The following is a 115343-nucleotide window of genomic DNA, read 5'->3' on the forward strand; positions in this document are numbered from 1 at the left end:
CCCCGTCATCATCTTGCCGGTGGTGGGATTGAGGTAGTACCAGGTGTCGCCGTCCTTCACCCAGCCGGTCTGCATCTTCCCCGTGGCCGGGCTCAGATAGTACCAGGACGAACCATCCTTGAACCAACCCGTGGCCATGGCACCCGTGTTCGGATCCAGGTAGTACCAGGACGAACCATCCTTGACCCAACCGGTTTGCATCTTGCCGGTGGCCGGGCTCAGGTAGTACCAGGAGGAGCCGTCGAGAACCCAACCGGAGGCCTGCTCGCCCGAGAAGCCGTGGTAATACCACGCGCCCCCTTCGAAGAACCAACCGGTGCGCATGTTTCCTTTGGCAGTAAAGCGGTAGGTCTGTCCGTCGATCACGAGCGAGGTGCTCGTGGCGCGTGTACCGTCCGCGTAGTGGTACTGCCAGCTGCGACCGCTGCGCACCCACTTTCCCTGCGCGGGCACCGAGGCCGAGGAGGCCTTGAAGGTCACGGTTGTCGAGCTCACGAGTTTCGATTCGTCACGCACGTCGATACGCGCGACGATGCCGTCGCTGGTCGGAGTCCAAGAGAAGGAGCCCGTCGAAGTGGCGGTGTCCGAGCTTTCTGACATCGCGGCCCAGTCCTGCAGGACGGATTCACGCCCGTCGGGCTCGATCTGAACGAGACGCATCTGGCGTGTGCCCAGGACACCAGCCTGAGTGGAGACAGACACTGTCGTCGGGACGCCAACCGCTGAGGTGAGAGTGTACCCGGACCCAGCCTCGTCGATGCCGATGCCCGACACACTCAAGGCCGGCTCGGCGTATTCGAAGAGGTTGGCCGTGTTGTACCCAGCTTGCGTCATGGCAGCCTCGGTGATCTGCCACGCCTGAGAGCCCCGGGGAGCTGCGACGTAGACGGCGGTGTCAGCCTTGAGGTCGGCCGCCATATCCTCGGCGAGCTTGAGCTCCTTCACCGTCGAAGGCAGGACCAGGACGCGGGGCGTGTCGAACCAGAAGGTGAAGCTGGTCATCCCCTCACCGAAGTACGCGCTGTCGGGACGTCCGTTGGTGGCCTTGCCCTCGTAGTAGAACTCGCCATCATTGCCGCCGCGCACGATGATGTGGCGCGGGGTGGTGGTATCGCGCGGAGTCATCCACAGTTCCGTGACCTGCGAACCCAGCTCGACGGTGTCCAAGCCGTTGTTGACGAGGCCTCGGGCCACGGTCACCGAGTCGGGAATGACGATGTCTGTCAGGTTATCGCAGCCGTCGAAGGCGCCAAATCCGATCGTGGTCAGGCCCTCGGGCAGGACAGCGCGGCGCAGGGACATGTTCTTCGAGAAGGCGTAGTCAGCGATCGCGACCGTGCCGCCAGGAACCGTGAACTCGGTGGCCCCGTTCGTGGGCAGAGACAGGACGAGGATTCTGCCCCCGATGGACGTCTGGTACAGGACGCCGCTGTCCACCGAGTAGACGGGATTGGCGGGTGCGACGCTCAGCGAGGCCAGGGACGTCGCCCCGACGAACGCGCCTTCCCCGATGGAGGTCAGGCCCGAGCCCAGGTGAACGCGGGTGAGGTAGCTGTTGTCGGAAAAGGCGAACTTCCCGATGCTCGTCACCGAATCGGGCACCGTGACCGAGGTGATCGGCGCGGCTTCGAACGCGTAGTCCTCCACACTGGTGAGGCGCCCCAGGTCGGGGCGGAAGTTCACCTCGGTGAGCGCCTTATCGTAGCGGAAGGCGCTGTCCGACACGGCCGTCGCGCCTCCCAGGTCAACGCGCTCCAGCTTGGGCATGTACCAGAACGCCATGTCGTCCATGGATTCAAAGCCGTCCGGCAAGGTCAGGGAGGTGACCTGCGAGCTCGCGAACGCCGCCTTATCCACACGACGCAGGGTCGAGGGCAGAGTCACGGAGGTGATCTGCGCAGATGTGAAGGCTCCCTCGTCGATCGTCGAGGTCCCCTCGGCAATCGCGTAGCTACCACCGGCGTTCTTCGCCTCCGGGTAGGTCGCCAGGTGCGTCAGGCCCTTCGTGTACAGGACGCCGTCGAGGCTCTGGTAGTTCTGGTTGGCATCGTCGACGTCGATGCTCTCCAGGAGCGGGGTGCGCGCAAATGCCGCGAACAGGCCCTGGGCCGACACCTTCGGACCGACGTGGACGGAGCGCAGCTTTGCCATGTCACTGAAAGTCTCCAGGCCCGCCATCGTGAGAGAACGGGGCAGGGTGATGTGTTCGAGCGCCGTGTTTGCGAAGGCGCGTTCCCCGATCGTCTCCAGCTTCGAGGGGTGGGCGTCGTCATCCTGGAAGGTAACCTCGGTGAGCGGCTGGCCTGAAAAGACATAGTCGTCGATTGCGCGCACGCTCGCGGGGATCCACACGCTCGTCAGGCTCGTGCCATTAAACGCATTTGTGCTGATCTCGGTGACGCCCTCGGGGATACGCACCTCGCGGGCACCACCGGTGTAGCCCACGAGCACGCCGTCGGCGTTGATGATGAAGCCGTCGGCATCTGCGTTCAGCGAGGCGGCAGCGTTAGCCTGCCCGGCGGCATCAGTACTGACCGCATGGGCAGCAGGCACGCCAAGCGCAGTCAGCGACAGGGTGCCCGCAAGCGCAAACGCCAGCACCGCAAACTTTGAATGGGACATCTGTGAACCCCTAAATTAGCATTCGGTAGGAGAAGGCCTCGCGTTGCGATCGCAGCCATTCATGTCAAACATATCGCTTTTTAGGGTTTTCGGATACCCCTACGACCCATTTTCTCAACATATGTCAGCCGATTCACCCGTATCTGCGCAAGTAGTAGCATACTTAGCCCTTTCACGAAGGCCTGGCATCACCTAGCTGATTCACCTCCTTCTCATCGAGGTTTTCTAGGGTTTTGTTGCATCTTTCCACTCAATCTGTCAAGAAGACCGATAATCTATATTGATCGCATCTGACAACGACCCTAACCGCCCGTTACGCAGGCGATTTACTTCATGATCGACCGAATGGTCGAACAAGATGTGCACGGCGCACCCTGGGTTGACCCGCCATGCCGACAAATGACGAATGGGTGGTGAGACAAGCACACGCCCCCGGATGATCTCCGGGGGCGTGTGGGAAGCCTGGTAACAGGTCAGTTCATCAGCTGTCCTGAGTCAGCAAAGCGATAGGAACGCCAGCCGATCCGCTGGGAGCCGGTGGCCATCACTCCGCTGCTCGGATCGAAGTAGTACCAAGCTCCGTCCAGCTGCAGCCAGCCGGTGGCCATGGCGCCACCCGCGGGGTGCAGGTAGTACCAGGAGGACCCCCGTTGCAGCCAGCCGGTGACCATCGCACCGGAGTCGGTGCTCAGGTAGTACCAGGAGGAGCCCTGTCGCAGCCAGCCGGTCGTCAACGCGCCGCTGGGGGCCATGTAGTACCAAGAGGACCCATCCTTGACCCAACCAGTCGCCATCGCGCCACTGCCGGGTGTCAGGTAGTACCAGGTCAGCCCATCGAGGATCCATCCCGTCACCATCTGTCCGGTCGTCGGGTTCAGGTAGTACCAGGAAGAGCCATCCTTCACCCAGCCACTCGCCTGAGCACCAGACGGATTGTGGAAGTACCACGCGCCATCCTCACTCGCCCAGCCAGTACGCATGTAGCCATCCGCACCGAAGCGGTAGATCGAGTTACCGATCTGCACCGTCCGGCCAGCCGGATAGGTGCCATCCGCATAGCGGTACCACCAGCCGACAGAGTCGCTCACCCACTGGCCGTCCTGCGGGGCAGGAGCCGGAGTCGGCTCGGGAGCGGGCGTCGGGTCCGGAGACGGAGCAGGCGTCGGCTCAGGTGCAGGCGTCGGCTCAGGCGCCGGTGTCGGGTCCGGGGTACCCGGCAGCTTGATCATGAGGGTGCTCGTCAGGTACGAGGCGTCGCGCACCTGCACACGCAGGCTCACGTCCGCGGCGGAAGGGGTCCACGGGAAGGTCACGGAGGAGACCGCAGCTCGATCCCCGCTGTCCGTCACCGTCGTCCAGTCGCGCACGAGTGTCTCGGTACCATCCGCTCCGATCTGCACGGCGCGCACCTGCTGCGTGCCGGCGATGCCACCGGCAACCTCAGCCGTCACGTCGACCGACGCGCCGACCTCGCCCGTGTACGTGTAACTTCCCCCGGCCTCGGCGATGTTCGTACCCGCCAGGGTCATCGACGCACCCGTGTAGGTGTGCAGGTGCGAGGGGTCGATGCCGGCCGCCTCGAGGGCGTCCTTGGCGACGTTCCACGCCTGCGAACCCTCGGCCGCAGCGACGTACACGTGGGTGTCGTCCTTCTTCTCGTCGCTCAACTCCGGCTCAAGGTAGAGGCGGGTCAGCGTCGAGGGGAGGACGAGGACGCGCGGGACGTCCACGCCGAAGGACACGCGGGTCATGCCCTCGCCGAAGTAGGCGCACTGGCGGCGTCCGTTCGTCGGGCGACCGTCGTACACGAAGGAGCCGTCCACGCCGCCACGCACGACGATGCGACGAGGCATGGGAACCCAGCTGCCTTCCATGCGGATCGAGGTCACCTTGGAGCCGTACTCGACGAGTTCCAGGGAGTTTCCGGTGACGCCGCTCGAGCGCTCGACCGACTCGGGGATGACGAGCTCGGTGAGGGCAGTGGTGCCCGCGAAGGCGTCGTCGCCGATGACCTTGAGGCCGTCGGGCAGGACGACACGGGTGAGCATCTTGTTGTTGGCGAATGCCGTCGCGCCGATCTCGACCGTGCCCGCGCGCACCGTGTAGTCGGTGAGCGTGTTGGCGGCCGGGGACAGCATCAGGTGCAGGCCATCATTCGCCTTACGGTACAGGACGTTGTGCTCGGCCGAGTACACCGGGTTGTCGGCGGAAACGGTCAGCGTCGCGATCTTGCGGTCGTTGTACAGGGCGGTCTCGGCGAAGGAGGTGACGCCCGCTCCGATGTGGAACGAGGTCAGGGCCGTGCTCTCCGAGAACGCCTGCTCGCCGACCGCGGTCACCGAGTCAGGAAGGGTCACGGAGGACTGTGCCGTGCGGCTAAACGCGAAGTCGCCGATCGTGGTCAGGCGTCCGAGTTCGGGCCGGAAATTGACCCCGTTCTTCGCACTCGTGGATTCGAAGGCGCTGCCGCCCAGGGAGATCGTGCCGCCCAGGTCGATGGTCGCGAGCTTGTCGGCGGAGCAGAAGGCACAGGTGCCGACCGTCTCGAACTTCTCGGGCAGGGTGACCGCGGTGAGCGCGGAGAGGCGGAAGGCCTCGTCCTTAATCGTGCGTAGGCTGTCGGGCAGTGTCACGGAGGTGATGCCAGCCTTCTGGAAAGCCTTGGGCGCGATCGTCGCGACTCCGTCCAGGACCGTGTACGTGCCTCCCGTATTCTTGGCGGCCGGGTACAGGATCAGGCGCGAGTGGTCCTTGGAGTACAGGACTCCGTCAACACTCTCGTAGTTCGGGTTCGCGGGATCGACCTCGACGCTGGTCAGCGAGGCGTTCTCGGCGTAGCCCGAGGTCACCGAGTCGGCGGCGACGTTGGGGCCCAGCTTGATCGTGGTGAGCGCCGAGTTGTAGTCGAAGACCTCCGCGCCCATCGTCACCACGGAACGCGGCAGCTCGATGGCCTCGAGGCTCGCGTTGGCGAACGCACGGTCGGCGATCGTGGTCAGCTGGGCCGGGTGGGCCTCGTCGTCGATGAAGGTGATCTTCTTCAGCGAGCTGTAGATGAAGGCCTCCAGGCCGATGGAACGCACCGAGGCGGGGACCGTCACGTGCTCCACGGTGGAGCTCGCGAAGGCGCGCTCGCCGATGGAGGTCACGGTGTCGGGCAGGGTGACCTCGGTGGCCGAGCCCTTGTACTTGACGAGGACGCCGTCCTCGTTGATCTCGAAGTCGTCGGCGTCGGCGGCGCGCACCGTGACGGGGATGGACGCGGTCTTGGCCGCGCCGGCCTCGGTGGTGACGGTGGCGGTCAGCGTGCCCGGACCAGCGTGATCGCCGGCGGTCAGGGTCGCCTTGCGCGTGTCAGTGTCGGCGGCGACCGTGGCCAGGTCGGCCGGCTCCACGCTCCACGTCACCGCGCGGTCCTTCAGCGAGGGCGCCAGGTAGGCCTTCACGGGGGCGGTCTCGCCCACCTTGAGCGTCACCTGGGTGTCCGCGAGCTCGATGCCCGCGTCCTCAGAGATCGTGCGCACGCGGATCCGAGCGCTGGCCGACAGGGTCGGCTGGGACGCGTCGGTCGCGGTGATCGTCGCCTCGCCGGCGGCCAGGGTGCGGACCTCGCCGTTTTCGTTCACGGTGGCCACGGCCTCGTTCGAGGACGTCCATACGAGGTCGGTGACATTCGCGTTCGCCGGCTCGTACGAGGGGCTCAGCGCGACCGTCTCGCCCGCAACAACCTCGGAGTCCTGCGGAGTGAGCGACAGGGAGGTCATCGGGATCGTGCTAAAGCGGATCACCTGACGGGCCTGGTTCTTACCCCAGTCCCACGCGAACAGGTAGGCGGTCGCCGGATCCGAGGAGTCCGCGCGGTCGATGAGGTCGGCCCACTTGATCTCGTAGTGCTTGGCGTAAGTGCCGTCGGCCTGACGGTTCGCGCCCACGGCCTCCTTCTCGTCGTAGTAGCGACGCGAGGTCGGGGACTCGGAGAAAGCGATGCCAGCCAGCGGAGAGTTGTCGGTGACGTCGAAGGACACGACACGCTCGTCGCCCTCGCCGGTGACCGTCAGGTTGGAGATGACGGGAGCCTCGGTGTCCAGGGTGAAATCCCAGGCCAGCTGCGAGGCGACGCTCGAGGGCGCGACCGAGGCCGCATCGATCGTCAGCTTGTAGCGGCCCGCGGGCAGCTCCTTGCCATCCTTGTCGAAGCCGTCGAAGACGGGGTTGTTGCCTTCCTGGCTTTCGATGGGCTCGACCTTGCTGGCGTGGTAGTTGAACAGGGACTTGCGGGCGCGCTCGAAGGTGTACTCACGCACGACCTCGCCGGCCTCGTTCGTGTAGGTGTAGGTCACCTTCGGGGAGTTACGCAGCAGGCAGGTGCGCGGCAGGATGCGCGAGGGGGCCTCGGGCAGCGCAGAGCGCGACATGATGAAGTACGCGGGGTCGACCGCGCGCACATCGTCAATTTCCTGTCCGGCGAGCGGGTTCAGGGCACCCAGGGGAACCTCGGTCGCGGGGTTGATGAGGGTCGAGGAGCAGGCGTGCGCGGTGCTCGTCGTACCGTCGTACCACTTGCCGTCGAAGACGGCGGGCGCGCCCCAGGAGCCGTAGAAGCCCATGTAGGGGACGGTCAGGTCGGGCTGACCGTCGGTACTGGTGAAGGTGACAGCACCGTCGATGAACGTGCCCTTGGGTGCGTTCGCGTTCGCGTACGAGGCAAAGGCGCCCTGCGGGGTCACGGTGACGGTCACGGTCGCGGTGCCCTTGGCGGGCACGGTCACCGAGTCAGCGGAGTAGGTCAGGTCGATGCCCTGCCCCGCCCAGTTCTTGGAGTGCTCAGTGAAGAGGCCCCCCTCGACGATCTCGGAGAGCGCCTGGCCGCCCAGCGTGTAGGTGTGGTCGGCGTCGGAGACATTCGTCAGGGTGACTTGGAAGGTCCACCCGTTCGTGCCCTCTCCGAGGTCAGCCTTGGGACGCCACGGGTTTTCCGCGCCCACAACGCTCGGGTAGACGGTCGTGGTCGTGGCTGCGAGGGCGTCCACCTGGCCGGCGCCCACGCGGCGCGGCGAGTAGTAGGTGCCGTCGTTCTGGTCGATGTCGAGCAGCGGGTGGGCGGTTCCCATCATGAGGGTGGTGACGATCGCTGCCTTGTCCGCCTCCGACAGGCCGGCGAATGCCGGGTCGTCGTTGACGCGCTGGCGTACGAGGGTCGCGATGCCCGCAACCTGCGGGGTCGCCATGGACGTGCCCGACATGGAGCGGTACGTGTTGCCCAGGACAGCCGCGACGATGTTGCCGCCGGGGGCAGCGATCTCAGGCTTGAGCTTGAGATCGGGCGTGACGCCCCACGAGGTGAAGTCGGAGACCGACGGGTTGGTCGAGGCGAGCTTGAGGCCCGCGTGAGGGTTGGAGATGGTGATGGAGCCGGACTCGCTGGCCTTGATGGCCTCGATAAGCGCGTCCTTCTCCTTCTTCGTGATGGTCACGGTCGGCATCGTGTGGGTGGCTTCAATAGTCGCCACGTAGGGGTTTTCGACCGTCTCGGAGTCGCCGATGATGAGGGCGGCGGGCTTGGAGGTCAGCTGGGTGAGTCCCTTGACCTTGGCCTCGTGGGTCATGTCCGCGCCCGTCGCACTGTCGGAGCCGCCGCGGTCTTCGAGGACGATGACCTTCGACAGGTCGCCGGGGTGCTCGGCGACGAGCTTCTCGAGTGCGGCCGCGTCACCGATGCCCGCGTAGACGAGGGTGTAGGTGGCCTCGGGGATGTCGAGGAGGCTCGGCACGACGGCGTCCTTCAGGCCGCGCGACTTGCGGTAGACGACCTGGCGGTCCCCCACCGTCAGGTAGGGCAGGGCGTCCTGGTTGTTGACCGAGGCGACGGCCAGGGTCGAGCTGTAGGACGCGGGCTCGGAGAGCGTGCCGGCGTCGGGGTCGGTCGCGAACGGCTTGTTCTTGCCGCTGTAGTTGGAGTAGGCGCTGGAGTAGGAGTTACCCGCAGCGGCGTTGACGGTCACTCCCGCGTTGGCGAGGTTCTTGTAGACCTCCGCGTACATGGTTCCGGCCTCGGTGCCCATGCCCGCATCCTCGCCGAGGGAGAGGTTGATCGAGTCGGGCTTGAGAACGACCGCGTCGTCGAGGGCCGCCAGGACCGTGCTGTCGGGGATCGATCCGTCCTTGTCGGAGGCGACCTTCGCGACGATGATCTGCGCGTGGGGCGCGGTGCCCTGCAGGTCAGCCGCGTTGGCGGCGGCGATCGCGGCGACGTGGGTGCCGTGCGACAGGTCCTTGCTCGACTTGGGCAGCACGTCCGCGTCGTTGTCCGCGTAGTCGAAGACGAAGGGGATCTTGCTGTTAAGGTAGGCGCCGGTCTTGCCGTGCGGCAGCTTGCCGACGAGGGCCTCGACGTCCCCCTGGCTCAGGCGCACATCGACGCCATCCATGGAGCCAGAGAAGGCCTGGTGGGTGGCCTCGATGCCCGTGTCGATAACCTCGACGACCTGACGATCCCCCTTCTGGGTGGTCTGATTCGCGCGCGTCATCTCCAGGGAGGAGGCGTTTTGCAGGGCCGGGTCCACGGCCTCGGCACCCAGCGCGCCCGCGTCCCCCTCGACGACCATGGGCTTGTGGTGGCGCTCGATGAACGCAGCCTTGACGCCCTCGGTCGCCTTGATGGCACCCAGGGACGAGGCCGGGGCCTGGATCGCGAAACCGTCCAACGCGTGCGTGTAGTCGCGCACGTCGGTGATGTCCGCACCGGGGACCACTGCCTCGACCGAGGTTTCGATGCGTTCCTTGACCGTCTCGTGCTTGGTTGAGGACGACAATCCGAAGACCCGCTGATACCACGGGATGCCGACCGAGCCGTCTTCCAGCTGGACGATGATCGTCGTCGGGGTGTCGTCGGCGGGGACGCTCTCGGGGGTGGTGGTCGGGTTCTCGGCACCGGCCTCGTCGGCGGCTCCCGACTGCGGGGCGCCGGACTGGGCGTCGACGGACGAGGCGGGGGCTGCGGCGCCCGACTGGCTTTCCTCTTGCGGGTTAGCTGCGAAAGCCGCCGGGGTGGTCACGGCGGTCATGGCAAGGGTGCCCGCGGTTAGCAGCACCAATGCCGAGGTTGTGCGATGGGACATCTATGGCTCACTTGGTTGACAACTGGGTCAGGGCATGGCCGCGGATACGGCATAACCCAACGTCTAGGGTAGGGTTACCTATCCTTACTGAAAAGTTTTCTTCTCACCATCCGTCGAGGGCTTTACGCGCCCATCTTTTCGCCGTAAACTAGCTCTTCTTAGCGAGTCCTTAGTAACAATAGCTGACCGTAATTTATGCGGCGGTGGCTACCAACAACAAACCCGCCGAGGAGAGCGCGGACACTGGGTCCGAACCATCTCCTGGCGGGTTATGAGTCGCGTGCTCAGTGGCACGCGGATATGGGTCAGAGAATGACCGCGGTGCCCGTCGCGATGGCGGCGAGCATGCCGTTGTTGGTGCCGGCGGTGAAGTAGTCGACCTTCACGCCGACGACCGCGTTGGCACCCATGGCCTGGGCGCGGGCGCACATTTCGTTGACGGCGGTCGCGGAGGCGCCGCCGATCTCTTCCTCGTACTGGGAGGCGCGGCCACCGAACATGTTGGACAGGTTCGCACCGAAGTCCTTGAACATGTTGACGCCGGAGATCGCCTCACCGGAGACCATGCCGATGTACTGCTTGACGGGCGCACCCTCAACGGTCGGGGTCGTCACAACGAGCATCATTCACTCCTTCATAGGGGGCTAACGTGGCAACACTACCCGCGTTCCCGCGCGGAGGCTAGTAGGCGCTCATCAACTGATTGGCTCAGTTGGTCCCCTCGCCCACTCCTACCCCTCCATACTCCACACAGGTTAGAACGGATGCCAGGCACCCCTTCTTCCTAGAGATAATCTCGAAGCCAGTCAGGCATGGACGGATCATCAACAGACCACGACTCAACCTCCGTTTCACTTTCTTCCCAATTACTCTCATCACCATCAAAGAACTTATGCCTGTTGCACTTGTATTTCGTCACCGTCCCTCCCTCCAGGCGATACTCATTCCAGAAGTAGTTCTGCTTGCCATGACCTTTCCACTCACTCGTCGTGTAGATCGTCGACATATTTCGCTTCCTTCCAAGTAGCCACACCTGCCAATATCCTTGCCATGTCGAGCAATATGGACAGACATGTATTTAGAACACTGAAAAACAGCCTTGAATAGAATCCCAACCGCAGGACCGACACGAAAAAAATAGGCAACTGCCTAACCAATCAGTCTATTTGGGCCACATTGCGCCAAAGGGCTGCACGGGTCAACAATGCCACAGAAAGATAAGTTACGCAACAACTCTCGCCGAGTCATGCAGCCGCGTGAGGGCACTAGCTAGTAGATAGCCCCCAGGCATTTCTGAATGAGCGGATGCTAACATCCGAGGGTCAGCTAAGTTCAGGGGGCGCAGCGACGCGCCCGGCGACTTGCACGGAGCAACGCTATGAAGATGCACGTCTACGAGCCTGGCGAGGAAGAGACGCCCACCATCCTTATCATTCACCCAATGCTGTCCTCGGCCTCGAGTATGAAGGCCACACTCTGCGATCACATGGGTCCAGGACTGCGCTTCCTCGTGCCGGACCTGTCCGCCCACGGGGACGAGGCCTCGGCCCCCTACGTGTCGGCAGCATCGGAGGCAGCGTCGATCCACGAGTGGCTGGCGTCCCGCGGCTTGTCGCGTCTGTCTCTGGGTTTTGGGGCGTCGCTCGGCGGTGTCATCCTGTTCGAACTGCTCCGTTTCCCGGACCTCTCGTTTGATCGGCTGTTCATTGAAGGCGTGAGCTTCTACTCGGGCGGTCCCGTGGCCCGAGTCGGCGGCTCCATTCTCAGCCGCGTGATGGTTGCGAAGCACCGGAAGGCCGTCCGCGACCCCGAGGCGGGGGCACGCAAGCTCGCGCGCCTCTACGGCGAGGAGGCTGCTCGTGCGATGGCCTCGAGTTTCGCGGCGATGAGCGAGGACAGCGTCCGCGCGATCGTGCACGACTGCTCCCACGTCAGCCTGCCGCCCCTCTCCCCCACCACCCAGCGGCGCTGCACCTTCGCGTACGGGGACAAAGACTCGGACCTGCGGCTCGCGCGCCGCGTGATCCCACGCCTCTATCCGCAGGCCGAGCTGCGCGTCTGGCCAGGCTCGGGGCACTGTGAGCGAATGAGCCGCGACTCGGTCGCCTACGGGGCGATGCTGCGGAACATCGCCCTGGGCTCAGCATCTACTGATCGTTCGTGAAGGAGGCGATCACGCAGGGAATTCGACCTCGCACGACGCAGTAGGTGACGCCCATGCAGCCCATACGCTCAAAGAAGGCCCGGTATGACACCGGGTCGAAGTGCTCCTGGAAGTGCACGCCGAATCGGGAGATCACCCTCAGGAACATGGTGTGCGCCCGCTTCTTGGGAATCACGTAGGTGGGGACGATGATCGTGCCACCCGGGCGCACGACCCGCTTGAGTTCCTTGAGCGCGTCGCCCGGTTCAGGCAGCAAGTGGATGACGTTGCCCGCCACGACGGCGTCGAACGAGTCGTTCGCGTAGCGCAAATCGGTGATATCCGCCTGCTCGACGGTGACGTTCGAGTGTTTCGCGAGCTTCTTGCGTGCCTGCTTGAGCATCCCCTCGGAATAGTCGGTCGCGACCACACGCGCGCATGCGGGGGCGATGGCGGCGCTAATCGCGCCCGTTCCGCACGCACATTCGAGCACGGTGTCACCGGGGCGAATCAACCGTGCAACGGCACCGCCCGTCCCGTCGTACACCCTCCTGTTGAGCGCGTTGACGGCGAAGTCGTAGAGCGGGGCAACTCGATCCCAGAACAATGCTGAACACCTCCGTATTCCCATGCATCGCACGAGGCCGACGCTGCTTCGCGCTGCTGGACATGATACGCCTGCGTAGGAGATGCCGGGGCGGAAAGGGGTTCTGTGCACAGGAACAGAACCACGAAGGCGCTCGCGGATAGGTTATGCGGATACGGATAGGTTATTCACTTGCGGATAGGTTAATAAGCTATCCGCATCGTCATAACCTATCCGCATGTTCGTAACCTATCCGCGTAGTTACCCCTGCGTGCCACACCCCCTGCGTGCGACTCGGCCTATATCCAGCTCCACCTACCGCGCTCGGCGCGCGTGGATAAAAGCACCGACGCTATGGGCCGCGAAGCCAAGGAGGCTATAGCCCACCCCGTAGATGAGTGCACTGTCATTGAGAAACAGGTACATCGGCGCCAGGAAACACACGAAGGGTGCGAGCAGCCACAGGAGGCTAAGGCCCTCCTTCACGCCGTCCCAAGCGCCAAAGCCCATCGCGAGTACCGGAAGGATCGCGAGCAGGATCAGGAACACGAGGCTCTTCACGATCTCCATCGAGTCCGAGACGCGCGAGAGACTAAACCACGCCGCCGGCACCAGCAGGTAGATGCCGAACAGCACGGCGATACGAATCCACGTTGATTTTGTCGTCCACCTCATGACTCAATGATAGCCGCGTCGCATGAATAAAAAGCACTTTGACACGTCCACTGTGCGGGCCGCGAAATGGGCGTACATGAACCAGCGTCACGGCGCGCGCAACGCTACCAGAGGGGTGACGCCTACTTGCAGAAGCTGCCGAAGAAACCACGCTTCTTCTCGGCGGCGGCGTACTCCTCGTCGGAATGGTCCTTATCGCACCACTGATTTGCGGGAACCTTCTCCTTCACCGAGTCGATGTGCTTGCCGCAGCCCTTCCAGGTGGTCTTTCCGCATACCTCGCAGGTGGTGGGTCGACACATGATTGCCTCCTTCATTGTTGTGCCTCGGATCCGTCAGCGGATCCGCTGCATGGTGTTTCGAGCTTCCCCCCTCCTCAGGCGGATTACTCCGTCGGATGAGGCCAGTCGGAGGACCGAGTGCTCGGTTATATCGATCATTATGCTCTCGGTTTTGACAAGAAATTCTACTGCTTTAGGCTCCGGCGCGGGGTCGTTTGCGATGCCGAAATCATCAGGCTTATCCCTCCCCCGTGACCAGCACAGCATCGGCCCTCTCACCGAGCCACGCTCGCAGTGTTTGGATGCCGCCCGACAGCATGGTGACGTTGAAGCCCGCGTGGCGCACGATGCGGTAGCCGATCCAGGAACGTACACCCGCGGCGCACATGACAACGAAGGGCTGGTCTCCGACGCTCTCGTCGACCCAAGCCTGAACCTCACCGAGGCGGTCGCGCAGCTGCGTGTGGGGAATGTTCAGGGAGTTGGGCATGTGTCCGGCAGCGTACTCGCCCGGCGTACGCACGTCAAGGACCGGCATGTCCTCGGTCAGGGCGTCTGGGCCGGTGAGGACGAGCCCGCCGATCAGCACATTGTGGGCGACCATGCCGGTCTGGTTGACGGGATCCTTGGCCTGACCGTAGGGCGGCGCGTAGGCGAGGTCCAGGTCTATGAGGTCCGTCGCCTTCAGGCCCGCTCGCATGGCGGTCACGATGACGTCGATGCGGCGGTCCACACCGTCGGCGCCCACGGCTTGTGCGCCGAGGATCTGCCCACCGGCACCCACGTGCATGAGGATGTGCACAGGCTGGGCACCGGGGAAATAGCCTGCGTGCTGATTAGCGTGTGTGTGCACCGTGAAGTACTGAATACCCGAGGCATCGAGCGTCTGACGGTTAGCGCCGGTCATGGCGGCGGTGAGGCTCCCAATCCGGACTATGGCCGTTCCTTGGGGGCTCGGGATGGGGCGCGCGGTTTGCTCACTGTGTTCGGCGTCGGCGATCGCGTCGGCGACGAGGCGTCCCCCGCGGTTCGCGGGTCCGGCCAGGGCGACGGGGCGGTCGTGGTCGCGGCCGATCGTGCCATCACCGACTGCATAGACGTCGTCGGCGCTCGTACGCCCATGCTCGTCAACGAGGATGTAGCCGCGGCTGGTCTCGATGCCCGCGACCTCGGCGAAGGTGGTGTCGGGGCGGACGCCGGTCGACAGGACGATGAGGTCGGCGTCCAGCTCTGTGCCGTCGGACAGCGTCACGGAGTCATGGTCGTCGCCGCGGGTAATGGACTGGGCGGCGACGCCCACGTGGACGTGCACGCCGAGGCCGCGCAGCTCCTGCGTGACCAGCGTGGCCATCTCGACCTCGAGCGGCGGCAGGACGTGCTCGGCGAGCTCGAGGAGGTGGGTTTCGAAACCGCGAGCGGCGAGGGCCTCGGCGGCCTCAATACCGATGAAGCCGGCACCGAGCACGATGGCGCGGGTGCCCGATGCCTCGCGCAGAGCGAGGGCATCGTCGACCGTGCGCAGAGTGTGTACGCGCGGGGAGTCAAGGCCGTCAATCGGGGGCCGGCTCGCGAGGGCTCCCGGGGAGAGAATCAGGTGGTCGTAGGTGAGCGTATAGGCCTCGCCCGTCTCCGTGTTGGCGACCTGGACGATGTGCGCTCCGGGGTCGATCGCCGTGACCTCGGAGTTGATGCGCACGTCGAGGTTGAGCGCCGCCTTGAGGGTGTGCGGGGTGTGGAGGAGGAGCTTGGCGGGGTCTTCGATTTCGCCGCCGACGTAGTACGGGAGTCCGCAGTTCGCGAAGGACACGTACTTGCTGCGCTCGAACACGATGATCTCGGCACCCTCGTCGCGCCTGCGCAGGCGGGCCGCCGCGCTCATGCCACCCGCGACTCCTCCAACGACTACTACTCGCATGTGCGGCTCACTTTCCACTATTGAGCGACAGAATGCCGACTCCAACAACTCCAACACTGCCAACAATACCCCCTGAGGGTATTGATTGGATCAATAGGAATCGCACGCCTACAACAACGCGAACATATTGTGTATGACAGCAAGATACACAGTTCCGAGTAGTTCACTGAGCCATCCCTATCCTCAGAAGCTCTTCACGACGTAGACCTCTATCCAAGTTCAACTCGAACCGAAATACAGTGCCAGAACATGCGCTTTCAAACACCAGCCGAGTTCAGGTATGCGAATCGTACGGAAACCTAATCGAGACCGGAGGATCCGAAGCGTGCCCCAATAGGCTGCCCTACATGGTAAAGTCCAAAGCAATTGTCAAGCTGATGACGAACACCACCTGGAGGACCACCATGAGTAACCTGTCCCGCCCTCTACGTCAGGTTGCTACTCAACTGGCGAGTGGTCCCTCATTTCTCCTTCTCGGCGACCAAGGCCTGGATTTGCTCGGTCCAGTCGCGCGAAATTACCACTGGAACGGCATCTATACAACAGCAACCAGCCCCGCTGTCGCTGAGGCTTTCGCCAACGAGTCCCGCGTAAGCACCTCCCTTGGCGCAATGGATCGAACCCCATCTCGGAGCCAATCAGATCTCGAGGTTCGCTATTTGTTTGGCGGGACACACTTGCCAGAATCTTCGCATCCACCGACGTCTGAGGTGGACGAGGCAATTGCTCGCCAAAGGAGCAACCAGGAACTCACACGACTAGTGACCGAGACGATCACTCCCCGAGGCAGCGTGATTATCGAGGGATGGAAGGCGGGGGGGCGGCTCACTAGTGACAGTTTAGGCCCTATTCTCGGATTGCTGGGTCCTGGGCAGGCTCACCTTTTCTCTGCCGGAGACATGGCGTCCGATCCATTCGTGAGTTCGATAGCAAAAAGCGGTCATCTGGTACTCCACACCGAGAGCTTAGAAACGACGCTTTCAGCAATAGTCGAAGCGGGTGCCGCAACTGCAGCCTCCGCAGACACCCGCTCACAACACATCATTCCTCTAGGCGATGGTTTTGTCGAGATCGATATCCACACTTGGAACCAAGTCCGCCGTTCCGCTCGGCCGGTCGATCTTGAGTTACTGACCCCGCCACTCCTAAATTCACACGCTGCCCGTTATCAAGAGTTTCGGAGTTTTCTCGGCGCAACCGACGGCGTTCCCCACTGGAGGGGAATAGCCGCGCAGATGAATCTCCGACGGAACTTCGAAGAAGAATTGATCGAGCGGGTACGCTGCGAACTCAAGGATCGCGACCTGCCATCGCCAATTGTATTGTCGGGCCAAACAGCTACCGGCAAAAGCGTTGCGCTAGCAGCAATGGCGATGGATTTAGCCCGCGCCGGCAAAGTTGCCGTGCTCCACCAATCTCGCAGGACGGCCCGGCCCGCTGTCGACGACATCGATATGTATGCTGCATGGGCCGACGAGCATGGCGCAGAGGCAACTGTACTCGTCTGGGATGGTATGCTTGAGCCCGCTGAGTACGAGGGCCTCTCCAGACAGCTTCACGCTCGCGGAAGAAAGGTCCTCATCGTCGGGTCGGCATACAAGACTCAGCGCGATTCTTCCATCCTTGTCAAGGCACCAATCGAGCTTAGTGCAGCGGAGTCAGCACAACTCGTTAGGTTACTGGCAAGCTTTGGCATCGAAGTTAGCCAGCAGGCGCTGGACCCGAATTTCTTGGCATTCCTTTACCGTTTTTTACCCGATACTGAACGGCAGTTGCGTTCGGGCCTATCGAAGGAATTGCGTTCGGCGGAGCAGGCTATGGCCCGATTCGCGCGCGAACGCGAACGAAACAGTGCGACCGATGCGGATCAGCCTCTCAATGCCATACAGATAGCCTTTCAGGCGGCTGGGCTATCACTTGACAATCTACTCCCGGCTGGTTCAGAGCTTGAGAGCATCAAAGAACAGTCATTCGCTGAGCGCGCCCCGATTCAGCGTGTTACCACCCTTGTTCTAGTGGCAGGTCAGCACGGCATACCTGTTCCGATTGACCTCGCACTGCGCATCCTGGGAAGGGAAGGATTTCAGGGTGTCCGAGAAGCAATTGTATCCTCTGACATCATACGTGAAATCACCGAGGAGAACGGAGAGTTCTCCCTCGGCGCGAGGTCTCAACTAGAGGCACAGCTAATTGCTCGGCACGAGATTCCACTCGCAGTAGAGGTTGAAGTAATCATCGAGGCCATCAGGAGCGCTCGGATAACCGATGGCTGGCCGGGCGCCACTGATGAGGTCGAGTTCCTCGTAAAGCTGCTCGAACGCATAGGCCCAAGTTCCGACAACTCTGGAAAGTATAAGGAGCACTTTGCAGAAATCGCTGATGCACTTGGCGATCGCCGGGAGGAGGTGGGAAGCGCACACCCTCGTTTGGTACTCCAAGAATCGAATTTCACGCGCGGGTTCGTTTACTACCAGCAGCAGGAACAGCAGGAACAGCAGGGCAGCACTGCAGATAGAGTCGCTGTATTAGAGTACAATCGCGAGTTGCTGGACGAAGTACTTGCCGATCCGAGGACCCGAGGCTTGATACGGCTTTCCCTCTCTGTCGAACTTGCGTCGACCCTCGGAGCTATCATCCACGAGTACACAAACAAAGATCGGGGAAGTGAAGGACTGGGCCTTCGGGAGCGACTCGATGATGTACTAACAGCAGTCCGTGACGCACGAGCAGTCGATCCCAGAAACGTCTACCCAGTCGACGTGCTTGCTTGGGCGACTCGGGATGCGGTTAATTCGGGCGCTCTGACTCCAGCGGAGCGTATCGACAGCCTCGCGAACGCCGTTGCAATCCTCGAATCTGTTGACAGGGGCTCTCTGAATCAGCGAGACCTTGCTAATTTGGACAGGCGCGGGCGCGAACTCAGCGGGCTACTCCAGGACGACGAAGCAGTGTGGGACTACTTGCAGAAGTTGGAGTTGAACACAAGTCCTGCTGCGACCTACTTTCTGGCGCAGTTTGACGCTAAGGAGGGTCCGGCTGGCGAGGCCAAAGCGCTAGCACGCCTTCGCCAGGTTCCTACACAGACGAAGACTGACTGGCGATGCGCTCAGCTCTTGATCGACCTCACCTGGAAGGAACTCACGGGAAGCAGACTGCTCCTAGGCGATCGTGTTCCCCTCCACCTATCCGACACCGCGCTGCTCAAGATCGCAGAGCTAGCCTCCACACTCGAACATGCAGATATGCCAGACGGCTACCGATTCTTGTTCGTTAGGGCGATCGCGGAGTTTGTGAGCGGCAACTTCTCCGAGGCACAACGTCTCTTCCGCGAGGTGGGCGACCTGACCCGACAGCTTTCCAAACGAATCTATACCGCATACCTCCTCGCAGACAAGTCCGGTAAACCTGAGATCTACACCGGTCGAGTTGAGATGTCCGACATGAGGTCCGGGCAGGTCTGGGTGAATGAACTAGGCACTCGTGTAAAGTTTGAGCCGAGACTCTTTAGTGTAAACGGTGTCTTTTCGCGCAACCAACAACTCCCGCCTTTCCATATCGGCTTCAAGCTCTCCCGCGGACCCGTTGCCGAACCGCGCTCCGTCTACCGAAAGCACTCTGGACTACGATGAATGCGCTGGAAAAACTATCGGCAGCTCGTCTGATAGCAACAGGCTCACCCCTGTTGATTGATGCGCCGGATCTCCACCCACAATGCACGACAGATGCAGAATTTGATGTCCTTGTCACCGCTTACTACAAGTTCCTTTACGAGGAACTTTCGAGGGACATATCCTCCCTCAAGACGCACAAGGGAATGCCTAGAGTCAAGAAAGCGCGGTACCTCCTGTACGTTCTTCGAACAGCAGCCCAGCATTCCGGTAACGAGAATGTAGTCCGAGAGGCACAGGTATGGAGGAGAAGGGAGCATTCACCGCAGAGCGCAGCGGTTAGTTTAGCCTCTAAGATGAGAGAAGCTCTTGACGAGCTGGCATCAGTCGCCACTTGGGTTTCCCAAGATCAATCCCGTGCGGCACGCTGGCGTGACGACCTAGCCGTTGATACGCGCACCATTTTCGCACAGGTCGTTTCCGACCTCGGACTTCACTTCACACCCAACAACCAATCGCGGATGATTCGGCTGGTCGAAAAGCGCCTGGAGATTCAACCCCCACGCACTGACCCCTATACAGGTACCGCCGACTATTGCGTTCAGGAAATCCTATCGGCGCGTACCCCACTGCCCGTGCCTTATTCGGATGTTCTCGATTCGTTTGGGCTATTTGGAAAGCCGCAAGCTATGGGAGTTTTATTGCTCGCCTATTCTGTCGCAGAGGTCGCGCCGTCACTAAGTGGGGACGCTTTCCTTGACCGCGTCGAACAGATGTTTCAAATCGCAACCACTCCATAGCTTCAGGCCGAATAACAGGGCTCTTCCGAGTTGAGTGTGGGTGACCGCATGTTGGTCGGGGGGGGCGGGTAAGGTCTTTGATGATGAGCGGACTTCTCTCTCCCCCATTGTCACCAAGGACCTTGGGCGGTGTCTCACCCTACCTGCTGCTCTGTATCGCTTGGTCGTTGTGATCGGTGTGATCTGCTCGTTGACTTGGAGGTTTTCCATCTGGTTGCTGTCGCTCGGCGTGAGTGTGGTCTGGTGCTCGACATAGAGTTATGCGATTGCTGTGGCGGCTGTCCGGGTTGTGGGGTGATCGCTCAAGGTCACGGGCGTGTGGTGATAGAGGTGATCAACGTGCCCTGGGCCGTGGTTCCGGCGCCAATCCGGTGGAATAAACGACGCTGGATGTGCCGCGAACGCACCTGCCAGACGGTGACGTTCCTGGAGCATAGCGAGAGGGTGTGCGCACCCAGGGCACGTCTGGGGGCGCGGGCGATCCGCTGGGCGATCCGACAGTTGCGCTTCGACACAAGGTTGTGGTGTATACACACCACCCACTTCGACGTAGGGAGCTATTGACACATACATGGCACCGGGCTAGTAGCGCAGAGCATAAAGACGGGACATGCCTTGGTGTGTGTCACGCACGTGTGTCACGCACCGAAGCATGTCCCGATTTACCGCAGAATCATGCGGTTTTTGTTGTGGAGATGGGGGGAATCGAACCCCCGTCCAGTGGCCGGCCCCGAATTCTTCTCCGAGCGCAGTCTACGGTTTTATTTCTCAGCCCCCAGCATTGCGCAGACACACCGCTGGATGGGCTCAGTTGATTAAGTGTCGGAGGCGCCCCACCAACATGGGCGACTCCCAGTGGCTCCCTAGACGACGCCAGACACCGGGCCGGAAGCAACTCCCGGGCTGACGGACTAAAGGTTCAGGCTGCGATATCAGGCAGCGAGAACGTAGTCGGTGCGATTCTGTTCGGCACCTATTGGTTTGCACGCATCGTTAACGAGTTGAGCGCACATTCTCGGCTCGCTTCACTTCGATCGACGACCACTGTCGAAACCGATCATCCCCTCTTGAGTTTTCAACCCACCGACACCCTACGAAACCGCAGACCGTCGGACACATCAGTTTACGCCTGCAGCCCCCGCCCGTCAAGGGAAAAACCGAAACCTCAGAGCAGCTTCGTGGACTCCAGCTTCTCGACCATGCGGCGGTTCTTGCGCACGAGCAGCGGGCGCAGCGCCAGCCCCAGGAACGCGGCAAACAGGATGAAGGAAGCCAAGAACCACATGGCGTCCGCGTACTCATGCCCCGCGTACCCCGCGATCGACGCGCGCAGCGCCGTGATCGCGTGCGTGGCCGGTAGGAACGGCGAAATCGACGAGTAGAAGGACGGCAGGATCGCCAGCGGGAAGGCTCCCCCGGCGCCCGAAATCTGCAGGACCAGGAGCAGCACGCCCAGGGCCTTGCCCGCGTTCCCGAACGTCGCAATAAGCGTGTAGAGCAGGAAAGAGAACACGACGGCCGTCAGCCACAGGGTGCCCATGAACTGCAACGGATGAGCATGCTGGACCTTCAAGAAGTACAGGTCACCCAGTCCCACCAGGGTCGCCTGGGCGAGCGCGATCGTCCCGAAGATCATGTAGCGCCCCAGGTATCCGGCGGCCAAGCCGACGGGCTTAGCCGTCAGGGTCGCGCGCAGCGGGTCGCCCTCGGGCAGGCCTTCAGCAACATTGAAGTCCGTGACGTCCGAGCGCAGCGACACGACCATCAGGATGGAGCCCACCCACAGCGCCAGGATCGTGTACAAGGGCGCCATCTGGGAGCCGAAGTTCGCGACCGGGTAAACGGGAGTCTTCTCCACGCCCACGGGCGCCGCGATGGCCGCAGCCAGGGCCTCGGGATTATTCCCGATGATCGTTCCCAGCGTCGTCAGGTCTCCACTGGCAAGCGCCTCACTGATCGAGGAGTGCAGGGAGTCGAGCTTTCCGGCCGCCTCGCGCAGGCTCGTGGCCGCGCCCATCAGATTGTCGCGCAGCTGGGTCAGCCCCTCGCGCGCACTCCCGCTACCGTTCGAGGCAGTGGACGTCGCGCCCTCCAGGGACGTTCGCGCGGCGCTCAGGGACGACTGGGCCGAGGCCAGGGTGGCAGCCAGCGATTCAAGCTGGGGCCGCAGGTTGTTCTCGTAGTCGGAGGACAGCCCGTCGACCGCGGAGCGCGCCTGGGCGATCAGGCCGTTGACCGTCGCGTGCCCAGCTTCGGCATTCGCAACCTTGGAGTCCAGCTCAGAGGCGGCGGCGCGCAGCCCGTTCGCAACCTCGGTCAGCCGGTCGGAGGCCGCCTGCAGGCGGTCCAGCGAGGACTGGGAAACGGGCGAGCCCGGCAGCGCCCCGAGCGTCGTCTTGATCGACGCGAAGCTGGTCGCCTGCGTGTCCAGCACGGAGGCCTGCGAACGCAGCGTGGAGGCCGCGTCCGACGCGCTCGTCGAGCCGTTCGCGTACACGCTCTCGACGGCACTCGACAGGGAGGACAGCGAGGACTGGGAGGAGGAGATCGCATCGGACACCGAGGAGACCGCAGCCGATGCAGCGGATCCGAGGCCGCTGGCCCCCGCCTGTGCACTCGAGACTGCGGACTGCGCAGGTCCCTTCGCGCTCCCCAGCCCGTCCACGAGCGTGGCCGTCGAGTCGATGAGCGTCACCGAGGAACCCACGAGCGACGCGTACGCGTCCGCGCTGTCCGCCGCCGTGCGCAGGCGCGAGGCGACGGTCTGCACGCGGTTATCGAGCGCCGTCACCGTGTTGACGGCTGTGGGCGACGACAGCGCACTCCCGACCGACGTTGCCGTATCGAGGGCGACCTCGGAGAGGGTCTGAACGAAGATCTGATTCACCTGGGCACTCACGGCCTCGGCACCCTGGCCCGCGATCTTCGGCGAAATACCGTTCTTCTTCTCGTTGACGTAGTACGTCATCGGCGCGGAGGATGCTCCCCCGTCGAAGAAGGTGAGCATCTCGCGCGAAAAGTCCGACGGGATGACGATGGCCGCGTAGTACTCGCCCGAGCGCGTCCCCTCGACCGCCTCGTCCTCGGACGCGATGACCCAGTCGAAGTTGTCGTTCTTGCGCAGCGCGGACACCACGGAATCGCCAATGTTGACGTGCAGCGGCACCAAGTCTGACTTGTAGCCCGCGTCCGTGTTCGCAATCGCGATGCGCAGGCTCTTCGTGTTCCCGAACGGGTCCCACGACGCCGCCACGTTGAACCACGTGAACAGCGACGGAATGACGACCAGTCCGAAGACGACGACGCTGGCGATCAGGGAACGATGCGCGCGGCGCAGATCGGCGCGGTAGATGGCCCAGATGGTCCTCACTGTTCTTCTCCCTTCGCCGCCTCCGACGCGTCGCCCGCGACAGCCTCATCGACGAGGTCGGGGGCAGCCTCGTCCGCGTCCTCTCCCCCGCGCTCACCGAGGGAGGACGCCAGCGCCGACGAGATCGACGCACCCACAGCGGCAGCACCCAGCGCGATACGCGAGCGCGCGCCCTGCACGCGGCGGGTGAGCAGCGAGCGCACGTCCCCCTCGTCCATGGCGCCGAGGAGCTGCTGACGCACCAAGGCCTCGCGCACGTACTGCAGGCCGATCAGGAACGTGATGACGAGGAGAACCCAGACGATCCAGGCGCCCAGCACGATCGGCACCTCCGCGACATTCGCGACCGACAGGACGGCCAGAGTCACCGGAACGATAACCCCGAGAATGATCGCGGCGCGGCGGATCGTCGGGTAACGACGCTCGAAACGCGCGGCACGGCCGCTCACCGAGCGCTGGAAGCCGTCGTGATCGGCCAGGGCCGCCACGATCTGGCTCAGGCGATAGCGGTTGGAGGGGACGCGCGTGGCCTCGGCCAGAAAGAGGCCAGAGGAAGCCAGGTCGCGGGTGACCATCGCGTTCAAGTTCACCAAGAACGGGCGCAGCGCGAGGCCGATCGCGAAGGCAACCAGCGCCTCGGCACCGAGAACGGCCAGGCAGGCGAGGTACGTGTGCCCGTAGAATCCCCCGACGATTTCACGCAGCGCGTTAATGCCGTAGGTGAAGGGGAACAGCGGGTGCAGGAAGCGGAAGAAGGACGGCAGCATCTCGATCGGATACAGGCCGGCAGACCCGGGAATCTGCATGACCATGATGATGACGCACAGGCCCTTGCCGATGTGCTGGAAGCACGTGGAGAGCATGTAGACGATCGACACAAACACCAGCGAGATGATCATCGCCGTCCCCACGAACGCCGGACGCGACACCGTCTGCACGCCGATAATCAGGTCGCCGATCGACACAACGAGCCCCTGAATGACCCCGAAGAAGGCGAGAAGCATCCACCGGCCCATGTACTTGGCGGCAGAGGACGTGGGGCCGATGCCCTCCTCATCCACATCGAGCTTCAGGAGGAGGACGAGCGAGAACGCGCCGATCCACAGAGCCAGGTTCGTGAACAGCGGGGCCATCGCCGAACCGTAGGCGGCCACGGGGTACACGGCCTTCGTCTCGATCTGCGTCGGCGAGGCCATGAAGGAGGCGATCGATTCTGCGTTGACCCCAAGGGAGTCCGCGAGGGCGCGCAGCGTGTTCGAGGAGGACAGGGACGAAATGTCCGTCGCCACCGAGTTCAGGTCGGTCTTGATCGCGGCGACATTCGTCGAGCTGGTCTGGGTCGCCGTCTTCGCCCCGTCCAAGAGGGAATCGAGCTGGTCGAGCAGGCCCGACACCTGCTCGCGCTGACTGCGCAGCGTGTCCAGCGAGCCACGCATCGACGAGGACGCGCGCGAGAAGTCATCGAGCGCCGATGAGATCGCGGGCAGCTGGGCGGACACTCCGCTGCGCGCGTTCGTGACCGAGGCCGACACGGCCGCAGATGCGTCGGAGGCTGACGTCAGCGCGTTCGAAATCGACGTGGACGTGGCCGACAGGTCGGAGTTGAGGGTCGTCAGGCTGCCCAGGGCCGTCGACAGCGCGGCGTTCTGATTCGTCAGGTCGGTCAGTGCCGTGCCCGCGGCGGGCAGGTTCCCGATCCCCAGGGCATTCAGCTCCGCCAGCACGTCGCCCACCGAGTCGTTGATCGACGTGCCCTCAGTGAGCAGGCCACCCACGCGCCCGGAGGCGCCCTGCACAGCGCCGTCGAGGGTTCCCGCGTTCGCGGACACTCCCGCCAGAGCGCTCGCCGCGTTCGAGGACAGGCCGTCGAGGGCCCCGCCCATCTGGCTCGAGAAGGATCCGAGCGACGTGCGCGAGTCGCTCACCAGCTGGTCCGCCTGGTCCAGGGACGTCGACATCTCCGAGACGGCCGCGTCCAGATCGCTGAGGGTCGTGCGAGCCGAGGCCACCGAGGCCTTCGCCGCGTCGATCTTCTCCCCCATGCCGTCCAGGGTCTGGGAGGCGCTGCCCAGCTTGGCCGAGGCCTCTGACACCGACGCGGACACATCCGAACGCTTCTGGTCAGCGTCGTTCGCGATACTGACCCCGGCCTCGGACGCCTTCTCCGACAGCACCTTCGCCACCGTCGAAACGAAGGCGGAGTTGATCTGACGGTCCAGCGCCGTCGCGCCCGCCCCCGTAATCTTCGGGGCCACCGCGTTGTTCTTCTCGTTAACGTAATACTGGATGTTCGGCTTGACGTACGTGCCGTCAACGATGCCCGTCAGGTCACGCGAAAAAGACGCCGGGATGACGAAGGCCGCGTAGGAGTCCCCGCGTTCCACCTCGGCGCGCGCCTCATCGGCGCTCACGAAGTGCCAGCCCAGCTGATCGTTTTGCTTGAGCTGAGTCTCGAGCATCGCACCGACGTTCACGGTGCCGATCTGGTCCTTGGTCGCGCCCTCGTCCTCGTTCGCGACGGCGACACGAATGTGGGAGGTCTGCGAGTACGGGTCCCAGAACCCGACGATGTTGAACCACGCGTAAAGCGCGGGCACGAACGCCATACCGATGATGACAATCCACGCGGCCGGCACACGCACCAGCCTCAGAAGATCACGACGAAAGATCCTGACGAAACCTCGCACGCAATCGCCTTCTTTCCCTTACCTGCGGGCCTGCTTCACGTAGCGGCGCATCGCGCGCTCGGCCTCGCGCTGATCCTGCTTCTCGCGCAGGGCCTGACGCTTATCCCATTCCTGCTTGCCCTTGGCCAGGGCGATTTCGACCTTGACGCGGCCACCGATGAAGTACAGCTCCAGGGGCACGATCGTGTAGCCCTTCGCAGCCACGCGGTCCTGCATGCGGTCGATCTCCGCGCGGTGCAGCAGCAGCTTGCGCTTGCGCGTAGGCGCGTGGTTCGTCCACGAGCCCTGCGAGTACAGCGGAATATTCGCGCCGTAGAGCCAGGCCTCTCCCCCGTTGATCTCGACCCAGGCATCGACGAGGGATGCGCGGCCCATGCGCAGCGCCTTCACCTCGGTGCCCATGAGGGCCAGGCCGGCCTCCCACGTGTCTTCGATCGTGTAGTCGTGGCGCGCCTTCTTGTTACGGGCGATCGTCTTCTTCGCGTCGGAGGCAGCCTTGGCACGCTGCCCCTCCGTGGGCTTGGGCTTCTTCCATTCCTTGGGCATGCTGCCTCCTTTCAGACTCGTTGTCCGCACACCATGCGGAAAGACCCCCGCAGCGAAATCGCTACGAGGGTCCATCCTAACGCGGATTACAAATAATCCATCGGTTCAACATAACTTCCGTTCTGAAGAACACCAAAATGCAGGTGGCAGCCCGTCGCGTAGCCGGTCGAGCCGACCTCGCCCAGCGCGTCGCCCGCGTTCACGTACTGGCCCGGGGACACGTACTGCGCCTGCATGTGCAGGTATTCGGTGATGACGGAGTTGCCGCCGACGAGGCCGTGGTTGATATCCACGTAGTTGCCTGCCGACACATCGGAGGACACGGCGTTCACATAGCCCGAGGCCACGGCGCGGATGATCGTGCCACAGTCAGCGGCCATGTCGGTGCCCGAGTGGCCCTTCATGACGCCCAGCACGGGGTGGTAGCGCATGCCGAACGGGGAGGTGACCACGATCGGAATGTCGAGGGGGTTACGGAAGCCCGAGGCCGACACGTAGGAGGCGCCCGACGCGCGGTTCGCCGCGTCGATAGCCGCCAGCTCGGCGCTGCGCGCCTGGTAGTCGGCTTCCGCCTGGCTGAGGGAGGCCTCGACCTGGCCCTTCTGGGCGTCCCACTCGGCCTGCTTGGCCTGAGCCTGCTCCTTGAGGCTGTTGAGCTCGGTGAGCTTGGCGTCGGCCTCGTTCTTGGCTTGCTTGGCCTCCTCCTCAGCCTGCGCGGCCTTGACCTCAAGGTCGGCGATACGCTCCGTGATGGCGTCCTGGCGCGTGGCCTGGGTGCGCTGGGACGAGGACACGTCCAGCGCGGCCGTCATCGTCTGGCTCTCCGTGCGCAGCGCCATATCGGCCGCCGCCGCACGGTCGGTGATCGACTCGGTGCCGCCCGCCGTCAGGGCGACGGCGACCGGGTCGACGTTGCCTTCGCGGTACTTGCGACGCACGAGGTCAGCGATCGCGCGCTGTGCGTCGTCGGCCTGCGTGGTCGCCTGGTTCAGCGACTGACCGATGCGGCTCTGCTCGCCCTGAGCGGCGCTCAGCTCACCCATGATCGTCGCGTGTTCACGGGTCTTCTGGTCATACGTCGCGGTCGCGCTCTCGTAGGCGGCCTGAGCCACCGGGATCTGCCCGTTGAGCGCCTGCAGGTCGATGAACACCTGGGCGAGCGACGCGTCGATGCCCTCCAGCTGCGACTGCAGGGCGTTGACCGTCGCCTCGGCCTCGGCGGCCGCGTTCGCGGCGGCGTCGCGCTCATCGTCGGCACGCGCGGGCAGGGCCTGGCTCATCGCCGCAAACGAGGCGATTGCGAGGGCCAGCGCACCGGCGCGCAGCGCGCGACGACCGGGACGATGCGAGGAGAGGGACATGAGACTCACGCCTTCGTGTACTTCGCGAGCGAGAAGGCCGAGGCAATAACCGCCAGCGCCACGGCCGCCAGGACGAGGATCGGCGTCATGATCGCGACCTCGCCCATGCCGATAAAGTTCGTCCAGCGGAAGGACGGGGCCATCCACCCCTGGACGATGAAGTGCACGCCCGCGAACAGGGTGCCGATCGCGAAGGCGGCGCCCACCAGCGCGGCGAGCGCGCCCTCGATCATGAAGGGGGCCTGAATGAACAGGTTCGAGGCACCCACGTAACGCATGATCTGGGTTTCCTGCTCACGGCTCATGGCGCTCAGGCGGATCGTCGTCGAGATCAGCAGGATCGCGGCGACGACCATGATCGCACCGAGGCCCAGCGCAGCCGTGCGGGCGGCACCCAGCACGCGGAACAGCGGCTCGACGACCTCACGCTGGTCGCGCACCTCGGACACGCCCGCGGTCCCGGAGAACTCCTCCTTGACCACCGAGTACTGCTCGGGATTGACCAGCTTGATGCGGAACGCGAACTGGAGCATCTCCGGAGTGGTCCACTGGGTCAGGGCGTTGTTGCCGTTGAGACGCTGGAAGTTCTCGTATGCCTCTTCCTTCGTCTCCTCGTACACGTTGGCCACGTAGGGGGTCATCTCGGCGGACGCCAGCTTCTGGCGCACGGCGTCGATCTGCGCGTCGGTCGCCTCGGTTGCGTTACAGTTCGCGGCCGCGTCGTTGATGGCGCACATGTAGATCGTGACCTCGATCTTGTCGTACCACTCCGACTTCATCTTGGACACCTGCATCTGGGTCAGGCCCGCGATGCCCACGAAAAGGAGGGACACGAAGGTCACGAGGATGACGGCGACGCTCATCGCGCGGTTACGCGACAGGCCCTTGCCGACCTCGGACAGAATAAAACGAAGCTTCACTGGTCTTACCTCCCGGCCCCGTAGACGCCGCGGTTCTGGTCGCGCACGACGTCGCCGCTGGCGAGCTCGATGACGCGCTTACGCATCTGGTTCACGATGTCCGCGTCGTGGGTAGCCATGACGACGGTCGTGCCCGTGCGATTGATTCGGTCGAGGAGACGCATGATGCCCAGCGACGTCTCCGGGTCAAGGTTGCCGGTGGGCTCGTCCGCGAGCAGCAGCTCGGGACGGTTCACCATGGCGCGCGCGATCGCGACACGCTGTTCCTCACCGCCGGACAGCTCGTGTGGCAGGCGCGATTCCTTGCCGGACAGGCCCACCAGCTCGAGGGCGTCCGGGACGGCCGTCTCGATCGCGTGGCGAGGCTTGCCGATGACCTGCATGGCCAGAGCGACGTTCTCGTACACGGTCTTGGAGGGCAGCAGTCGGAAGTCCTGGAAGACCGTGCCGATCTGACGGCGCAGCTTTGGAACCGCCCACGTGGACAACTTGGACACGTCCTTGCCGAGCACCCACACCTTCCCGCTGGTCGCCTTTATTTCGCGCATGACGAGCTGCAGGAACGTGGATTTACCGGAACCTGACTTGCCGACGAGGAACACGAATTCTTCGCGTTCCACCTCCAGCGAGACGTGGTCCAGCGCGGGCTGGGCACCTGGCGTGTACACCATGGTGACATCTTCAAAACGAATCATGGGACCGTCCGATCGGGGTCAATAGTCCCTGTCAGATTAGGTAACGATCGGGTCACGGCCCGGCTACGACACGCGGAAAACAGGCGGTGTGGCGCTCAGCCCTCCACCTGGGGACACTTGGACACGCTACCCGGCCCCAGCCTCGTTCATGAATCGACGAGGCCGGGGCCGGGTAGTGCGTATGGGCGTCGCTCAGTCCTGAGCTGCCTTCTGCTCGTTCTTGCGCCAGCGAATTCCGGCGTTGATGAAGCCGTCGATGTCGCCGTCGAAGACGGACTGGGGGTTTCCGGACTCGTACTCGGTGCGCAGGTCCTTGACCATCTGATACGGCTGGAGCACGTACGAGCGCATCTGGTCGCCCCACGACGCCTTGACGTCGCCGGCGAGCTCCTTCTTCTTCGCCTGCTCTTCCTCGTGACGCAGCACGAGGAGGCGGGACTGCAGGACTCGCAGGGCGGCCGCACGGTTCTGGATCTGGGACTTCTCATCCTGCATGGACACGACGATGCCCGTGGGGATGTGGGTCATGCGCACGGCCGAGTCGGTCGTGTTCACGGACTGGCCGCCGGGGCCCGAGGAGCGGAAGACGTCCACCTTCAGCTCGGACTCGGGGATCTCGATGTGGTCAGTCGTCTCGATGAGGGGGATGACCTCGACGGCCGCGAACGACGTCTGGCGGCGGCCCTGATTGTCGAAGGGGCTGATACGCACGAGGCGGTGGGTGCCGGCCTCGACGCTCAGCGTGCCGTAGGCGTAGGGCGCCTGAACCTCGAAGGTCGCCGACTTCAGGCCGGCCTCTTCCGCGTAGGAGGTGTCCATAACCTTCGTCGGATAACCGTGACGCTCCGCCCAGCGCAGGTACATGCGCAGGAGGATCTCGGCGAAGTCGGCGGCGTCCACGCCGCCCGCGCCGCTTCGGATCGTGATGACGGCGTTGCGCTCGTCGTACTCGCCGTCCAGCAGCGTGCGGATCTCCAGATCACCCAGGTCCTTACGCAGCTTCTCCAGGTCAGCCTCGGCCTCGGCGAGGATGTCAGCGCCCTCATCCGGGTCCTCGGCGGCCATGTCCACCATGGCCTCCAGGTCGTCGATGCGCTCGCTCATCTGCGTGATGCGGTCCAGCTCGCTCTGACGGTGGCTGAGAGCGCTCGTGACGGCCTGGGCGGCGCTCGGGTCGTCCCACAGGTCGGGCGCTGCCGCCTTCTCGTTCAGCTCGACGATCTGCTCGCGCAGCTTGTCCGGCTGCACGACCGCGATGATGTTCTCCATCGTGGTGCGCAGGGACGGGATCTCTTCAGAAAATTCAATGGCCACGCACCCAGGGTAGCGGATAGGAAGCCCAACGAGGAACGCTAAGGGGCGACGGTGGCGGGGTTTACTCCGGCGCCGGCCTCAGATACGACGGTGCCCCGACGCCACACAGGACGCCGGGGCACCGAAAGAGAGAAGATCAGATGAGACCCATCGCGATCATCGCGTCAGCCACCTTGCGGAAGCCCGCCAGGTTCGCGCCCGCCACGTAGTCGCCCGCGACGCCGTATTCCTCGGCGGTGGCGACGGTGGTCGCGTGGATGTCGACCATGATCTGGTGAAGCTTCGCGTCGGTCTCCTCGAAAGGCCACTGGGTGCGGCCGGAGTTCTGCTGCATCTCGAGGCCGGAGGTGGCCACGCCACCAGCGTTCGAGGCCTTGCCGGGGGCGTAGGCAACGCCGGCGGCCTGCAGGGCTTCGATCGCCTCGGGGGTCGTGGGCATGTTCGCGCCCTCGGCGACCAGCTGGACGCCGTTCTTGATGAGGGTCTCGACGCCGGACAGGGGCAGCTCATTCTGGGTCGCGCAGGGCAGCGCAACGTCACAGGGGACATCCCAGATGGAGCCGTCGGCCACGAAGACGGCGCCGGGGCGCTCGGCCGCGTAGTCGGAGACGCGTCCACGACGCACCTCCTTGATGTCCTTGAGCAGCGCGACGTCGATGCCGGCCTCGTCCACGACGTAGCCGGAGGAGTCGGACACAGCGACGACGGTCGCGCCCAGCTGCTGAGCCTTCTCGGTCGCGTAAATCGCGACGTTACCCGAGCCGGAGACCACGACGCGCTTGCCATCGAAGCTAGTGCCCTTCGCGGCGAGCATTTCGGCAGCGAAGTAGACGAGGCCGTAGCCGGTGGCCTCGGTGCGCACGTAGGAGCCGCCCCAGGACAGGCCCTTGCCCGTCAGGACACCCGCGTCGAAGCGGTTCTTGAGGCGCTTGTACTGGCCGAACATGTAGCCGATCTCGCGGCCGCCCACGCCAATGTCGCCGGCGGGCACGTCAGTGTCGGGGCCGATGTGGCGGGAGAGCTCAGTCATGAAGGACTGGCAAAAACGCATGACCTCGGCGTCGGACTTGCCCTTGGGGTCGAAGTCCGCGCCGCCCTTGCCGCCGCCCATGGGCAGGCCGGTGAGGGCGTTCTTGAAGATCTGCTCGAAGCCGAGGAACTTGATGATCGACAGGTTCACGGAGGGGTGGAAGCGCAGGCCACCCTTGTAGGGGCCGAGGGCGGAATTGTACTCGACGCGGAAGCCGCGGTTCACATGGATGTTGCCCTTGTCGTCGGCCCACGGGACGCGGAACTGGATCTGGCGCTCGGGCTCGACGATGCGGTCGATGATGGCCAGGTCGGCGTATTCGGGGTGACGCTCAGCGAGGGGGGCGATGGTCAGGAGGACCTCGTAGACGGCCTGGTGGAACTCGGCCTGGGCGGGGTCGCGGCGCTGGACGGATTCGAAAACGGAGGCCAGCGCGGGGGAAAGACGAGATGTATCAAAGCTGCTCATGGCCTAAAGTTTACGTTTCGTTTACTCAACCTTCCCTCGCCGTCCCACGATGTGACCGTCGCGGACGCCACTTTAGGGTGGCCCCTGCACCCCGCGCAGGCGCGCACTCGAGGTCCTCACCAGCTCGGGAACCACCACGCTGCGCAGCACCGGAGGCAGGAGGGAGACCCTGGGGTGCGCCCTCACGCCGACCTCCACCTCTCCGCTGCTCACGCTGACCCAGGAGACGCTCACCCCGTCCCCGACCCGGCACGTCGAGTCCGACAGACCCGCGAGCGCACGGTCGACGCGAGAGCTCGCCGTCTCCTCGTCAACCCCGAGGTTTCCTCCCGCGAAGACCGTGGACGCAGAGGCTCCCGACACCCCGGCGCTGGCCAAGGCGTCGGCGCAGGACACGAGGCGGCGGTCCTGCATCGCGACCTCGGTGAGCGCGATCGACACGACGAGCAGCAGGCACACGAAGGCGCAGCCCGCGCACATGAGGATCCCGACGCGCCCCTCCTCCCCTTCACTCACGGGCGACCACCTCCCGCACGGGCGCGCGGGCGCTCGAGGAAACACCGACGCCAACCCCGCCGAGCCGGGCGGGCATGAAGGGCAGCGGCACCTGCACGGACACGCGCACGTCAACAGCTCCTTCTCTCTCCTGGCAGTTCTCGCACGTCGCCACCACCTCAGGGGTCGCGTTCACGCCGAAATCCTCGACGATGAGGGTGACGGCGTGGGATGCGTCGGCCGTTCGTTCCGGGTCCTCGGCGAGGATACGCGCAGCCTCGCGCGCCCCCGCGTCCACCGCCATCGCACCGGCGCTCACCTGGCCGATCGCGAGCACGATGTAGAGCACTGGAATCACGACGACGACAAGAATCCCAAGGAATTCGACGCTGGCATCTCCGCGCTCGTTCACGGCCCCTCCACCAGGGCACGCCCGCGCACGGTCAGCCACCTCGGCCCAAGTCCTCCGACGAGCGGCAGGCGTGTGCGCACGGTGACTGTGAGGACATCGACACCGCCGTCGCTTTCGCGATCCACGGCAATCTCGCGATCCTTCGCGGCCCCCACGAGAGAGTCGAGGAGTTCGCCCGTGCGCGCCCGGGCCTCGTCCTCATCCCCTCCGAGGAGGCCGCCTCGGCGCGCGCCCTCGGACGCAGCACTCACGCTCATCGTGCGCACATGCGAGGCGAAGGCCAGCTGAAGGAGCAGGAGGATGACGAGGACGACGAGGCCCTGAACGAGGACCGTCGAGACGACCTCGGATCCCTCCTCAGATGCCCGCAATCGAGTCCATCGCACGGTTAAAGATCTCCACGAGCCGCTCCGAGGCAACACCCCAGATGAGGACGACGAGCGCGGCCGTCATGAGGGTGATGAGGACCCACCCGGGCACGTCGCCGCGCTCCCCGAGGGGAGCCTTCCTGAGAAAGAGTTTCTTCATGACTGTTTCCTTCCTTCACGGGGTGAAATCCAGGGCGATGAGCCCCGGGTAGAGGGCGAACATGACGGTGACGGGCAGGATGAGGAAGACGACGGGCAGGAGCATCGCGATCTCGCGGCGCCCGCCCTCTTCCATGAGGGCGGCGAGAGAGCGTTCGCGCTGGTCCCGCGCCTGATCGTGCAGGACCGAGGCCAGGGGCGAGCCGCGCTCGATCGCCGTGGTGAGGGTGCGACTCAGGCGCGTGAGGGCTGGGGATTCGGTGCGCTCGACGAGGTCGGCGAGTGCGCGCACGGAGGGCGTGCCGTTGCGGATGTGCCCGGCTGTCAGCGACAGCTCTACCCCGAGGGGACCTCCCGCGCAGCCGGCGACGCGCTCGATGGCGGCCGGGATCGACTCGCCGGCGGCCACCGCGAGCGCGAGGAGTTCCGAGCAGTCGGGCACAGAGGCGTCAATCGCGCGCTGGCGGGCATTCGCGCGCATGGTGAGGAAGCGGTCCATGCCGGCGACCCCAAGGAGGGTGCCGACGAGCGCGCAGGCGCACAGGGGAATGAAAGAGGCCCGCAGGGAGGAAGCGTGGCGCGCGGCGACGAGGGCGCATGCGGCGACGAGGCCTGCCACCCCTGCGACTGCCTGGCGCAGCCGGAAGACGGACACGTCCGGGTTCATACCGGCCAGGGAGAGCCTGCGGGCCACGGATTCGCTCGTGGACCCGAGAGAATCGAGGGCTGAGGCGCTCACGCGGCGCGCCCACGCGACGAGCGCGGAGGGTGGGTGCTCCTGCACGCGCCCCTGCGCGACGCGGTCGACGAAGGAGGGACGGCGTGCGAGGGCGGCGGCCAGGATGAGGACGAGGCCCGCGCCGGCGACGAGGGCGACGGCCAGGTCGAGGGCACGCATAATCCACGGATTCATCGCGCGCCCCCAAGGTTCCTCGGGTCGGTGCTCAGGCGGCCCATGGCCTTCATGATCAGGTAGGCGATGACGCAGATGCCAGCCCCCGAGCACAGGACGGCGACACCGCCCGGCGAGTTCCACACGTGTGCGTTGGCCCCGCCTCCCGACAGGAGAAGTAGGACGACCCAGGGGGCAGCGAGGCCGAGTCGGGCGGCGCCCACGGTCCAGGATTGACGCGCCTCGAGTTCTCCGCGCACGCGCGCATCCTCGCGCAGGAGCGAGGCGAGGTCTTGCAGCAGGCGGGTCAGGTCCGCCCCGCCGACGGATCGGGCGATGCGCAGCGCCTCGACGATGCGGTCAGCGACGGGGTCGGCGACCGTCTCTTTCATCGTGTCCAGGGCGAGCTCGAAACGGCCATTAGCGCTGTAATCCCGCGAGAAGGCTTCGAAGGCGAAGCGCACGGGGACGGGCCCCTCCTCGGCCAGATCGCAGAGCACCTGGGGCAGCGCCGTGCCCGCACGCACGCCGGACACCATGGCGTCGATGACCTCGGGCCATGCGGCCCGAACGGTCTTCGCATGCGCGCCAAGGCGGGAAACAACCCACGCGTAGGGCAGGAACGCAACGCCGACGGAGACGATGAGGGCGACGGGCCAAGCTCCCGTGACGGCCAAGATAGCGAGCGCGACAAAGCTTCCGACTCCGAGGCTCAGCGCGATGAGGCGCGCTGCCGTCAATCCGGGGATGCGGGCGCGGGCCACGTCCTCGCGCAGGCGCTTCCACGGCCCCCACGGGCGCCACGCCGGAGGCGGCGTAAACCAGGGGGACACGGCCAGAACAAGGCCGATCCCGAACACGAGCCCGCACACGATCGCAATCACGCCGGCCCCCAATCCAGAAGGGACGCGAGGTCGAATCCTGCGGCGGCAAAACGGTCGTGCAGGTCAAGGCCACCCGCGCCTCGTGCGCACCGGCGCCCATCGAAGCGGAAGAGGGTAGCTGTCTCGATCCGATTTCCTTCGACGCGCCCCGGGACCGCCATGATCTCGGCGACGTGGCGCTGCCCGTCCACGCCGCGCTCGACGTGACACACGAGATCGATGGACGAGGCCAGGGTCGGGGTGACGAACCCCGTCGTCACATTCTCCCCCGCCAAGAGCGGCAGGATCGAGAGCTTGTCGAGGGCCTCGCGGGCCGAGTTCGCGTGCACAGTCGCCATGCCCGGCACGCCCGCGTTGAGGGCCACTAGCAGGTCGAGGGCTTCGGGGCCTCGGACCTCGCCGACGATCAGGTACTCGGGGCGCATACGCAGCGATTCGCGCACGAGGTCACGCAGCGTTATCTCGCCCGTCCCCTCCGCGCCGGCCGGGCGTGTCTGCATCGCGACGTGGTCCCAGTTAGCCAGGCCCAACTCGAAGACTTCCTCGCAGGAGATGACGCGGCGCGACCTGGGCAACTCCCCCGCGAGGGCGCGCAGGAGCGTCGTCTTCCCGGCCTGCGTGCCGCCCGAGACGAGGACAGAGAGCCCAACGGAGACGGCGGCCGCCAAAAATTCCCTCATCGGAGGGGCGAGCATATCGACCGAGACCAGGTCGTCCAAGGTGCGGGCGCGCTGGATGTGCTTGCGGATGTTGACGCTCCACGACGTTCCCGTGACGGGAGGGATAACGACGTGGAGGCGTTCCCCACCCGCGAGCATCGCATCCACGAAGGGGCTGGACAGATCGAGCCTGCGCCCGGAGTGGTGGAGCATGCGCTCGACGAGGGCGCGCACGTCCTCGTCCGTGAGGATCAGGCTGGTCAGCTCTGCGACACCCGCGCGGGCCACGAACACGCGCGAGGCCGCATTGATCCAGATTTCCTCGACCGAGGGATCATCCATGAGCGCCTGAAGCGGGCCCAAGCCGCAGATGTCGTCCATGAGGTCCGCTTCGACCTGCTCGCGGGCCGCGGGCAGCAGATCGGGCGCGTACCTGTCGATGGCGCGGTGAATGAGCAGACGCACGGATCGAGGATCTCGGGCCGCGTCGACTCCGCTCGCGGCTAAGTCTTCACGCACCCGTGCGGCGAGCGCGCGCGTCGTGGCTTCCATCGCTGCGCCTCCTTGCTACAGACCAGGTCAATGTGTCAAAAGTAACAGAGTTTTTCGGCAAGGAGCAAACCCACATTCGTTCAATCCTCCTCGCGCCCGCGCGGGGAGGAGCGCCCGGGCCCAGGCCGCGATACGTTAAGGCAATGACCTCCCGCAAGAGCCCCCTCGAACTGGCAGCCCTGGCCACCGCAGCCGTCCCCGGCATGCGCGTCACCGCCCTGCGCCCGCCCACCTACAGCGACGAGCTCTCCACCGTGACCGGCATCGAAGACGCCGCCGGGCACCGCTGGATCGTCACCTCCCCCCACGAGGAGGTCTCCGGACCCGCGCTCGAGGCGACCTCCGGCATCCTGGATCGACTCGGCCAGGCACACGACCATGACTACATTCCCTTCGACGTGCCGCGCCTGGCAGGCCAGGTAAAGACCAGCGACGGCGGTACCGTCTACGTCCACCGCGACCCGGGCGGCACCGCCCCCTCGGACGAGGATCTTGACACCGATCCCCTGCTGCCCTCATCCCTCGGACGTGCCCTCGCGGCCCTGCACAACCTCCCCGAGACCGTCTTCTCCTCGATTGGCCTGCCCAGCTACACGGCCATCGAGTGCCGCGACCGCAACCTCGCCCTCCTCGACGAGGCCGCCCGCGAAGTCGCCATCCCCGCTGCCCTGTGGAGCCGCTGGGAGGCCGCCCTCGAGGACGTGTCCCTGTGGCGCTTCCCCTCCGCACCCATCCACGGCGATATCCAGGAGCGCTGCCTGTCCGTCAAGCGCGGCTCGCTCCTCGCCATCGGCGGCTGGACCAGCGCACACGTCGGCGACCCCGCACTCGACATCGCATGGGTCCAGGCCACCGCCTCCGACGCTTTCCTCGACCGTTTCCGCGAGACCTACGGCCACGAGCGCCGCGCCACCGACCTGCACGTCTTCACGCGCGCCCAGCTCCTGTCCGAGATCGCGCTCGTGCGCTGGCTCGTGCACGGCCTGCACGCCGAAGACTCCTCCATCGTAGAAGAAGCCCGCTCAATGCTCGACGACCTGGCTAAAGACCTCGACGGTGAGCCCCTGCTGCCCTCGCACGCATCCGCGATGGGGGCACGCATCTCCCTGACCCCCGTCGAATCCCCCTCCGCCTCACCCATCGAGGCCTCGAAACCCACCGCGAGCGCAGCGGACGAGACCGACAATGATGCCCCCAGCGAGGACACCGTCCCGGTGTCGCGCCCCGCCTCGGCTCTGAAGCGCAAGCTCGCCGAGGGCGAAGTCGACCCGGCTGCCGCCACTGAGCGCCTCAGCCTCGGCCCCGACGGCACGCTGCTGCACTAACCGCGCCGCGTCGTCCACTGTCCTCCCTCCCACATCACAAAACGGGGCCCGTCAGGTTTCCACCTGACGGGCCCCGGCCTCGTTTATTCAGTTGCGTGCGGCGACGCCTCAGCGGGACTGACCGTCCCCCCGGTGGGACGCCTCGAGAGCATCGACGCGGCGCTGCAGATCCTCCACCTGCACGCGCAGGATCGCAGCCTCCTCAGTCAGGCGACGTCGATCCTCATCCGAACGCGACAGGTCCACCGAGAAACGCAGCGACAGGAGCAGCAGCACCACCCCCGCCAGGAAGAACCCGAGGTTCAGCGGAACGACAACACCGAGCTGCAGCGCCGTCCACTTCAGGATCGGCGGGAAGATGGACAGCAGCGCCGTAAAGAAGGCGATGCAGTACCACCACAGGCCGTAGCGTTCCTTCAGACCTGAGTTACGCATCTTGACGAACACCATCACCAAGATGATGATCGCGAACACCAGTCCGAGCAGATAAGTGGGGCTCATGCATTCTCCTCCGGCGCCGGGGCGACCTTCTCACCGGGACGCGACAGCGAGACCGCGAGGGCCATCGTCGCCTGCACCAGGAAGAGCGCCGATTTGATCGGGTTGTGGGAGGGCTCGCCGCCCGCGCGCGGGTGCATCTGCACGCCGACCTCGCGCACGACCAAGTGCGAGCGCGCCGCAATGACGAGCGCACCGATCGTGTCACCGAGGTATTCGGCCGGGTAGTTGTGCGCGAAGAGCGAGAGCGCGCGGGGACCGTAGAGCTTGAAACCGCTGGTCGTATCGCTCAAGCGAGTCTCACACACGCGCGAAAGGATGAACGAGAAGAGGTTCATCGCCCACTTGCGCGGGCCCCGCGCATGGTAGCTGCCCTTACCTGCGAAACGCGAGCCGATGACGACGTCCGCGTGCTCGCTCGAGGCCGTCTCGATGAGCGTCTCAATCTCGCGCGGATCGTGCTGGCCGTCCGCGTCGAGCTGACACGCATACTCGTAGCCCACGCGCCGCGCGTACTGGAAGCCGGCGCGCATCGCGCCGCCGACCCCCAGGTTGAGCGGCAGGTCAAGGACGGCCACGCCCGCGGCGCGCGCGATATCGGCGGTCGCGTCCGTCGACCCGTCGGAGACCACGAGGATGTCCGCGAAGGAAGGCTTTTCAGCCTTCACCATCTCGAGGACATCACCGAGCACCTCCTCCTCGTTCCACGCGGGAATAACGATGAGCAGGCGGGACTGAGCACTGGGACGGCTCACTCAGCGCCCCTCTCGCTCAAGCAGCTCGAGCAGGTAGGCGCCGTAGCCGGACTTGACCAGGGGTTCGGCGCGCTGACGCAGGCCTTCGTCGTCAATGAAACCCATACGCCACGCGACCTCTTCGGGGGCGCCGATCTTCATGCCCTGGCGGGCCTCGACTGTACGCACGAAGGCGGTGGCGTCAGCGAGGGAGTCGAACGTACCGGTGTCGAGCCACGCGGTTCCGCGCGGGAGGACCTCAACCTTGAGCTTGCCGGCCTCGAGGTAGGAGCGGTTCACGTCGGTGATCTCGTACTCACCGCGCGCGCTCGGCTTGAGGTTGCGGGCGATCTCGACCACGTCGTTGTCGTAGAAGTACAGGCCGGGCACCGCGTAGTTCGACTTGGGGTGCTCGGGCTTCTCCTCGATGGACAGCGCGTTGAACTCCTCGTCGAATTCCACGACGCCGTACTCACGCGGGTTGGACACGTGGTAGGCGAAGACGGCACCGCCGTCGGGGTCGACGTGACGGCGCAGCTGGGCACCCATGCCGGGACCGTAGAAGATGTTGTCGCCTAGGACCAGGGCGGCACTGTCGTTACCCACGTGATCGGCACCGAGCACGAAGGCCTGCGCGAGGCCGTTGGGCTCGTGCTGGACAGCGTAGGAGATGTTGACGCCGAGCTGGCTGCCGTCGCCGAGCAGGCGGTGGAACGACGGCGCGTCGTGGGGGGTCGTAATGACGAGGACCTCAGAAATGCCCGCCAGCATGAGGGTCGACAGCGGGTAGTAGATCATCGGCTTGTCGTAGACGGGGACGAGCTGCTTCGATGTCCCCAGCGTAATCGGGTTGAGACGGGTGCCCGAGCCGCCCGCCAGGATGATGCCTTTCATGTTGCCTCCGCTTCCCGGCGCGTCCTCGTGTGGGTCGCGCGTCGTTGACAATTATCCCTATACAACAGTATTTTTTCACAACTTTGTCCCCGCGCGCGCCCATGGGTCGGCGCACACCGCCGCGGGGGCGCAGATCGGATAGTATTTACATGGAATGTTGCGTCCGCACAAAAACCACGCACGTAAGGAAGAACCATGGCGCCCACCGCTAAGCCCCTGGGGATTACGACCACGCCGATCCCCGGCTTTTTGCGCATTGATCTGACTGTTCACGGCGATAACCGAGGCTGGTTCAAGGAGAATTGGCAGCGCGAGAAGATGGTCGCGCTGGGCCTGCCGGATTTCCAGCCCGTGCAGAACAACATCTCGTTCAACGACGAGGTCGGCGTGACGCGAGGCATTCACGCGGAGCCGTGGGATAAGTTCGTGTCGGTTGCAACCGGTCGCGTGTTTGGCGCGTGGGTGGACCTGCGCGAGGGCCCGTCCTTCGGCACCGTCTACACGACGATCATTGATCCGGGCGTCGCGGTGTTCGTCCCCAAGGGCGTGGGCAACTCCTACCAGACTCTGGAGCCGAACACGGCCTACACGTACCTGGTCAATGACCACTGGTCGCCGGACGCGCGCTACACTTTCCTGAACCTGGCTGACGAGACGGCCGCCGTGGATTGGCCGATCCCGCTCGAGCGCGCCATCCTGTCCGACAAGGACAAGGCACACCCGCGCATGGCCGATGTGACCCCCTTCCCTGCCCCGGCTCCCGTGGGTCGCCGCGCGCTCGTGACGGGCGCAAACGGCCAGCTGGGCCGCGAGCTCATGCGCGCGCTGCCCGAGGCAGGCTTCACGGTGACGGGCGTGGACCTACCCGAGGTATCGATCTCCAACGCCGAGCAGGTGGCCGCTCTGCCGTGGGATGACATCGACGTGGTGATCAACGCGGCGGCGTGGACGAACGTCGACGGCGCTGAGACGCCCGAGGGTCGCCGTGCGACCTGGCAGGCGAACTCGACGGGCCCGGCGATCCTGGCCCGCGAGGCGACCGCTCACGGTGCGACGATGGTCCACATCTCGACGGAGTACGTCTTCGATGGCACGCAGGACGTGCACGTTGAGGACGAGGCCCCCTCTCCCCTCGGCGCGTACGGCCAGTCGAAGGCGGGCGGCGACGCCGCTGTGGCCTCGACACCGAAGCACTACATTGTGCGCACCTCCTGGGTTGTGGGCGACGGCAAGAACTTCCTGAAGACCATGGTGTCCCTGGCGGATCAGGGCACCTCCCCCTCGGTCGTGTCCGACCAGGTGGGCCGCCTGACCTTCACCTCCGACCTGGCCAAGGGTATTATTCACCTGCTGACCAGCGACGCCCCATTTGGCACCTACAACCTGTCGGGCGAGGGACCGGTCATGAGTTGGGCGCAGATCGCCAAGCGCGTGTTCGAGCTGTGCGGCCGCAATCCGGAAGACGTCACCGAGGTGACGACGGAGGAGTACTTCGCGGGCCGCGAGGTGGCTCCGCGTCCGCTGTCCTCCGTCCTCGACCTGACGAAGATCAAGGCCGCGGGTTTCACCCCTGAGGATTCCTCGCAGCGCATCGACTCCTACGTCGCTTCCCTGCGCGGCTAATCGCCACACGTACGAGGGCCCCGGACGCTTCTGAATGAACTGCGCCCCGAAACTTGGACGCTTTAAATGGTAGCCGTTATGCGGCTTCCTGTAGGGCCTGATCCCGGTATTCTGCCGGGGTCAGGCCCTTGAGCTTTACTTGGCGTCTTGTTGTGTTCCAGTGTGTGATGTAGGCGTCGAGGTCGGCTTTGAAGCTCTCGAAGGTCTGCCAGTCCTGGCCGCGAAAGAACTCGTCCTTGAGGTGCCCGAAAACCTGCTCGGTGGCGCCATTGTCGATGCAGTTGCCTGTGCGTGACATGCTCTGGATGAAACCGTTATCGGCGAGCGCACTGATGTAGGTCTCGTGCTGGTACTGCCATCCCATGTCCGAGTGCAAGATCGGCTCAGCTCCTGCGGGCTTGGCATCTATGAGCATCTGGAGCATCTCTTGTTGTTGGGCGAGGTTGGGGCGCATCGAGATGGAGTGGGCCACGATCTCTTTGCTGGCAAAGTCGTAGACCGGAGCGAGGTAGGCCTTACCGAAGGAGAGCTTGAACTCGGTGACATCGGTACCCATTTTCTGCCAGGGCCCATCGGCCTTAAAGTCGCGGCCGATGATGTTGTCGAAGCTGTGTCCCACGTCCCCCTTGTAGGAGTTGTACCTGTGGTAGGCCCTCTCGCGGCGTATGGCGCAGCGCAGCCCCATTTCGCCCATCATCTTCAAGACCGTCTTATCGGCGATGCGCTCCCCTTCCTCAGCGCGCAGGCACATGGCTACCTGCCTGTGACCGCACCCGTTGGGGGTTCGCGAAAAGATCTGGGCGACCTTGGGCCGCAGATACGCCCTGGTTGGCTGCTGGGGGTGAGCCAGCGCGTAGTAGTAGCTCGACCTGGCAAGACCGGCGGCCTCAAGGAGATCACCTACCGCGTGTCCGCGCCCTGAAAGCTCGGCAACCACTAGGGCTTTGTCCCGGTTTGGGAGCGCCTCTGCGCCTTCAGGGCAATCGATTTTTTTAGGTACGCCACCTGCGCCTCGAGCTTGCGCACGCGCACTTCGAGTTCCTCCTCACGCGTTGGTGGCACCGCCCGCACCGACCCCTTCGGCCTGCCCTTGGGCTTGGGCTTAAGCGCCTGCGCGCCGCCCTCGCGGTACAGCCTGCACCAATTCTTCAGCGGTGTCGCGCTCGCAATACCGAAACGCACCATCGCCTCAGGCTTACTCATCCCACCATCAACCACGGCCCTCGCTGCGGCGACCTTGGTCTCATAGTCGTATCTGGCCCGCTTTACTCCCATGGCAAGAAGCCCGCCCCTCCCGATCACGCGGTACATCTTCTGCCACTCTCTCACAGTCTCGGCACACACACCAAGCCTCCTGGCGGTCAAACCGTAGCCAAACCCCCTCTCAAACATCTCCACCGCCTGCTCCCGAAGCAAACGATCATGCCTCAACCCCAGATCCACAGACACGAAAAGCCTCCCATTCCCTGGACTTCAATTTCGATGTCCAAGAAACGGGAGGCAGTTCAGAAAAGCGTCCGGGGCCTCGCACATACTGGGTTACTCATGGAGGCGCGCTCATTGTCGCGCACGTTCGACTCCGCGGGATTTTCACGTGTGTCGCTCCCCAGCTCGCCAGCCGAGCGCGATTCTGGATAGGAACCGTTGTTGTGGATAGGAAACGACGTTCTGGATAGGAAAATAAGCTATCCAGAACTCAGTAACCTATCCAGATGCGCATAACCTATCCACATGCGCTCAGCCTCAGGAAGCTGAGGAAGCCTGCGGCCACTCCAGCACATCGCTGCTCACGAGACGAGCTGGCTGAGGATCTCCTGTGAACCGTGGATCTCCTTCACTTGAGCGACGAGCACGTCTGCGAGCTTCTTCGCCGCCACGTACTGCGTTGATTCGACGCCGTAGCGACTCGCGATGTCCGTCAGGCGCGCAGGGATGGTCGAGGCGCTACCGTCCTTCGACGTCAACATGTCCGCCAGGTTAAGCACCAGGAGCTCATCCGACTGGTAGTCGCTGTCGGGATCGCCGTGATGGAAAATCTCCGCCCAGTACGCGAACCCCAGGGAGCGCAGCAGCGCACCTCCGAGTTCCTCGTGCTCTGACTGTTCCTGAGCGAATTGATAGCCGACATCGTGCAGGTAGCCCATCACGAACATCTCGCGGCACTTGTCGTCCGACCACCCAAACAGGGCGCGCCCCAGCTCGGAGGCCTTCATGCCCACGCCGCGGCAGTGGCGCAAGCGGTTGTCGTCCATGCCGATTGCCGGCGTCGAGTCATTCATCATGCGATCCTTTGCGTGCCGTCGGCCAGATACCGCAGGAGGTCCTCGAGCCTGCGACGCTGAGAGTCCGCGAGGCGCAGATCGAGGAGCTCGTCCTTCGACACCCATCGGAAACCCGTGGATTCAGAGTCGAGGGACACCTCGTGGCCCTCGGACACCCCGTGAAAGACGACGGTGAACTCCTGGCGCACTTCCCCGTCGGAGTATGCGATGCGCACATCCGGGTCTGTGTAGGTGCCGACAATCCCCGTCACCCGCACATCAAGGCCGGTCTCCTCCTTGAGCTCGCGGACCGCGCAATCGGCGAGGCTTTCGCCGAATTCGAGGGTGCCGCCCGGGAGCGTCCAGTTCCCACTGTCCCGGCGCTGGAGCATGAGAATACAACCCTCGCACTCGATGGCGACCGCTGCGGCGGGGACGATCGAGTTGGCGGCCGGCGCATCGGGAGCGTGGGAGTAGTCCACGCGCGTCGTCGTCAGGGACGAGGCGAGCCACGCCTCGACATCCGGGCCCGGGGTGACGACGTTCTTGTCGTTCGTGGAGGGAACCTTGATGAAGAGGATCTGCGTCCCCCGCTTCGAGCGCTGCGCGTAGGTCGTTCCGGGTTCAATGACGTAGAAGTCGCCCGAGCGGAACTCATACTCCTCGCCGGTGTCCGTATCCAGGTACTGTGTCCACCCGGACAGCATGTACTGGTACTCGGTGGCCTGCGTATGAAAGTGCGGCTGCTCGCATGCGTCGTCGGAATAGGACGTGATCCCGATTTCAAGATCGCTCGTGTCGTAGTGCGCGACCGCCTGCGGCCGAGAGAGGTTGCCCGCCAGGTACTGGCGCGACACTTGCTCCAGCGCCTGCCGGATCTCGCCTGACGTGATGGTGGAGAACATCGTCATCGCCTCCTTGGGGCCTTGTGTCGACTCTTCCTCAGCTGGCGCCTCAAGACAACGAGAACGCCGATCGCAACGACCACACTCGCCAGGCACAGGGCGAGCACGAACCAGAGCGAGGGAAGAGTTTCGCCCTGGTTGAGCCCAATGATGGACATCGAGAAGAAAGAGATGATGAGCGTCGGGACGAAAAAGACTGCGGACGCGAAGGTGAGGAACGTGTTCGTTCGTTCTGCGGCCTCGGCGTTTTCCTGGTTCGCGACGGCCTGGACGGACTGAGCGGTGTTCGCGAGCAGGCCGGACGCCCGCTCGAGCAGCCGTCGGTACTCTTCGATCGTCGCCTTGAGTTCGGCGACCTTGCACGTCGCGAGGCCCTGCAGGGCCTCGTTCCCGGTCACGAGTTCGTTGACCTTGGAACGGCGCTCGAGGTTCCTGGACACGAGGAACGCCGTGGTCACGAACTGCGAGAGCACGCCGATTTCTCGCTGCGCCCGCCCGAGGCGCTGCGCGGCTTCTTCCGAGTCGTCGCTGATCATGATCTGGAACGGTTCGTTCTCCCAGAATTCGAACTCAATCCGCCAGTTCTCGAGGTTGTATTGCTCGTACTTGATGGGGATCGAGAACGCCTCAACGATGTTGCCCACGTCCGACAGCTCGGTGAAGTATGCCTGCCCGCGGTTCAGCCAGATGCCGTTGTGCGGCCAGCGAAGGTTGTCGAGCTGGTCTGGCGAAACCGGCTGGTAGATCGAGACGGTGCCGTTGCCCATATCGAAAATCCGGCACCAGCGATGAAGGGCACGAAGCGGCTCGGAAGTATCGCCGGAACGGGCCGGCAGGTTCTGGGTCAGCAGATCGACGTACGTGATCCGCGTGTCGGCATCGATCTGCAGGGGCACGTTCGTTTTGTTCGCAGACACCCGCTGGATCATCTCCGGCATGGAAGCCATCAGCGCGTGAGCGACGGTCGGCGCCATGAGCTTTTCGAGGAGCGAGGAGATTTCGCCGTCGTGTGCACCATCGAGCGACACCTCGAGCTCGTACCTGTCGATATCGCTCCACGGGTCCTCGCGATGGGTTTCCGCGTCGATGGAGCAGTACCGGTAGCTCTCGCCATCGTCCAGTGGGGGCAGAACCATCGGATTCTCGAACTCCATGGCCCGGCGGTGCCATCCGGACAGAACGACTGCCTGCGTCCCATCCGCGTACTGGCACTTGAGCAGGAAGCTTGGGCCCGCGTCCCAGAGCTGAGGATCAGACGCGTACGTCTTGCTGTAGGAGCTCATCGCCCGGGCACCTCCATTCACAGTCGTTGACACGTAGTTGTCCGCAGCTCAGGCGGCCCGCGGCCCGAGACCGTGGGGACAGACCGCTCTTTGCGATTGTAATCGCTCGCGCGGATACCGCGCCGGAGCGCAACATATGTGCGCGCCGCAGATAAACGAGGCCGGGGCCAGCCACGCTGAATCGCGCAGCCGGCCCCGGCCTCGTCACAGAAGAACTCTCAGAAGTACGCCTTCATCATGGACACCAGGTCGTAGCCATAGTTCTTGGCAGCGGCCCAGCCGGTGCGGTTGGGGTTCTCCTGAATGCCCAGGTACTCGACCACGGGGGCCGCGCCCTTGCGCACGTAGGTGAAGCGCGGGTCGACGACCGTGTTTGCGAGCGACGCCGTGGTCACCGAGGAGTCCGCGTAGGCGCGCAGGTGCTGGACCTGGGCGCGGATGCCCGTGCGAACATCCGGGAAGGAGGCGCCCTTCGCGCCGCCGCCGACCGCGCCAATGCCGGAGAAGTTGTACTGGTTGACGGTCACGTCGCCGCCGAAGCGCAGCCAGCCCGTTTCCTTCATCGCCTGGACGAAGACCAGCTCGGGGGACACACCCTCGGCCACGGCCTCGTCGTAGACGATGGACGCGAAGTCGCGGATCGTCGGCGCACCGCCAGCCGCCAGGGCGCTCGGGTAGCTGTAGCCGGCCTGATCCCAGGCGTCTTCCATCGCGTCGATAATTTCCGCGCGCGAGGCGGTGGGTGCACTCATGATGAGGCGCTGACCGGACGCGTTCGTGACGGAAGCGCTGCGCGAGGCGCTGCGGGAGGCCACCGGGGCGTCGCTGCCGTCCGCGTAGCCGAGCCATGCGCCGGAGGAAGCGAAGTTCGATGCGCGGCCGTCAACGGTGACCGTGCCCGTCGCCATGGCGCCCGAGTTCGGGTCCAGCCAGTACCAGGCGCCGTCCAGGAGCCAGCCGGTGCTCATCGCGCCGGAAGAGTTCAGGTGGTACCAGGTGTCACCCACCTTGGTCCAGCCGGTCATCATGGCGCCCTCATCATCCAGGTAGTACCACTTGCCGGCGTCGAGGAGCCAGCCGGTGACCATCTGGCCGCTTGAACGCATGTAGTACCAGCGGTTGTCATCCTCAGTCAGCTGCCAGCCGGTGAGCATGCGCGCGTCGTCCTCGAAGAGGTACCAGGCGCCATCAACGTTGGTCCAGCCAATCGCAGCCGCACCGTCGGCGCGCAGCCAGTACCAGTTGTTGCCATCCTTGAGCCAGCCGGTGACCATGACGCCGTCAGCGTTCATGTAGTACCAGGAGCCGGCGACCTTCACCCAGCCGGTGGCCATGTCGCCATCAGGACGCAGGTAGTACCACTTGCCGCTTTCCTTCTTCCAGCCCGTCACCATGGCGGTGGATTCATCGAAGAAGTAGCGGCGTCCGTTGATGGTGGACCATCCGCGGATCGTCTGCTTGTTGGAGCCGGCCCAGTACCAGCGACCACCGGCAGAGAACCAGCCGGTCTTGGCCACGCCGTTGGAGATGAAGCTCCAGGAGTCCCCGGCTGCGCGCCAGGTGCCCTTGCTCAGCCCGTAGGCCTGGGCGATGCCGGTCGCGTCGGCGACACCGAGGGAGCGCACGAAGCTCTCGTTGCGCAGGAGGGCGGCATCGGTCGTCGAGGTGAGGAAGGCATGCTCGACAATGACGCCGGTCATGTTCTCTTCGCGAGCCTGGCGGATGATCGCGTAGTAGTCGCCGGTCGAGCCGTCCGGGTAGTTGTAGTAGGGGTTGTCACGCGTCTTGATGCCGCGATCAGACAGCCCGAGGCCGGTCAGCTGCTTCTGGATAGCGTTCGACAGGGTACGTCCCTGCGTGTGGGTGCCGTAGTTGTATGAGGAAGAGTTCGCGTACCAGACCTCCGCACCCTTCGCGATGGGCGAGGCCGAGTTGAAGTGGATGGAGACGAGGGCGTCCGCATCCTCCGCGGCCGCCATCTCAACGCGGCGGGACAGGTCGGTGCTGATGTTCTCCGAGGGACGGGTGTCCGTTGTGCGGGTCATGACGACGCGGACACCGTCGTAGCTTTCCAGCTCTTCCTTCAGGGCCAGCGAGACCGCGAGGGTCAGGTCCTTCTCACGCAGGCCGTTTGCGACCGCGCCGGGGTCGGAGCCGCCGTGCCCGGGGTCGATGGCGATCGTGATGCCAGCTGCGTGCGCGGGCGGCACGAGGGCCGCTGCGGCTGCGCCGAGGGCCAGGCTGAGCCCGGCGACGATGGTCCTCCACGAGGAGCGCATAGTGATCCTTCAAGTTGCTGATGTGACAGTCGTGATTGTAGATGTTTATGTTGTAACTGTAAACATGAAAATAGTTACATACATGAACTCACACAAACTAAAACGTTAGCTTTATAGATGCGAGACGAGGCAGGCGCCCCTCCGCCAATGCGCAATCACATCAGGACGCACCGACGCACAACCACGTCAGCCCGAGGGAGAAAAGCCGAAGGCCTACGCGAGCGCCGACCGAACCACCGCGGCCGCAGCGCGCGACGAGGCCTCGACTGACCGATGCATGCTCACCCAGGCGCGCGCACCCTCAGCACCCACCCAGGCGGCAGTCCCCGACGCGAGACCAACCATGGCCTCGGCAACCTCATCGGCGTTGAGGTTGCACGCGACTCCGAGTTTCCCCTCTGCGATGTCACGGGCAGCCTGACCGGGCCCCGCGTAAATGACGGGAGTGCCCTGCGCGAGGGAGGCGAGGATTTTCGTCGGGTAGGCGTAGTCGTATCCACCCGGTCGCAGCGAGGCGAGCGTCGCGGTGGCTCGCGCCATCCACCGGTCCGCCTCCTCGGCACTGACTGCGGGGATCATTTCGACGCCGGCCACACCTCGCGAGCGCTCGGTGACGGCATCCCATCCGCTCCCCTGCCCCACGAACACGAGGCGCGCGTCCCCGAGCCGCGCTCGCGCGCGCTCGAAGGCATCGACGAAGACCTCGGGGGCCAGCCACTGGGCGACCGTGCCCGCGTAGACGAAGAAGGGGCCGCCGCAGGTGGGGAATCCTTCCGGGGTGCCGGTAGCCACGGCCTCGGGCACGCGCACGCCGTTGGGAACGACCGCGACATCGCGCGCACCCATATCGCGCGCGCGGCGGGCGACCCCATCTGACACGGCGATGACGCGGCGGGCACCGCGCAGCGCAAAAGACTCCAGTCCCGCGACCGTGCGCACCACGAGGCCGGGCACACCCGCGAGCACGGCGGCATCCGAGACAATGTCGGCGCAGTAGTAGACGTAGGGGACGCGGCGCGCCGCGCACGCAATACGGACGGCTGCTCCGGTCGTCGGCGGAGGCTCGGAGACCACCACGTCGGGGCGCGGACCGGCGAGCAGTCGGGCGATGAGGGGCAGGTCGAAAGACATATAGGAGACGTATCCGCGTACCGCTCCCGTGCGGTCGCGCAGGACGGGAGCGCGGCGAACCTCGACGAGGCCGGCGCCCTCCCCCGCATCAACACCACCGTCTGCGAGCCGGCGGGCGTCGCTGGCGACGGAGGGAGCCAGGCGCGACGTGAGGACCCGGACCCTGTCTCCGCCTGCGGCGAGCGCGCGGGCGAGTGCCCCGAGGCGCAGCGCGGCGGCCGTCGGCTCGGGTGTAAAGGTGCGGGTCGCGAGAGTGACTAGCATGCGGGAGCGCTTCCCCCACCGACGGTGATGCGCGGGGTGCCGGCCCAGGCCTCGGGTGAGGTGATGGCGCGGCCGTCGACGAGGAGGCGCACGCCGGGCAGGTCGGCGGGGACCAGGTTCCGGTAGGCGGCGTGGTCGGCCTGGATGATGGCGACATCCACCGGCTCGCCGAGGTGGTAGGCGTCCCACCCGAAGGCTGCCAGCTCGTCATCGGCATACAGCGGATCGTGCACGCTCACCTGCGCCCCGGCCTCGCGCAGCGCGTCGACGACGCCGAAGACGCCGGAGAAGGCGGTTTCCTTGACCCCGCCGCGGTAGGAGGCACCCAGGACCGCGACGCGCAGACCCTCAAGGGAACCGAGCAGGGCAGAGGCGCGGGAAACCGCGTAGGCGGGCATATCTGCGTTGGCGGCGCGGGCCGCGGACACGATGGTCGCGTCCGGGTCACCGGCCAGGTACAGGCGCGGGTAGACGGGGATGCAGTGGCCGCCGACCGCAATGCCGGGCCGGTGGATGTGGGAGTACGGCTGGGAGTTGCAGGCCTCGATCACGCGAGCGACGTTGATGCCGATCGCGTCCGCATAGCGCGCGAACTGGTTGGCCAGGCCGATATTGACGTCCCGGTAGGTGGTCTCAGCGAGCTTGGCCATTTCAGCGGCCTCGGCCCCACCCATAGGCCACACGCCGTTGGGGCGCGGCAGGTCGTCGCGCTCATCGAAGGAGAGGACGGCCTCGTAGAAGGAAACGCCGCGCGCCTCGCCGGCTTCGCTGAGGCCCCCCACGAGCTTCGGATAGCGCGCCAGGTCGGCGAAAACCCGGCCGGTGAGGACACGCTCGGGCGAGAACACGACGTCGAAGTCGCAGCCCTCGATCAGGCCGGAGACCTCCTCGATGAGGGGCTTGTATCGTCCGCGCGTCGTGCCCACGGGCAGGGTGGTTTCGTAGGAGACGAGGGTGCCGGGCGTCAGGTGGGCGGCCATCGAGCGGGTGGCGGCGTCCATGACGCGGAAGTCGGGGCGGCTCTCGTTATCGACGACGAGCGGCACGACCATGACAACCGTGTCTGCGCCGGGGATCGCCTCGGCGTACTCGGTCGTGGCGCGCAGAGCGCCGGAGGAGGCAAGCGGGGGCAGGTACTCGGCCAGGTGCGCCTCGCCCGGGAAGGGTTCGACCCCCTCGTTAATGAGGGCGACCACGCGGGGGTTCACGTCCACGCCGACGACGGTGTGCCCGCCGCGCGCGTAGTGCACCGCCAGCGGCAACCCGATCTTGCCCATGCCGACAACCGCGATGCGCATGCGGCTCCCCTTTCCGTCTCCGGCCTCGCTGTTCCCCTCCAGTGTAGTGCCCCTCCCCACCTACAATGGGGGCGTGGATCGCGCGCTGAATCTCCTGCTCTACCCGTCGAACCTGGCCTCGCCCGGTCGCCTGATGAAGATTGCGCGTTCCCTGTCCCCGCTTTTCTCGCAGACCCACGTTGTCGGAATCGATCAGGGCGGGCTTCCCACGGACGAGGCCGTGGCCCCCACCGTGTACCTCACCCGGATTCGGGGCACGTCCCTGGGCGCGCCCCTGGGTGGTCCGAGGGTCGTCGGCGCGTGGGGGGCGCGCGTGTACCGGCGGTTCGCGAGGCAGCGTGTCGCCGCAGTCTCCGCGCAGAACCTGTTCCTGCTGCCCCTCGCGCACGCGTTGGCGCGGCGCACGGGCGCGGTGTTTGCGTACAACGCGCACGAACTGGAGACGGAGACGGTAGGGTCGGCGGGCCTACGCCAGCGCCTCCAGCGCGTGATTGAGCGCCGCTATATCCACCGCGCGGACGTGGTGTCCGTGGTCAACGAGACGATCGCGCAGTGGTACCGCGAGGCCTACCCTGGCGTCGAACCCGTGGTGGTGACGAACGCTCCGACGGGCTCGGATGGGGTCATCGACCTGCGCGGGCAGCTGGGGATCCCGCAGGACGCTCTCCTGTACCTCCATTCGGGATACCTGGCGCCCGGGCGCAACATTCCGTTGATTCTGCGCGCGTTTGAGCAGGTTCAGAACGCGCACGTCGTCTTCGTCGGCGCGGGTGCCCTGCTGCCCGAGGTTGAGCGTGCGGCTGCGACCCACCCGAACATCCACCGCCTGCCTCCCGTGGAGCCGGACCAGGTTCTGGCTATGACGCGCGGGGCTGACGTGGCGCTGTGTCTCATCGAGTCCGGGTGCCTGTCACACCGCATGTCCACGCCCAACAAGATGATGGAGGCCTTCGCGGCCGGTGTACCTGCGCTGTGTTCTCCCCTGTCCGAGGCCCGCCGCTACCTGGGAGATCAGGCCGACACGTGGGTGCTGGAGGATCCACAGCGCGAGCTCGTCAGCGCCCTGGAGCGCATCACGCGAAAGGACATCGCGGCTTTCATCGCTCCCACGATTCCCACCTGGGAGGAGGGAGCCACGCGCCTGCGTGAGGCCTACGAGCGGGCACTCGCCGCGCGAGCCCGCCGGTGAAACACAGGTTTCACAAGGGTTTCACGCGGTCACTGGGCGCGTGACGTCACCCCGGTCGTAAGCGCGTGCAGTCACGACCGCCATGAGGAGCATCCCCACCAGCAGAACGGCCATGAGGGCTCCGAGCACCGCAACCGTGGTCTCCACGCCATAGGGGCTACACGCGAGCCACGCCAGCGGTGCCGCGCAATACACGCACGCAAAGGCCAGCATGCGGCGCTGGTGGTAAGTCGCAACGAACACGTTCGACAGCGGCGAGGTCGCGACCGTGAGGGCCAGCCAGGGGGCCAGGGATCGCGCGAAGTACCCGGCCGCCTCCCAGCGCGCCCCGAACACGAAGGGGAAGATCGCAGGGCTCACCCACGCGAGCAGGGCGAACACCGGGATCGAGCAGGCCAACGCAATGCCACCGACGCGCAGGGCGACGCGGGTCATCTCACCGGGAGGGGTGTCCGACAGGCGCGGCAGGTACACCTGCGACAGCGCCCCCGCGATGAGGGCGACCGGGGCCTGCAGTGCCAGCCACGCCAAGTTGAATTGGCCAAGCGCAGCCACTGAATACGTGGCGATAAGCATCGGGATAGTGCTCGTGCGCAGCGCGTCGACGACGACGTTGGGCACACCCACGAGGGCCATCTTGCGGTAGCGCGAGGCAACCTCGCGAAGGGTCGGATCGGTGTCCTGACGTTCGCGGGCGTCGCGGGCGCGCCACGACAGGTAGGCGACGGCGATACCCTGGCCCGCGATCGTCGCCCCAATCGCTGCACCCAGGCCGCCCCCAGCCACGAAACCGCACACCAGCTGCAGGACCGCGATCCCAAGGGCACGCACCACGGATGAGCTCGCAATCACCTGGAACCGCCGGTGGCGAGTCAGCCAGTAGGAGCACACCTGCCCCTGCGCCAGGAACAGGATGGAGACCCCAACGGCGAGCATCCACCCCGCGAGCGCGCTTCCGTAGCGCGCGCTCACCCACGGCCATGCGGCGGCCGCAATCAGGGTGGCCAGTGCGGAGGCGACCAGCACGCAGCGCGAAGCGAGGCCGGCCAGGGACCGAGCCGAGGCCTCGTCCCCGGGGGCGGGCAGGACGATGCTGAGGTCGAAGCGGGCGCCCGCGACGGCCGCGCCGAGCGTGGCGGCGGAGGTAAAGATTCCCAGGTAGCCCAGGTCCGTGTCCGTGTAGAGGCGGGCGATGCCGATCTGAGCAACGAAGGCGATAACCTGAGCGAGGAGGGTACCGCCAAGGAGGGTGAGCACCTGCGCGAGGACGCCCGAGCGGGCGGGGCGGGCAGGTGCGTTCATCATGGACTCATTTAATCACCTGGGGCGCGCGGCTTGCCCCTAGGATGGTGGCATGCCCGCTCACCGATCCACGCCCACCCTCGGGTGGTACTCATGAGGGTCGCCCTGACGAAGGGAACCCTGCTGGTTCCTCCGACCTACTTCGCACTCTCGCACGCCCTCGCGATGCCGGAGCTCGATTGGCGGGCTTTCACACTCGCGGCGCGCATCACCGATCCGACCGTCACGGTCCCCATCAACGAGGCCGCTCCGCGCGCGCTCGGCAGTCCCCTCCCGCTTCGCGTGACCGCACAGGCACGAGGCATGGGACAGATGCGCCGCGCGATCACCGCCTGGAATCCGGACGTCATTCACCAGCACCAGGCGACCTGGTCCCTGCCGGCTGTGGGAGCTGCGCGGGAGACGGGGGTGCCCCTCGTGGTGACGCTCCACGGCGGGGACGCCTACCCGAGGCTCGGGCGCGGCGCGGGCGCCGCGTGGAACGCACGCAACCGCACGGCCGCCTTTGAGGGAGCGAGCCGGCTGCTGGCTGTCTCCCGTTACCTGGCAGACGTCACCTTAGGCGCGGGAGCAGATCCGGAGCGCCTGAGCGTGCACTATCAGGGCGTGGACACGCACTGGTGGACGTCTGCCTCGAACACAACAGAGTCGCGCGAGGAACCCATCGTCCTGTTCGTGGGCGCGCTCAGCCATCTCAAGGGGGTGGACGACCTGGCCCGGGCGTCCGCCACCCTCGTGGGGCGCCGCCCGCATCGCCTCGTCCTCGTGGGCGACGGGCCGCTGGCACCCGCACTGCGCGCGCACGCACCCGCCCACGTGACGTTCACGGGCCGACTGGATCGTGAGGGGGTGCGCGACTGGATGCGCCGCACCCGCGTCCTCGTCCTGCCCACGAAGCCGACGCAGGGGCGGCAGGAGGCTGCGGGACTCGTGCTGCTCGAAGCGCAGGCGTGCGGCGTTCCCGTCATCGCATATCGCACGGGCGGAACACCGGAGATGATCGCGCCCGGGGCCTCAATACTCTCGGATGAACGATCGCCGGACGCTCTCGCTCGCTCCATCGACGAGGCATTGGCTTGGTCCGAGGACGAACGCGCGGATCGCGGGGCGGCGTGCCGGGCGTGGGTGACACATGAGCGCTCGCTGCGCGGATCTGCGGATCAGCTGCGCGCGATCTACGCCGACGTGACGCGGTAGCGCCGCGCTCTACAGGTCGACCGAGCGACCGGTGGCGGCCGAGGACAGGATGGCCTCGACGACGCGCAGGTTATCCAGGGCCTCGTCCATGGTGACGTGCTCGCTTCCCACACCGAGGATCGCGTCGCGGAAGCGCTCGTGTTCGAGGGCGAGGGGCTCGCGCTTGGTGAGCGCGTAGCGCACAACCTGTCCCTCGCTCACCCCACGGAACGCTGCGATGGCGTCCCACTGCAGGGGCGCGTGGCCATTCTCGTAGAAGGTCAGGTCCCCCATCGCGGTGTCTGCAACGAGCGCGCCCCGCTCCCCCGTCACGATCGTCGTGCGGTCCTTGAAGGGGGTCAGCCAGTTGACGAGGTGGTTGACAAGGATACCGCCTGCAAGTACGCCCGAGGCGACCATCATGTCCTCGTGCACTCGCCCCGAGCGCACGGACGTGCGCGCGTAGATGCTCTCGTAGGGGGCACCGGCCACCCACGCGGCCAAGTCCACGTCGTGCGTAGCCAAGTCCTTCACCACGCCGACGTCGCTAATGCGGGCGGGGAAGGGCGACTGGCGGCGCGTCGCAATCTGCTCAATCGCTCCGAGCTGGCCCTCCGCGATCCGCCTGCGCATGTCAATGAGCGCCGGGTTGCAGCGCTCGACGTAGCCGACAGCGCCAACGAGGCCCGCGGCCGCAAAGGCGTCGCGGATGCGGTGGCCCGCCTCCACGCTCGTGGCGAGGGGCTTCTCGACGAGGGTGTGCACCCCGGCCTCGGCCAGCGCCAAGGCTGCGGCCTCGTGGTGTGCGGTAGGCGCGGCGATGATCGCGGCGTCGATGCCGACCTCGATGAGTTCCTCGACACCGCCCAGGACGGGCAGGTCACCGGCGACGCCGAATCGGTCGCCGCCCGGGTCAGCGAGGGCGACCAGGTCCACGCCGGCGGTGGCGCGGGCGTTGCGCACGTGGTGTCGGCCCATCGAGCCGATGCCGAGGATTCCGAGGCGAATACTCATGTCAGGCCCCCGCTTCCGCGAGTGCATTCACGGCCTCGACGATGCGCTCCAGCTCGCCGGGCGTCAGGGACGGGTAGATCGGCAGGGAGAGGACCTGGTCGGCTGCCTCGCGCGTGGCCGCAAGCCCCAGGCCGGGGGCAAAGCGGGCGAGGGAGGGCAGCTCGTGGTTCGGGATCGGGTAGTAGACGCCCGAGCCGACGCCGTATTCCTCGCGCAGCGCTGCGGCAAAGCCGTCGCGGTCCTCGGCCACGCGGATCGTGTACTGGTGGTAGACGTGCGTGGCGCCGGGCGCGACGTGCGGGACGGTGACGCCGCGCAGGTGGGCATCCAGGAAGGCGGCGTTGTCCTGACGTGCGCGCGTCCACTCGCCAACCTTCGTCAGCTGCACGCGTCCGATGGCGGCGTGGATGTCGGTCATGCGGTTGTTGAGGCCCACGATTTCGTTTGCGTAGCGCGTCTCCATGCCCTGGTTGCGCGCAAGTTTGACGCCGCGGATGATCTCGGGGTCGCTCGAGGTGACCATGCCACCCTCGCCGCTGGTCATGTTTTTCGTCGGGTAGAAGGAGAAGGCCGCGAAAGCGCCGAAAGAGCCGACCGCGCGCCCGTGCAGGCTCGCGCCGTGGGCCTGGGCGGCGTCTTCGAAGACCATAAGCCCATGCGCATCGGCGATCGCCTGCAGCGCGTCCATGGGGGCAGGGTGGCCGTAGAGATGGACGGGCATGATGGCCCGCGTACGCGGCGTGATCGCGGCCTCGACGGCGGCAGGCGACAGGGTAAACGTGAGCGGGTCGATGTCGGCGAACACGGGGGTCGCGCCCGTGATGGCGACCGAGTTGGCGGTGGCCGCGAAGGTGAACGAGGGGACGATGACCTCGTCGCCCGGACCGATCCGGGCGGCGAGCAGGCCCAGGTGCAGTGCCGAGGTCCCCGAGTTGACCGCGATCGCCTGCACCCCGGGCACCAGGGCGGCACAGAACTCCTCCTCGAAGGCGGCGACCTGGGGTCCCTGGGCGATCATTCCCGTGCGCATGACGGCTGCGACCGCGTCGATCTCCTCCTCGCCGATGAGCGGGCGTGCGGGTGGGATGAACGGCTGTGTCACTGCTGGTCCTCGCTGGTTTGGTGAGGCGTCTCGGCGTCATTCGGGGACGAGGCCTGGACCTCCTCGGGCGACAGGGCACCGTCTCGCTCGGCGTAGCGGCGGCCCGAGGCCGGACACACCCACGTGCGCTCCCCGGCCTCGTTCCCGGCGTCATCGGAAGCCTCAAGGGGCAGCCCGGCCTCGCCGACCCACCCGACGCGGCGCGCGGGGACGCCGACGACGAGCGCGTAGGGGGCCACGTCACGGGTAACGACCGCGCCCGCACCGACCGACGCCCACTCCCCGATGCGCACGGGGGCCACGCACACGGCGCGTGCGCCGATGGCGGCGCCGCGCTCGACGGTGACGCCGACGCGGTCCCAATCGCTCGCGCTCTTCAGGCTGCCGTCGGCGTTGATCGCGCGAGGAGCGTGATCATTCGTGAAGACGGCCGCGGGGCCGACAAACACTCCGTCAGCCAGGGATGCGGGCTCGTAGACGAGCGCGTAGTTCTGGATCTTGCAGCGCGCACCGACTCTCACGCCTTCGCCGATGTAGGCTCCACGTCCAACGATCGTCTCCTCCCCAATGCGCGCGTTCTCGCGCACCTGGGCGAGGTGCCAGACGCGCGCGCTGGGAGCGACGATCGCGCTGGGGGCGACGTCGGCGCTGGGCTCGATCACGGGGTCTCCCTGTCGTTGTCTGCTTACGTGCGTGCGCGCATTGGGGCGCGCGGCGCCCTCTCGGATACCCAACACTATAGGCGCGCGCCCATCCCGATGTGCGACACTAATCAAATGCACATCGGCTCCGACACGTGGGTGGTGATCCCAGCGTTCAACGAGGCGTCCGTCATCGGGGGCGTCGTCGCGGGAGTCCGCACCTTTTTTCCACGTGTCCTCGTCGTCGATGACGCCTCAAGTGACAACACTGCTGCCATCGCTCGCGCCGCTGGAGCCTACACCGCGAGACACCCGCTCAATCTAGGGCAGGGCGCTGCCCTCCAAACCGGCTTCGATGCAGCCCTCGCCCGCGGGGCGCAATACGTGGTTACTTTCGATGCCGACGGCCAGCACGACCCCGCCGAGGCGGCAGCCATGGTCGAGCGGGCACACCGGGAGGACCTCGCGTTCGTCCTCGGATCTCGTTTCCTGTCGGGGTCTCCGTCGTCGGCGGGTAGGGTCAAACGCGCCATGCTGCGCCTCGGAGCTTTGGTGGCCCGGCTGCGCACGGGCTTGGATCTCACTGACACGCACAACGGGCTACGTGTTATCCGCGCCGATGCCCTCGCCCACGTGCATCTCACCCACGCACGCATGGCCCACGCCTCGCAGATCGTCTCCCAGCTGGCCGCCTGTGGCCTGCCCGGCGCCGAGCACCCGGTGACGATTTCCTACACGGACTATTCGCAGGCGAAGGGCCAACCTCTGCTCAACTCCGTCAACATCGTCGTCGACCTCGCGTTGGGGGGACGATGAGCGCATACCTCGCCATCCGCATCCTCCTGCTCCTCGCCCTCGCGCTCACCGCGTGGTGGCTGGTGCGCCCGGTGTCCTCGGCCTCGTCCCTCGCGATGCGCCGCATCGGCATCGGAGCGGTCGTCGCCGCGGCTATCGTGGCCATCCTCGTGCCCTCCGTGGCCAACACGGCCGCCCGCGCGATCGGCGTTGAGCGTGGCGTCAACCTGATCGTCTACGGCCTCGTCATCGCGTTGATCGCGCAGATGGTGACCGGCTATCGGCGCGAGGCCCGCGCTGAGGAACGCATGGCCGCGCTGGCCCGGTCCCTTGCCCTCGCGCACGTCCTCCCGCCCAACGATCCGGGGGACGCGAGCACCGAGACGAGCAGCTCACACGCCGATACGAGCGGAGTGGAACGCGCCGCTAACGGCCCTTCTTCCCCGACAAACACGCCAGATAACGATATGGTTACGAATGATGAGTAACGTGAATCTGAGACCGATCCAGCACTCGGCCGTCAACTTCGGACGCTTCGGCTTCCTGCGTGGCGCACTCGCCGTGCTCCTGGCCGGCGTCCTGTTCGTCGTGTCCTCTGCAGGCTTCGTCTACGCCAAGCTGAGCACTCAGTTCGCCAACCGCGTCGTCAACATCGACGCCTACGCGAGCGACGAACAGAATAAGGCCACCCCTGATTCGTTCGAAGGACGCGCCGTCAACATCCTCGTGGTCGGCACCGACTCGCGTAACGGCGCCAGCGGCGAGCTGGGCGCGGGCGACACAGATGACGTTCCTGGCCTGCGTAACGACTCGACGATGGTGATTCACGTCAGCGCCGACCGCTCCCGCGTGCAGATCGTCTCCATCCCCCGCGACACCCTCGTGGACATCCCGGCGTGTAAGCACCGCGATGGCACCACCAGCGAGCCCACCACGGACGACATGTTCAACAACGCGATGGTCTACGGCGCGGACGGTGGCGACGAACCGGAAGACATCGGCCCCGGTATCGCATGCGTGCGATCGACCGTCGAAAAGCTCTCCGGCATGTCCATCGACGCCTTCATGGTCGTTGATTTCGCGGGCTTTGTTAACATGATCGACTCCCTGGGTGGCGTCTGGTTCAACATCCCCGAGCGCATCGACGATGACTCGGCCCAGCTCTACATCGACGCGGGTTGCTGGAAGCTCTCAGGCACGCACGCGCTGGCCTACATGCGCTCGCGTAAGGGCCAGGGCGACGGCTCAGACATTTCCCGTATCGGCCGCCAGCAGCAGCTGATTTCCGCGATGCTACGCGAGCTGCAGGACAAGAACTACGTGACGGATCCCGGCTCGCTCATCAACTTCCTGCAGGCTGCGATTTCCTCCGTGAACGTGTCCCCCAACCTGGGCAACGCCAGCTCGGACGCATCCCTGCTCATCAACGTCCTGCAGAACATCGATCGCTCCAACATTCAGTTCGTGACGATGCCGGTCGAGGAGCCCTCCTGGGATCCGAACCGCCGCATCGCATCTGAGCCGATGGCCCACAACGTGTGGAACGCCCTGAAGAACGACCAAGCCCTGCCCGTGGGCACGACCTACACGGACGGCAACGGCGCACAGCTTGTCGTTCCCGATCCGACCGCAACGACGGCTCCTTCGACGCAGGCGCCGACCACCGACCCCAGCTCGGAGGAGACCACCACGGATAACACCGCACAGTCCGCCTCCGTCGCGAATAACGCAGCGAACGAGGAAGCCGCCAAGCAGACAGCCGCCACCTGCCCGCCGAAGAACCAATGAGCAATCCTCCTTCGTTTACGCCTGACCCGAAGCGACGCCGCCCCGGATCCGACGACGCTCACGTCATCGGTGAGGAGGTGCGCGGTGGCGCGCCCACTCCCCCGCCGGAGGCTCTGGCCCCGCAGATGTGGAGAATCTCGGACGACGAGGCCGCGGCGGCCCGCCCGCTGATGCCCCGCACCCTGGATCAGCCGCAGAGGGACTCTCAGTCGATTTTCCCGCGCCGTACCCCAGCCCAGCAGCCGCCGTCGTTCCAGCCGGCCTCGGCGGCCAACCCGCCGTCCTACGCGCCGGGTTCCGGCCGCTCGTCCGGCTCAGGCACGTACGCGCCGTCGGGCATCGGGCCCCGACAGGTGACGATCAATCGCTCCCAGAGTGCACCCGCGCCGGCCCCCGCGCCGGCCGCTCCCGCGGCCCCGGCTACAAAGCCGAGGCGACGCAAGCGCCGCCATCCGATTCTCAAGACCCTGTGCCTGTTCCTGGTCCTCGTCCTCGCGTGGGGCGGATTCCTCATGTGGGACGCCAACACCAACATGGGACGCGTGAGCGCCCTGTCGGGGGCCGCCGACACTCCGGGCACAACCTACCTGCTGGCGGGTTCCGACTCGCGCGCCGACGGTGCCGTCCAGGACGGCTTCAACGAATCCGAACGCGCCGACTCGATCATGCTCGTCAACGTCGCTCCAAACGGGCAGAAGGTCGCGCTGTCAATTCCGCGTGACACCTACGCGGAGATCCCGGGCGTCGGCTGGGATAAGATCAACGCCTCCTACGCTTACGGCGGCCCGCAGCTGCTCGTGGAGACCGTCGAAAAGCTGACGGGACTCACCATCGATCACTTCGTCCAGATCGGCATGGGTGCGGTGCCGGACATGGTGGACGCCGTCGGCGGCGTCGAGCTGTGCTACGACAGCGACGCGGACGACCAGTACTCCGGCCTGAAGTGGAGCGCCGGCTGCCACACGGTGGACGGCACGACCGCCCTGCAGTTCTCGCGCATGCGCTACCAGGACCCTGAGGGCGACATCGGCCGCACGAAGCGTCAGCGCCAGGTGATTTCGAAGGTCATTTCCTCGGCGGCCTCGCCCTCGACCCTCGTTAATCCCGCGAAGACCCTGCGCGTGGAGCGCGCCGGTTCGAAGTCCTTCACAATTGACGAGGATTCCTCTGTTGTGACGGTCGCGTCGCTCGTGTGGGCACTGCGCGGTGCCTCGTCGAATCAGATGATGGGCGTCCCCCCGATCGCGTCGCTGAACTTCACGACGAACGCCGGAGCCTCCGCTGTCCTGCTGCGCGATACGACCGCAGACGACTTCTTCGCCAAACTCCGTGCGGGCAGCCTTACGACCTCGGACCTCAACCAGGTCGACAGCGTGTAGCCCTCACCCCGAAACCTCGCGCGACCAACCAGACAAAGAACTCCGGCCTCGTTCCCTCTAAAGGGAATGAGGCCGGAGTTCTTCAGGCCCTACAGGCACCCTCAGGAGCCGGGAACGGTGATCGGGCGCGGCCCCGCCTGCCAGCCCTCCCAGGCGGAGGTGAGGATCTCGTCGAGGCCGTTGTTGGCCTTCCAGCCCAGGTCCACGCCGATGGACAGCGGATCGCCGATCAGCTTGGGCGGGTCGCCCGCGCGGCGGTCCAGCTCATCGACTGGGAAGTCCCAGCCGATGACGCGGCGCAGACCGTCGATGATCTCGCGCACGGAGGTACCCAGGCCGGTGCCCACGTTGTAGGTGTGGTGGTCAGGCTGGCGGCCCTCGGCGAGCACATCCAGGGCGGCGATGTGGGCCTCGGCCAGGTCCAGGACGTGGATGTAGTCGCGCACGCAGGTGCCGTCCGGGGTGTCGTAGTCGGTGCCGAAGATTTTGGCGCTCTCGCCGCGCTCAATGCGGTCAAGGACCATGGGGATCAGGTTCATGATCGCCGGGTCGGCCAGGTCGGGCCAGCCGGCGCCCGCGACGTTGAAGTAGCGCAGGCCGATCCACTTCAGGTCCCAGGCACGCTCGCAGTCGGCCATCATCCACTCGCCGATCAGCTTGGTTTCGCCGTAGGGGTTGATGGGGTGTCCGGCCATGTCTTCGGTGACAACCTCTGCGGTGGGGATGCCATAGACGGCGGCCGAGGAGGAGAAGATCATCTGGTCGACGCCCGCGTCCTCCATGGCGGCCAGCACGTTGGCCATGCCACCGATGTTCTGCTGGTAGTACCAGGTGGGGCGTGCGACGGACTCGCCGACCTGCTTGCGTGCGGAGAAGTGGATGACGGCCGTGACGTCCTCGTCCATCATGAGGTTGGAGAGAACGGAACGGGCTTCATCGGTAGCGACATCGAGGCGAACCAGGGGCGTATCCCCGATCCTGGCCGCGTTGGAGGTGGACAGGTCGTCGACGACGACGACGCGATCCCCGCGCTGACGCAGGAGGCGGACAACGTGTGCGCCGATGTAGCCGGCGCCGCCACAAACGAGAATGCTCATGGCTTCAGGATACGACGCGCCGCCCCCTCGCGGCTACCCGCGCGGGGCTTGTGTTGTCGGGCGTCAGCGAGCCTGCGAGACACGCTGGGCGAGAGCCGCCCCCTTTGCGCTGGCCACGTCGCGTAGGTCCTTCTGGAAGTCGCGCATCGAGGCGCGCAGGGATCCGGCGCGTTCCCCTTCGCCGGCTCCGAGGATCCGGGCAGCGAGCAGCCCCGCGTTACGCGCGCCTGCGATCGACACGGTCGCGACGGGCACGCCCGCGGGCATCTGGACGATGGAGTGCAGGGAGTCGACGCCATCGAGGTGCTTGAGGGGCACGGGCACGCCGATGACGGGCAGTTCGGTGAGTGCGGCGAGCATGCCGGGCAGGTGGGCCGCTCCCCCGGCTCCCGCGATGATGACGCGCAGGCCGCGCGCGGAGGCGGATCGACCGTACGCGACCATGTCCTCGGGCATACGGTGGGCGGAGACGACGCCAACCTCGCAGGCGATGCCGAATTCGGCGAGGGCACCGACGGCCGCTTCCATCGTGGGCCAGTCAGAGTCGGAGCCCATGACGACGCCGACGAGAGGGTTGTCGCCGGTGACGGTCAGCTGGATGTCGAGCTCGGTGGTCATGGGCGGTCCTTTCAAGAGAGAACGAGGCCGGGGCACCTGGTCCCTCGGCCGCGGACGGGTGGGAGGGTTAGCTGGTGGGGGTCTCGCCCTTCAGGGCGTTGACAGCTGCCCGAGCACGCTCAAGAGCGAGGGCGGGATCTGCATCGACGACGGTGACGTGGCCGAGCTTGCGTCCGGGACGCACCTCCTTGCCATAGAGGTGAACCTTCGCTCCCGTTCCCCCGGCTGCGAAGGCTGCCGCGAGGGCGCGCGCGGGCTGAGCGTGGGAGGAGCCGAGCAGGTTAACCATGACGACATGCGTGCCCGGTGCGCGCAGCTGCGTGGAGCCCAGCGGCAGGTCGAGGACGGCACGCAGGTGCTGCTCGAATTGGCTCGTGACGGCCCCATCGATGGTCCAGTGTCCCGTGTTGTGGGGGCGCATGGCGAGCTCGTTGACGAGGACGCGTTCGTCCGCGCCCTCGCCGACGACGAACATTTCCACGGCGAGGACGCCGGTGACACCCAGCTCGGATGCGATGCGCTCACCGATGCGCTGGGCCTCAGCGGCCGTCTCGGGCCGGATGCCGGCGGCTGGAGCGGTGACCTCGGCGCACACGCCGTCGATCTGCACGGTGGAGGCGACGGGCCACGAGGCGATCTCACCCGAGGGGGTGCGCGCGAGGAGGGCAGCCACCTCGCCGGTGAAGGGAACCAGGGCCTCGGCCAGCAGGAGGCCGTTGCCCCACCAGGAGGACACGTCCGCGGGGCTGTGGGCGACTGCCACGCCGTGCCCGTCGTATCCGCCGCGCGGGGTCTTGACAATGAGGGGCCATCCGATCGTGGCGCCGAATTCGGCCAGCTGTGCCTCGTCCTCGACGCACGCCCATGCGGGGCACGGGATGCCCATCTCGGTGAGCCGCTCGCGCATGGCCAGTTTGTCCTGGGCGTACAGGAGGGCGCTGGCCGGGGGTTGAACGGAGACGAGGCGGGCAGCCTCCTCCATCGTGGGAGCCGGGATGTGCTCGTGCTCGAACGTGAGGACGTCCGCGCCGTCGATCAGCGCGCGGACCGCGTCCAGGTCGGCGGGCTCGCCCACCGCTTTGTCGACGGTCACCTGACCGGTCGAGCCGTCCGAGGCCTCGACGAGGGCCCGAAGATTGATACCGAGCGCGACCGCGCTCTCCTGCATCATGCGTGCGAGCTGTCCGCCGCCGATGACGGCAACGGTGGGAGGGGTCAGCATCTCGTGTTCCACGCCTTTCAATCTACTCCGCTGCTAGAAGCGCCGCGAGCGGCGTCCCATGGACATGAGGGGACCTTCGGGCATCACGCGATCGGGGTCGAGGGACGCGGGGATCGCGGCGACCGACACGGTGAAGACCGGCGGCTTGTTCGTCTTGAGCTCGAGACGCCCGCCCATCGCCTGGGCGAGGTCGTGGGCCAGGGCCAGGCCGATACCCGTCGACCCGTGGCCGGAGACGCCCTTATGGAAGATGTCGGGGGCCAGGGACTCGTCGATGCCCTCGCCTTCGTCGCTCACCTCAATGACGACGCCGCGCTTGGAGGTGCCCGCGTGCGCCCACACGCGCGTGGTCCCGCCGCCGTAGCGCAGCGAGTTTTCGATGAGGGTCGCCAGGACCTGCCCGAGCTTTCCGGCATCGGCCAGGATCGGACGCTCGGCCTCGTCGAGGAAAACGAGGGGACGTCCCGCCGCCTCGAATTGGTCCTCCCACTCCTCGCGCGCAGTGTTGAAGACCTCGAGAATGTGAATGGCCTCTGTCTGACTGGTCTCGCGTTTGGAAACGTCGAGCAGCTCCGTGACCACGTTGGTCATGCGTTCCACCTGTTCGAGGCAGGTGCGGGCTTCGGCGCGCACCTCGTCCTCTGTGGAGATGAGTTCGATTTCCTCCAGGCGCATGGACAGGGCGGTCAGCGGCGTGCGCAGCTGGTGGGAGGCGTCGGCGGCAGCCTGTCGCTCGGCTGCGAGTCGGCCCGCCATACGTTCACCGGTGCGAGCGAGTTCTTCGGAGACCAGGTCGATCTCTTCGATGCCTGACTTCTCTACGCGGGCGCGCACGCCGCCGGAGCCGATCTGCTCGGCCTGGGCGGCCAGGTAGATGAGTGGGGCCGAGAGCTCACGCGACAGGGAGCGCGCGAGCACCCAACCGATCACCATGGAAGCAACCATGCCGCCGCCGAACATCGCACACGTCCACGCGATGCGGTTCAGAGCATTCGACGCCGACGCTGTGAGCTGCACGGAAACGCCGCTCGGAGACGAGGCCAGGGCGGTCATGGTCTGCCCCGGAAACACCTTGCTGTTGGTGACGAGGTTGGCCTCGGGAACCTTAATGCGGTAGCCGAGTTCGTTCCCGCGGCTGTTCGCCTGATCCGCTACGAGCGAGGCAAGGGTTGCGGGGTCGTTCCCCTCCCCCACGGCACGCCTACGCTCGATGTTTTGGAGGATTAGCTGCGCCTGAACATCAAGGCTGCGCTGTTCGGATGACCAGATGGAGGCCGACGCGAAGAAGGCGCCGGGCAGGCCCATCAGCACGCACACGACGGCGACGATGGAGACGATCATCCTCACCGCGCGAGCGCGCATGGCGGGCCTCCCTCAGCGACGCGCTCAGCGAGCGTTCTCGAAGCGGAATCCCATTCCGCGCACGGTCGTGATGTAGTGCGGGTCGGTCGCGTCGTCACCGAGCTTGCGACGCAGCCACGACACGTGCATGTCGAGTGTCTTCGTGGAGCCGGTCGGATCCGAGCCCCACACCTCACGCATGAGGGTGTCGCGAGCAACGACGGAACCGGCCTCGCGCAGGAGCACGCGCAGCAGGTCGAATTCCTTGGCCGTCAGGCTAAGCTCAACATCGCCCACGAAGGCGCGATGCGCGGCGACATCCATGCGAATGTCCTGAGCGCGCAGCTCACCCTCGACAGGTTCGGCAGCCTGGCGACGCAGGAGTGCCCGCACGCGAGCCAGGAGCTCCGCGAGGCGGAAGGGCTTCGTCACGTAGTCGTCTGCGCCCGCGTCCAGGCCGACGACCATGTCGACTTCGTCCGTGCGCGCAGTGAGGATCAGAATCGGGACTCGGTTGCCGGAGGAGCGGATCTCGCGGGCGACATCCAGGCCATCCATGTCGGGCAGGCCGAGGTCCAGGACGACCAGGTCAACGCCGCGAACATCTGCGAGGGCTTCAGCGCCTGTCGCGTGTGCGCGCACGTCGTAGCCTTCCCTGCCCAGCGCACGGGCGAGGGGCTCGGAGATGGCCGGATCGTCTTCAACGAGGAGAACTGTAGTCACGCTTACATCTTAGCAATTCTGAACCAAAACTTGCACCGTTCTTGACCCATTATGCGGGCCGGTCAAGCACTCGTTCACACTGCGAGATGAACGTTATTTAACAACGCTTGAGAGCAGGTAGGGCGAGACAGGGCCGAAACCGCGCAAGTCCGCGGTTGGGAACTCTTCGAGTTCGTAGCCGTCGCCGACCTCACCAGCAGCAATGGCGGCAGCCGTGGTCGGATCGGTAAGGATCTTACCCACCGGAGCAATGTCCACGAGGCGAGACGCGAGGTTCACCGTGGGTCCGAAGACGTCACCCGATCGCGAGAAGACATCTCCGCGCACGAAGGATGCTCGAACGGGCAGCATCTCATCGTCGGCGTTCAGCCTCTCGATGAGGGCAGTGGCCACGCGCAGACCGGTCGGCAGGTCATCGGCGATGTAGAGGACGGCGTCACCAATCATCTTGACGACGCGACCCCCCTCCTCAATGACAGCGTTACGGCTCTCCTCCTCGAAGCGCTCAATGAGACCCACGAGGGCATCACCGAGGATAGTCGAGGACGACGTGTAGGACACCATGTCGACAAAGCCGAGGCAGCGGTTGAGCGGGAATCGGTTATGCCGCTCCTCGTGCCCCCGTTGGGACACCTCGCGATCAAAACGGGACAGGGTTGCCTCAAGCTGACGCCGCCAGGCGTATGTGAACATCTCCTGGAAGACGTCGATGTACTCGCGCATATGGTCCAGCACGTACATGCGGGCCGTCGTGTCATCAAGCATCAGACGACGCATTGAATCCTCGACCAGCGCTTCGAACTGCCACAGGGCAAGGCGATCGGCCAGGTGAGCGTTGGCACGCAGGAGAGAGCGCGAGGTTGCCGTGTCAATGCCACCGGATTCGACGAGGTCATGCCAGCGACTGAAAACTTCCAGGTCGCGCTGAGAGAAAACCTTGTCGTCTGCGGTGGGAGCCTGGAAGCCAAGGGCAATCCAGAAACGAAAAACGCGCTCGATAGGCGTATTCGTCATCTCCGCGAGATCGCGGGCCGAATACGTCAAATGACCACCGAGAAGCTGAGGAACGTAGCTTGTTGCGGTCAGTTCATCAGGAGTTGCAGGGGACGAAGCCGCGTGCTCATCCATCGCAAATCCCTTCTCTTTGGGCTGACTCAACACCACATCAGCGGGTAACGGTATATCAGATCACTTTTCAAAGTCACATCGAGATTGTGACCTCGTACGTAGACAATTGTAGTAGTCTGATGAGTTTTTCACCAGGGTTTTGCACGTTTACCTGCGAAAACCCTCCATCTTGCAATAAATTTCAGTTTGTCTACACGCTTCTCGAACGATGGTCCACAATGTCCCTATGCGCCTTGTTCTTGCCTCTGCATCCCCGGCCCGCCGCGCAACACTCATTGCAGCGGGCATCACACCGATCGTCCAGGTTTCCACCGTTGATGAGGACGCCGTCCTCGCTGCGTTGCCCGACGGGCGCGCATTCTCGGGAGGCACGACCAACCCAGCGGACGAAGTTGCAGCGCTCGCCGCAGCCAAGTGTGCCGACGTCTGCAAAGCCCTGAGCACGCCCGGCACCAACGCCGAACTACCCGAGGGCGAGGCCGTCCTCGTCGTTGGCTGCGACTCCATGCTCGAGATCGACGGCCAGATGCTCGGCAAGCCCCACACCCCCGACGTAGCCCGCGAGCGCATCCGCGCCATGCGCCGCACGAGCGCCACCCTATGGACGGGCCACTCGGCCGCGATCCTCGCCCCGACCTCGTCGGATGACGACCAGAGGCACGAACGCACGATTACCGCAACCGTCACCTGCTCCGCCTCGACCCAGGTCCACTTCGGGGACATCTCGGATGCCGAGATCGACGCATACGTCGCCACCGGCGAGCCCCTGCACGTGGCTGGGTCCTTCACGGTGGATGGGCTGGGCGGCCCCTTCATCGAGGGCGTGACGGGCGATTATCACTCGGTCGTCGGCATCTCATTGCCGCTACTGCGCTCCATGGCCACCGAGCTTGGGGTGTTCTGGCCGGACCTGTGGGATGCGCCGCGCCCCTGAGTTTCGGCGCCAATCACCCCCACCATGCCCCGTACTGTAGGGGCATGGACAACAGCACTGCATGGGGCATCGGCCTCGCAACGATCACTCTGGACGGCACGACACTCGACACGTGGTACCCCGCCCCACACCTGGGCGATCCCGGGACTGACGAGGAGCTGGCGACCTCGCTGTCCGTGCTGGAGCGCGTCGATGACGCGCGCCGCGTGCGCACCGTCGTCGTGACCACGACGATTGACCTGCGGGAAGCCCCCGCTTCGACGGAGGACGCCTACCTGCGACTGCACCTGCTTTCCCACCGTCTGGTGAAGCCCAACACGATCAACCTGGACGGCATCTTCGCGGTGCTGCCCAACGTCGTGTGGACGGATGCAGGTCCGTGCGCCGTCGCCGACTTCGAGGCCACCCGCCTGCGCCTGCGCGCTCGCGACGGTCACCCCGTGACCGTGCAGGGCGTCGACAAGTTCCCGCCGATGGTCAACTACGTCCTGCCCTCCGGCGTTCGCATCGCCGACGGCACGCGCGTGCGCCTGGGCGCCTACCTGTCCGAGGGCACGACCGTCATGCACGCCGGCTTCGTCAACTTCAACGCGGGCACGCTGGGCCGCTCGATGGTCGAGGGCCGCGTCTCGCAGGGCGTCGTCATTGGCGATGGCTCTGATGTGGGCGGCGGCGCCTCCACGATGGGCACCCTCTCGGGCGGCGGCAAGCAGCGTGTGCGCCTGGGCGAGCGCTGCCTGCTGGGCGCAAACTCGGGCCTGGGCATCGCGCTCGGCGACGACTGCGTGGTCGAGGCCGGACTGTACGTGACCGCCGGAGCGAAGGTCACGCTCATCGATTCTTCCGGCGAGGCCGAGCCGCGCACGGTTGCCGCACGCGAGCTCTCGGGCGCATCGAACATCCTGTTCCGCCGCAACTCCCAGACGGGCCGCATCGAGGCCATCGCCCGCGCAGGCGTCGTGGGTATCGAGCTCAACGACGCGCTGCACGCGTCGAACTGAGTCTTCTCACCAACGAGGCCGGGGCCGCCCAGGCCTCGCGAATGCGGCTCGCTGCGGCCTGAATACGCTCGTCGGTGGCGGTGAGGGCCACACGGACACGCCCGTGGGCTGCCGTGCCGTAGAAGTCGCCGGGCGCCACGAGGATGCCGAGCTCGGCCAGGCGATTCACGAGGGCCCACGAGTCGGTCGGATTCGCGCGGTCCGAGACCCACAGGTACAGGCCGGCCGCCGTGTCGGGGTCGACGTCGAAGCCTGCGTCGGTCAGCGCCTCGAGGAGGAGCGCGCGACGCACGGCGTAGACGCTGCGCTGGCGTTCCACGTGTTCGGTGTCGCGGAGGGCAACCGCCATCGCGTGCTGGACGGGGGCGGGCACCATGAGTCCGGAATGCTTGCGCACGCTGACGATTGGTGCGACCAGCGCGGGGTCACCATAGATGAGGGCACCGCGGTAGCCTGCGAGGTTCGACTGCTTGGACAGCGAGTACAGGACGAGGAGGCCGCTCGCGTCGCCATCGCACACGTCCGTATCGAGCAGGGAGGGCACGCCCTCGCTCACGTAGGGCTCCGACCAGGGCAGGGCGGCGTAGCACTCGTCGGAGACGACGACGGCGCCGTGGGAGCGCGCCCAGGCGACGACCGCGCGCAGCTCGTCCTTGCTCATGACGTGCCCGTCGGGGTTGCCCGGGGAGTTCAGGTAGACGAGGGTGGCCTCGGGCCAGGCGTCAGGATTCTTCGGGTCGACAGCGACGGGGGTGGCACCGGCCAGGCGGGCGCCAATGTCGTAGGTCGGGTAGGCGACCTCGGGCACGAGGACCATGTCGCCGGGGCGCAGGCCCAGCAGGGCGGGAATCCAGGCGACGGCTTCCTTCGACCCGATCGTTGGGATGACGCCACCGTGGCCAACATCGACCATGCCTCGGCGCTGTCCCCATGCGAGGATCGCGTCTCGCACCTCGGCAGTTCCGATCACCGTCGGGTAGCCGTGCGCGTTGGAAGCGTCGGCGAGTGCCTCGCGGATGAACGCCGGGGTGTCGTCGACCGGAGTTCCGACGCTCAGATCACAAATTCCCCCGGGATGTTCAGTGGCACGCGCCTTGGCGGGTGCCAGCTGATCCCAGGGGAATTCGGGCAGGTCAAGAGGGCGAGGAAGGATCGTTGTCATACCCCTACCCTATCGACTGTCAGAGATTTTCGGCCTTCCATTCCTCATTCTGAGGCGGCAGCGCGGCGATCATCGGATCGTCGAAGTCCTGGACGCCGGTCTTCTGGGCGCCACCGGGGCTGCCCAGATCGTTGAAGAAGTCGACGTTGGCGCGCAGGTAGTCGGACCACTCGGAGGGCAGGTCGTCCTCGTAGAAGATGGCCTCGGTCGGGCACACGGGCTCGCATGCACCGCAGTCCACGCACTCCTCGGGATGGATGTAGAGCGAACGGGCACCCTCGTAGATGCAGTCGACGGGGCACTCGTCCACGCATGCGCGATCCTTGACGTCCACGCAGGGCTGCGCGATGACGTAGGTCATGAGACGTTCCTCCTGGTCAGTTCTAAAGACTCGTTGGTTCTATTATTCACGTATGAGTAGCCCCGAGTCACCCCGCGTCCCCGACAGCGCTGCAAGCGGCGAGAATACGCCGATTCAGCACACCGAGACCGAAGGGGCGCGCGAGGAATTTTCCACACGCGCGACTGGCGCAATTCCCCAGCTGCCGTGGATGAGCTTCGCGGTCGGCGAGAGGATCGTCATCCGCTACCGTCTGGCAGACGGCCTGCACGACGCTCTGGGAGAGGCGCTCGAGGTGGCCCCCACGCACGTCACGGTCGCGACGAGGCGTGGGCCGGTTCGCGTGGATGCCCGCACGATGGTGACGGGCAAGCGCGTACCTCCCCCGCCCACCATCTAGCGAGCAGGGAAGCAGGCGCGGTTCAGCGGTTGGCACGGCGCTCGCGAGCGGCGATCTTGAAACGCTCCTGGGCGTCCAGGACGACCTTGCGCACGCGCACGGCCTCGGGCGTGACCTCGACGCACTCGTCGTTGGCCGCGAACTCGAGGGACTCCTCGAGGGTCAGCTTACGCGAGGGGGTCAGCGACTCGTACACGTCGGCGGTCGCACTACGCGTGTTCGTCTGCTTCTTCTCGCGGCAGATGTTCACGTCCATGTCCTCGCCGCGCGGGTTTTCGCCCACAACCTGGCCCTCGTAGACCTCGGAGGAGGGCTCGACGATGAAGGAGCCACGCTCCTGCAGGTTCGTCATCGCGTACGGGGTGGCTTGGCCAGCGCGGTCAGCGACGAGGGAGCCGGTGAGGCGCTGCTCGATGGAGCCCTGCCAGGGGGCGTACCCCTCGGAGATGGACGAGGCGATGCCGGTACCGCGCGTTTCGGTGAGGAACCGCGTACGGAAGCCGATGAGGCCTCGGGCGGGAACCACGAACTCAAGGCGGATCCAGCCCGAACCGTGGTTCGCCATGGTCTCCATGCGGCCCTTGCGGGCGGCCATGAGCTGCGTGACGGCGCCCAGGTACTCCTCGGGGATGTCGATCGTCATGCGCTCCATGGGCTCGCTGAGCACGCCGTCGATCTCCTTGGTGACAACCTGCGGCTTGCCGACGGTGAGCTCAAAGCCCTCGCGGCGCATCTGCTCCACCAGGATCGCCAGGGCGAGCTCGCCACGGCCCTGGACCTCCCAGGCGTCGGGGCGCTCGGTGGGCAGAACCTTCAGGGACACGTTGCCGATGAGCTCGCGGTCGAGGCGGTCCTTAACCTGGCGGGCCGTGACCTTAGCGCCCTTGACGCGGCCGGCCATGGGCGAAGTGTTGATGCCGATGGTCATGGAGATGGCCGGGTCGTCCACCGTGATGAGCGGCAGGGGACGCGGATCCTCGAGGTCGACGAGGGACTCGCCGATCATGATGTCTTCGATGCCGGCGACGGCAACGATATCGCCGGGGGCGGCGGAGTCGGTGGACACGCGCTCGAGGCCCTCGGTGGCCAGCAGCTCGGAGATGTGGACGCGCTGGATGGTGCCGTCGTGGCGCGCCAGGCCCACGTCAGCGCCCTTCTTCAGGGTGCCGTTGTGGATGCGTAGCAGAGCGAGACGGCCCAGGAACGGGGAGGCGTCCAGGTTGGTGACGTGGGCCTGCAGCGGCATGTCCTCGTCGTAGGTGGGGCCGGGGATACGGTTCAGGATGGTCTCGAACAGGGGCTCGAGGTTCTCGGTGGGCAGCTGGCCGTCACCGGGGTTTTCCAGCGAGCACTTGCCGGCCTTAGCGGAGGCGTAGACGACGGGGACGTCCATGAGGGAGTCGACGTCGATGTCGATACCTTCGTTCATGAGGTCCTCGCCCAGCGACAGGAGCAGGTCGGTCGTCTCCGAGACGACCTCTTCGATACGCGAGTCGGGACGGTCTACCTTGTTGACGACGACGATGACGGGCAGGTGGGCCTGGAGGGCCTTACGCAGCACGAAGCGGGTCTGCGGGAGCGGGCCCTCGGAAGCATCGACCATGAGGACGACGCCGTCGACCATCGACAGGCCTCGCTCGACCTCACCACCGAAGTCGGCGTGGCCGGGGGTGTCGATAACGTTAATGATGACGCCATCCTTGAGACCCAGGGCCTGTGCGGCGGGGCCGGTGTAGTGGACGGCGGTGTTCTTGGCGAGAATGGTGATGCCCTTCTCGCGCTCAAGGTCGCCGGAGTCCATGACGCGCTCGCCGGTCTTCTCGACCGTGTCACGCTCGGAGAACGCTCCGGACTGCCAGAGCATTGCGTCAACCAGCGTGGTCTTGCCATGATCGACGTGCGCGACGATGGCGACATTTCGCAGGTCGGGACGCGTAGACATATGTGGACTCCTCAAATGTGGATACAGATTTATGCGTGTGAGGGGGCATGGAAGCCGCAGATACAACCGGTTCGAACCGATTTCACGCACATACGCCTCTAAGAATATCGGCTGAACGAGGGGCAACACGATCCCCATGTTGCGAATTCCACCACGTCGTGGACACGTGGCGGCGATGTGAGGCACCATCGGCCCGTCTATTTGCTCGGTCACAAGCTATGGCGTTAACTGGCTTGTATGACTGACATCACCACGCTCAGCGCAGACGTTTCTAAAGCCTCGACCCTTGTCACCCTCTTCGGTGCGCACCTGTTGTCGTGGCATCCTGCGGGTCACCCGGATGTCCTGTGGCTGTCCTCCCGCGCGGTGTTGGATGGCACGAAGGCGATCCGCGGCGGCATCCCCCTGTGCCTGCCTTGGTTCGGCAGCCCCACCGACTCCCCGACGAGGCCCGGCCAGGGAGCGGGTGCCCACGGGTTCGCCCGCACGAGCCCCTGGACGCTGCTGGGAAGCACCCAACCCGCGAACGACGCCCCAGCCTCGTTCTCCTTCGAGCTGCACCACACGGGCGAGACCTCTGCCCTCTACCCACACTCCTTCTGCGCGCGCCTGGACATCACCGCCGGGGCTGAGCTGAACACCACCCTGACCCTCACGAACGAGGACGACCACCCCTTCGCTATCGAGGCCGCCCTGCACACCTACCTGCACGTCGGCGACGTCAACGACGTGACGGTAGAGGGCCTGGACGGAGAACGCTACTACGACAAGGTCCGCGAGCGCTACGCCACCCAGACCGGCGACGTGACTTTTATCGGCCCGACGGACCGAGTCTATACCTCCACCCAGCTGGTCCAGGTCGTCGATCCGAAGCTGGGCCGACGCATCATCGTCGACAAGAGCGGTTCGGGCTCCACGATCGTGTGGAACCCCTGGTCGCAGGGCGCGGCCACGATGAGCGACATCGGCGAGGGCGAGTGGCAGAACTTCGTGTGCGTGGAAACCGCGGCGGTGCGCGAACGCGCGCTGACGCTGTGGCCGGGGCACCCCCACATCATGACACAGACCCTTGCCGTGGAAACGCTGGACTGACCGACCCGCGGGTAGGATTGGCTCCAGCTACGACCAGAAAGGCCCTCATGGCTCTCACTTCCGCGATCGCGTCCGCGTACCTGTCTGTTTCCCGCTGGAAGCTGTCCACGCAACCCCTGCCGGACAAGGTCATCGTCATCGGCGCCCCGCATACCTCGAATTGGGACGGTGTCTTTATGGCGATTTCCATGTGGAAGTCTGGGCGCACCTTCTCGTTCCTCGTGAAGGATTCCGTCGTCAAGGCCCCGGTGCTCGGCTGGTTCGTGAAAAAGATTGGCGCGGTCGCCGTTGAGCGCAGCGCCTCGCACGGCTTGGTCGAGCAGGTTGCCCAGCGCATCCGCGAGGCAGACACCTTCACGCTGTGCATCACGCCCAAGGGCACGCGATCGCCGCGTGATTTCTGGAAGTCCGGCTTCTACCGCATCGCAATGGAGGCAGGCGTGCCGATCCAGCTGGGCTTCATCGACCGCAACACCCGCACGTTCGGCTGGGGCCCGACGTACCAGCTGACGGGCGACGTGCACGCCGACATGGAGGCCATCCGCGCGTTTTACGCCGACAAGGTGGGTATTCACCCTGAGAAGACATCTGTTCCGCGACTGCGCGCTGAGGACGAGGCCGAATGAGGCTCACGCGAGCGCTGCTCGGCACCGCTGGGGCTCTCGCACTGACGGCGGGCGGCGCTGCGGCGTATGCGGACGAGCCAACGCAGATTCGCCTCGTCGAGGTCTACGAGATGACGCCGGGCGTGAGCGCAACCCATGAGGTGACCCTGTCGACGGATCACGCATTGATCGGTGAGCAGTGCCAGTCGATGGGCACAGCCGCGCAGGCGACTTCCTCGCTGCTGGTGGATGTGGGCGGGGTCTTGGGATGCCGTTTCACCTGGAACCTCGAGGACGCGAGCGCCGAGGTCGTCTCGGTTGACGACGGTGGGGTCTTCCACTTCGAGTCGACGTCGGCCCGACTGCTGGAGGGTTTTTCCTCGCCCGAGGCGTCGGCCTCGATCGAGTCGGTGACCCTCATCGCTCACGATTCAGTTGTCGTCGAAGCCTCTGACGGCGGGGAGATTTCGGTTCCTTCGTCGTCCACGAAGAAGGATGCGAGCACTGTCGTGTGGCACGGCGTGACGGACAACGTGAGTGCGTCGGGCTCAGTTGCGCCGGGGGCCTCCGCGCCGGCGCCATCCCCCTCCCCCTCGTCGAGCACCAGCCCCGTATCTTCCTCTGAGCAGCGAGGTGGTAGCTCGGTTGGGCGTTCTTTGATGCCCGTCCTCGCAGTGACTGGGTCGGTGTTGGCCTTGGTGATCATCGGAGCGCTTGTGCGTGGCCGCGCCGCCTCGCAGCGGCGAGCAGCAGACGCTCAGTTCGATCACGATGCCTCGTTGAAGAATGCGCGCCGCGCTCAGTCGGGTGCGCGTCAGACCTCCGCGCTCCCCTACGCGCGCAGCGCGGCCATCTCGAAGGGCTCCGAGGCCCCCTCGAACGAAGAACGTTTCGCCCCGCCCGAGTGACCTCGTTCGTCTGTGACAACGACACGTGCCCCGACCTCTTTGCGAGGCCGGGGCACGTGTCGTTAGCCGATGTGGAAGTAGCGTTCGACGAGTTCTTCCACCGAAATTCGCGAGTCGGCCAGGTCGTCGCGCAGGTGCATGTCCCCGAGTGCAACCAAGTGAGACGCCCACGAATCAATGAGGCCGGCGGGGAACACGCCCTTCGCCTCGTAGTCCTCGCGCTGGGTGAGGAGCCTACCGGCGGCCTCGAAGCAGGAGCCGGGCAGCTGATCGAGGTCGGGGGTCTGCGAGGCGTCGCCGTCGACCTTGCGTTCGCGCGCGTAGTCGGCCATGCCCGGTTCGGTCAGCCCAATACGTGCCGCGACCGCGATACCGGCCAGCAGCAGGTGGACGGCCGCAGAACCGTCGGGGCTGCGCAGTTCGACCGTTTGCGAGTCATTCGGCAGCTCGTCGATGGGAGGCTCGGCGGGGTTCGCATCACGGAACATCGAGTCGTCAATGTTCTGCCATCCCAGGGGCACGCGCACGAGGACGGAGCGGTTACGGTCGCCCCAGCAAATCGCCGTGGGGGCCTCCTGATGCGGCACGAGGCGCAGGAAGGAGGTGGGGACCGTGTTGCCGAAGGCGGTCAGGGAAGCGGCATGCGACAGGTAACCGCCGATGACCTTCAGGGCCGTCTCCGTCAGGCCCGATCCCGTCGAGAACTGGTTGACACCGTCCTTGACGAGGCGGGTATGGAAGTGCATGCCCGAACCGGCCTGGCCAACCGCGATCTTCGGAGAGAAAGAGACGTGAATGCCGTAGGAGTGGGCAACCTCGCGCAGCACCCACTTGGCGAGCACCATCTGGTCGGCGGCATCCAGGGCGTCCACGGGCAGAAATTCGATCTCCTGCTGGACCATCTGACGACCGTCGGACACGAAGTTACCGACCTCCGAGTGGGCGTACTTGACCGAGCACCCCATGGACACCAGATGCAAGAGGGTCTCCGTGCGCACGCTCTCCCACTTCGAGAAGGGCCCCGATTCGTGGTAGCCGCGCTGCGGTTCGACAGGGAACAGGTCCTCCTCGTCGGAGAAGAGGTAGTACTCGAGTTCACCGAGGGCCTGCAGTTCACAACCCGTCTCCTCCTTCAGGGCGCGCTGGGCCTTGCGCAGAATCTCCTGCGGCGCCGAGGCCAGGGGCTTGCCGTCGACGTCGTAGAAGCCGCACAGGATATCCAGGGTCGGAATGTGCGAGAAGGGGTTGAGGAAGGACGTGGCCAGGCGGGGCACGACGTACAGGTCCGAGGAGGTTGCCTCAACGAAGGCGAAGAGTGACGAGCCGTCGACGCGCTCACCCAGCGTCAGCACACGATCCAAGTGCGCCTTGGACTGAATCGCGAAGTTCAGCGTCTTCAGGCGACCGTCCCCTCCGATATAGCGCAGGTTGAGCATCCTGATGCCGTTGTCCTCGATATAGCCGATGATGTCGGCTTTCGTAAATTCCTTCGCCGGCTTTCCGAGGGCAGCAACGAGGGGATTTGGACTGAGGGAAACGGTGTCGGTCGACAGCATGAAGCACTCCTCTTTGAGTATGACTGGATTCACATCAGCACGACCATTGTAGACCCATTCAACAAACCTGACAGTCGGGAGATAATCGCAACCTTTCAACAGTTCCGCAGATTGACGAACGAAAACATTCCACATCATTAGTGACACTTATTACACTTTTGTAGCCAAGTCCAAGGAGCCACCATGGAATTGCTCCTGACCGTCATGGCGCCCTACCGAGTCAACGTCTTGCACTGGCACCTCACCGACAACGCCGGGTGGCGTATGCACGTGCCCGGATACCCCATGCTGACAGCGATCGGCGGAAACATCCCACGACAGCCCAGCGACTGGTACGACACCGAGTGCGCTCCCGACCGAAAAGGTTCATGGCGCCTCACGCCAGCACACTCGACCCAAGGTTTCTACTCGAACGCCAACATTCACCACCTCGTCAACTTTGCGGCGGCGCGCGACATCCGCATCGTTCCGGATATTTCCATCCCCTCCCACGCTGGAGCCGCAATCCGCGCCTATCCCACCTGGGAAACCCCGCCCGCGTCAATAAGGCGCCCCATGGGGTCAACGAAACCCTCTGGCCCAGCGCCGCCTCTCTCAGCTTCGTCGAAGCGGCGTTCCATCACGCCTGCGCTCTCTTCCCCACTCCGACCATCCATATCGGAGGAGCATCAACCGACTGGTGGCCATGGCAATCCGACCTCTCGCTGATGCGCGCAGGCTTTACCTCCGGCGCAGCGATTGAGCGGCTCTTTGTCGACCGGGCACTGCGCGCCCTCCACTTTCACGGCAGGCGCGCGGCCGCCTGGGACTCCCTCACGAGGCCCTATCCGACTCCTCCACCGGGAACCACTCTCCTTGCCCACCGTCCCGGGAACACTGGCCGCCAGGCCGCCGAATCCTCTGGAGCGCCGTGGATCCTGGCGGACGCCGAGATTCTCACCCTCAGTCACCCTGGGCGAACCAGCAGCCCCCTCGAGCCCACCCACACCCTCTTCGACGACCCCACCCAGGCGTTGCGTGGGGAGCGACTGAAAGGAGTCGAGGCCGTGGCATGGTCCTCAACCATCACCACCCCAGACCTCCTCTTCTACTATCTCCTCCCCAGGCTCCTCGTCATCGCGGAAGCAGCGTGGCACGGGGAGGAGTCCCCGCCCTGGGACAAGCTGGCTCCCCTCATTGAACACGAGATGGCACACCTGCGGTGCACCATCCCCTACTGGAATCCACAGCGGCCACGATAAAGGGCCGCGCACCCGAGTCGAATGCGCGGCCCCGTGCCCCCTAGCGGGGCAGGATTCGGAGCAGGCATGAACCCGCCCCACTAGGACTATGAAGGTGCTACGACCAGGCTTTCAGGCGCTCAGCAAGCGCGCGCGCCGCAGCGTCCAAACGCTCGGCTTCCTGGACGTCCCCACCCCTGACCGCACGCCAGTAGGAAATTTTCGTCCGCAAGAACTCGCGACGCAGCTCAAGAATCTGCGCCTCTTCCCGCAAGCGCTCATCCTGCTGCTCCAGCAAGGTGATGAACTCGGAAATATCGCGCTCACCACCAAGGCCCGAGCGAACATACTCACGCATATCAGCAATCGACATGCCGGACGCCGACAGGCACGACACCCACGTCAACAGCTCAAGGTCGTCTTCCTGATAGATGCGGTGACCACTCGAAGGGTCACGCGCGATGGCGGGAATGACGCTCACATCCTCGTAGTAACGCAGGGTGGACGCGGGCAGCCCAACGAGCGCCGCTACCTCCTTGATGGAGTACGTGCGCCCGGAGCCAGTCCCTACCATGACTTCACCCTAAAAGACCTCAAGTCCTTGAAGTCAAGCGGAGGTGCGGGACGTGCATCACGCGCCGCGACCTGCACAAAGGCGCAATCGCTCATCTATCGCCACGCAGAGTTGAGAATCGGCAGAAAACGCCTGAGCGCACCCGCGTTAGAGCAGCTCCGCACGCCTCTGGAAAGCCCAGATCGGACAGGTCTCCTCACGCATATGCACATCGACGCGGTCAAGGAGTTCACAACCGCCATTAAGATAGAAACGCGCATTTTTTTCCGTCGAGGTCACGAAGCCGTAGGCCCGCCCACCGCGCTTCGCCACGAAATCCGGCAGGACCTTGGAGACCAGCCAACGCCCCACGCCGCGACCACGCATGCTCGCGTCAACGGAGAGCACCTCGAGATACCAGTCGAAATCGCCATTATCGATGGCGATCTGATCAGATCGGTCGGTCACGTCGAGAAAATCAGCCACGAGGTGCGGGGAGGCGTAGCGGAAGAGCTCATAGCCTCCACTGACGAAGTTACGCACCACGCCAACCTTGCGATCATGCATGAGCGCCGTTGCGACAACTTGCCCTTCATGCTCCACGACAAGTGCGTGACGTGCCCACTGATAGGAGGACGCGAGCATCCGATTAATCGCGGCCAGGCATTGTGGGTAACAGTCCGGCTGGTAGAGGTAGGGCTTGAGCATGATATGCAGCGGATAGTCAAGGAACCCCTCGGTGATAATGCGCGTCATTTCGGGAATATTGCCGCGTGTAGCGGGTCGACACTTCATGGGCCACCTCCTTCATCAACATGGGCACATGAGCAATCTACTATCAAAAACCTAACTGCAGGTAGACACCTGTCATCCTACGGGATAGACACCAATCTAGCCTTGTCAACGAGGCGCGTTTTTCTTTGTCACTCGGACTTCTTATATTTGACGATCGGTCAGGTAATCTTGCATGCGCTCCCCCTCGTTGCTTTGTATCCACGAACGGACGATAATCGAGTGGTTCATATCAGGAGGACTGCATGCGACTCTTTCGCGCCCTGTGCGCCACGCTCGGGGCACTACTCATCGTGTCGACGCTACCGTCGGGAGCCTACGCCGCCGACGGGCCGACACTGTCGGAGGTGTTCGTCCTGACCAAGGACGGCCAGCTCGTCGACACGCTGACCATCATTGATCCGTCCCGAACAATGAGTGAGTCGGCGTGCCAGCCCTACGCCGGTAAATCATCGGACCAGCATGTCGAGTTTGTGACGCGCGACGACGCAACCGTGTGCCACATGCAGCTCATGTACACGAATGCGGAGAATGAATCTGAGTTCTCCCTCGAGGACTCCGGCGAGTTCGTCATGACCGCTCACGCCGAGCGCACGCTCACCGAGTCTCGAAAGTTGTTCCACCCGGACTTGACGCTTAAGTCTTTGTCCCTGAGTGTCGAGGGAGAGGTACAGTCCGCCACCGCGGGAGCTTCCACGTCTGCAACGACGTACGAGGGCCGCACATTCTCCGTCACTTCCTGGACCGACACCGTCCCCCAAATGATCACCGTGAAAGGGTCTCTCACCCCTGGCGGCGACCCCAGTGCCGCGGCGACGACGAATGCACTGAAGGATCCATGGGGCGTGACCCCGATGCCTACCTCGGCCTCGGCGAGCTCGAGCGTAGCACCGACGGCGGACGCTGCCGCCGCACCCGAAGAATCCTCCGATCCTCCGATCGCTCTTCTCATCGGTCTCATCGTTGGCCTCGTCCTTCTCGTCATCGGCATCGTGGTTGTCGTCTACGTTGTGCGCGCCAAGCGTGGAAAGAAAGCGACATCCGGAACGCAGGCCGCCGCCCCGGCTTCGCATGTACACGGTCCCTCTCCTGCTCGTGGGAACGAGGGCGTGGAGCGCTACGCCCCTCCGACACCGATTGCGCCCGCCGCTACGTCCGCTCCTGCTCCGGCTCCCACCAAGCGTCCTTCGGCCTCCCTGAATCCTCCGCAGCCGACGCCGCATGACACCGGTTTCACGTGGGAGCACAAGTCGCGCCCGATGCCCACCGCTGCTCCCGTAGCTGCGACCCCGGAGGCTCCCAAGAGGCGACGCTCGCGCAAGGACCACAGGCCTGCGGTCTTCCCTGAGCGCCCCGCACAGCCGATGGCCGGCCAGCCGATGCCTGGCGCCGGCATGTCCAGCGGCCCCCTCCAGGTCCCGATGACCGGCGTTTCTCAGCGCAGCGCGGCCCCGGCCGCACCCCCTGCTTCCCCGCAGGCTCCTACCGTCGCGCCTACCCCGCCCACCACTCCGACACCCACGCCAGCGTCCCAGCCCGTCGTGGCGGTGCCGCAGGCCGTAGCATCGGCACCACAGCGAGAGACTCACACGGAGTCCGCCTCTGATTCCTCGCTTCATCGTCGTTCGCGCCAGGCCTCGGAGGCTCAGCAAGCGGCCGACGCTCAGCCGGTGTTCCCGAGCAGACGTTCACAGCGTCAGGTGGTCCGCGACGCGCATGTTCCTCAGCCTGTTCCGGCCCCCGAAGAAGCACCTGCAGCACAGCAGGTGCCGATTCCCGTGCCCATGCCTCCCGTTCCGCCCGTGCCGCCGCCTCCCGCGAGCGCCGTCGACGCTCCCGAGACGATGCTGATCCCGAAGGTCCGCCAGGCTGCTATTCCGGTGCCCGAGCCCGTCGTGGAACCCGAGCCGATCGTCGAACCGGAGCCCGTCGCGGTGGTCGAGCCTGAACCGATCGTCGAACCCGAGCCGGTCGCTGTGGTCGAGCCGGAACCCGTCGCGGTGGTTGAGCCCGAGCCGATCGTCGAACCGGAGCCCGTCGCGGTGGTTGAGCCCGAGCCGATCGTCGAACCCGAGCCGGTCGCTGTGGTCGAGCCGGAACCCGTCGCGGTGGTTGAGCCCGAACCCGTCATCGAGCCGGAGCCCGTCGTGGCGGCTGAGCCCGAGCCAATCGCGGAACCCGAACCGATCGTCGAACCCGAACCGATCGTCGCGCCGGACCCCGTCGTCGAGCCGGAGCCCGTCGCGGAACCCGCCCCGGCCTCGTCGATGTTGTTTATTGATGACGCGGAGATGCCGACCGCGCAGATTCGTCGTGTCCGCCGGGAGAGGCCCGCAGACTGGGGGACGCCCGAGCCGGCCGCGCCGGTGCAACAGCCCGAGCCCGCCCCTCAGGTGTCCACTCCCCAGATGACGCCGGCTCCGTTCGAGCAGAGTGCGCCCGCCATGCCTTCGGTCGTCGAACAGCCGCAGGCCCCCGCATCCCCGCAGATGCCTGCCGCCTTCCAGGCGCCGGCCGCTGCGACCCCCTTCCAGGAGGACTGGAACGCGGAAATCTCCCAGATGAAGGAAGCCCCGCGCGAGCAGGAAGGTGATAAGAAGTGCCGCAGGCTGTGGGGCTGGGGCAAGCGCCGCAAGAAGCGCAACGAGGCCGCCACCGCGCCCGAACCCGAGATCGATGAGCCGATCGAGTCCTCTCACGCGCCGATGATTTCAGTCGACGCGCAGGACGAGGATGACTGGAACGACTGGCAGAACTGGAACTCGCGCAGCTAACTGAGCGCCGGGGAGCGCCTATAGGCGGCTCTCGACCTTGGCAAACTCGACGTAGTGCGCGAGCTCCTCATCCAGATCATCCGGATTGTCTGCGCCATCGGACGTGGCCTCGGCCTCTACATCCGCTTCATCCTGTCCGTAGCGCTCCAACAGGAGGCGCTCTCGGTAGAGGTTGTCCGCTGTCACGCCGATGGTACGGATGAGGGACGCATTGAGGGCCATGCCGACGATAATGCCGATAATCGGCAGGATCTGCGCCATCTTCATGCCGACGAGACGCGCTCCCAGGGCCGCGAACAAGGAGTCCACGGACGCGGTCAGCGCATTGCTCCCGATGCTCTCCATCGATCCGCGTTTGGTGAGCTTACGTACCACCTTGTTGAACATGCGCATTGAGGTCTCCTTCTCGACGGCATGGTCACCAACCGTGCTACGCGGGGCGATCGCCTGGGATAAAACCATCGCGGAAAACAGCTTTTCAGCTGGGTCCTTCGTGTCATAGCCGTAGTACGCAGCCGTGTGGGACACGAGGCGCGCAGAGGAAGCCAAGAAAGTCGCGATATCGAGGCCGATCGCCCCCACGATCACGCCGATACCGGGTGCCGAAGCGATGCCCAGACCGAGGAGGGCAGCGACCGACCCTCCCGTCGCGAATACGCTGCTCACCGCTCCCTCCGTCACGGCAGCAACGGCGTATCCGACCTTCAGGTGGGGCCTGACCGATTGGATCTCGGCCAGGTTGAGGTTTCGGATGTCCTCGAGGCACTCGATGTCGTGGCCCGCCCGGCGATACGCCTTCACAATTCGCTTTCGCTGAACCGAGGATTCGGCAGCTGCTGTTGCCTGCTCGACGAGCGTCAGGACAGCCGATGAGGTCTTGTCCGCAATCGCGGCCCCGCCGGGCACCTTGCGCGCGAGGTCGGCCATCTTTTTCAAAGGGGTGAGCACGTACGAACGGATGCGCTGAGTGATGACGCGAGGACTGCGCGGGCTGATCTGAGCAGCCTTCCATTCTTGGATCGCATCCCACTGCGCACGATCGTCACCGGTCATGCGCTGACGTATGTCGTCAGCTTCGCTGTCCGCTTCTTCTAAACAATCCGGCATACCCCCAGCCTACACGGCCGACAATCGCAACTTCATGGAACCGCGGGAGCGAGACTGCCACTCCCCTACGGGCGGCTCTCGGCCTCGGCGATCTCCACGTAGCGCGCGATGTCTGCGCTCAGCTCCTGGGTATCGGCAGGCCTCACCAGGTCAGTGGAGGCACCGTCGCCAGGCTCCACGCGGCCGTAGCGTTCGGCGAGGAAGCGCTCGCGATACAGGTGATCGGCGGTCTCGCCGATGGTGCGCATCAGGGCGGCATTGAGCCCGGCACTCACGACGACGCCCGCGACGGGGACGATCTGCGCGAGCTTACGGGATGCCAGGCGCACGCCCATCGCACTGAAAAGGGAGTTCATCGCGCTCACGACCACGTTGCCGCCGAGGCCGTCGAGCGAACCGCGCCGGGCGAGGTCGCGCATCACCTTATTGAAGGCCAGCATCGTCGTCTGCTTCTCAACAACGAAATCGCGACCACTGCCCGTCGGATCGATCGCCTGTGAGAGCACCATCGTGGAGAAGAGTCGCTCAGTCGGGTCCTCCGAGTCGTAGCCGTAGTACGCGGCCGTGTGCGCAACGAGGCGGGTCGCGGCAGCCAGGAAGCTCGTGATATCAACGGCGATCGCCGAGGCCGTGACGCCCACTCCCGGGGCGGAAGCCACGCCCATGCCAAGCACTGCGGCAACGGAACCACCCGAGGCGAAGACGCCGCTCACCGCGCCCTCGGCGGCCGCGGTCGTCGAATAGGCCAGGCTCAGGCGGGGCTTGACGGTGAGAACGTCGTCGAGCGTCAGAGATCGGATGTCCTGCAGGGTCCGCACGTCAAAGCCCGCGGAACGATAGGCCTTGAGGATGCGCTTGCGGCGCACCGAGGCCTCGGATGCGGAGGCTGCCAGCTCGACGAGGCCGAGGGCAGCGGAGGACACGGTTCGGGTCAGCGCCTCGCCGCCGGGCACCTTGCGCGCGATGGACACCGCCTTACCCAGGGGCGCGAGGGCCGCCGAGCGGACGCGCTGGGAGATGACTCGGGGGCGGATCGGGCGCATCTGCCCGTCCTTCCACCGCTGGATTTCGTCCCAATGGGCGGCGTCGGACTCGCTCATGCGTGCACGCAGATCGTCAGACATGCTCTCCCCGTTTCTCTCGCGGTCGCTAACTCACCAACACTACACAGTGAGGGCCTCGTGCGAGGCTGTAGCGCCGCCGCGTCCCCTGTTATGCTTGTGACCTGGTAGTCAGATTCGGCCTCGATACGAAGGAGCTTCCGTGGAATCTCGTGAGTCGCTCATCAACCAGATCGCTCTTCTCCATGAGGAGAAGGAACACCAGAAGATCATCGCACTCATCGAGGGCCTGCCCCCGGCCGCGATGGACTACGAGCTGACGAGCCTGCTGGCGCGCGCCTACATCAATTACGCTCAGCCCTACATGGATTCTTTCCAGGAACACATCAAGCACGCTGTGGAGCTGCTGCGCAGCGTTGAGGCCGAGGGCATGGCAGACCCGCAGTGGTACTACCGCATCGGCACCGCCCTGTACTGGCAGGACGAGGAGGAAAGTGCCATGACGTACCTGGAGCAGTGCCTCGCGATGGACCCGACCCACGAGGACGCTCCACAGGTCATCGAGGAGTGCAAGCGCGCCCTCGAGCGTCGCACAGTCGTACGTCCCCTCGACATGCGTGCACTTATCGACTTCTTCGAGCGCAACGACTACAGGTACGACGTTGAGGACAATCGCCTGCGCACGGGCTTCACGAACGGCTACTACGTGTTCTCCGTGATCGACGACGGAGCGGACCTGAGCATGTGGGGCGGCATCCGCGAGGATGTGTCGATGGAGCTGCGCCCGCGCCTCATCCAGGCGTGCAACGACTGGAACGCGGCCACCAAGTGGCCCAAGGTCTACGTGGCGACGCTGGACGACGGCACGCAGCGCGTGTGCGCCGAGCAGTTCGTCTCGTCTCGCTACGGCATGACTGACGCGCAGGTGTCGATCAACATCGACCGTTTCATTTCCGCGTCCGAGTCCTTCTTCAAGGAGCAGATCGAGCGCATCCCCGCACTGGGTGGCGCGAGCGAGTAACGCTCGCACAGAAACGTTCCTCGGCCTCGTCTTTTCGGACGAGGCCGGGGTTCGTTATACGGTCACTGCCCGACGCGCTGCGCCAATGCTCTACGCATTGCTGCGGGGCACGTAGACGCTGAGGCCGCCGTCGCTGACCACGCCCGTGAGGGTCCCGTCATCCGCGACGAGCACGGACGGGTGGTCACCGATGATGCACTCCCACGCCTGGCCTGCGTGGCGCGTTCCCACGTAGAGGGTCTTCTCAGCGGCCATTCGATCGGAGAGGATGACGGCGCAGCCGGAGCCGGGGATCTCGTCCTTGCCTTCGCGGGCAAAGCCCACCACGTCGGGATGATCAAAAGCATTGTGCTGCGGGCCGACAGCCGCGCGGGCTCGGATACTCATGAGGACCGGCAGCTCACGCACGGCGGGCAGGTCGTCGGACTCGGGGGAACCCAGAAGGTCACCCCAGAACACGCAGGGAACCCCGGCCTCGTTGAAGAGGATGAGGGCGTAGGCGGCCGCCTTGAACCAGGGGGCGACCGTGGAGGCCAGGGACTGGCCGGGCTGCGTGTCGTGGTTTTCGACGAAGGTGACTGACTTGTCCGGATGGGAGGCAGTCAGCGTGTTCTCCCACAGGCGCGCCAGGTCCACGTTGCCATCCGAGACCGAGGCCTGGTGTAGGTGGTAGTGCAGCGGGACGTCGAAGAGCATGACGTTGGGGACCCGCTCCAGGTAGTCCTTAAGCTCGCGCACGTCGCCGCTCCAGTACTCACCAACGGCGGGTAGGCGGCGCCCCGTGGAGGCGCGCAGGTCCTCGAGCCAGCGCGCGTAGAAGTCCGATCCCACGTGCTTGACGGCGTCGAGGCGCAGCCCGTCCACGCCGGTCGTCTCGACGTACCACTTGCCCCAGCGGTCCAGCTCCTCGCTGACGCGGGGGTCGGTGACGTGCACGTCGCAGCCCATCAGATAGTCGAAGTTGCCGAACTCGGTGTCGACGGACTCGTTCCACTGCTTGCCTTCGAAGAGCCACAGTCCGTTGCGCTTCGTGGCTTCATCCCAGTCGATGCCGTGGAAGCACGTCCAGTCCCACGTGAAGTCCGAGTACGCGCCCGCGCGCCCCGGGAACGTGAAGTGGGTCCACGCCTCGATCGTCTCGGGCTCCCCGATGGCCTCGTGGCGGTTCTGGGGGTTGATCGGGGTGGCTCGCACGGTCTCGGTCGCATCGGCGCCCATGCGGTGGTTGAGGACGATGTCGGCGCACACGGCGATTCCCGCCTCGTGCAGGGCTTCGATGGCGGCCAGGTACTCGTCCTTCGTCCCGTACTTCGTGGGCACGGAGCTCCTCTGGTCGAACTCGCCAAGGTCGTACAGGTCGTAGACGCCGTAGCCGACGTCGTTGATACCCTCGTGGCCCTTGTAGGCGGGCGGCAGCCAAATGATGGTGACGCCCAGGTCCGCGATCGCCTGGGCGTGCTCGGCGAGGTAGCGCCAGTGGCTGGCGTCCGGCACCATGTCCCAGGCGAAAGCCTGCAGGATCAGCGGGCCCGCCTCCGTCATGGACGAGGCCAGGGCCGGTTCGATCGTCTCATTCACCCGCATATCGTGGCAGGTTTCCCCGCCCCCGGGCGCGCGAGAATGGGAAACAGTGGCGGGGTATACACGGTAACGAGGCCGGGGCTGGGTACCGCTGATGCGCGCGGTACGGCCCCGGCCTCGTCAGGCTACCCCTTGACGGCGCCGGAGACGAGACCGGCACTCATCCGGTTCTGCACAATCATGAACAGAATGAGGACGGGGATCGTGATGATCGTGGACGCGGCCATAACTCCACCCCAGTCGCTGCCACGCAAACCCTGTTGGAAGGACTGCAACCACAGCGGCAGAGTGACCGCACTGTCACGCGAGAGCACGATGAGGGCAAGCGTGTATTCGTTCCATGAGTGCAGGAAGGAGAACACGCTGGTCGCCACCAGGCCGGGGGCGAGCAGCGGCAACGTCACCCGCATGAAGGCGCCCACCCGAGAGCAACCATCGATCATTGCGGCCTGTTCAAGCTCCTCCGGGACGGCGTCCACGTACCCTCGCATCATCCAGGTAACAAAGGGCAGCACTCCGCCGACATAGAGGAGCGAGAGTCCAGCAACAGAGTTGAGGAGACTCCACGCGTCAAGCATCCTGTACTGGGAGATGAACAGCGCTTCGGCCGGGATCATCTGGACGACAAGAACAGCGACAATGAATGTGCGTTTACCCCTGAACTGGAAACGAGTGAGAGCCAACGCTGCCAACAGGGACAGGGTCGTTGTGGTGACAACAGTGATCAGTGCTGTCAGAAGCGACATCCCGAGTGCACGATGAAAAACCGGTGAGACCAAGACCGAGTGAAAGTGGTCAAACGTCAGCGGAGCAGGCACGAGCTTCGGGGGAGACGCCAATAAATTACGGTCTGTCTGGAGAGATGAGTTCACCATCCAGTAGACGGGCAGGAGCCAAACCAGGGCGCATAGGGTCAAGGTGACATTGACCAATACAACACCGATACGGGCACGGCCGCTGCGTCGACGTGGCATGGCTGTGCGAGGCGAAGCTGTCACGGTCATACACGATCCCCCTTCGTGAAGAGCATATGAATGTATCGAGAGGTGATCACGAGAGTGATGAGAAGGACGATAGTTGCCAGGGCGGAGGCAACTCCGTAGTTGCCCTGCGAAATACCGACCTTGTAGATATAAGTGCCCAGCAGGTTCGTTTCATCGGAAATCGATCCGGACTGTTGAAGCACGTAGATCTGCGTGAACACGCGCAGATCCCATATGACCTGAAGAACGCCGATGAGTGCGATAACAGGTGACACCGACGGGAATACGACGTAGCGCAAACGCTGCCAATAGGACGCGCCATCGATCTGCGCTGCCTCGATGAGGGCCTCATCAATCTGTGTCATAGCCGCGTAGATTGAGATCGTGGCCAACGGCATGGATGCCCACACAATGATGGCCGAAGCAATAAGGAAGAACGTCCAGTAGCTCTGCGCAAGCCAGGCGGTCTGCGAGGCTTCTTCGAATCCGAGGACCGCGAGAACGTAGTTGAGCAGTCCGAAGTTCTTGTTGACGAGCCATTGCCACACTGTCAGTGTGGCCAGGAGCGGCATCGCCCAGACAATGACGAGCACCGCGTTCATCAAGGTGCGCACAGGAGCGGATGCAGCCTTCATCATGAGAGCAAAGGCGATCGCCAGAGTCATCGTCCACCCGGCGGTCCACAGACAAAATGCAAGAGATTTCGCTGTGACTGTCCAGAAGTAGCTGTCGGTGAGAATCGAGGTGTAGTTGTCGAAGCCGACCCACTCCGGAGGGGCTCCAAACTGCTGTTTGAGGCCGAACTTTTGGAACGACATAACGAACTGGCGCAGCATCGGATAGCCGAGGACGACCAGGACGACGACTGTCGCCGGCGCAAGCAGCAAGTACGGGATGGCACGCCTGCTCGCTCGGCGCGAAGACGCCGAGCGAGCAGGCGAGGCGGTTGCAGCGCTCATCACTGCTCGGAGTTCAAAGCTTCAGTGAGCTTCTTGGAGAAGTCACTGGCGGTCGAGCGCACATCAGCCCCTTGTGCGATAGCCATGAAGAAATCACGCAGCCCGTTGTCACCTGCGACGGCACCCCACTGCGGCGTGTTGGGCGTGAGCTTGGAGTTCTCGACGATAGTCGGTGCAATCTCAGCGAAGGCTCCCGTCTGCGAACTCGCATAGGCTGAGTTGCCTGGCGTCCATCCAGCCTTGGCGATTGACTCCTGGAAATCCTTCGAGTAGATGATCTCGAGAGCCTTAGCTGCCAGCTCAGGGTTGTGGGCCTTAGCAGCCATCGAAATGGAGGATCCGCCAGCGAATGTCTGGCCGACGGTTCCGGCTGTCGTGCTCGGAATCGGCATGACACCAACCTTGCCTTCATCCCAGAGGGACTTGTCGATCTTCTCCCCGACGTTGCCGGTACCAACCATGAACGCGACCTTGTTCTCGTTGAAGAACTTCTCAAAGCTCTTCTGGGATGCCTGGTCGGCGAGCGCGTAGGCAGTTCCCTCCTTGAAGATCTTTTGGACACGGGTCAAGGAAGCGATGGAAGCATCATTGTTGATGAGGGCAGTCCACTTACCATTGTCCATCTTCGCGTAGTCACCGCCGCCGGCAAACATAAGGGATTCAACACCGTGGATATCGACTGCAGCCAGGTACATTCCGGAGAATCCGTCGACGTTATCGGGGTTGGCCTTTCCAATGTCGATGGCTGCCTGCGCGAGCTCATCGAGCGTGGTCGGGACACTGATCCCTGCCTTTTCGAGCAGGTCCTTGCGGTAGTAGACGCCACGGGCTCCTGCGTAGAGCGGCAGAGCATATTTGTGCCCCTCCCAGGTTCCGGCATCGACGAAGCTAGGAATGAGTTTGGATCCACCTAGGGTCTCGTACTGGCCATCGAGCGGCGCAAAGGCTCCGACGGAAGCGAAGAGAGCAGTTTGCGTGTTTCCGGTTTCAACCAGATCAGGGCTTTCAGCGTCCGAGGCGAGAGAGGTCTGCAGCTTGTTGACAATGCCATCCCAGGGCTGGATCTCGACGGTGAGCGTATTGCCGGGATTGTTGGCAGCAAAGGTGTCTTCCAGGTACTTCACCGCATCGTCTGGGATTGATCCTTCCATGAACCAGACGCGCACGTTCTGCCCGGTTGTTGCAGCAGAGCTGGTTGTTCCTGATTCCTTGGAGCTATCAGAGGCGGAACCGCAGGCGCTCAGGCCTAGGGCGCAGGCCCCTGCGAGTCCCATCGCGGCCATCTTGGCCAGTGTTGAGTGAGACATGAGTTTTCCTCTCGAGTGAGTACGCGACACTGCGTAGCAGTGATTAGAATCTCACACACAAAGCTCTGTGTCAACTATCGTGACAGTTACCCCACGCAACCTCACACTGATTCACCAGCTCGACACACACTTCATCCATCGAGAGCAAAACACCCAGCCCCGCAACCGCAACATCAGTCGGAACAGCCGCACGCACACTCAACCCCCGGACACTCAGAGGCAAGGAACGGCTTAAGAGAGCACGCTCAACAGGCCCAGCCAGAACCTCCCCCATGCCATCAATGAGGCCACCAATGACAACCTCCTCTGGATTCATCAGGTGCAACGCAGATACGAGCGCTTCACTCAGCTCATCAGCAAGACTCCAGACAATCGACTGAGCAACACGATCTCCCGAGCGGACACGAGCAGCAAGGGTCGAAGCATCAGCACCCTCTCCCCAGACAACAGAAGCACGCTCATTGACCGCCCGGATGCCGACGTACTGCATGAGACAACCCCGAGCCCCACATTCGCAGGGCTTGCCATGCGGATCAATACTCACATGCCCGAGCTCACCCGCCCCGCCGCGCGCACCGCGCACACTCACACCATCGACGATCTGAGCACAGCCAATCCCATATGCAAGATGCACATAAAGCTGGGATCCAACCCGGCACCCCCCAGCCTCATACTGCGCATACCCACTCGTGCGCACTTCATTATCAACGATGACCTCACACCCGAGAGCATCACGAAAATACTCTTTCGGATTAGTCCCACCCCATAGCCGAGAGGCGGCAGAGGTAACCACCTCACCACTCCGACTATCGATCTGAGCATTGACGGCAACATACGCTGCAAGCACCCGGCGACCACTCTCCCCGAGAGCCTCCCGAACGCAAGCCAACGCCGCTTCCATGCGCGCACGCCCCGGAGTGGCCGGGTCAATAGCAAGACGGGAGGTGTGTACGGGCGTCCGATCAGCACGAGTTAGAAGAACGAGCGTGGAGGCCGCCCGAAAAATGACGGAGAGAAGAAAACCGACGGACTCACTGATACCGACATCCGCCTTGAGCCCCTCCCCACTGCACAGGACACCACAGGCGACTCCATCAGCAACGACGTTTGTCGTCGTCGTCCTCGTAACAGACAGGGAACGCGCGAGCTCAGCGCGATGCATAGGCCCACGCTCAACAAGCTCGGCGATCACGTGTCGACGATTGTTACCTTTCATGACACTCCCTCACAGATTTCTGTTACTCTACGTGACAGAATACTATGCTGAAGCGGAGGCAACGTGGCCATCATCAGTTTTCCTTCTAGAGATACCGTCGTGCCCGAGGGGGACTCCCAGATCCCCCATGATCGCTCCCTCAAGCCCACGTACGCCTGGCGCGGTCTCCTTATCGACTCGTCACGCACATTCTGGCACACCGACACGATGCGTACGGTCATCTCATTAATGGCTCGCTACGGGTTGAACACCTTGCACTGGCACCTGACAGACGACGCAGGTTGGAGGTTTCCGCTTCCTGAATACCCAGCACTCACAACAACCGGGGCAACAATGCCACGTGAGCCCTACTCCTGGTACGACAACGTCGACGCGGACCGACGTCAGGAGACCTGGCAAGCTGCATCCACCAACTCCACGCGCGGATTCTACAGCGCGGAGGATATCCGAAGCTTGGTTTCCTTTGCGCACGAGCGCGGCATCACGATTGTCCCTGAGGTTGACATCCCCGGACACATGGCAGCTGCAATCTACGCATACCCGGAGCTCGGGTGCCCACGCTTGGCGGGCTGCAGGCCGCGCACACGTCAGTGGCGCAACGACATGCTGTGGCCTTCACAGGAGAGCTTCCGCTTCGTTGAGGCCGCGTTGAGCCGGGTATGCGAGCTCTTTGATTCGCCCGTTATCCATGTCGGAGGCGACGAGTGCCGCTGGGAGGAATGGGAGGCCGACGAGGCTCTCATGGAACGCATGCATGACCAGGATGTCACAAACGGAGCCGACATTCAGAGGCTGTTCCTCTCCCACTGTGCAGCTGTTCTCGCCACGTTTGGTAGGAGGCTTGCCGGATGGGACGAGATCGTCGGGATGGCAGGAAAAGACTTGCCAACTGACGCCCTCGTACTCGGGTGGCGCGAGAACGGTCTGGGGGCACGTGATGCTCGTGCGAGCGGCAGACAATGGGTGCAATGCGATGCCGATCTCCTCTATCTCAATCGCTTGGCTGGGGCGATCGAAGAGGAACCGACGGGCATGAACGGAATCATCACACCACAGCGGATCAGCGAAGAGCTGCCTTCTCTGCTCAACGGTGAACGTCTCATCGGTGTACAGGCAGCCGCATGGAGCGAGTTTCTCACGACTCCGGATCTCCTCTTCTACCATTTATTCCCCCGACTCCTCATCGTCGCGGAAGTTGCTTGGCACGGTGAAGCGGCACTCCCCTGGTCGGAGATCACCCCACTAGTCGAGGAAGAGATCATGACGCTACAGTCCGCAGGTATACCCTGCCGCCCCCTCACATAACGAGGCCGGGGCTGGGTACCGCTGATGCGCGCGGTACGGCCCCGGCCTCGTCGGTGGTGCGTTACTTGCGGCGCCCGAAGAGCCCCTTGACACCATCCGCGATGCCGGAGGCGCCGTCGGCGATACCCGAGGCCGCGCTCTTGGCACCGACCATCACGACCTTCGCTTTGCCGCGCAGGCCCTTCTTGATAGTTGTCGCCGTCTCAGGTGTTTGTCCCTGCCTGGTCGCGCCGAGGCGATGCCGGTCCCACTCGTCGACGTCGACGCCGGGGGGCGGGATCTCGCGCAGGTGCTCTTTGAGGAGCGCGGACTGGGACTGGAGCGCCATGAAGGTCAGGCCACTCGATACGAATCCGCCGATGACGGGGACGATCTTCGAGAATCCCTTGGCGGCTGTGCTCTTCGTGATGTTGATGCCGATGAGGCGCAGGCTGTGCTTGACGACCGGGTACCAGGTGATGCTCATAAGGGCACGCTTGGTCGCGTGATTCCGGTATGCGGTCTTGGCGGCCACGCGCGCAAACGCCGTCAGGGACTGGGCGGCGCCCCCGACCCCCAGCATGACGCCGAAAAACACGGCGAGCACGCCGAGCGTGTCATCGTCAGCGTCTCGGCCGTCCGGGAGGAGATCTCCCCAGCCGTACAGGTAGGCGAGCTTTTGCATGATCCTCAGCGCGTGCACGTAGTACTGCATCAGGTCCGCGGGGATCGTACCGAGCATCGCGAAGCCACCGGGGATACCCGCGACGAAGGAGATGGCCGCCGACTTGTTCGTCTCGTAGGAGATCGCTTCCTCTGCAAGCCTGTCGATCTCGGTCAGGGAGACTCCGGCGAGCAACGGGTTCGAGTCGATTGCGCGCTGGATTGCGTCGTCACCCATGTGGAGTTTGCGCAGCTCCTGGTGCAGGAACTCCTCGCGGTTGACGCGCACGCCGGGCACGCGCACGACCTTCGCCAGGAACTCGAGCGCTCGCTGTTCCGGCTCGGATTGCTGCCCTGTGGCAACTCCAGCCGTCTGGCTGTTGTGGGCACGGGCGTTCATCATGTCGGGCATCGAGCTCCTCCTCGTCTGACGGCGCGCGGACAGCGCGCATCCGGTCCCACTCTAGCGAGCGACGCCCACTCAGCGCAGGCCTCACGAGGCCGGGGCTGAGTTCTGCTCCCACGTACCTCCCGTTCCGGGCATAGGCTGGTCTCATGTGGATCCTCGCTGCCTGCTTGTCAGCCCTGTTCGCGGGGCTGACTGCCGTCCTCGCGAAGGCGGGCGTCGCCTCGACGAGTTCGACGGTCGCGACGGCGCTGCGCACGGTTGTCGTGGCCGCGGGGGCGTGGGGCATGGCGGCGCTGACCGGAGCGGCCTCCGGCGTTGCGTCTATCGATGGGACTTCTGCGCTGTTCCTGGTGCTGTCCGGGTTGGCGACGGGGGCCTCGTGGCTGTGCTACTTCGCGGCGTTGTCTCGAGGGGACGTGTCCCGCGTGGCGCCGATCGACAAGCTGTCGACGGTCCTCGCGATCATCCTCGCGCTCGTCCTGCTGGGCGAGCCGGTGAGTTTGTGGAGCGCGGGCGGGATTGTTGCGATCACGGCGGGAACGCTTCTGATGGTGGAACCCTCCGACCTGTCGGGCCTGCCACGTGCGCTGCGCGGGGGTGGCAGCTGGCTGACGTTCGCGCTCGCATCCGCGCTGTTCGCGGCTCTGACGTCGATCCTCGGGAAGGTCGGCATTTCGGGCGTTGATCCGACGCTGGGGACGGCGGTGCGCACGCTGGTGGTGCTGGCGATGGCGTGGGTGATCGTGTGCATGCAGGGACGCCTTGGCGAGGTCCGCTCGATTCCCGGTCGGGAGCTGGCGTTTATCGTCGCGTCGGGTGCGGCGACGTGCGCGTCGTGGCTGGCGTACTATCACGCACTGAAGGATGGGCCTGCATCGGTCGTGGTGCCCATCGATAAGCTATCGATCCTCGTGACCGTCGCCGTGTCGGCCGTGGCGTTTCACGAGCATTTCACACCGCGCTACCTGCTCGGCCTGGCCCTCATGTGTGCGGGGACGGCGGCCATGGTGGCGGCGTAGATTCGCATCTGCTCGACGTTCTAGTGGCCTTGTTTTTCTTCTGAGGTATCCGTGTTGTTGACGATGAGATGGCCGAGCGGGAACGGTCCGGTCGTCTCAGTGGTAGTGACCAAGCCGTTGATCGTCTGGGTGTCACCCGTGAAGGGGTTTGTGGCCGTGCCCGCCCATGTGGTGGTGAGTGTGATGGTGCGCGTGGCGGACGGGTAGGGCCCGTCCAGGAAAGACTTCCACCCGCTCGGCGCCTTGTAATAGTGACGAATCAGGGCGGGGTCGGTGTTTGGATCCATGCCCTCTTGCCAGGGCATCCCCGGCGAGGTCGTGGTCAGATCCGGGGTTCCATCTCCCCAGCTCCACGTGTAGCTTGTGGCCGTGAGGGTGATGGTGATGTTGTGACCCAGCAGCGTAACGGTGTGGGTCTGCGTGGGATGCGTGGCCGCGACGAGCGTGGGGATGTACTTGTTCGTGTACGAAACCCCTTCGGGCCGCTTATGAAGGCCCGCCCCGTCCGCATGAATCGTCGTCGCTGCGTAGTACAGGATCTCCCGCGTGGTTGGCAGCTGCCCCGCGTTATTACCATCCCCCTTCCGCGTAATGTGTGCGCACGCGAATGGGGCAGATTCGGTCCCATCCGGCAACGTCACTGTATGCATCGTGTGACCATCGCACTTATCGTCCTCCGCATAGGTCTGCGCCTCTGCGCTTGCATCAGCAGAATTCGACAAACGGACCGCGTCATCCACGTTGTTGATTTGAGATGCAGGGGGCGCTACTACGGGAGCAGCCTGACCTCCCCATTTTTCGTCAGCGCTTACTTTTACGTCACTATTCCCATCTGCTTCTGCCATCTGATCCCAGTCATGGGAAGCCCCATCCCAGTCATCTGCCGCTGCAGCAGACACCTGGCTCCAAACAACACAGATAGCTACAAGAAACACGAGTATTGAACGGCGACCAATACGTCTAGCCTTCATCGGCTTCTGCCCTTCCCTGCGTTTCAACCCAGCGGTTCTCTTGCCATGTCATGAACAGGGAAATCGTGGATTGGTATTCCTCATTACGTACTGTGATTCGCGTACCGGAGCACTTCGTCCCATCAACAGCAGTAACACTAAACTTCACCCCAATCGTGTTCGGCGGGACATCGGAACCATTAGCAGGAACGGGTTCAAGGAGAAGAACATGATCGATGGTGAGTGACTTACCGTAGGCCCAGCCATTGGAATAATCAGCATCGATCTTTTTGATCAAAGACTGAGCAAACCCACTCGCATCATCCGAGAGTGCCGCAATAGCAGCGGTATCTCCTGTATTCCAGGCGTAAGTTGCAACAGCTAGGTAGTGTTCGGCCGCTGCTTCGGCTCCGCGTTCGGTGTTCTCCTTGGCTGCCTCGGGTAGTTCGGGCTTGGTGTAGGTGTCTGCCGCGTACTGGGTTGGGCGCACGAGGACTCCGTCGGGGCCGATCTCGTAGCCGCCCGACATGGCCGGCTCACTGGACACTGTTGGCGCGGGCGCGGGATGCACGGTGGGTGTTGCGGCGGCGCTGGGGCGTTCGGTCCATGAACTCATGCCCGCGGCTAGCGTGTAGGCGGCAACAGATGCTACAGCCACTAACACGGTGAGGCCGATGCCGATTGCCCATGGGCGCAGCGCGGCCCGCCTGGCTGCGAGGGAGCGCTTCTTGTGGCGCGACGGCGGGGCGAGGAAGTCTTGCTCGTCTTCCTCGGTGATGTGTCGCTCGGATAGGGGTGGGACCTTCATGGTGTGTGTGCCTCCACGGTGAGGTGTCCTCCGGCGCGCCCCCACCCTTGGGAGCGCGTCCTTTCTCATCAGGGTACGCGCAGAACCGACACGAAACACTAAGAATGCTGCGCAACCATCACGCAAATCCTCCCACCCGCATTCCCAGAACCGCACGGATGTGCACACCCAACCCCGGCCTCGTCCATCGATCGCGCGGAGCGGTCACTCCCCGGGGAAATACTCCTCGACGATCCCATCCAACTGCACACGGATCTCCTCGAAGGGGCGGTCCAGGTCGAGCGTCGTCGCGCTGATGCGGTTGCCGCTCATGCGGTAGGTGGCGTCGGGCTGGATGTCCTCGTCGGTGGCGGCGTAGAGGAGCATGCCCGATACCTCATCGCTCTCCCCCGCTCGCTCGAACGCAATCTGCTTGTTCTTCACGTACGCGAAGATCTGGTACAGGTTCCCCGAGTGCACGGTCCTCTTGTCGAAGTTGCTCTGCATTGTGGACGCGTAGTACTTCGCGTCGATGATGAGCGCGCGGCCGCGAGCGCTCAGCGTGATGTCGCTGCGCATGGCGGGCAGGCCGTCCGAAACCCCGTCGTCGAGCGCCCAGTCGATGAAGGACGCGCTGGCGTTCAAACGGGGATGCTCCCTGCGGTAATACTCGAGGATGAACTTCTCATACAGACGGCTCATGCGCTGCTCGTCGAAGAAATCCATCATGCGCACGGTGCCGTCGCTCTGGGTTTGGAGGAGGCCCTTGACGACGAGCCAGCACACCGCCATCAGCATGCGGTAGGTGCGGTTGTTGCGGTCATAGCGCATGTTCCAGTCGACCGTGTGCAGGTCGATCTCGCGCACGTCCACGAAGAAGACCATGAGCTTCTTCAGGCTCTTCTTGCGGGCCCTAGTAATGTCCGAGCGCACGAGCAGCGCGACCGTCGCCTTGATGACGCGGTTCATCGTCGTGTCGACGCTGAACTCATCGTAGGAGCACACGAGCTGGCGACGCAGGATCGCCTGCGATTTCACGGACTCTGTGACCTCGATCTTGCCGCGCAGGGAGGAGCGCGCCTCGGTCCGGCTGACGTATTCCTGCCCGAGGCCTCGTTTGAGTTGCAGGGAGACGCCTCGCTCGAGGATGGCGGCGCACAGTTCGGCCGCGTTGTCGAAGTCCTCCGTGGCCACGGCGCGGTAGCCCTGCTCGCGCAGCGCCGAGAAGGCGTAGGCGAGCATGTGGAAGACGTTGCGGACGCGAATCACCGCAGCATCCTGCGCAGCCTGTCGCTCCACTCGCGGACCTTGCCGGGCTCGTCGAACCAGTATTCCTTGAGCATCGGGATGAGCTCGTAGTCCACGATTAAGGCCAGGGACGCGTCGGTGCAGGTCTCAGGTTTCATGTTGCAGAAGTAGCTGTGTCCGATGCAGAAGCCCTCACCGAGAGACTCATCCTCCGCGATCTCACGGTTGAGGGATTCCACCTCGCGTACCAGGGCCTCGAACCTCGGATTATCGAGGCCGGAGCAGTAGTCGCGGAAGCCGTCGGAGTCGAAGGCGGGGCACAGTTCAACGAAGGCGAAGCGGCGGCGCAGCGCGTAGTCGAGCATGGCGAGGCTGCGGTCCGCCGTGTTCATCATGCCGATGATGTGGACGTTAGCGGGAACGCTGAACAATTCGCGTGAGTAGAGGAGCTGGAGTTTGTTCTTCGGTCCGCGTTTATCGCTCTCGATGAGCATGAACAGCTCGCCAAAGATCTTGGAGAGGTTACCGCGGTTAATCTCGTCGATGATGAAGAAGTAGTCGTTCTCCTCGTCATCGGCGGCCTTCTTGCAAAAGGAATAGAACGCACCTTTGACAAGCTCGAACCCCGCGCCGGAGGGACGATACCCCTCGATGAAATCCTCGTAAGAGTAGCTCTGGTGGAACTGAACGAGCTTGACGCGCGAAACGTCTTTGACGCCCATCATCGAGTAGGCGAGGCGCTTGGCTGCATAGGTTTTACCGACGCCAGGTGCGCCCTGCAGGATGATGTTCTTCTTTGTTTTGAGTAGACCCACGATCGCGTCGTAGCGTTCCTCGGACATGTAGACCTCGTTGAGGAATAGCCCGGCGGAGTACTCCGGGAAGATTACTAGTGGTTCCTCACTCTCAACGTCGTCGTCACTGTCCTCGAAGAACGTCTCAATGCGAGAAAGGAGTTCAGGGTAGTCGGTGATCTCGGTGAGGGTCTTCATTGCCAGTCGTTCGTCGATTGGCCAGTTTCCTGCGGACGTCCAGCGGACCTCCCGACAGTTCGGGTAGTGGCCGCCCTCCGGATCATAGACGTAGTCACCCGCAACAATTCCTCGCCCGAGAATCTCTGAACGTCCCTTCTTCACGAAAACGACATCGCCCGGCTTCATCTCGTTCGCAAACTGCCACAGGGCGTGAATGTCGTTCTTCTGGGTACCGTTTTCGGGATAGGTCTGGAGCATCTGCGCCTTCAGATCTTCCTTATGTGCGTAGGCAGTCAGATCCCCTATCTCGCCCCATGCCAGTCCCATGATTCCGCGCGAGTAGAACTCGTCCCACATGCAGGCGCCCCGGCCGGGGGCGTAGAGCCAATAGCGCACGGTCTGCACACCATCGTCGCCGAGAGCCGTCGTCTGCATCATCAACTCCTTGAGAAGCACAGCCATGAGTACTGGCTATCCGTCGTCATGGCCACACCCTACCACCCGGGTGACAGGCGACACGATTTACGCACACGAGTCCCCAACAGCAAAGCCGGGCCACGCCCTCGCGCGACCCGGCCACTGCCTCGTCAGACTGAGGCGTTTAGGCGACTTCCACCGTCGTAAGCGGAACGCTTCCGCTCAACGTACCCCCCAGTGCATCTTCAGCACGGTCAAGCTCGTAGCGCATCTGCAGGTTCATCCAGACTCCCGGGGTTGTGCCGAAGTAGCGAGAGAGACGCATCGCAGTGTCGGCCGTAATGCCCCGCTTCCCATGGACAATTTCGTTGATACGACGGGGCGGAACACTGATAGCGACGGCGAGCTTGTACTGCGTAATTCCGAAGCCCTCAATGAAGTCCTCCATAAGAACTTCACCCGGGTGAATCGGAGCAATTTCAGTGGTAGTCAACGATCTCAACCCCTTCTGGACCACTACTGCGCGGGTTGTCACACATCACGACTGCCCTCACCACGAACGGCGCGGGTCTGCCCGAACAAGCGAACGCACGCGATTGCTCGACGTCTCCGTCTTCCATCACGTAGTCCTTGCCTTCCATGCGCCCCCACCGTCGGGGACGTGCCCTTGCCTTTGAGGATACGCTCAGAACCGACACGAAACACCAAGAATGCTGCGCAACCATCACGCAAATCCTCCCACCCACACCCCCACAACCGCACGGATGTGCACACCCAACCCCGGCCTCGTCGGAGATTTTTTCAGAGACGGTTCGCTACCTCGGGAACTGCGCCGGCCCAATCCCATCCAGCTGTGTGCGGATCTCATCGAAAGCCCGATCCAAATCCAGTGTTCACGCGGCTATCTGGTTGCCACTCGTGCGGTAGGTAAAGCCGGGCTGCCCTTTCTCGTCAGTAGCCGCATTGAGGAGGATTCCTAAGGCCTCGATACGCTCCCTAGCACGCCCAGGATGAGCACCGCACATCGCTTGGAAAAGCTGACGATCTTTCCAGCCGAGTCGCGAGGAAACGGCTTGGCCGATCGCTTCCTATCATAGGGGCGCATCTGCCTATCAGAAACAACGACTATCCCTGGCTGCGGTTTCGAGCGTGGAAACAACGCACCCGATGAAGAACCGCTCAGAGCGCTCAACAATCTCGGCGCCAGCAAAAGGAAAGCACACTACCTCAAGACAATTGAAGGCTCGCAAGTCTCTTGAAGACTATTCATTCTTCCCTCATCTCCCGGACGGCTCCCCGCGGGCTGACTGCAGCTCCAACGCGTTCAATTCATTGACCGACCAGTATTCCAGACGCGCAGGCGAGCGCCCCCATCCCCGTGCAGTGGGATGAGGGCGCTCACTCTTTGCCTCAGCAAGCTGTTAACAGCCGCCGCGGCTCAGCGATATCAAAGATCGCGACGGCGACGCTTCATCGCGATAAGAGCACCACCGGCCCCTACCAGCAAGGAAACGACAATGGCGACCACGACGACGTTCGAAGCGCCTGTCTTGGCCAGCGGCTTGGCGGGAAGCTTCGGCGTCGGCACCGGCGTGTACGTGTTCGTCGCCTTCACGGCAACCACCACGTCCTTGTCAGTGATGGTGACCTTACCGTCATTGGATAGCTCAGACGCAACCGTATAACCGTCGCGGTTTGCCGTCTGAGCGCGCTCACTCAGCGTGCATGCCGTGCCCGTAGGCACTCGCGGACCCTCCACGGTCGTGCCATCACCCGGAACGTCAAGGTGACCCTCGGTGCCATCCGCACACACGTAGTCGAAAACGAACGTGTCCTGCACGAAATAATCCTGACCGCCCACAACCGCCTTCGCGACTGAGAAGGAGCCACGATCACGCACGTAGGTGTTGGTGGCAGCAACCTTGACGGTAGCGCTGTCCGTCACGTTGAAGACCGCGGTACCGTTGTTCACACCGTTGGCAGAGCCGTCAACTGTGAGAACAGTGCTCAGGCTGGCACCATTGATCGTGGCATCACGTTCGGAGACGGAGCACGAACCGACGGGGACATCAGAGACAGCGTGGTTCTCGCCGCCCTTGATATCTACCGTTCCCTTCACCTGGGCGACGCCGGAGGTCGGCGTGCACGTGTAGTCGAAGGTGAAACGCGCGTCCTTGGCTAGTTCGGCTCCGTCACCGTCCACGGTCTTGGAGATCACGAAACCACCCTTGAGAGCCGTATAGGTGTTAGTCACCGTCACCTCAGGGTTCGGGGTCGCAGTCGCCACGGTTACCTGGCCTGCGGAGTATGCCGTGGCCACGGCGTATCCTGCGCGCTGCGCGGTGTCGGCGTTCTCCTTGATGGTGCAGGAAGTACCGAAGGGAAGGGAGGGGCTCTGGACCGCGGTGCCGTTACCCGTCAGCGTCAGGGTGCCAGCCTTTTGTTCCTCAGTGAGCGCCACCGAGCCGTGCGTGCACGCGTACTGCACGGTGAAGTTGTTGTCGGCACCAGTAAAGGCAGCGCCCTCAGTGACCTTCTTCACCGAGAAGGAACCCTTGTTGAGCGTGTAGGTGTTCGTGAAGTTGGCGGCGACCGTCGGTTCGCTAACCAGGCCGATCGTCACGTTCTGTGCGTCATGGCCCACTGGGTCGAGGGCGTAGCCGTCGATGCCGGCCCCTTCGGTATCTTCAGTAACCACACAGGTGGTGCCGACCGGGAACTTTTCAGGGCTGGACACGGGGGTCGAGTTACCCAAGACATCCGTGATCTGTCCCTTTTTCTCGGTCTTGTCCGGGAGGGTGCACGTGTACGTGAAGGAGTACTTTTTCGTGTCCGCCCCCTCGGCGCCGCTGGCTGTCTTGATCACCTGGAATCCATTGTCGGCAGCTCCGACGGTATTCAACAGGTCGACCTGCGTGGTCTTCTGGTCTTCGATCGTCAGGCTCGTGCCAGCACCGGCACCGATGGTGAACTTCGGGTCCTTCCACACGTAGCCCGCAGGCAGAGTGGGGTTGGCCGTCGAGGTGTCCTCACGCAGGTTGGTGATCGTCGTACCCATTGGGAACGGTGTAGCGAAGCTAGTCTCCTGGCCCCGCTTGACAACCATCGTGGCCGTGCCGGTGCGCTTGTCAGAATTGAGCGTGCTGCTCTGGTCTTCGTTCGTAGGCGGCGTCCATTTCGGGTAGTTGTCGACCGTGGTGCCCGCAGGAAGCTCATAGTCGAAGGTCACCTTGAAGCTGACGTCTGCATCTACGTGTTGGACATAGTCGGAGGCGATCGTCTTTATGACACTGAAGGTACCCTCACCTTGCCGCATCTCAACATCGACGGACCCCGCCACAGTGAAATTCGTAGTCTTCTTCCATCTAAACTTGGTTCCTTCAACCAAAATACTGTTGGTGTAGTCGGTTCCCGGAAGCGCCGTCCCACCGACGAAGAGAGTCTTGTAGGAGATTGAATAGTTCGTCTTTGCCCTGAAAGGGCCCTTGGCTACGATGGTAATCGGAGTCGTTCCATCGGCTGCCATCTGCTCGCACTCACCTGTGACCTCGAAGGTCCCCTGCGCACCGGTCGTTGCCCCAGCCTCCGGTCCTTTGTCCAGGAGGACCCATTGCGAGGGGTTTTCCTCAGATTCGATGGCAGTGAGGTGGATCGACGTCATCGGGCAAGTCATGCCCGCGCCGAGCGTATCCTTGAAGGTGATGGTCTGTTCCGTCTGGCCATCGAAGGTCACGCCGAGCGCTTTCATGAAGGTCGGCCCACCGAAGTTGAAGTACCAGTTCGTCTCAGTGTCCCCTTCCTTCATTACTCCGATGTAGCTCTTGTAGAACTGTATGTCCGGACGGTAGGAACTTGAGGACTTGGGGATACCGCCAGTCCCCGGGAGATCAACGTTGACGGTCTTGTCACCGTTGATGATGAAGGGCAGCTCTTCCTTGCTCGTGTGCGAAACGACACCGAGCTGAAACTTTCCGGTCCCTCGGATGTCCTTGTTTCCAGCCTGGACCAGCGGCGTGATCCCAGCGTCGAACGCGCAAGTCAGAGTGTCGCCTGCGACGGTACACTGACCCACCGTCTGATCGCCGTACTTCATGGGTACCGCAAAAGTCGAGTGGAACTTGAACTCCGCAGGCAAGCCGATTGCGAAGGAGTCACCCTCCTTCGGCGTTATTTTCGAGGCATCCCAGTTGAATGTGAGCAGCGTCAGGCCCTTCACGTAGAGCTCACCGCTCTGCTCCTCGTTGGCAGCATTCACCTTGGTCAGGCCCAGGTCGGTCACCTCGATCTGAGGGTTGACAGCGGCCACTGCTGGCGCTGCCAGCCCGTGGGCCACCATAGCCAGGGCCGCCAGGAGGGTGACGGCAACGCCGGTCAGCCTCGATCTCACTGCCTTCAGTAGCAGGCTGCTTGTCGATGTCTGCATGCTCGGACCTTCCACGTTGAAAATGGGATGAGAAAACGACGGATGAAGGACATGGCGAAAAGCCGAATCCTCACGGATATTTACCAAGAAATTCTACCGCACCTGTTGGGCACATTTCGAGATAGTTACAGTACAAGTGTGTGTGAGATCACGCAAACCTGCCCGCTTGAGCACCATTAGCCCCAAAGGCAGTAGGTCTTTGACCTGCCGTTTTACTGCTGCGGGCTCACAGACGTCCAGTTGGTGGGAATCTACGGCCGCCGGATCCCACGTTCCCGTCATCTTTATCACTGAAGGCGCGTCTGACCGTCAGGAAATACTTAAGTGCTGAACCGAAACTCCACCACGTCACTACTCCTCGACTTGGTGCATGTCTTGAATTTCCCAGCAAGCCTCGGCAGCACCCCGAATAAGAAGTACTGCTACATAAAAGACGGCATTACATCGCCTTGCGACAGTCTCAGCATCACAGCATGACTGCAACCGACTTGACAGAATGAAGCGCCGCCATTCTCAAAGGAACCTGCCCCTACCCCGCAACGATAGGTCAACACGCCACAGCAAGACATCCATCGACAGAGCGTGTGATATGACGTGCATAAATCTAACGACAATCCGAAAACAAGTCTTTTTGGAGAGGTACTACAATGTCAGATAACCCAAACACTGAACACTTACCCGATTCAGAAGCAAACGAGAATCCACTCGATATATCCGATGACCTGACGGACTTCACATCCACCTTTTGCTCTCCTGTCGAGGGTCTACCAATGGACCAAGGCGAGTATATTCGGATTGCAGCGGAATGGACTACCGAAGAAGCTCTTGACCATCTATTCCCCTCCATCGAACCAACCACCTTCGCCGAACTAGCCGAACATTTGAACTCAGAGAGCTCTTTCTGGATAAAAAGGAAAGATGAAGACGAGTGAGCAACAATCAACATGCTTTGACATAGTCTCAGAACAGCATAAGGCAGCATAAATATTCCAAAACTTCTCACCCACCACCCGTAAGTGAGTCTTCATAGTTGAGTGCGGGTGAGTGTCTGGTCCTGCGACAATGAGGATTTCGCATACCCGCTGCTTACTGCGCTCGCAGCTCGCACGCACGGTTCGTCAATCAAATTCGACAAGGCCGTTGATAGCTACGTCAGTCTTGACCGATATCCACATCTCCAATATTCACGCTTTGCCAATTAACAACGCCCAACGGTTCTCATAGCACTCATGGAATCTTTCTGGGTGAGAAACAGCCCACCCATACACAGAACAATTCACGTCCTTCCCTCAGACATTAAACCTGAATTCGACGACGTCTCCGTCTTCCATGACGTAGTCCTTGCCTTCCATGCGGACCTTGCCAGCGGCCTTTGCCGCGGCCATGGAGCCGGCCTCGACCAGGTCGTCGAAGGAGACGACCTCGGCCTTGATGAAGCCCTTCTCGAAGTCCGTGTGGATGACGCCGGCGGCCTTGGGGGCGGTGTCGCCCTTGTGGATCGTCCAGGCGCGCGCTTCCTTCTCACCGGCGGTGAGGTAGGTCTGCAGGCCGAGGGTGTCGAAGCCGACGCGGGCCAGCTTGTCCAGGCCGGACTCGTCCTGGCCGGATTCGGCGAGCATCTCGCGGGCGTCCTCGTCGTCCAGTTCGACCAGCTCAGCTTCGAACTGGGCGTCCAGGAAGATGGCTTCGGCAGGGGCGACGAGGGCGCGCAGTTCGTCCTTCATCTCCTCGTTGTCCATCTCGGCGGCGTCCATGTTGAACACAAAAATGAAGGGCTTGGAGGTCATGAGCTGGAAGGAACGCAGCGCGTCCTGGTCCAGCTTGGCGCCCTCGGGGCCGGACAGCAGCTCGCCGCGCTCCAGCAGCTCGAGAGCCTGGCGCGCGGTCTCGAGGACGATCGGCTCGGTCTTCTTGCCTCGCACCTCCTTCTCGAGGCGCGGGATCTGCTTCTCGATCGTCTGCATGTCGGCGAGGATCAGCTCGGTCTTGATGGTCTCGATGTCCGAGGCCGGGTCCACCTTGCCGTCGACGTGCACGACGTCGGGGTCGGAGAAGGCGCGCGTGACCTGGCAGATCGCGTCTGCCTCGCGGATGTTGGCGAGGAACTGGTTGCCCAGGCCCTCACCCTCGGAGGCGCCGCGCACGATGCCGGCGATGTCCACGAAGGACACGGTGGCGGGCAGGATGCGCTGGGAGCCGAAGATATCCGCGAGCTTGTTTAGGCGCGGGTCGGGCAGGGGAACGACGCCGACGTTGGGCTCGATGGTCGCGAACGGGTAGTTCGCGGCGAGCACAGTCGCGCGGGTCAGGGCGTTGAACAGGGTGGACTTGCCGACGTTGGGCAGTCCGGCGATACCGATAGTAAGAGACACGCCCCCATCCTATCGGAGCAGGCCCGGTGGTGTTGCCCTACTTCGTGTGGTTTGGCCCGGCGACGCGGGGCGCGTGAGGACGCGCGGGCGCCATGCCGGCCTTCTTGAGGTCGGCGCGCAGGTCGCGGGGCAGCGCGAAGGTCGTGGATTCGGTTTCGGTGCGGGCCACCTCGACGGTGGGGAATCCGCGCTCCTGTAGCCATTCGATGACCTCGCGTACGAGGATCTCGGGCACGGACGCGCCGGAGGTGAGGCCCACGGTGCGGGCACCCTCGAACCAGGATTCCTCAAGCTCGTCGGCCTTGTCGACGCGGTAGGCGGCGCCCGCCCCGGCCTCGAGCGCGACCTCGACGAGGCGCACAGAGTTCGAGGAGTTCGCCGAGCCGACAACGACCATGACGTCCACCTGGGGCGCAATGTGTTTGACCGCGCCCTGGCGGTTCTGGGTGGCGTAGCAGATGTCGTCCGACGGCGGGTCGATAAGCTGCGGGAAGCGCTGACGCAGACGGTCGACGGTCTCGCGGGTCTCGTCGACCGAGAGCGTGGTCTGGGAGATCCACACGACGCGCGAGGGGTCGCGCACGACGACGTTATCGACCTCATCGGGGGTGCCGACGACCTGGATGTGGTCGGGGGCCTCACCGAAGGTGCCCTCAACCTCCTCATGGCCCTGATGGCCCACCAGGATGATGTCGTAGTCTTCCTTCGCGAAGCGCACGGCCTCGCGGTGCACCTTGGTCACGAGCGGGCAGGTCGCGTCGATCGTGGCGAGGTGGCGGGTGGCGGCGGCCTCGTGGACGGCCGGGGAGACGCCGTGCGCGGAGAAGACGACGCGGGCACCCTCGGGCACCTCGTCGGTCTCCTGCACGAAGATCGCGCCGCGCTTGGTCAGCGACTCGACGACGAACTTGTTGTGGACGATCTCCTTGCGCACGTATACGGGCGCGCCGTAGAGCTCGAGGGCCTTTTCGACGACGTCGACGGCGCGGTCCACGCCGGCGCAGTATCCGCGGGGGGCGGCCAAGAGGATGCGGCCGCTGCCCTCACCGTGGGAGGAGGGCAGGGGGGTCTCGGCGCTGGCTCGCAGGTCGACGTTTTCATTCATGCGTCCACCCTAGCGCCCGCGGCCCGGGGCGTGCGCGCGCTCGTGGCAATCCCACACGCTCCTCATCGACGAGGCCGGGGCTGTCCACAGGCGTACGCTGCGGCAGCGCGGCGGGGACTTTCCTGTGGCATGCTGAGTGGCGTGACATTGCCTGATACTCATGCTGCGCCGCCTCCGGGCGGCTCCTCCCAGCCTCGTCCGCCCGCCGCGAAGGCGGCTGATACGACGCGGGATAATCCGTGGCCGCTGCGCAGGCTGACGGAGAACATCAAGGTGTACGTGGACCGCATGAGCCCCCTGTGGGTGGAGGGCCAGGTCGTCGAATACAAGGTGCGCCCGGGCGCGAAGATGCACTTTTTGACGCTGCGCGACTTGGAGACGGACACGTCGATGACGGTGACCGCGTGGGCGGGCGTCATGGATTCCACGCCCCTCACCGAGGGTGCGCACGTGGTGACGCGCGTGAAGCCGGTGTTCTGGGAGCGCTCGGGCCGCCTCAACCTGCAGGCCGCGGAGATTCACCTCCAGGGCGTGGGTGATCTGCTGGCCCAGATTGAGGCGCTGCGTGCCCGCCTGGCCGCCGAGGGGCTGTTTGCAGATGCACGCAAGAAACCGCTGCCGTTCCTGCCGCGCACGATCGGCCTGATCTGCGGGCGTAACGCGAAGGCGAAGGACGACGTGGTCGTGAACGCGTCGGACCGCTGGCCATCCGCCCGCTTCGAGATCCGCGAGGTCGCCGTGCAGGGCGATCACTGCGTACCCGAGGTGGGCCGCGCCCTCCTCGAACTGGACGCCATGGACGACGTGGACGTCATCGTCATCGCGCGCGGCGGCGGCGCGGTCGAAGACCTTCTCCCCTTCTCCGACGAGCGCCTCGTGCGCGCCGTCGCGGACGCCCGCACGTCCATCGTCTCCGCGATCGGCCACGAGGGGGATTCTCCCCTGCTGGACCTGGTCGCCGACTACCGGGCCTCGACCCCGACGGATGCGGCTCGCCGCATCGTTCCGGACCGTGCCCGCGAGCGCGACGGCATCTCTCAGGCGCTGACCCGCATGCGTGGGGCGCTGGGCGCGCGCCTGGCGACAGAGCGCTCGAACCTGACGCTCATCGCGTCACGCCCGGTGCTCCAAGGCCCGGAGGCGATCGTCGAGGGGCACCGTGTAGCCCTCACGCAGCGGGTCACGGCGATGCGATCGGCGATCGAGCGTCGGCTCGCCTCGGAGCGCCAGCAGCTGACTCGCTCGCGCGCGACCCTGACGGCCCTGTCTCCGCAGGCGACGCTGGACCGCGGCTACGCGCTGCTGAAGACTCCCTCCGGCGCGCTCATCACCTCTTCGGCGCAGATCAAGAAGGGCGACCTCATCGAAGGCATCCTCGCGTCGGGCCGCATGGTCGCCCAGGTCGTGGGTGCCACCAACCCCACTCCTCCCGTGGACGCGCCCAACACAGGCGCCTGACACTCAGCGTCCCGGCCTCGTCCCCGAACCTCTCACCCAAAGGAACACTCACATGACCACGAACGACCAGCTCCCCGATCCCCAGTCCCTCGGCTACGAGGAGGCGCGCGACGAGCTCGTGCGCATCGTCCAGACCCTCGAGGGCGGGCAGGCCCCGCTCGAGGACACTCTCATGATGTGGGAACGCGGCGAGGCCCTGGCCGCCCGCTGTTCCCAGATCCTGGACGGCGCCCAGGCTCTTCTTTCTGAGCGCACCACCACGCCCTCCCCCGAAGCGCGCTAATGTACATTCTGTAGATCCGCTCACACGCAGGTGAGGAGACGCCATGACGGTGCAATCTGGCCCCCACATTCTCGCGATCGGCGAGGCGCTCATCGACGTCGTCATCACGTACGAGCAACCCGACTTCCCCGTTGAGATCCCCGGCGGCTCTCCCGCGAACGTCGCCCTAACGCTGGGGCGTCTGGACCGGCCGGTGGCGCTGGCGACCTGGATCGGTCTGGACGAGCGCGGCCGTCTCATCGACTTCCACATGTACGATTCCGGCGTGCACGTCACCGGGGCCTCGCGCGGTGCCTCGCACACGTCGACGGCGCTGGCACGCCTGGACGAGTCGGGGGCCGCCTCCTACACCTTCGACCTGGAGTGGGCGCCGGCTCCTCCAATCACCGTTCCGCCTACCGCGCAGATCATCGAGGCCGGCTCGATTTCGGCGGTCATCGAGCCGGGCGCCTCCGCGGTCCTCGACGCGCTGACCCGCGGCCGCGAGCACGCGCTCGTGTGCTTCGACCCGAACGCGCGCCCCTCGATCATGGGCGAGCCCGCGGCGGCGCTCGCTTCCCTCGAGCGTTTTATCGCCCTGGCTGACGTCGTCAAGGTCTCCGACGAGGACATCGACTGGCTGACCGGCGGCGCGCCCATCGACGAGGTCGTGGATCGTTGGCTCGGCATGGGCGTCTCGCTCGTGGTCGTCACGCGCGGCAAGTACGGGAGCGAGGTCGCCATGGCCTCGGGCCTGCGCTTCACGAAGACCCCGAGCGACGTCGAGGTCGTCGACACGGTCGGCGCGGGCGACTCTTTCATGGGCGGCATGATCGACGCCATGTGGGGCATGGGCCTGCGAGGTGCGGACGCGCGCGAGGCACTGCGCACCCTTCCCGAGGAGCAGATCCGCGCCATCATCGACCGCGCCAGCGCCGTCTCCGACGTAACCGTCTCGCGCAAGGGCGCGAACCCGCCCTGGGCGCACGAGCTCTCCTAAGAACGCCACACACGTAACGAGGCCGGTCCCCACAACGGGGTCCGGCCGCGTTCAACGCACGCGCGGCATAATCGACGCGCGCTTACTTGCCCATGCGGCGCTCGCGCTGCGCGTAGGAGCGCAGGGCGCGCAGGAAGTCGACGCGGCGGAAGTCCGGCCAGTAAACCTCGCAGAAGTAGTACTCGGAGTGCACGGACTGCCACAGCATGAAGCCCGACAAGCGCTGCTCGCCCGAGGTACGGATGACGAGGTCGGGGTCGGGCTGGTCCTTCGTGTACAGGTGCGCGGTGATATCCGCGTCGGTGAAGGAGTCGGCGAGCTCGTCGAGGGTGCGCCCCTGGGCCGACGCCTCGCGCATCATGGAGCGCACGGCCTCGGTGATCTCGTGTCGCCCGCCGTAGCCGACCGCGATATTGACTGTCATTCCCTGCACGTCGGCGGTGCGCGCGACGGACGCACGCAGGTCCTCGGATACCTTTTCGGGCAGCAGGGAGAGGTCGCCGACGACGGCCAGCTTCCAGCGCCCCTGATCCGCCAGGAGGGAGACGGCCTCGCAGATGATGCGCAGCAGCTCGCCCAGCTCGCCGGCATCGCGCGAGAGATTATCGGTGGACAGGAGCCACAGCGTCACGATCGACACACCCGCGTCGTCGGACCACTGGAGGAACTCGCTGATCTTCCCGGCGCCAGCGCGGTGTCCCTGCGAGGCGGTCGCGCCCAGGGACTTCGCCCAGCGGCGGTTACCGTCCAGGATCACGCCGATGTGGGCGGGCACGGCGGCGTCAGACAGCTCGGCTTTGAGGCGACGCTCGTACATGTCGTAGAGCATGTTCCACTGGGCCATGATGTCCCTCCTGCTACTGTCGCACCCCGTGGTGCGGCGTACTCTTATGACATTAAGGGTATCGCGCCGTAGGACGGCAGGGAAACACAAGCACTCTCGAAGAGCGAGAACACGCCTATCGCAACAAGTTACGGCGTAGTAACCTACGGACTCGTAAGAAATGTTGACAGATTGACAGGGGAACAGATGAAGATCGCATCGCTCACGCCCAAGGAATGGTTCTCGGGCCAGCTCGTGCAGATCAAGCCGAAACTGCGCGGCTGGCTACACCTGGCCGCCGCCCCTCTGTCCCTGGCCGCTTCCATCGTCCTCGTCTGTCTGGCGCCCACAACCCCCACGCAGATCGGATCCGCCGTCTACCTGGCGTGTTCCCTCATCCTCTTCGGCGTCTCGGCCGCCTACCACCGCTTCTACTGGGCCCCGCGCTGGGAGATCATGTGGAAGCGCCTCGACCACTCCAACATCTTCCTGCTCATCGCGGGCACCTACACGCCGATCACGATCGCGCTCCTGGACCGCTTTGACGCGACTGTTCTCCTGTCGGTCGTGTGGGGAGGGGCGATCGCCGGCATCCTCCTCAACCTCTTCTGGCCCAGCGCACCGCGCTGGCTGACCACCCTCGTCTACGTCGCACTCGGGTGGGTGGCGGTCTGGTATCTGCCGCAGCTGTGGGCAGGTGGCGGCCCCATCGTGGTGTGGCTGATCGTCGCCGGAGGTGTCCTCTACACGCTCGGCGCGGTCGTCTACGGCACCAAGAAGCCCGACCCCTCCCCCACCTGGTTCGGCTTCCACGAGATTTTCCACGCCTTCACCGTCGCCGCGTGGGCATGCCATTGCGTCGCCGTCTACCTGGCGGTCCTGAATTCCTGACGCGCCGCCCGGCCAGGCTGCGCCCGTGGCCTGGCGCAATGTTGCTACACTCGACACCATGCGCGCCGGCACCCGTGTGCCGGCGCTCGATTACTCACACGTCATTGGAGGAACCATGGCTGACACACAGTGGCTCACGCAGGCCCAGTACGACCTGCTCGCAAGCGAGCTGAAGGAGCGCGTCGAGGTCAAGCGCGTCGAGATCGCGCGCCTCATCGACGCCGCCCGCCAGGAGGGCGACCTGCGCGAGAACGGCGGCTACCACGCTGCGCGCAACGAGCAGTCCATGAACGAGACCCGCATCCAGGCCCTCCAGGAAATGCTGGAGCACGCCGAGGTCGGCGAGACCCCCGCCGACGACGGCATCGTCGAGCCCGGCATGGTTGTTACGGCTCTGGTGGCCGGTCGCGAGCAGAAGTTCCTGCTCGGTTCGCGTGACGCCGGCGGCGACCTGGGCATTCAGGTCTTCTCCGCACAGGCTCCCCTGGGTGCAGCGGTCATCGGCCACAAGGCCGGCGACAAGCTCTCCTTCGAAGCCCCCACTGGCCGCATGATCGACGTCGAGATCCTTGACGCCAAGCCCTTCGAAGGCTGAGCCCCGAGGCGAGCAGGCCACCCCGGCCTCGCACGCCCCTCATCAATGCGAAGCGGGTCCCACCACTCGGTGGGACCCGCTTCGCATTGCATACGCGCGTAAAGAAACCTTACGCCTCCACGTGGGGCGTCGGAGGCTCCCCCGGCTTCTGCTGTTCAGCGGTCGGCGTTTCCTCCCGTGTCGCGTCCCCCTCCGACTCGACACAGGCCTCGACGTGAAGATCCACGGACGCCACGACCTCGTCCTCATCAGCTTCTGCACGAGCCACGTACGGGCGCGTATCTGGCTTACCCGCGTAGGAGGCCGCGATCGTCTCCTCGAGCATGCCCGGAGGGCCGCCCGGGCGGTCCTCCGCGGTCGCCAGCTCGGGCATCGGGTCGTACCCGTGCAGGTACATGACAGTCGCGTTGATGAAGGCGGCGATCGGCACCGAGAAGATCGCGCCGGCGATACCAGCGATCGCGGATCCGGCAGTGATGACGAGCATGACGGCGACCGGGTGCAAGGAGACGGCGTTCGACATCATGAAGGGCTGCAGGATGTTGGATTCGACCTGCTGGACGACGAGGATGATGACGAGCATGATGATCGCCTTCGTCAGGCCGCCGTTCACGGCCGCCACGAGTACCGCGATGACACCGGACGTCAGGGCACCCAGAATCGGAACGAAGGCGGCAAAGAAGGTGATAACGCCGATCGGGATGGCCAGGGGCACCCCCAGGAAGAATGCGCCCAGCGCAATGCCGAGCGCGTCGATGGCCGCCACCTGGATCTGCGTGCGCACGTAGGAGCCGAAGGTTGCCCAGCCGCGAATCGCGCTCTCGTGGACGGGGACGCGGGCGGGGGCGGGCAGCAGGCGCACGCACCACAGCCAGATCGAGCGTCCCTCCTTCAGGAAGAAGAACAGGCAGAAGAGCATCGTCAGGGCTGAGGTCGCCAGTGTGCCGACCGAGGACGTGATGTTCAGGGCGCCGGTCGCCAGCGTTTCCTTGTTGGTATTCAGCCAGTTCACCAGCTCGGAACGCAGCTGCTCGGCTGCATTCGTCAGGACCGTCGTGTCCATCTTCAACGGACCATCATGCAGAAACTCGTTGTGCGCAATCGCGTCGAGCAGCTTGCGGAAGCCGTCCGCGGCCTGCGAGGCCAGATACGGCACCTGCTGGATGAGTTCGGCGGCGGCCTGGCTCAGCGCGCCAGCGACGGCGGCGAAGAAGACGAGCAGGCCGACGGTTGCGGCCAGCGACGAGGGGAAGTGCAGGCGGCGGCGCATCCAGGAGACGAGTGGTTCGAGAAGCACCGTCACCGTCAGCGCGATCGCGACCGGCATGATGACGATTGTCAGGCGGGCGATGCCCCACAGGACGGCCATGACCAGGCCGGCGACGACGAGGGTGCGCCACGAGATCGCTGCGGCGATGCGAAGGGTGCGCGGGACGGCGGCCGCCACGTCGCGCTCATCCTCGTGTTCCTCGCGCACGGACACCATGACGGGCGCGGGCGCGGATTCATCAACGCGCTTCGTCGGCAGGGCAGCTGAGAGCCTGCCGATGAGGTCGGATAGCTTCCATCGCGGCTGTTCCTGAGTGTCGGCCACTTTCCCTCCTTTTCATTCACCCCTCAGCATACTCGCGCGCACACGCATTTCCGTTCGCGCAGCGCGCTCACCTGCCACGGCAGGAGGATACTGGGACCTATGACATCTTTCTTTCACCAGGCACACACGAACGTTCACGTCTCCACACACGCGGTCCTCGGCTCAAACATGAGGGACGAGGCCGGGGCGGGCCAGGAGGTCATCTACCTCGCAGCGGGGTGCTTCTGGGGCGTCGAGAAGGCCCTGTGGAACACTCCCGGGGTCGTGACCACGGCGACCGGCTACATGGGCGGACATTCGCCCAACCCGACGTACGAGCAGGTGTGTTCTCATTCGACGGGTCATGCGGAAACCGTACGCGTTGTCTTCGATACCGCGCTCACGAGCGCCGCTGACCTCGTTCGCCTCTTCTTTGAGATCCACGATCCGACGCAGGTGGGCGGACAGGGCAACGACATCGGCGACCAGTACCGCTCTGCGATCTGGACGACCACACCCGAGCAGCTGCGCGACGCGACCGCCCTGCGCACGGCCTACCAGGAGGTGCTCACCAAGCGCGGTTTCAGCCCGATTCAGACGGTCATCTCCCCCGCTCCAGACGCTGACTCCACCGCACGTTTCTGGTACGCGGAGGACTACCACCAGCAGTACCTGTTCAAGAACCCGGGCGGCTACGAGTGCCACGCCCGCACGGGCGTCGCCTGCCCGGCTCTGCCCCACGAGTAGCCAACGCGTGAGACAGATGTGGGGCGGGCTGGCACGTGTGTGCCGGCCCGCCCCACATCGCGTGAGATCAGTTCACGCCCAGGATGTCGGTGACGAACACGAGGGTCGCGCCGCCGGGGATGCCTGCCTGCGGAACGCCGCGCTCGCCATAGCCGAGCTCGGAGGGGATGGACAGCAGGACGCGGTCGCCCACGCGCTTGCCCACGAGGCCCTCGTCCCATCCGGGGATGACCATTCCAACGCCGATCTGGAAGGACAG

General features: G+C 64.6%; 98 protein-coding genes, 1 other RNA gene and 1 pseudogene (2 of these 100 only partly in view). 30 read left to right on the plus strand and 70 right to left on the minus strand.

Features of this window, described 5'->3' with window-relative positions; translation table 11 throughout:
* The 4 genes from ACTODO_RS00380 to ACTODO_RS00395 all read right to left on the minus strand — a co-directional run.
* Window positions 1-2622: the 5' portion of a leucine-rich repeat protein gene (locus tag ACTODO_RS00380; RefSeq protein ID WP_003790073.1), read on the minus strand. It extends 123 nt beyond the left edge of the window; the window shows 2622 of its 2745 coding nt (coding positions 1-2622); it begins with the start codon at window positions 2620-2622; the stop codon falls past the left edge of the window.
* A 473-nt stretch (window positions 2623-3095) separates the two neighbouring features.
* On the minus strand, window positions 3096-9740 hold the full coding sequence (locus tag ACTODO_RS00385; protein ID WP_003790075.1) for a leucine-rich repeat protein: 6645 nt from the start codon (window positions 9738-9740) through the stop codon (window positions 3096-3098).
* Between the two features lie 305 nt (window positions 9741-10045).
* Complete coding sequence (locus tag ACTODO_RS00390) at window positions 10046-10363, minus strand: heavy metal-binding domain-containing protein (protein ID WP_034465938.1); 318 nt, start codon at window positions 10361-10363, stop codon at window positions 10046-10048.
* A gap of 161 nt (window positions 10364-10524) precedes the next feature.
* The gene (locus tag ACTODO_RS00395) at window positions 10525-10746 is read right to left on the minus strand and encodes a hypothetical protein (protein ID WP_003790079.1); all 222 of its coding nucleotides are present in this window, start codon (window positions 10744-10746) and stop codon (window positions 10525-10527) included.
* Between the two features lie 372 nt (window positions 10747-11118).
* Here ACTODO_RS00395 and ACTODO_RS00400 point away from each other — a divergent pair, with 372 nt between their 5' ends.
* A complete protein-coding gene (locus tag ACTODO_RS00400; protein WP_003790081.1) occupies window positions 11119-11904 on the plus strand; it encodes an alpha/beta fold hydrolase in 786 nt (261 codons plus the stop codon).
* Here the strand turns inward: ACTODO_RS00400 and ACTODO_RS00405 are convergent.
* The 4 genes from ACTODO_RS00405 to ACTODO_RS00420 all read right to left on the minus strand — a co-directional run bounded on the left by ACTODO_RS00405 (window position 11888) and on the right by ACTODO_RS00420 (window position 15340).
* Window positions 11888-12490 carry a class I SAM-dependent methyltransferase gene (locus ACTODO_RS00405; RefSeq protein WP_003790083.1) on the minus strand — a complete coding sequence of 201 codons (603 nt, stop codon included), beginning with the start codon at window positions 12488-12490 and terminating at the stop codon, window positions 11888-11890. The genes ACTODO_RS00400 and ACTODO_RS00405 overlap by 17 nt on opposite strands.
* Before the next feature lie 294 nt (window positions 12491-12784).
* Entirely contained in the window at window positions 12785-13144 is a 360-nt protein-coding gene (locus tag ACTODO_RS00410) for a hypothetical protein (protein ID WP_003790085.1), read from the minus strand.
* 122 nt (window positions 13145-13266) lie between these two features.
* The gene (locus ACTODO_RS00415; RefSeq protein WP_034511724.1) at window positions 13267-13446 is read right to left on the minus strand and encodes a DUF8730 family Cys-rich protein; all 180 of its coding nucleotides are present in this window, start codon (window positions 13444-13446) and stop codon (window positions 13267-13269) included.
* A 217-nt stretch (window positions 13447-13663) separates the two neighbouring features.
* Window positions 13664-15340 carry an FAD-dependent oxidoreductase gene (locus ACTODO_RS00420; protein ID WP_034511726.1) on the minus strand — a complete coding sequence of 559 codons (1677 nt, stop codon included), beginning with the start codon at window positions 15338-15340 and terminating at the stop codon, window positions 13664-13666.
* A 917-nt stretch (window positions 15341-16257) separates the two neighbouring features.
* Here ACTODO_RS00420 and ACTODO_RS00425 point away from each other — a divergent pair.
* Together ACTODO_RS00425 and ACTODO_RS10695 are read left to right on the plus strand one after the other, a co-directional pair.
* Window positions 16258-18969, plus strand: coding sequence for a P-loop NTPase (locus tag ACTODO_RS00425; RefSeq protein WP_208853673.1), 2712 nt, complete (start codon window positions 16258-16260; stop codon window positions 18967-18969).
* Window positions 18966-19748 carry a hypothetical protein gene (locus ACTODO_RS10695; protein ID WP_131332737.1) on the plus strand — a complete coding sequence of 261 codons (783 nt, stop codon included), beginning with the start codon at window positions 18966-18968 and terminating at the stop codon, window positions 19746-19748. Before ACTODO_RS00425 ends, ACTODO_RS10695 begins: the two co-directional genes overlap by 4 nt.
* A 687-nt stretch (window positions 19749-20435) precedes the next feature.
* Here ACTODO_RS10695 and ssrA read toward each other — a convergent pair.
* The 16 genes from ssrA to ACTODO_RS00500 form a co-directional block, all read right to left on the minus strand.
* Window positions 20436-20813, minus strand: a transfer-messenger RNA (tmRNA) gene (gene ssrA, locus ACTODO_RS10380).
* A gap of 100 nt (window positions 20814-20913) precedes the next feature.
* Complete coding sequence (locus ACTODO_RS00430; RefSeq protein WP_003790098.1) at window positions 20914-23118, minus strand: YhgE/Pip domain-containing protein; 2205 nt, start codon at window positions 23116-23118, stop codon at window positions 20914-20916.
* Entirely contained in the window at window positions 23115-25805 is a 2691-nt protein-coding gene (locus ACTODO_RS00435) for a YhgE/Pip domain-containing protein (protein WP_034511727.1), read from the minus strand. The genes ACTODO_RS00430 and ACTODO_RS00435 overlap by 4 nt, the downstream gene beginning before the upstream one ends.
* 18 nt (window positions 25806-25823) lie before the next feature.
* Window positions 25824-26351 (minus strand): SsrA-binding protein SmpB, encoded by a 528-nt coding sequence (gene smpB, locus ACTODO_RS00440; RefSeq protein ID WP_003790105.1) that lies wholly within the window; start codon window positions 26349-26351, stop codon window positions 25824-25826.
* An 86-nt stretch (window positions 26352-26437) separates the two neighbouring features.
* Window positions 26438-27712 carry a peptidoglycan DD-metalloendopeptidase family protein gene (locus tag ACTODO_RS00445; protein ID WP_003790107.1) on the minus strand — a complete coding sequence of 425 codons (1275 nt, stop codon included), beginning with the start codon at window positions 27710-27712 and terminating at the stop codon, window positions 26438-26440.
* Window positions 27713-27717: 5 nt separating this feature from the next.
* Complete coding sequence (gene ftsX, locus ACTODO_RS00450; protein ID WP_003790110.1) at window positions 27718-28632, minus strand: permease-like cell division protein FtsX; 915 nt, start codon at window positions 28630-28632, stop codon at window positions 27718-27720.
* Window positions 28633-28637: 5 nt separating this feature from the next.
* Window positions 28638-29327 (minus strand): cell division ATP-binding protein FtsE, encoded by a 690-nt coding sequence (gene ftsE / locus ACTODO_RS00455; protein WP_003790113.1) that lies wholly within the window; start codon window positions 29325-29327, stop codon window positions 28638-28640.
* A 192-nt stretch (window positions 29328-29519) separates the two neighbouring features.
* Window positions 29520-30641, minus strand: a complete 1122-nt coding sequence (gene prfB, locus ACTODO_RS00460; protein WP_003790115.1) for a peptide chain release factor 2 — start codon at window positions 30639-30641, stop codon at window positions 29520-29522.
* A gap of 136 nt (window positions 30642-30777) precedes the next feature.
* Complete coding sequence (gene gdhA / locus ACTODO_RS00465) at window positions 30778-32139, minus strand: NADP-specific glutamate dehydrogenase (protein ID WP_003790117.1); 1362 nt, start codon at window positions 32137-32139, stop codon at window positions 30778-30780.
* Window positions 32140-32211: 72 nt separating this feature from the next.
* A complete protein-coding gene (locus ACTODO_RS00470; RefSeq protein ID WP_003790120.1) occupies window positions 32212-32655 on the minus strand; it encodes a hypothetical protein in 444 nt (147 codons plus the stop codon).
* On the minus strand, window positions 32648-33046 hold the full coding sequence (locus ACTODO_RS00475) for a hypothetical protein (RefSeq protein WP_003790122.1): 399 nt from the start codon (window positions 33044-33046) through the stop codon (window positions 32648-32650). The genes ACTODO_RS00470 and ACTODO_RS00475 overlap by 8 nt, the downstream gene beginning before the upstream one ends.
* Complete coding sequence (locus ACTODO_RS00480) at window positions 33043-33417, minus strand: hypothetical protein (RefSeq protein ID WP_003790124.1); 375 nt, start codon at window positions 33415-33417, stop codon at window positions 33043-33045. The genes ACTODO_RS00475 and ACTODO_RS00480 overlap by 4 nt, the downstream gene beginning before the upstream one ends.
* Entirely contained in the window at window positions 33404-33574 is a 171-nt protein-coding gene (locus tag ACTODO_RS10830; protein ID WP_003790126.1) for a membrane protein, read from the minus strand. The genes ACTODO_RS00480 and ACTODO_RS10830 overlap by 14 nt, the downstream gene beginning before the upstream one ends.
* Before the next feature lie 15 nt (window positions 33575-33589).
* Window positions 33590-34486 carry a type II secretion system F family protein gene (locus tag ACTODO_RS00490; RefSeq protein ID WP_003790129.1) on the minus strand — a complete coding sequence of 299 codons (897 nt, stop codon included), beginning with the start codon at window positions 34484-34486 and terminating at the stop codon, window positions 33590-33592.
* A complete protein-coding gene (locus ACTODO_RS00495; protein ID WP_034512531.1) occupies window positions 34483-35349 on the minus strand; it encodes a type II secretion system F family protein in 867 nt (288 codons plus the stop codon). Before ACTODO_RS00495 ends, ACTODO_RS00490 begins: the two co-directional genes overlap by 4 nt.
* On the minus strand, window positions 35346-36560 hold the full coding sequence (locus ACTODO_RS00500; RefSeq protein WP_003790132.1) for a TadA family conjugal transfer-associated ATPase: 1215 nt from the start codon (window positions 36558-36560) through the stop codon (window positions 35346-35348). Before ACTODO_RS00500 ends, ACTODO_RS00495 begins: the two co-directional genes overlap by 4 nt.
* A gap of 143 nt (window positions 36561-36703) precedes the next feature.
* On the opposite strand from ACTODO_RS00500, the gene ACTODO_RS00505 reads away from it, so the two are divergent.
* On the plus strand, window positions 36704-37885 hold the full coding sequence (locus ACTODO_RS00505) for a phosphotransferase (RefSeq protein WP_003790135.1): 1182 nt from the start codon (window positions 36704-36706) through the stop codon (window positions 37883-37885).
* A gap of 108 nt (window positions 37886-37993) precedes the next feature.
* Here ACTODO_RS00505 and ACTODO_RS00510 read toward each other — a convergent pair whose 3' ends face one another.
* Genes ACTODO_RS00510 through rfbA form a run of 3 tightly spaced genes read right to left on the minus strand, consistent with a single transcriptional unit; the run spans window position 37994 to window position 40011 of the window.
* Complete coding sequence (locus ACTODO_RS00510) at window positions 37994-38386, minus strand: DUF2304 domain-containing protein (protein ID WP_003790136.1); 393 nt, start codon at window positions 38384-38386, stop codon at window positions 37994-37996.
* Entirely contained in the window at window positions 38383-39138 is a 756-nt protein-coding gene (locus ACTODO_RS00515; RefSeq protein WP_003790139.1) for a glycosyltransferase family 2 protein, read from the minus strand. The genes ACTODO_RS00510 and ACTODO_RS00515 overlap by 4 nt, the downstream gene beginning before the upstream one ends.
* Window positions 39139-40011, minus strand: a complete 873-nt coding sequence (gene rfbA, locus ACTODO_RS00520; protein WP_003790141.1) for a glucose-1-phosphate thymidylyltransferase RfbA — start codon at window positions 40009-40011, stop codon at window positions 39139-39141.
* A gap of 195 nt (window positions 40012-40206) precedes the next feature.
* On the opposite strand from rfbA, the gene ACTODO_RS00525 reads away from it, so the two are divergent.
* On the plus strand, window positions 40207-41634 hold the full coding sequence (locus tag ACTODO_RS00525; protein ID WP_003790143.1) for a sugar nucleotide-binding protein: 1428 nt from the start codon (window positions 40207-40209) through the stop codon (window positions 41632-41634).
* Window positions 41635-41710: 76 nt separating this feature from the next.
* On the opposite strand, the gene ACTODO_RS00530 is transcribed toward ACTODO_RS00525, so the two are convergent.
* From ACTODO_RS00530 to ACTODO_RS00565, 8 genes are all read right to left on the minus strand, one after another.
* Entirely contained in the window at window positions 41711-42571 is an 861-nt protein-coding gene (locus ACTODO_RS00530; RefSeq protein ID WP_003790148.1) for an IS3 family transposase, read from the minus strand.
* Window positions 42571-43083: a helix-turn-helix domain-containing protein gene (locus ACTODO_RS00535; RefSeq protein WP_034511730.1), complete on the minus strand. Its 513-nt coding sequence runs from the start codon at window positions 43081-43083 to the stop codon at window positions 42571-42573. Before ACTODO_RS00535 ends, ACTODO_RS00530 begins: the two co-directional genes overlap by 1 nt.
* A 338-nt stretch (window positions 43084-43421) precedes the next feature.
* The gene (locus ACTODO_RS00540) at window positions 43422-43916 is read right to left on the minus strand and encodes an HD domain-containing protein (RefSeq protein ID WP_003790153.1); all 495 of its coding nucleotides are present in this window, start codon (window positions 43914-43916) and stop codon (window positions 43422-43424) included.
* Complete coding sequence (locus tag ACTODO_RS10285) at window positions 43913-44806, minus strand: NUDIX domain-containing protein (protein ID WP_003790155.1); 894 nt, start codon at window positions 44804-44806, stop codon at window positions 43913-43915. Before ACTODO_RS10285 ends, ACTODO_RS00540 begins: the two co-directional genes overlap by 4 nt.
* Window positions 44803-46083, minus strand: coding sequence for a CorA family divalent cation transporter (locus ACTODO_RS00550; RefSeq protein ID WP_003790156.1), 1281 nt, complete (start codon window positions 46081-46083; stop codon window positions 44803-44805). The genes ACTODO_RS10285 and ACTODO_RS00550 overlap by 4 nt, the downstream gene beginning before the upstream one ends.
* Before the next feature lie 218 nt (window positions 46084-46301).
* A complete protein-coding gene (locus tag ACTODO_RS00555) occupies window positions 46302-48362 on the minus strand; it encodes an N-acetylmuramoyl-L-alanine amidase (protein WP_003790162.1) in 2061 nt (686 codons plus the stop codon).
* A gap of 213 nt (window positions 48363-48575) precedes the next feature.
* Window positions 48576-49757, minus strand: coding sequence for a glycosyltransferase (locus tag ACTODO_RS00560; protein ID WP_003790164.1), 1182 nt, complete (start codon window positions 49755-49757; stop codon window positions 48576-48578).
* A complete protein-coding gene (locus ACTODO_RS00565; protein WP_003790166.1) occupies window positions 49751-51055 on the minus strand; it encodes a nucleotide sugar dehydrogenase in 1305 nt (434 codons plus the stop codon). Before ACTODO_RS00565 ends, ACTODO_RS00560 begins: the two co-directional genes overlap by 7 nt.
* On the opposite strand from ACTODO_RS00565, the gene ACTODO_RS00570 reads away from it, so the two are divergent.
* Window positions 51048-52244, plus strand: a complete 1197-nt coding sequence (locus ACTODO_RS00570) for a glycosyltransferase family 4 protein (protein ID WP_003790169.1) — start codon at window positions 51048-51050, stop codon at window positions 52242-52244. The two genes, ACTODO_RS00565 and ACTODO_RS00570, sit on opposite strands and share 8 nt — an antisense overlap.
* 21 nt (window positions 52245-52265) lie before the next feature.
* On the opposite strand, the gene ACTODO_RS00575 is transcribed toward ACTODO_RS00570, so the two are convergent.
* Window positions 52266-53549 (minus strand): lipopolysaccharide biosynthesis protein, encoded by a 1284-nt coding sequence (locus ACTODO_RS00575; RefSeq protein WP_003790171.1) that lies wholly within the window; start codon window positions 53547-53549, stop codon window positions 52266-52268.
* Between the two features lie 90 nt (window positions 53550-53639).
* Here ACTODO_RS00575 and ACTODO_RS00580 point away from each other — a divergent pair, with 90 nt between their 5' ends.
* On the plus strand, window positions 53640-54743 hold the full coding sequence (locus ACTODO_RS00580) for a glycosyltransferase (RefSeq protein ID WP_003790174.1): 1104 nt from the start codon (window positions 53640-53642) through the stop codon (window positions 54741-54743).
* A 9-nt stretch (window positions 54744-54752) separates the two neighbouring features.
* On the opposite strand, the gene ACTODO_RS00585 is transcribed toward ACTODO_RS00580, so the two are convergent.
* From ACTODO_RS00585 to ACTODO_RS00595, 3 genes are read right to left on the minus strand one after another with little or no spacing between them, the layout of a single operon-like run.
* On the minus strand, window positions 54753-55736 hold the full coding sequence (locus tag ACTODO_RS00585) for a Gfo/Idh/MocA family protein (RefSeq protein WP_208853674.1): 984 nt from the start codon (window positions 55734-55736) through the stop codon (window positions 54753-54755).
* Window position 55737: 1 nt separating this feature from the next.
* On the minus strand, window positions 55738-56838 hold the full coding sequence (locus tag ACTODO_RS00590) for a DegT/DnrJ/EryC1/StrS family aminotransferase (RefSeq protein ID WP_003790177.1): 1101 nt from the start codon (window positions 56836-56838) through the stop codon (window positions 55738-55740).
* The gene (locus tag ACTODO_RS00595) at window positions 56835-57500 is read right to left on the minus strand and encodes an acyltransferase (RefSeq protein ID WP_003790179.1); all 666 of its coding nucleotides are present in this window, start codon (window positions 57498-57500) and stop codon (window positions 56835-56837) included. Before ACTODO_RS00595 ends, ACTODO_RS00590 begins: the two co-directional genes overlap by 4 nt.
* A 114-nt stretch (window positions 57501-57614) precedes the next feature.
* Between ACTODO_RS00595 and ACTODO_RS00600 the strand changes: the two genes are divergently transcribed.
* Genes ACTODO_RS00600 through ACTODO_RS00615 form a run of 4 tightly spaced genes read left to right on the plus strand, consistent with a single transcriptional unit; the run spans window position 57615 to window position 61441 of the window.
* A complete protein-coding gene (locus tag ACTODO_RS00600; protein ID WP_244262487.1) occupies window positions 57615-58295 on the plus strand; it encodes a glycosyltransferase family 2 protein in 681 nt (226 codons plus the stop codon).
* Entirely contained in the window at window positions 58292-58762 is a 471-nt protein-coding gene (locus ACTODO_RS00605) for a DUF2304 domain-containing protein (RefSeq protein WP_003790183.1), read from the plus strand. Before ACTODO_RS00600 ends, ACTODO_RS00605 begins: the two co-directional genes overlap by 4 nt.
* Window positions 58752-60062 (plus strand): LCP family protein, encoded by a 1311-nt coding sequence (locus tag ACTODO_RS00610; RefSeq protein ID WP_003790184.1) that lies wholly within the window; start codon window positions 58752-58754, stop codon window positions 60060-60062. Before ACTODO_RS00605 ends, ACTODO_RS00610 begins: the two co-directional genes overlap by 11 nt.
* Entirely contained in the window at window positions 60059-61441 is a 1383-nt protein-coding gene (locus ACTODO_RS00615) for an LCP family protein (RefSeq protein ID WP_034511737.1), read from the plus strand. The genes ACTODO_RS00610 and ACTODO_RS00615 overlap by 4 nt, the downstream gene beginning before the upstream one ends.
* A 101-nt stretch (window positions 61442-61542) precedes the next feature.
* Here ACTODO_RS00615 and galE read toward each other — a convergent pair whose 3' ends face one another.
* From galE to ACTODO_RS00645, 6 genes are all read right to left on the minus strand, one after another.
* Window positions 61543-62538: a UDP-glucose 4-epimerase GalE gene (gene galE, locus ACTODO_RS00620; protein ID WP_003790188.1), complete on the minus strand. Its 996-nt coding sequence runs from the start codon at window positions 62536-62538 to the stop codon at window positions 61543-61545.
* 63 nt (window positions 62539-62601) lie between these two features.
* A complete protein-coding gene (purE, locus tag ACTODO_RS00625) occupies window positions 62602-63156 on the minus strand; it encodes a 5-(carboxyamino)imidazole ribonucleotide mutase (RefSeq protein ID WP_003790190.1) in 555 nt (184 codons plus the stop codon).
* Between the two features lie 67 nt (window positions 63157-63223).
* Window positions 63224-64378, minus strand: coding sequence for a 5-(carboxyamino)imidazole ribonucleotide synthase (locus tag ACTODO_RS00630; RefSeq protein WP_003790192.1), 1155 nt, complete (start codon window positions 64376-64378; stop codon window positions 63224-63226).
* 33 nt (window positions 64379-64411) lie between these two features.
* The gene (locus tag ACTODO_RS00635) at window positions 64412-65740 is read right to left on the minus strand and encodes a HAMP domain-containing sensor histidine kinase (protein WP_003790194.1); all 1329 of its coding nucleotides are present in this window, start codon (window positions 65738-65740) and stop codon (window positions 64412-64414) included.
* Window positions 65741-65764: 24 nt separating this feature from the next.
* Window positions 65765-66442, minus strand: coding sequence for a response regulator transcription factor (locus ACTODO_RS00640; RefSeq protein ID WP_003790196.1), 678 nt, complete (start codon window positions 66440-66442; stop codon window positions 65765-65767).
* 93 nt (window positions 66443-66535) lie between these two features.
* Window positions 66536-67570: an adenylate/guanylate cyclase domain-containing protein gene (locus ACTODO_RS00645; protein ID WP_034511740.1), complete on the minus strand. Its 1035-nt coding sequence runs from the start codon at window positions 67568-67570 to the stop codon at window positions 66536-66538.
* Window positions 67571-67796: 226 nt separating this feature from the next.
* On the opposite strand from ACTODO_RS00645, the gene ACTODO_RS00650 reads away from it, so the two are divergent.
* Window positions 67797-68504, plus strand: coding sequence for a Maf family protein (locus ACTODO_RS00650; RefSeq protein ID WP_003790199.1), 708 nt, complete (start codon window positions 67797-67799; stop codon window positions 68502-68504).
* Between the two features lie 44 nt (window positions 68505-68548).
* The gene (gene dapD, locus ACTODO_RS00655) at window positions 68549-69505 is read left to right on the plus strand and encodes a 2,3,4,5-tetrahydropyridine-2,6-dicarboxylate N-succinyltransferase (RefSeq protein WP_003790201.1); all 957 of its coding nucleotides are present in this window, start codon (window positions 68549-68551) and stop codon (window positions 69503-69505) included.
* On the opposite strand, the gene dapC is transcribed toward dapD, so the two are convergent.
* Both dapC and fdxA read right to left on the minus strand, forming a co-directional pair.
* Complete coding sequence (dapC, locus tag ACTODO_RS00660; RefSeq protein WP_003790202.1) at window positions 69477-70667, minus strand: succinyldiaminopimelate transaminase; 1191 nt, start codon at window positions 70665-70667, stop codon at window positions 69477-69479. The two genes, dapD and dapC, sit on opposite strands and share 29 nt — an antisense overlap.
* A gap of 19 nt (window positions 70668-70686) precedes the next feature.
* Entirely contained in the window at window positions 70687-71028 is a 342-nt protein-coding gene (gene fdxA / locus ACTODO_RS00665; protein ID WP_003790208.1) for a ferredoxin, read from the minus strand.
* A gap of 52 nt (window positions 71029-71080) precedes the next feature.
* Between fdxA and ACTODO_RS00670 the strand changes: the two genes are divergently transcribed.
* Window positions 71081-71407: a putative acetyltransferase gene (locus tag ACTODO_RS00670; protein ID WP_003790210.1), complete on the plus strand. Its 327-nt coding sequence runs from the start codon at window positions 71081-71083 to the stop codon at window positions 71405-71407.
* Between the two features lie 22 nt (window positions 71408-71429).
* On the opposite strand, the gene typA is transcribed toward ACTODO_RS00670, so the two are convergent.
* A complete protein-coding gene (typA, locus tag ACTODO_RS00675) occupies window positions 71430-73349 on the minus strand; it encodes a translational GTPase TypA (protein ID WP_003790213.1) in 1920 nt (639 codons plus the stop codon).
* 237 nt (window positions 73350-73586) lie between these two features.
* On the opposite strand from typA, the gene ACTODO_RS00680 reads away from it, so the two are divergent.
* From ACTODO_RS00680 to ACTODO_RS00690, 3 genes are read left to right on the plus strand one after another with little or no spacing between them, the layout of a single operon-like run.
* A complete protein-coding gene (locus tag ACTODO_RS00680) occupies window positions 73587-74441 on the plus strand; it encodes a D-hexose-6-phosphate mutarotase (RefSeq protein WP_003790214.1) in 855 nt (284 codons plus the stop codon).
* A 47-nt stretch (window positions 74442-74488) separates the two neighbouring features.
* Window positions 74489-75067: a 1-acyl-sn-glycerol-3-phosphate acyltransferase gene (locus ACTODO_RS00685; RefSeq protein ID WP_003790216.1), complete on the plus strand. Its 579-nt coding sequence runs from the start codon at window positions 74489-74491 to the stop codon at window positions 75065-75067.
* Complete coding sequence (locus tag ACTODO_RS00690) at window positions 75064-75954, plus strand: hypothetical protein (RefSeq protein WP_003790219.1); 891 nt, start codon at window positions 75064-75066, stop codon at window positions 75952-75954. Before ACTODO_RS00685 ends, ACTODO_RS00690 begins: the two co-directional genes overlap by 4 nt.
* A gap of 62 nt (window positions 75955-76016) precedes the next feature.
* On the opposite strand, the gene ACTODO_RS00695 is transcribed toward ACTODO_RS00690, so the two are convergent.
* Entirely contained in the window at window positions 76017-77510 is a 1494-nt protein-coding gene (locus ACTODO_RS00695; RefSeq protein ID WP_034511742.1) for a glutamine synthetase family protein, read from the minus strand.
* A 204-nt stretch (window positions 77511-77714) separates the two neighbouring features.
* On the opposite strand from ACTODO_RS00695, the pseudogene ACTODO_RS11035 reads away from it, so the two are divergent.
* Window positions 77715-77984 (plus strand): annotated as a pseudogene (locus tag ACTODO_RS11035) (family 20 glycosylhydrolase); the annotation flags it as partial.
* On the plus strand, window positions 77879-78751 hold the full coding sequence (locus ACTODO_RS10385; protein ID WP_279625063.1) for a family 20 glycosylhydrolase: 873 nt from the start codon (window positions 77879-77881) through the stop codon (window positions 78749-78751). The pseudogene ACTODO_RS11035 and the gene ACTODO_RS10385, both read left to right, overlap by 106 nt.
* A 97-nt stretch (window positions 78752-78848) precedes the next feature.
* Here ACTODO_RS10385 and ACTODO_RS00705 read toward each other — a convergent pair whose 3' ends face one another.
* Window positions 78849-79304, minus strand: coding sequence for a MerR family transcriptional regulator (locus ACTODO_RS00705; protein ID WP_003790228.1), 456 nt, complete (start codon window positions 79302-79304; stop codon window positions 78849-78851).
* A gap of 147 nt (window positions 79305-79451) precedes the next feature.
* Window positions 79452-80078 carry a GNAT family N-acetyltransferase gene (locus ACTODO_RS00710; protein WP_208853675.1) on the minus strand — a complete coding sequence of 209 codons (627 nt, stop codon included), beginning with the start codon at window positions 80076-80078 and terminating at the stop codon, window positions 79452-79454.
* Window positions 80079-80320: 242 nt separating this feature from the next.
* On the opposite strand from ACTODO_RS00710, the gene ACTODO_RS10950 reads away from it, so the two are divergent.
* Window positions 80321-82849, plus strand: coding sequence for a hypothetical protein (locus tag ACTODO_RS10950; RefSeq protein WP_003790231.1), 2529 nt, complete (start codon window positions 80321-80323; stop codon window positions 82847-82849).
* Between the two features lie 18 nt (window positions 82850-82867).
* On the opposite strand, the gene ACTODO_RS00720 is transcribed toward ACTODO_RS10950, so the two are convergent.
* Window positions 82868-83956 (minus strand): EcsC family protein, encoded by a 1089-nt coding sequence (locus ACTODO_RS00720; RefSeq protein ID WP_003790234.1) that lies wholly within the window; start codon window positions 83954-83956, stop codon window positions 82868-82870.
* 65 nt (window positions 83957-84021) lie between these two features.
* Window positions 84022-85056 (minus strand): EcsC family protein, encoded by a 1035-nt coding sequence (locus ACTODO_RS00725; protein WP_003790236.1) that lies wholly within the window; start codon window positions 85054-85056, stop codon window positions 84022-84024.
* Between the two features lie 163 nt (window positions 85057-85219).
* Between ACTODO_RS00725 and ACTODO_RS00730 the strand changes: the two genes are divergently transcribed.
* On the plus strand, window positions 85220-86038 hold the full coding sequence (locus ACTODO_RS00730; RefSeq protein ID WP_003790239.1) for a type III secretion system chaperone family protein: 819 nt from the start codon (window positions 85220-85222) through the stop codon (window positions 86036-86038).
* 90 nt (window positions 86039-86128) lie between these two features.
* Here the strand turns inward: ACTODO_RS00730 and ACTODO_RS00735 are convergent, their stop codons facing one another.
* The 5 genes from ACTODO_RS00735 to ACTODO_RS10400 all read right to left on the minus strand — a co-directional run bounded on the left by ACTODO_RS00735 (window position 86129) and on the right by ACTODO_RS10400 (window position 92084).
* Window positions 86129-87622 (minus strand): alpha-amylase, encoded by a 1494-nt coding sequence (locus tag ACTODO_RS00735; protein WP_003790243.1) that lies wholly within the window; start codon window positions 87620-87622, stop codon window positions 86129-86131.
* 122 nt (window positions 87623-87744) lie between these two features.
* Window positions 87745-88623, minus strand: coding sequence for a carbohydrate ABC transporter permease (locus ACTODO_RS00740; RefSeq protein ID WP_034511745.1), 879 nt, complete (start codon window positions 88621-88623; stop codon window positions 87745-87747).
* A complete protein-coding gene (locus tag ACTODO_RS00745; protein ID WP_003790247.1) occupies window positions 88620-89561 on the minus strand; it encodes a carbohydrate ABC transporter permease in 942 nt (313 codons plus the stop codon). The genes ACTODO_RS00740 and ACTODO_RS00745 overlap by 4 nt, the downstream gene beginning before the upstream one ends.
* Window positions 89561-90868, minus strand: a complete 1308-nt coding sequence (locus ACTODO_RS00750; protein WP_244262488.1) for an extracellular solute-binding protein — start codon at window positions 90866-90868, stop codon at window positions 89561-89563. The genes ACTODO_RS00745 and ACTODO_RS00750 overlap by 1 nt, the downstream gene beginning before the upstream one ends.
* A 70-nt stretch (window positions 90869-90938) precedes the next feature.
* Complete coding sequence (locus ACTODO_RS10400; protein ID WP_003790251.1) at window positions 90939-92084, minus strand: ROK family protein; 1146 nt, start codon at window positions 92082-92084, stop codon at window positions 90939-90941.
* Window positions 92085-92147: 63 nt separating this feature from the next.
* On the opposite strand from ACTODO_RS10400, the gene ACTODO_RS00760 reads away from it, so the two are divergent.
* A complete protein-coding gene (locus ACTODO_RS00760; protein WP_050749171.1) occupies window positions 92148-93389 on the plus strand; it encodes a beta-N-acetylhexosaminidase in 1242 nt (413 codons plus the stop codon).
* A 61-nt stretch (window positions 93390-93450) separates the two neighbouring features.
* On the opposite strand, the gene ACTODO_RS00765 is transcribed toward ACTODO_RS00760, so the two are convergent.
* A complete protein-coding gene (locus tag ACTODO_RS00765; protein ID WP_003790255.1) occupies window positions 93451-94443 on the minus strand; it encodes an EcsC family protein in 993 nt (330 codons plus the stop codon).
* A 143-nt stretch (window positions 94444-94586) separates the two neighbouring features.
* Here ACTODO_RS00765 and ACTODO_RS00770 point away from each other — a divergent pair, with 143 nt between their 5' ends.
* The gene (locus ACTODO_RS00770; protein WP_003790257.1) at window positions 94587-95459 is read left to right on the plus strand and encodes an EamA family transporter; all 873 of its coding nucleotides are present in this window, start codon (window positions 94587-94589) and stop codon (window positions 95457-95459) included.
* A gap of 20 nt (window positions 95460-95479) precedes the next feature.
* Here ACTODO_RS00770 and ACTODO_RS00775 read toward each other — a convergent pair whose 3' ends face one another.
* The 6 genes from ACTODO_RS00775 to ACTODO_RS00800 all read right to left on the minus strand — a co-directional run bounded on the left by ACTODO_RS00775 (window position 95480) and on the right by ACTODO_RS00800 (window position 104222).
* A complete protein-coding gene (locus tag ACTODO_RS00775) occupies window positions 95480-96199 on the minus strand; it encodes a hypothetical protein (protein ID WP_003790260.1) in 720 nt (239 codons plus the stop codon).
* A gap of 220 nt (window positions 96200-96419) precedes the next feature.
* Window positions 96420-97217, minus strand: a complete 798-nt coding sequence (locus ACTODO_RS00780) for a DUF6318 family protein (protein WP_003790262.1) — start codon at window positions 97215-97217, stop codon at window positions 96420-96422.
* 204 nt (window positions 97218-97421) lie between these two features.
* The gene (gene mcrC / locus ACTODO_RS00785) at window positions 97422-98465 is read right to left on the minus strand and encodes a 5-methylcytosine-specific restriction endonuclease system specificity protein McrC (RefSeq protein WP_034512543.1); all 1044 of its coding nucleotides are present in this window, start codon (window positions 98463-98465) and stop codon (window positions 97422-97424) included.
* Window positions 98462-99856, minus strand: a complete 1395-nt coding sequence (locus ACTODO_RS00790) for an AAA family ATPase (RefSeq protein ID WP_244262489.1) — start codon at window positions 99854-99856, stop codon at window positions 98462-98464. The genes mcrC and ACTODO_RS00790 overlap by 4 nt, the downstream gene beginning before the upstream one ends.
* 163 nt (window positions 99857-100019) lie before the next feature.
* Entirely contained in the window at window positions 100020-100328 is a 309-nt protein-coding gene (locus ACTODO_RS00795; RefSeq protein ID WP_034512547.1) for a HigA family addiction module antitoxin, read from the minus strand.
* A gap of 954 nt (window positions 100329-101282) precedes the next feature.
* Window positions 101283-104222, minus strand: a complete 2940-nt coding sequence (locus tag ACTODO_RS00800) for a DUF5979 domain-containing protein (protein ID WP_244262490.1) — start codon at window positions 104220-104222, stop codon at window positions 101283-101285.
* Window positions 104223-104905: 683 nt separating this feature from the next.
* Here ACTODO_RS00800 and ACTODO_RS10700 point away from each other — a divergent pair.
* Window positions 104906-105190: a hypothetical protein gene (locus ACTODO_RS10700; protein WP_003790275.1), complete on the plus strand. Its 285-nt coding sequence runs from the start codon at window positions 104906-104908 to the stop codon at window positions 105188-105190.
* 357 nt (window positions 105191-105547) lie between these two features.
* Here ACTODO_RS10700 and ychF read toward each other — a convergent pair whose 3' ends face one another.
* Together ychF and ACTODO_RS00810 are read right to left on the minus strand one after the other, a co-directional pair.
* The gene (gene ychF, locus ACTODO_RS00805; protein ID WP_003790276.1) at window positions 105548-106630 is read right to left on the minus strand and encodes a redox-regulated ATPase YchF; all 1083 of its coding nucleotides are present in this window, start codon (window positions 106628-106630) and stop codon (window positions 105548-105550) included.
* A gap of 37 nt (window positions 106631-106667) precedes the next feature.
* Window positions 106668-107735, minus strand: a complete 1068-nt coding sequence (locus ACTODO_RS00810) for a 4-hydroxy-3-methylbut-2-enyl diphosphate reductase (RefSeq protein ID WP_003790279.1) — start codon at window positions 107733-107735, stop codon at window positions 106668-106670.
* 129 nt (window positions 107736-107864) lie between these two features.
* Between ACTODO_RS00810 and xseA the strand changes: the two genes are divergently transcribed.
* From xseA to ACTODO_RS00825, 3 genes are read left to right on the plus strand one after another with little or no spacing between them, the layout of a single operon-like run.
* Window positions 107865-109193 carry an exodeoxyribonuclease VII large subunit gene (gene xseA / locus ACTODO_RS00815; RefSeq protein WP_003790281.1) on the plus strand — a complete coding sequence of 443 codons (1329 nt, stop codon included), beginning with the start codon at window positions 107865-107867 and terminating at the stop codon, window positions 109191-109193.
* Between the two features lie 52 nt (window positions 109194-109245).
* Window positions 109246-109476: an exodeoxyribonuclease VII small subunit gene (locus tag ACTODO_RS00820; RefSeq protein WP_003790283.1), complete on the plus strand. Its 231-nt coding sequence runs from the start codon at window positions 109246-109248 to the stop codon at window positions 109474-109476.
* 43 nt (window positions 109477-109519) lie between these two features.
* A complete protein-coding gene (locus ACTODO_RS00825; RefSeq protein ID WP_003790285.1) occupies window positions 109520-110455 on the plus strand; it encodes a carbohydrate kinase family protein in 936 nt (311 codons plus the stop codon).
* Window positions 110456-110537: 82 nt separating this feature from the next.
* Here the strand turns inward: ACTODO_RS00825 and ACTODO_RS00830 are convergent, their stop codons facing one another.
* Complete coding sequence (locus tag ACTODO_RS00830; RefSeq protein ID WP_003790290.1) at window positions 110538-111299, minus strand: isoprenyl transferase; 762 nt, start codon at window positions 111297-111299, stop codon at window positions 110538-110540.
* Between the two features lie 186 nt (window positions 111300-111485).
* Between ACTODO_RS00830 and trhA the strand changes: the two genes are divergently transcribed.
* Entirely contained in the window at window positions 111486-112169 is a 684-nt protein-coding gene (gene trhA, locus ACTODO_RS00835; protein WP_003790292.1) for a PAQR family membrane homeostasis protein TrhA, read from the plus strand.
* 115 nt (window positions 112170-112284) lie between these two features.
* Entirely contained in the window at window positions 112285-112764 is a 480-nt protein-coding gene (gene greA / locus ACTODO_RS00840; RefSeq protein WP_003794499.1) for a transcription elongation factor GreA, read from the plus strand.
* A 109-nt stretch (window positions 112765-112873) separates the two neighbouring features.
* On the opposite strand, the gene ACTODO_RS00845 is transcribed toward greA, so the two are convergent.
* The gene (locus tag ACTODO_RS00845) at window positions 112874-114358 is read right to left on the minus strand and encodes an AI-2E family transporter (RefSeq protein ID WP_003790297.1); all 1485 of its coding nucleotides are present in this window, start codon (window positions 114356-114358) and stop codon (window positions 112874-112876) included.
* Window positions 114359-114457: 99 nt separating this feature from the next.
* Between ACTODO_RS00845 and msrA the strand changes: the two genes are divergently transcribed.
* Complete coding sequence (gene msrA, locus ACTODO_RS00850) at window positions 114458-115084, plus strand: peptide-methionine (S)-S-oxide reductase MsrA (protein ID WP_003790299.1); 627 nt, start codon at window positions 114458-114460, stop codon at window positions 115082-115084.
* Between the two features lie 67 nt (window positions 115085-115151).
* Here msrA and ACTODO_RS00855 read toward each other — a convergent pair whose 3' ends face one another.
* A protein-coding gene (locus ACTODO_RS00855) for an FKBP-type peptidyl-prolyl cis-trans isomerase (RefSeq protein WP_003790301.1) crosses the window boundary here: on the minus strand, window positions 115152-115343 show its final stretch. It continues 207 nt past the right edge of the window; only the last 192 of its 399 coding nucleotides appear in the window; the start codon falls outside the window, past its right edge; its stop codon occupies window positions 115152-115154.

This window comes from Schaalia dentiphila ATCC 17982 (genome assembly GCF_000154225.1).
In the GTDB taxonomy this organism is placed as follows: domain Bacteria; phylum Actinomycetota; class Actinomycetes; order Actinomycetales; family Actinomycetaceae; genus Pauljensenia; species Pauljensenia dentiphila.

Coding starts and splice junctions, on each gene's coding strand:
- ACTODO_RS10400 (WP_003790251.1), bottom strand. CDS start 92,084: ATGAAAGGTAACAATCGTCGACACGTGATCGCCGAGCTTGTTGAGCGT.
- greA (WP_003794499.1), top strand. CDS start 112,285: ATGGCTGACACACAGTGGCTCACGCAGGCCCAGTACGACCTGCTCGCA.
- ACTODO_RS00725 (WP_003790236.1), bottom strand. CDS start 85,056: ATGAGCGAGTCCGACGCCGCCCATTGGGACGAAATCCAGCGGTGGAAG.
- ACTODO_RS00490 (WP_003790129.1), bottom strand. CDS start 34,486: ATGAATCCGTGGATTATGCGTGCCCTCGACCTGGCCGTCGCCCTCGTC.
- ftsE (WP_003790113.1), bottom strand. CDS start 29,327: ATGATTCGTTTTGAAGATGTCACCATGGTGTACACGCCAGGTGCCCAG.
- ACTODO_RS00505 (WP_003790135.1), top strand. CDS start 36,704: ATGACCTCCCGCAAGAGCCCCCTCGAACTGGCAGCCCTGGCCACCGCA.
- ACTODO_RS00810 (WP_003790279.1), bottom strand. CDS start 107,735: ATGAATGAAAACGTCGACCTGCGAGCCAGCGCCGAGACCCCCCTGCCC.
- ACTODO_RS00645 (WP_034511740.1), bottom strand. CDS start 67,570: ATGGATGAGCACGCGGCTTCGTCCCCTGCAACTCCTGATGAACTGACC.
- ACTODO_RS00410 (WP_003790085.1), bottom strand. CDS start 13,144: ATGAGGTGGACGACAAAATCAACGTGGATTCGTATCGCCGTGCTGTTC.
- galE (WP_003790188.1), bottom strand. CDS start 62,538: ATGAGCATTCTCGTTTGTGGCGGCGCCGGCTACATCGGCGCACACGTT.
- ACTODO_RS00650 (WP_003790199.1), top strand. CDS start 67,797: ATGCGCCTTGTTCTTGCCTCTGCATCCCCGGCCCGCCGCGCAACACTC.
- ACTODO_RS00830 (WP_003790290.1), bottom strand. CDS start 111,299: ATGGCCCAGTGGAACATGCTCTACGACATGTACGAGCGTCGCCTCAAA.
- dapC (WP_003790202.1), bottom strand. CDS start 70,667: ATGACAACGATCCTTCCTCGCCCTCTTGACCTGCCCGAATTCCCCTGG.
- ACTODO_RS00685 (WP_003790216.1), top strand. CDS start 74,489: ATGGCTCTCACTTCCGCGATCGCGTCCGCGTACCTGTCTGTTTCCCGC.
- xseA (WP_003790281.1), top strand. CDS start 107,865: ATGCTGAGTGGCGTGACATTGCCTGATACTCATGCTGCGCCGCCTCCG.
- ACTODO_RS00670 (WP_003790210.1), top strand. CDS start 71,081: ATGAGTAGCCCCGAGTCACCCCGCGTCCCCGACAGCGCTGCAAGCGGC.
- trhA (WP_003790292.1), top strand. CDS start 111,486: ATGAAGATCGCATCGCTCACGCCCAAGGAATGGTTCTCGGGCCAGCTC.
- msrA (WP_003790299.1), top strand. CDS start 114,458: ATGACATCTTTCTTTCACCAGGCACACACGAACGTTCACGTCTCCACA.
- ACTODO_RS00390 (WP_034465938.1), bottom strand. CDS start 10,363: ATGCTCGTTGTGACGACCCCGACCGTTGAGGGTGCGCCCGTCAAGCAG.
- ACTODO_RS00635 (WP_003790194.1), bottom strand. CDS start 65,740: ATGCGCGCTCGCGCGGTGAGGATGATCGTCTCCATCGTCGCCGTCGTG.
- ACTODO_RS00550 (WP_003790156.1), bottom strand. CDS start 46,083: ATGAGCTCCTACAGCAAGACGTACGCGTCTGATCCTCAGCTCTGGGAC.
- ACTODO_RS00525 (WP_003790143.1), top strand. CDS start 40,207: ATGGCGCCCACCGCTAAGCCCCTGGGGATTACGACCACGCCGATCCCC.
- ACTODO_RS00570 (WP_003790169.1), top strand. CDS start 51,048: ATGCGCATGCGGCTCCCCTTTCCGTCTCCGGCCTCGCTGTTCCCCTCC.
- ACTODO_RS00575 (WP_003790171.1), bottom strand. CDS start 53,549: ATGATGAACGCACCTGCCCGCCCCGCCCGCTCGGGCGTCCTCGCGCAG.
- ACTODO_RS00750 (WP_244262488.1), bottom strand. CDS start 90,868: ATGTCTCACTCAACACTGGCCAAGATGGCCGCGATGGGACTCGCAGGG.
- ACTODO_RS00400 (WP_003790081.1), top strand. CDS start 11,119: ATGAAGATGCACGTCTACGAGCCTGGCGAGGAAGAGACGCCCACCATC.
- ACTODO_RS00630 (WP_003790192.1), bottom strand. CDS start 64,378: ATGCTGACCCCTCCCACCGTTGCCGTCATCGGCGGCGGACAGCTCGCA.
- ACTODO_RS00560 (WP_003790164.1), bottom strand. CDS start 49,757: ATGCTAGTCACTCTCGCGACCCGCACCTTTACACCCGAGCCGACGGCC.
- ACTODO_RS00445 (WP_003790107.1), bottom strand. CDS start 27,712: ATGTCCCTCTCCTCGCATCGTCCCGGTCGTCGCGCGCTGCGCGCCGGT.
- ACTODO_RS00780 (WP_003790262.1), bottom strand. CDS start 97,217: ATGAAGGTCCCACCCCTATCCGAGCGACACATCACCGAGGAAGACGAG.
- ACTODO_RS10285 (WP_003790155.1), bottom strand. CDS start 44,806: ATGACGATGTTCTCCACCATCACGTCAGGCGAGATCCGGCAGGCGCTG.
- smpB (WP_003790105.1), bottom strand. CDS start 26,351: ATGCCCAAGGAATGGAAGAAGCCCAAGCCCACGGAGGGGCAGCGTGCC.
- ACTODO_RS00585 (WP_208853674.1), bottom strand. CDS start 55,736: ATGAGTATTCGCCTCGGAATCCTCGGCATCGGCTCGATGGGCCGACAC.
- ACTODO_RS10830 (WP_003790126.1), bottom strand. CDS start 33,574: ATGAAGAAACTCTTTCTCAGGAAGGCTCCCCTCGGGGAGCGCGGCGAC.
- ACTODO_RS00500 (WP_003790132.1), bottom strand. CDS start 36,560: ATGGAAGCCACGACGCGCGCGCTCGCCGCACGGGTGCGTGAAGACTTA.
- ACTODO_RS00735 (WP_003790243.1), bottom strand. CDS start 87,622: ATGCGGGTGAATGAGACGATCGAACCGGCCCTGGCCTCGTCCATGACG.
- ACTODO_RS00615 (WP_034511737.1), top strand. CDS start 60,059: ATGAGCAATCCTCCTTCGTTTACGCCTGACCCGAAGCGACGCCGCCCC.
- ACTODO_RS00705 (WP_003790228.1), bottom strand. CDS start 79,304: ATGGTAGGGACTGGCTCCGGGCGCACGTACTCCATCAAGGAGGTAGCG.
- ACTODO_RS00690 (WP_003790219.1), top strand. CDS start 75,064: ATGAGGCTCACGCGAGCGCTGCTCGGCACCGCTGGGGCTCTCGCACTG.
- ACTODO_RS00565 (WP_003790166.1), bottom strand. CDS start 51,055: ATGCGCATCGCGGTTGTCGGCATGGGCAAGATCGGGTTGCCGCTGGCG.
- ACTODO_RS00420 (WP_034511726.1), bottom strand. CDS start 15,340: ATGCGAGTAGTAGTCGTTGGAGGAGTCGCGGGTGGCATGAGCGCGGCG.
- gdhA (WP_003790117.1), bottom strand. CDS start 32,139: ATGAGCAGCTTTGATACATCTCGTCTTTCCCCCGCGCTGGCCTCCGTT.
- ACTODO_RS00415 (WP_034511724.1), bottom strand. CDS start 13,446: ATGTGTCGACCCACCACCTGCGAGGTATGCGGAAAGACCACCTGGAAG.
- ACTODO_RS00605 (WP_003790183.1), top strand. CDS start 58,292: ATGAGCGCATACCTCGCCATCCGCATCCTCCTGCTCCTCGCCCTCGCG.
- ACTODO_RS00395 (WP_003790079.1), bottom strand. CDS start 10,746: ATGTCGACGATCTACACGACGAGTGAGTGGAAAGGTCATGGCAAGCAG.
- ACTODO_RS10385 (WP_279625063.1), top strand. CDS start 77,879: ATGGCGCCTCACGCCAGCACACTCGACCCAAGGTTTCTACTCGAACGC.
- ACTODO_RS00790 (WP_244262489.1), bottom strand. CDS start 99,856: ATGATGCAGACGACGGCTCTCGGCGACGATGGTGTGCAGACCGTGCGC.
- ACTODO_RS00765 (WP_003790255.1), bottom strand. CDS start 94,443: ATGCCCGACATGATGAACGCCCGTGCCCACAACAGCCAGACGGCTGGA.
- ACTODO_RS00695 (WP_034511742.1), bottom strand. CDS start 77,510: ATGCTGTCGACCGACACCGTTTCCCTCAGTCCAAATCCCCTCGTTGCT.
- ACTODO_RS00720 (WP_003790234.1), bottom strand. CDS start 83,956: ATGCCGGATTGTTTAGAAGAAGCGGACAGCGAAGCTGACGACATACGT.
- fdxA (WP_003790208.1), bottom strand. CDS start 71,028: ATGACCTACGTCATCGCGCAGCCCTGCGTGGACGTCAAGGATCGCGCA.
- purE (WP_003790190.1), bottom strand. CDS start 63,156: ATGACCACCGAGCTCGACATCCAGCTGACCGTCACCGGCGACAACCCT.
- ACTODO_RS00745 (WP_003790247.1), bottom strand. CDS start 89,561: ATGAGCGCTGCAACCGCCTCGCCTGCTCGCTCGGCGTCTTCGCGCCGA.
- ACTODO_RS00710 (WP_208853675.1), bottom strand. CDS start 80,078: ATGAAGTGTCGACCCGCTACACGCGGCAATATTCCCGAAATGACGCGC.
- ACTODO_RS00540 (WP_003790153.1), bottom strand. CDS start 43,916: ATGATGAATGACTCGACGCCGGCAATCGGCATGGACGACAACCGCTTG.
- ACTODO_RS10700 (WP_003790275.1), top strand. CDS start 104,906: ATGTCAGATAACCCAAACACTGAACACTTACCCGATTCAGAAGCAAAC.
- typA (WP_003790213.1), bottom strand. CDS start 73,349: ATGTCTACGCGTCCCGACCTGCGAAATGTCGCCATCGTCGCGCACGTC.
- ACTODO_RS00820 (WP_003790283.1), top strand. CDS start 109,246: ATGACCACGAACGACCAGCTCCCCGATCCCCAGTCCCTCGGCTACGAG.
- ACTODO_RS00555 (WP_003790162.1), bottom strand. CDS start 48,362: ATGCGCTCCTCGTGGAGGACCATCGTCGCCGGGCTCAGCCTGGCCCTC.
- ACTODO_RS00770 (WP_003790257.1), top strand. CDS start 94,587: ATGTGGATCCTCGCTGCCTGCTTGTCAGCCCTGTTCGCGGGGCTGACT.
- ACTODO_RS00580 (WP_003790174.1), top strand. CDS start 53,640: ATGAGGGTCGCCCTGACGAAGGGAACCCTGCTGGTTCCTCCGACCTAC.
- ACTODO_RS00385 (WP_003790075.1), bottom strand. CDS start 9,740: ATGTCCCATCGCACAACCTCGGCATTGGTGCTGCTAACCGCGGGCACC.
- rfbA (WP_003790141.1), bottom strand. CDS start 40,011: ATGAAAGGCATCATCCTGGCGGGCGGCTCGGGCACCCGTCTCAACCCG.
- ACTODO_RS10950 (WP_003790231.1), top strand. CDS start 80,321: ATGCGACTCTTTCGCGCCCTGTGCGCCACGCTCGGGGCACTACTCATC.
- ACTODO_RS00825 (WP_003790285.1), top strand. CDS start 109,520: ATGACGGTGCAATCTGGCCCCCACATTCTCGCGATCGGCGAGGCGCTC.
- ACTODO_RS00510 (WP_003790136.1), bottom strand. CDS start 38,386: ATGAGCCCCACTTATCTGCTCGGACTGGTGTTCGCGATCATCATCTTG.
- ACTODO_RS00610 (WP_003790184.1), top strand. CDS start 58,752: ATGATGAGTAACGTGAATCTGAGACCGATCCAGCACTCGGCCGTCAAC.
- dapD (WP_003790201.1), top strand. CDS start 68,549: ATGGACAACAGCACTGCATGGGGCATCGGCCTCGCAACGATCACTCTG.
- ACTODO_RS10695 (WP_131332737.1), top strand. CDS start 18,966: ATGAATGCGCTGGAAAAACTATCGGCAGCTCGTCTGATAGCAACAGGC.
- ACTODO_RS00680 (WP_003790214.1), top strand. CDS start 73,587: ATGACTGACATCACCACGCTCAGCGCAGACGTTTCTAAAGCCTCGACC.
- ACTODO_RS00740 (WP_034511745.1), bottom strand. CDS start 88,623: ATGACCGTGACAGCTTCGCCTCGCACAGCCATGCCACGTCGACGCAGC.
- ACTODO_RS00600 (WP_244262487.1), top strand. CDS start 57,615: ATGCACATCGGCTCCGACACGTGGGTGGTGATCCCAGCGTTCAACGAG.